The organism is Bacteriovorax sp. BSW11_IV (assembly GCF_000447755.1).
Lineage (GTDB): Bacteria > Bdellovibrionota > Bacteriovoracia > Bacteriovoracales > Bacteriovoracaceae > BSW11-IV.
In genome coordinates, this window is the sequence record NZ_AUNE01000010.1 from 1 (window position 1) to 115,343 (window position 115,343).

Here is a 115,343-nt window from a genome sequence, read left to right on the forward strand (position 1 = left end):
GTGCTCAATTGGCAGAACTGATGATGAATGAATTCTCTTTCCCATTTCACATGAATCTAATGACTCGTATGAAGATTTAAAACAATCCTTGAAGTATTCTTTGCGCGAATTTTCATCAAAAATGAGCTTTCCGAGATCAGGGGCCACTTTCTTAACGAAGATATTATTGTCTGTTAACTGAAGATCAATCATTTCTAAATCATAGAGTTCATAAGCAATGGCATCTACAATATCTTTATTTCCTTCGTAGTAACTAAGATCATTCAAAGCGCTGTAGTCACTCGTAATAGATGAGAGAAGTGCCAAGTGTTTGGCCGAAACATTAATATGATTTCCAATTTCAATAAGCTTTAAATCCGCAACTCCACGGCGCTTCTTATCTTCTTGCTCACTCAGGTGCTGACGTAATTCGTCGCTAAAAGATAATTTGTCGGCAAGAATTTGTAATGTCTTCTCAGAGACGGCAGATTCCTTATTTAAGATGTCACATAAGCGACCACTACTAAGATCTAGATCACGTGCAAAAGAGCGCAGAGAATAGGCCTTGTTGCGCCCATATCGTGCTTCGTATTCAGATCGTAATGTTGTGGCCAGTGTTGTTTGCATGGCCACATCTATATAATAAGTTGAGTTTGATTTCAAGCTGCTTCAAAAACCAGTGTAAAACTAGTACCTGTTGGGCCATTAAGAACATCAGTATTGGTTTTTATATCAAGATTAATTTTGAATTCGTCTACAAATAGCTTCATAATTGGCATCCCAAAACCTGTCCCGAGCTCACCAGAAGTCCCTAAGCGAGAAGTCGAAACATCTAGCTTGAAGAGATTATGAAGGATTTCATCAGGAATTCCACTGCCATTATCAGTAATTTTAAGTGCTGTTTGACCATTTTCTTTATACATCTCAACCGATATGACTCCAGCGCGTGGTGAGAACTTCAGGGCATTTGAGAGGATATTACAAATAATACTGCTCTTAAGGGAAGACTTCTCAGCAAGAACCATTTTGTTGGCCGATTCATCCACAGTGAAATCAAATTTTACACCTTTTGTCCTGGCCATTTCATCGAACATTTTTATGGACTCACGAGTGGTTTCGTCTAAATCAACAGGAAATCTTTCAAGATTGAGCTTACCAAGTTCAAAGGCCTGCAAAGAGCGGATATTATCAATAATATGTTCCATCGTTGCGGCAGTAAGATCAATTTTCGTAGAAATCTCTTTTAGATCATTACCCGATTCTGAAATATTTCCCTTTAAAAGTTTTCTTGTCAGGATTTTGATTACAAATAGGGGATTGGCCAAGTCATGTGAAAGAACCGAGACCAGTGATTTATTTCTCTCGTTTAAGAAGTAAAGTTTTTCACGCTGTTCATCGACAGTTTCAATGGCATTATTTTTTTGGCGCAAAAAGATGCGGATCACGATGTAATAAAAAGCAAATGACGTAAAAACAGTGACAGAATTGAAAACGAGAACATCTGTGTCAGTGAAATTATCAGGTTTAATCTCGATAAACTTTGGTAAAAGATAGCCTATTCCCATAGTAAAACCGGTAATAGCACAAACTATAAGCCCGCGTTTTTCTCCCAAGAGCATTACGGCAAAGATCGCCACGAGAGGCATATATACGAAATTAGTAAAGAACGTAATAGGAGCGTGGGCCTGTAGATAGGAGAGTAACTGGCCCATGGTCATAACAAATATAGTTGCCGTAGTTAGGTAGTTTCCAGTTTTCTTATAAAATATAAGAGCAAAACTATTCACGAAGACACAGCAGAAAATGAACACGGCCGTTTTGTGATTGTTGGCATTAATGTTCATAAGGCCAAAAAAACCCAAAGTAATAATTGTAACGATGAGAGTTCCGACCAAGATGCGATAGTTTGAGCGCTCAATGATATTTGAAGAAGTCTCAGACTTTTCATTAATAAAGTATGAAACAAGTTTCCAAAAAAAGATTTTCTGTTGGTCTATCATAAATTTATGCTTTCAGCTTTTTTAAAATTTAATATAAAAATTGAACCCTGTCCGTTATTTGATTCTGATGTAAAACTCTCCACATCAATTTTGCCTTTGAGAAGTTCAACGGAATTCTTCACTATTGGCATACCAAATCCTGTTCCGTGTTCACCGCCAGTTCCTTCACGATTTGTTTTGGCGAAGGGATCAAAAAGATTGTTCAAAATATAAGAGGGGATTCCAATACCGTGATCCCTTACCTTCAAACAAATATCTTTTGCATTGATCTCCACAACAACTTCAACATTGCCACCTTGTTCTGAATATTTCACAGCATTTGATAATAAGTTGGCAATAATTTGGTTCTCAACAATACTTTCTATCCCCATTATCCATGCATCGCTGGGAATGTCCTTAATTAATTTAACCTTTTTAATATCAATTAATGATTGTAAGTTAACTTCTGCATTTTCCACACAGTTTTTAAGGTTAACTGGTACAAAATTAAGCTCTTTTTTGCCTGATTCATAGGCCTCAATATCACGTATGGACTCGATACTGGCCGTTATTGATTTTACACATTTTTCGATAGTATCTGATTTTTTCTGAAGCTTTTCTGGAAGTTCTGCTCTTTTAAAGGAAAAAGCGGCTGAACTGATAACTGTTAGGGGATTGGTGATATCATGGGCAATAATTCTTAGAAGATTTTGCTTTGATAAGGCCCTCTTACCCATTTCTTCCGTAGATCTTTTGGCCAATTCCAACAGAAATAACGTAAAACAGCTATTTAATAAAATCATGCCAAAAACCACTTGAAATTGAGCGATTATCCGACCATTTTGATTGAAATAATTGGGCAAAGGCCCCATCAGAATATCACCGACAAAAACGGTTATTATGGATATTGTTGCAAATAAGGCCCAAATAATTGTGTGTCTTTTACTGGTCAAAATTCCCGCGATTAAGGGCAAAATTCCAACCCACATTATTGTCGATGTAAAAAATCCACCCGTAAGCCATGAAAAATGAACTTGAAAAAGGCCACCGGGAATTAACATCGTATAGACACCGGCCGTGAGTGATTTTGTATAACGGTACATAAATGGCGCTAATAAATGGATAAATGCATAGGCAAAACCCGTATATCTAATCGTATGATGATCGATGAAATTATAGGCCAAAAATCCATAGGCCCACATTAGGATTCCTGTGAGAAAGGCCACGGCCAAAAACAGATGAACCTTTAACGAACGAACATGAGAATAATGGTCGTCGACATTAACGATGAACCGAAAGAATCGTAGATAAAGGTTTTTAAGCAATAACATCATAAATCAATAGTAATTGTTGTCGGCAGAATTGACCACTTATTAAAAGTTCAATATTTTCATGATACTATAGATTATGGGATATACCAATTTACCCCACATAATTAACATTATATGGGGTAGTAAAATTTGCCCTTAGGGACGCCCTTTTAGCGTTTGGCCTCTAAAAAAACCTATAAGTTTTTCAAAAACACACCAAAAAATCATGGCCCCATTAAGATCACCCACCACAAACTTTGGATGGGCCCATGAAATTTTTCAATTTAAAGAAACATCTGGTTAGAAAAATCATCGTATCTATGCTGTTAAATGTGAACGCTATAAGCGTTCATGCCTACACTGATAATATTATCTATGAAATGAAAGTCCAGCTTACACAGATGATTGCTTCATTAATTGAACTTCATGCTACGGCAGATGAAGATGAGTTTGATGGAAACAAGGCCTGTGTTCAGGTTGAAAATTTTCAAAAAAGATCTGAAATAGTTCTTTCGGAGAGTGTTTATATAAGACACCTTCCCTATAATCTCGATATCGATGAATCTGTTCGTAAAAATCTCATTACATTGAGTGAGCTTTGTGCAAGTGATTTGGTCAATCGCGAAGTGGTTCAAAGACTTTCGTCTATTGCGCGCGAAACAGGCAATAGACTTGGTCAAACAACACTAAGATTCCTGGAAAATCAGGCCATCTTTGAAAAAGAGGCTACAAGAGAAATATATAAAAGCTCACAAAAAACGCTTCAATATGCAAGAACATACACAGGCCTTGATAAATTAAAGCTTGATTTCATCCAATATGGCTGTGATTACAATGTAGCACTCTCCTATTTTACAGACGGACTCTCTGTTGAATTAAACAATAATTCAAAAAGAGAGATCATCGGTAAAATTAGTCATGATGAGGCAAAAGTTGTATTTGATGAAATTAAAGCGACTCATTGTCATTAATTTTTGTACCATAGCGGGCGCTTAAAAAGCGCTCGACCATAATTCTAAAAATTCTTTCCATGTGTTCCTGTACTGGTTTTTTATCTATTACACCTAAAGCGCGAGCGATGGCCTCATAAGTACAAACAGCTTCAAGATAGGGAGATTTTCTCATCTTATATTCAGATGGGCCCATAAAAGGGATTTTCACTGAGGGCATATTCTGAAGAACAGCTTCTCTTTGTTTAAATTTTCTCGCTTGGCGCCAGCTTCCATCTGGCACAACGATGGCCACTGGTTTATCAAAACTTTCAATATACTCAGAAGAAAGCTCAATTGCTTCTTCATCAGGATATAAAAAGAGATATTGGTATGAATCATCAAAAAGACCTTCGAGCTCTAATTCGTGATCCTTTAATCCCCTAATATGTATTTTACAATCCGATAACGTATGAACGGCCAGTGTTGCGGTATTGCTTGGCAGCTTTCTTTCGCGGGCATGCATGATGATATGAACAGGCACTTTGTTTTCAATTGTCGAAATTTCATGACAAAAACAAATGCTCTTATTTACCTTACATTTTGGACAGCGATCGACACTTGTTTGGCGCCTAGTTCTTTTGGTCATATTTTCTTTCTTTGCCACTTTTATTTTTTCCGTTATCATATTTTGTTAAGACAACACTTTATAATGAAAAAGGATCCATTATGGAAGCATTACAAAAGCATGGAATTAACATAGGGCTTTTCTTTCTTAGAGTTTCAGCATCTTTATCAATGATTTTGGCCCATGGCTGGCCGAAACTTGCCAATTACTCTGTTTTGGCCCCAAAATTTGGCGATCCATTAGGTATTGGTGCTAGCGCCAGTTTGGTTTTAGCTATTTTTGGTGAAGTTGTGTGCCCTATTTTTATCATCCTTGGTATCAAAACACGTTTTGCCGCTATTCCTGCTGCAGTAACAATGGCCGTTGCTGGGATTCTTGTTCACGGAGCCGATCCATGGCAAAGAAAAGAACTCGCATTCATGTATCTCTTCATTTTTGTTTCTCTCATCTTCACTGGTGGCGGAAAATTATCTATTAAAGAATAAAACGAGGGCCTTTGGGGCCCTTTTTTTATAATTACACTAAAACAACGCACTGCAAGTTTCATATTTACACACTAGTTCACATTTATTGTGAACGTGAACATATTTCATTGACGATTCCCGCCTGAAACGAGAGTTTTCCTGTAATCACAAGGAGAACACCATATGAAGAAATTTCTAAGCGCACTATTATTTGTAGGCCTTAGTTCTCACGCGGCCGTTTGGCAGTCCACAAATGAATGGGACATGCAATGGGAACAAAAATATGCTGATTGGATGAAATCAGACAACGTTTACGCCACCATGTTTGTTAATAAAAACTCGGCCTATAATGGTGGAAGTTTTGACTGTGCCGATGCGGCCTATGCTTTAAGAGCAATCTTTTCTTTTGAAAACTCACTTCCATTTGCCATCAAAAACCCAACAGGCTCAAATGGTAAATTCAGTCTGTTCACAAATAGCATTAATAAATTTGATTATGTCCAAGCGGGACCAAAAAGAGTTATCGCTTTTTTAAATTATATTGCTGATATGGTCGGTTCAGAAAACCTTACTCGTCATGATACTTATCCTATTGCCCTTGATTCAATTAAGGCCGGAAACGTTTTCTCATATAAAATTAAGGCACGTTTCGGTAAGTGGATTCGTCACGTTTACAATATCAAAAACGTAAATGACACGGGAACATTTGATCTTATCTATTCAACTCAGGCCATTAGAAAAGCTGGCGTTCCTTTGAATTACAGAAAGGAAAAACCAATCGTTGAAAAGCCTCATGATGTATGGGGATTTAAGGCATTCATTTGGCCAAATCTTCACGGAGTAAGCTACTCTCAATACCCGAGTGAAATGCGCTATTCTACTGAACAATTTGAACTTGCGAGTAAAATGGATACGGGCAGCTTTTTCAAGCTTGTTAAAAATAAGCTCAAAATTGTTGATGAAACTGATGAAGCTGTTTTAATTAAAGCATTCAATAACGTGTGCTCTGAATCGCAAGCTCGTATTCAATATGTTAATGAAGCTGCTGATCGTCTGGCGCAAACAGGTGGCAAGTGTATGGACTATGCTGACTATGATGCCTATTCAACACCAGCGAGAGATAAGGCCCTTAAAGACGCTTTTGAAACCCTTTGGATTTCATTCAAAGAAATCGTTGAAAAAGGAACTGTGTCTCCAAATAGCAACGCCTATAAGCTTGCAAATGCTGTTTTCTGGCACCGAAGTACGAATCAACCTCACTTATACGAACCAAATAGTGCGGAAAAAGATCTTCTTTTTGAAACATGTCCGATCAACTATAAAGCAAATAAGTCGATCGATCTTGCAGAGCTCTTTATTAGAATTAGAACTCATGCTCTATCGTCACATCCGAATGATATTCTAGAAAATCGTTGGGGTGAAAATATTGGAAGACGTACAAAATGTAAGGCCTGGTATTAATCAGGCCCTAATTTATTGATTATTTTCTTCTTCTTTTTGTCTGAGTTCTTCTTCAACAGTGTAGTCGTTAACTAGACTGTTGATTTCTTCGACTTGAATAATCTTATTGGCCGTATTTTCAGAGGGATTATGTTGAACCTTAATCCCAGCGGCCTCAAGTTTTTCTTCTGCTTCTTCGGCATTAACAACGATGTTGTTATTGTTAAATGTATTAATAATCTCTCTCGCCTTTTCTGTTCCTTCTTCTGAGAAGGCCGAGTTGCTAAGCTCCTTAGAGATTGAATAAGTGTTGTTTTGCTTATCATTGGCCACATCGCGACCACCGTTTTGTCCGCTTGATTGAACATCTAGATAACCGGCCACAACGTTTGAGTAGTGAATTAGTTGGGCGTAGTTTTCAGTTTTTTGTGACAATTCATGTCCTATAGTCGTAAGGCGATTTAGCTTCTCTTGTTCTGCTTGCTCAGGACTAAGGTTAGTATTTTGATTGGTCGCGGCCGCCAACTTCTTTGACAAGGATTCGATCACTTGATTTTTTTGTAGTTCATAGCGACCAGTGATCTCAGCTTTAAGATTTTCAATATTTCCGGCCATCATTTCTTTAATTTTTTCGTCACTATAACCTTGGTCTTTAAGATACTTCTCAAGATTACCATCATCTTTAAGATCTTCTTTTAGCTTTTCCGCAAGGGCCTTATTACGAAGCATCTGCTCCCCAATAAAGTCTTCATCTTGTTCTTCAAGAAACTGAGAACACTCCTCACCAAGATCTTTATTCTTAACACATTCTTCGATCTTTTCTTTATCTGCGACACTACCTTCATGGAACTTAGACTCAGCAACGAACTCTCCCGAAGTCACAGTAGTGAGATCATCTACTGTTTTTCCTTTTTCGTTACCAGAGAAATAACTTGGGTCATTTGTCTCAACCATATTCAGTTCGTCATAACCTTTTTTAATCTTATCAATTGCAATGAGGTTTTGCTTTGCTGCCTTAATATAATTTACAACCTCACAGGCCCTCATCTTTGTGTAGCCATCTTTCATATTATCGACACAAGTCTTTGTTGCAGGGTCTACAGTACAACTGCAATACGTCGGAGTTAACTTAATACACTCCATATAATTTTGCTTAGAACTACTTGAAAAACTCGCGGCATCTTGCAAGTTCTTATCTCGAGCGGCCTTTCTTTTTGCGGAATCGCTATCAATAGAATATGAAATTGTTGTTTGAGGTTGACCATCTGGCCCAATAGTTGTTTTGGTATCATATTCAGCATCTAGACAGATTGATGAGAAGGCAGAAATTATATTTTTACCAACCTGAGTTTTAAAAAGGTCGTAAAAAACTTCCTGGCCAGCGACTTTTTGTTGAATAAACTTTTTATCTCCAGAGACTTCTTGAAATAATACGGCCGAAAGTTTTTCATTCAGATACTTCTCTAAATTTTCAAAACCTTTTTTTTGTGAACCTTCTAGACCACCAGTACTTACTGATTCATAACGTGCATCAAGTTTTTTCCCATCTTTTGTTTGCTCTATAACTTGAAGAACTTGTTCTTTTTTACCATCATCCAAATTCTTCCAAAGACAATCACTCACATCTGAATTGCTACGCCCTGGTTGTTTACAGTTGGTATAAACTTCTTTTACTCCAGGTATTTCCATGGCCTTTGCAAGAGCGTCCATTGTTTTATTTTCAATGGCCTTTTGCTCCTCGGAAAAAGAATTTTGGAGAGTGGTTAACGATATAAATAAAATGAGCTTTTGAAGGTATTTCATACGTTAATTATCGGCTATTTTCTCGAAAAATTAAAAAAATTCATATAATGGCCCTTATCACAATAATAGCGACAAAAATTATTGGCACTTTTACCCTCCCTGACCTTTCGGTCGGTCAAGTCATTCATCTGTATACAAAAAAAGATGGTGGCCCTAAAATAAAGGCACAAATTAATTGAGGAAAAGGAAATATCTAAATGAACTTCTTTGAAGACGAACAAGATTGGAAATGGCTCTTTAAAAATGGAATTGATTGGAAAACAATCCTTCCCCTTTACTATCAAAGCTACCCGACTGAGGAAGGTTTTGAGAAACCAGAAGACGTCATCTCTTTTATGGAAGAAATACTAAATAGTACTGGTGCATGGACAGGCGGTGCCGTTAGCCAAAGAGCAGAAAAACTCGATCAAAATGGTGCAGGTCAAGTTGTCGATGGAAGAACTATTCCAGGTCCAGAACTATCTGCCCTGTACAAAGAAGCGGCAGAGCTTCAGGTGATTGGTTTGCCAATTCCTCCAGAGTTTGGTGGTCTAGGAATTCCAACAACGATCCTTATGTTCTTATTGGCCCAACTCTCTAGAGCATGTTTATCACAATCAACTCAACTTGCTTTTTTCACTTCTATTGCAGAAATGGTTCACCGCTTTTGCGATCATGAAACAGCACAAAGAATTATTCCAAAGATTATCGCTGGCGAGCTTAGTGGATCAATGAATTTAACTGAGCCTGGTTGTGGATCAGATCTTGGAATGATTAAAACGACTGCAATAAAAAGAGAAGATGGAAAATACCTTCTAAATGGAAGCAAGATTTTCATCACTAACGGCGGTGGCGGTGTTGGATTTGTACTTGCTCGTATCAAAGGCGCGGCTGAGGGCCTTGCTGGAATTTCAATGTTCCTATGTGAGCAAGATATTCCAGAAAAAGATGGTCCTAACTATATTGTAGCTAAGAATGAACACAAAATGGGAATGCACGGATCATTTACGACTGAAGTTGTTTATGAAAATTCGGTTGCGTCCCTTGTTGGTGTAGAAGGCGAAGGTTTCAAATACATGCTTCACCTTATGAACGAAGCAAGAATTGCTGTAGGCTTTCAGGCGCTAGGAACAATTGAAGGAGCAATTTCTTATGCTGTAAAATATGCAAATGAGCGCCAACAATTTGGAAAACCAATTGCAGAACTTCCCCTTATGAAAAGAAACCTCGAAGACTTTACAACTGAGCGCGATGCTCTTAGAGCTCTTCTAACAGACACCGTTTCTCACTTTGACATCTTCCAAAAGCTAGATTTAAAGAAGAAAAAAACAAACGATCTCTCTAAAGAAGAACAAGTTCTTTTTAAAGAGGCCAGTCTATGGGTGAGAAAGAGAACTCCTCTAGTAAAGTACTACGCGTGTGAAGCAGCGACAAACCTATCTCAAAGAGCTATTCAGGTTCTTGGTGGTTATGGTTTTATGCATGAATACCCAGTAGAAAGATTTCACCGTGATTCTTTCGGTCCACTTCTTTATGAAGGGACAAGTCAGATTCAGGCCCTGATGGCCCTTAAAGATATCATCAAATACGCCATGAAAGACCCTAAGCGCTTCTTTAGCAACGTTTTTATTAAGCACCCAGGTATCAACCTTCTTGGTGGAAATTCTGCCTATGAAAAGAAATTGAAAAATTCTCAATACCGCTTCAAAAAGAAGATGATTGGTCTGATTATTAAGACTCTTAAACCAGAGACTTCAAATAATCTTTTTAATGCTAAAGCATGGGCCACGGAAGAAAATATTGATAAGCTCATGATTCACGCAGAAACTCTGTGCCAAGGTCTCTCTTACCTTGAAACGCTAAGGGTTCTAAGTGAGCATGCACAAAAAGATTCATCGCGCTCAGAGCTTTTCAACAGATACTATACTCTGATTACTCCGCGCCTTGAGGCCATCTATACAGATTGGGAAGTAAGAACTTAATCTTTGATTTTGTGGGGTCCCGAAAGGGGCCCTTTTTTTTAATTTGTTTCGCTTAGAACTGTTTGAATGAAGACACTGGACTGCTCTGGATATTCAGAACATTGAACCTTTTTAACGATTTCTTTTACAACACCGGCCGTAAATTTATCAGACGAACTAATAACTTTTAATTCAACAATTTCTTTGGCCAAAATACTGCTACTTGCATCACTTCTAGGGCCCTTGATTTTTCTTATGACATCAACTCCACCATATTCATTGGCAAAGAGAACCTGATACATTGTGCTATCATTGCCCTCATTTACAACTTTCTTGGGTGTTCTATCGCTAAGAACATCATCACAAATTGTTTTAAGCTCACCATCGCGATCCGTTTGCATAATCGAGAAATATGAAATGGGAAGGCTACCATCTAGATAAATAGGACCTGAAGATAAAAGCTGTTTAACTTCTAGGTCACCATTGTATTTCTTTACACCTTGCGGTTTCTCACAATCTTTATTATTAATTTCTGTGCTAAATATTTTAGAACTTTGTAAACTTGTAAAGCTAACTCTCTTTGTTCTAAAAAGAGTACAGACCTTGTTAAGTGTTGTGACATCTTCAGATGAAAAAGTACTAGAGATAAGATAATTTGTTCCGATGGCGCCACTTGAATAATTTGAGACGCGATTCTTATCACGGCCACAGCTCATAAGCGTAAGTAAAGTGAATGTAAGGACAATAAATAACCTTCTCATTACGTATATTATCGGAACCTTAAAAATCAACTTTAACTTTTTTCAATTTTGCGATATGAAGCAACCATGGAAAAAACATTTCAAGGCAAGCTCGGCACATACATCGTAAGAGAAACTGAAGATAAAAGTCTCACCATTTGGTCAGGTTTTTTCGATGAAAACTGCCATTCTTTGGCCGGTGCCATTAACGAAACCATCTATAATTACCTAGAAGGTGCAGAGGTTTTACCTAAACTCACAGAAGGAAGACCCTGCAGTGTTTTTGAAGTGGGTTTTGGCGCCGGAATAGGGCCAAAGTTAACTATAAACAAATGGCGTGAATTAGGCGCAAAGGCCCCCTTGTCATTTATAAGTACAGAACTAGACCCGGCCTTGGTAGAGTTTGTTCGCGACAATTCAGAAGAAGACTTTCTAAAAAATCTTGTACGCGATGAAAACGGACATTTTGTTTTTAAAGAGGGGCTTCTAACATTTAAAATCCTTATTGGTGATGCGCGCAAGACTATTAAAGAATTTCAAAAAGAGAATCATTTAATAGACTCTTTTTATCAAGATGCTTTTAGTCCCAAGAAAAATCCTGCACTTTGGACGGTGGAATGGTTTGAAGATTTGAAGATCATTGCAAAAGACCAAGCAGTGCTGTCAACTTACTCTTGTAGCAATGCCATTCGAAAATCCCTTGTACAAGCAGGTTGGGCCGTTTTTAATCGCAAAGGTTTTGGGACAAAAAGACACGCTACCATCGCAAAGAGTCAAGGAGAGTCTAGTGATGAGATTCTTCTGTCTTTGTCACGCTCACCTGTTGTTGCATTAGTTGATCAAAATCTGTAAGGATTTTTTATAATTTACTAATATCTCGTTTCTTTTTTCCGATAATCAATGTGTTATAATAAAAAGAAAAGGGTGAAACATGGCGCAGGTAATAGTCGTTGAAGATAATCAAACAATGCTTGATCTTCTTACGTTAAATTTAAAAACCTTCGCAAGTGCAGATGTTATTCCTAGAGAGAACGCAGCGGAAGTTATAGACCTTCTCTCACTACTTCCTTCTGTAGACCTTATCATTGCAAAAAATTATATCAAAAATCAAAATGTCCCTCACGCAATTGTCGATTTTCTAATCGATAACAGACTCGATATACCTGTGATCATCGTTGGTGATGTGCAAGAAGACTATCCTGGAATTGAAGAAATCGCCACAACAGTGTCTGATACAAAAGATTGGGAAGAAATTGTAAAAACGGCCTGTAAGTCGTTAGGGGTTTCAGAAGAATCATTAACAAAGAAAATGAGTCCTGATTTTGTTCCTGTTCCCACTCGTTATTTTCTCTCACTTGAATCAACTTTTTGTGATGTCTATATTCGCATTAAAAAGGGACCAGGTGATTATCAGTTTGTAAAACGTATCCATCAAGGTGAAAAGTATCCAATGGATGTTGTGAATAAGTATATAAACCAAGGCCTAAAGCACTTTTATATTGCCAAAGAATATGAAGAGAACTTTACAAACTTTGTTTCAAATCAACTTGTAGAAAAACTTAATGATAAAAGTATTAAGCTAGATGAGAAAATTGATATTATGGCCGAAGGTTATAGTATCGCTCTTCAAGAGATCTACAAAATGGGCTTTACAAGCGCAACAGTTCAGTTGGCCGAAAGTATCGTCCACTCGATGATTGACACGTTTAAAGTTAATCCTGAGATGTCTCCCCTATTATTTAAAATTATTAACTCTAAAACGGGATACCTCTACCGTCACGCTCATATGTGTTCAATTGTCTCTAGTGAGATTTTGAAAAACATGGGGCGTGATAAAAAAGAACTCCATGAAACCATGGCCTATGCCGCATTTTTTAAAGACATTGCGTTTGTTGAGAATGAAGAGCTTGCCAAAATTTCAACTTTCAATGCACTCGAAGAATCAGAATTAGATGAGTTTAGTTGGGACCTCGTGTTCAATCATGCCCAAGAGGCCGCAAATATTGTAAGAAAACTTGAAGATGCTCCTCTTGATGTTGATACAATTATCAAAAATCATCACGGTACAACTAATGGCCGTGGGTTTGCCACTGAAAATAACAAGACAGATTTTCCAAAATTATCCCTAATCTTTATTGTCGCTGTGGAGTTTACAAATGAGCTTTTGGCCTTTAAAGAACTTGGTCGCAAGCCACGTCCTATTGTCGATATCCTAAAAGAAAAGTATGATGTTTCTAAGATGAAAGATATTATTCATGCTTTAGAAAAGACAATTAAAAACTCTTAGGAATAATTAGGATTTATCATGACAAGATCTCCGTTTCCAAAAAGTCCAATTACGGATTTATTTGGTATTCAATATCCTATCATCCAGGCCGGAATGGTCTGGGTCTCTGGAGCAAAATTGGCCGCCGCCGCAAGTAATGCTGGATGCTTGGGACTCATCGGTGCCGGTTCAATGAAGCCCGACCTATTGAGATCACAAATACAAAAAGCAAAGAAGCTAACATCAAAACCATTTGGGGTAAATATTCCTCTTTTGTACCATCTTGTGGAAGAGCAAATTAATGTTTGCTTAGAAGAAGGTGTAAAAATCTTTTTTACAAGTGCCGGTTCTCCAAAAAAATGGACGCAATACTTAAAAGATCATGGCGCCATTGTCGTTCATGTGACATCCACGCCAGAACTTGCAAAAAAATGCGAAGAGGCCGGATGTGACGCTGTCGTTGTTGAGGGATTTGAGGCCGGAGGTCATAATGGGCGTGATGAAATAACCACGATGTGCCTTATTCCTCAAGTGGTCGATTCTTTAAAAATTCCGGTTATTGCGGCCGGTGGTATTGGTGATGGAAGAGCGATTCTTGCTAGCTTTGCACTAGGGGCCGATGCTGTTCAACTAGGAACGCGCTTTGCTCTTACTATTGAATCAAGTGCTCACGACAATTTTAAAAAGGCCATACAAAATGCAAAAAGTGGCGATACAAAACTCGTAATGAAACAGCTTGTGCCCGTTCGTTTGTTGAAAAATAAGTTCTACGACCAAGTCATTGAGCTAGAAAACAGATGTGCGACAAACGATGAGATGAATGAACTTCTTGGAAAAGGCCGTGCCAAGGCCGGAATGCTAGAAGGCAATATGGATATGGGAGAGTTAGAAATTGGCCAAGTAAGTGCACTTCTAAAAGATATACCTACATGCGAACAGTTGGTCCAAGATCTAATTTCTGAATATCACAAGGCCCTTACAAGGGTTTCATAAAGGCCTCTAAATAAGACATACATGTTTTGGCAGTTGTGGCATCAAGCATTTTCTCAAACCACTTTCTGCCAAAAGATGTCTGAATCTTCATCTTTACTTTATTTTTATCATTTAAAAATTGAGCAGACCCTGAATCAATAATGACCCAATCATCACTCACATCATTCCAGATGAGATTCGCTGGCCTTAAGTCACCAAAGTAAACTTCATTTTGAATCATTTTCTTTACAATAGAAAAGAGCTTTTGCATTTTATAATCCTGCATATTCGCCCCTTGATTCAGCCAGTTTTTAATATAGTCCTCACCACTTTCACCTTCAATAAGTCTTCTGACAGAAAAGTTTTTTGAGCCAATGTAATATTCGGCATGAGTTAAACCAATCTTTTCATAGGCCTCAACACGCTTTTTCTCTTTACTGAGATCTTTCTCAAGAATACGTCCAACTTTAACAACGTAATCCATTCCTGCTTTATCTTGAAAGTGATAAACAAGAATCTTCGAATTCTCATGAACGCTTCCTAAATAATTCAAAATCCCCAGTTCTTTAGTCTCGATGATAAGTCCAGATTCGGGAGATTTAGTGAGAACATATTTCGCAAAACTATCGAGATCAATATTTTTAGCAGAGCTTTTTTCCAAGGCCTTTGCGCGTGGTTTAGTCTGTGGATTTGTTTGTTCACTTGAATGCGCGTAAGAGGCCAAGTATTGAGACTCAAGATTGTTCAATTTAGGACCTAAAATTGGAGCTAGACTACGAATTCTATTGGCAATTTTCGCATTCAACATTTTGGCTTCACTGCCATCAGCGATTAATTTTAGTAAATGACCATAATAAGTAACAGAGATGGCCTTACCCTTGTATTTATTTTCCGTCATTTCAATAAAGCGAAAAATGAATGATTCATAAAGTTTTCCAGACATTAATTCTGGACTAACAAGATAATTTGATATCGTTTCAAAGATTTTCCCATTCAAATTCTTTTCATTCATTCCAAGAAAACCAATAATAAACTTTTCAGCAATATCTTTTGATTTGGTTCCTGAAATAGAACCTACTTCACGATATAAAAAAGTACTTAAGTCAGATGGCCTATCTGTATGATTAAGAATTTTTGTTATGCTCTCACTATAACTCGAGCTTTCTTGCAACTTACGAGAGATGCGCAGAGATTCCACAATATTTTTAGGATAGTTTTCTAAATGAGGAATAATAACCTCTGAAACTAAACGTTCACGTAGAACACTCGTTTTGTTCAAAATGCCCAGTACAAGTTCAGAAATACTTTTAGATTTCCCATTCTCGTAACAATACTCAATAAATTGATCTAAGTCTTTATCCGTAAACTGAGAAATGACATCAACAAGTTTATTTCTAAAATTTGTATTTTTAACCAATGCACTGTTTTTCTCTAAAATTGCTAGAAAAATTTCTAGATGATCAAAGCTCTTTGATTGACCTAGTATAGTAAGAAAATATTTATTTTGAATCGTTTCTGGAGTAAGAAATTTATCTAGAATGTAATCAGAGGTCTTACTATCTAAGGTTACATTTAAATTTTCTAGAACATCGACTAGCGAATTAAAGACTATACCTTTGTCTTTAATTGAAGCAGCTTCGAGTCCCTTTAACATCGAAAGAAATGTACTTTGATCAAAATTGTTGAGTGAAAATTTTTGTAAATGCCCTTTGATGGCCTGACCGGGTAATGCATTAGTGACATTGAGTGCATCACTCAGGACACTTGAGAATTCAAAAAAAGCACTAAATGTTTTTACATCATACTTCTTTGCTTCCTTAGTTAATTCTAGATACTCAAACGGATACATTGGGTATTTAACAAGAAATAATTTCTGGGCCTCACTCAACTTTTTTAAGGCCTTAGTTGCGTCATCATAGATAGCATCTGCATCAATATTTAGTTCACTTAAAACGTGAGGAGCAATAATTTGGTTTCCAAAGACGACAGATGAAGCTAAGAGATTATCGTAAACAAGGTCTTTTATTCCTGTAATATTTAAAAACGATGCTAGCTTTTCATTATTATATGAAATGATTTTTTTAAAGAATAAATTATTATCAGCATCTTTGCCCATAGAGATGAGATTATCTAATTTAAGGAGTTTTTCATATTCTTGGAGATGGGACTTTGAAATCTCGATTTTTCCAGGAAGAATAGAATTCAACATAAAAGGAAGATAGAGAGTCTTCTCTATACTACTTAAGGAGCCAGTCTTGTTGTATGAATTTAACACTGACTCAATAAAATAGTCGTAATTGGCCTTCGATTTAACAACTCTCATATAATCGTTTTCAAAATTCACAAAGTTTGAACTATCTCTAGCTATGGTCATAAAAAGATCAATCTTTTCTTTTGGACTTAACAGGTCAAGACGTCTTTTGACCTCTTTTGATGAAAGAGATGAGTTGAAATAATGATCATAAACGACACTTTTATCACTGTCGTTTTGTTTCTCTGAAGCATCTATATAAAGCAGAACTCTACGAAAAGTACTGTAGGCCAAATGTTCATCGTCACCACTTAATCTATTAAGAATATATGACGAACTAAGACTTTTCTTATGAAAATTTATAGATCTTCCTGAGCGAATATCGTTTATTCCCGCCTTAATGATTAGTCTATTCAATTTACTTTTTAGCTGCGTATTAAATTTCACTTTCAAAAGTAGCTCTTCAATAGCATTTTGATCCGAAATTTTTTCAATATCTCCGATTTGAAACATGGCATCTAAAATTTCTGTCAACTGTTTCTCGTTATCTGCGAGATTAGCAAAAAATGGCCAATTCGATTTGAGCAAAGTCCCTTCATCCTCTTTGAAGAGTTTTGACCAAGTACTGTATTTAATCGAACTTACAAATTTTTTAGTTTTCTGATCATTTGACTGTAGAAATGATGAGGCCATGGCCCTTAGTAATTCAATTTGATTCTCATGGAGTTCGTCATCTTTTAGGGCCTCCATTAAAAGGACGAAATCTTCAAGATGAAAAAAGACTCTTACATCTGCATGACTCAATTCTTGAATTGTTATGACAACTTCTTTAGTAAATAATTCAGAAGCACTATAATTGGGAAAAATCTTCATCAGTGAAGTTAGCAATGAGACATTTTTCGCTCCATGAGTCTGCGCGTGTTCGATAATACTCTTTGCAACAAACGCCGGAGTATACTTTGGTTTCATTTTAAGAAATTCAACAAGATCAGAATATGAACCATTTCGAACAAGATCTTCTATGAGAACTTTATAAGTTAGCGCTTCTTCCTCTGCAGGAGAAACTGTTTTAAGCTCTGCAATTCTATAATTGTTATGAGAAAGATTTAAGGTTCCGTATGATGATAGAACATGAAAAAATGATTGATTGAAATTCTTTACATCATTTGTGAAAGTGAAATTTTCTAAATAGCTCTCATTCAACGCCCTTGTCAAATTATGCTCAAATTCTAATTCGAGTTTTTGAAATCTGGCGTTCGTGGATGTTAGACTAGAATCAAATTTTGCACCATTTAGAAAAACAGCATCACTTTTTTGATCCACTTCATTTGGTTTAAGTTCATTTCTTAGATATGATAAAAGCTCAGAATTTTTTATATTAAAAACAACTGGTCTGCCGCTTTGTAAATAATCCTTAAGCGCATCGGACAAAAAGAAGTATTTTCCCCCAACCTTTATAGCTTGTTCACTTAAATTAGGAATCTCTGTAAAAGTAGCGTCAGTGATTAATAAGGGACGGCTTTTAAAATCAAAATCGATGGCCCTGTTATTCCATTTTGGCTGATGTTCTAAAACGCTCACTCTAAAACTTGCCGACCCACCACCATTTACAATCTGTTCGACATTAATTCCCTTTTTACGGGCATACATCTCAAAGGCATTGTTATTCCATTTTTCAATATAACTTGGTGCAGTTTCACTCTTCCAAATAAACTTCCACTTTACTTTATCCGCAATAGCAAGCCCCTCAAGTGACTGTGACAATTTATCGGGAATTGTTCCTTGATAACCTAGATCAAGAAGGATGAGCTCACCTTTTTCGTTTATTTTATTTTCATCTATCCTCAAAATGGCCATTTTATCTTTATCGGAAATTTGCCCCTGAACAAGCTTTGCGGCCACATCGCGAGAGATATTTACAGGAAGCACTCGTTTCAATAGTTCTTTTTTTACGGCAAATGAATTTGTTAAAGTAAAATCATCTTCTGAGAGAAATTGTACTAAACGATAATAGATATCATCCATATCACGTGCAAATAAACGAATTTCATCCTCTGGGTTCTCGAGAAGATAAGTGATTATTTCAAAGGCCTGAAAACTCAAAAACTTATCATAAAGATCATAAACTTGCTCTGCCGAAGCCCCAGTACTTGTCATAAAAGCGCGGGCCTGAATACTCTCCTGCAAAGTTGATTTCACCGCCCGAACAATATCTTCTTGTTCAGTCTCAGGTCTCGATTTAATATACTCAATCATCTCTTCAGGCAAAGGTGGAAATTTATTTTTTGCAAAATGCTCTATAGAACTTATTGCACTTTTTGTTTGTGATTTCTTCTTGTCAATTCCATTGATCAAAAATTTATTGTAATCATAACCAAGATTATTTGCTTCTTCGATAACCGTTTTTTTGACATCAAATTCTTCGGTAAATTCATAGATGGTCTTCATTATTGAGAGAACTTTCTTTTTAGTCTCTAGTGAGCTTTGTGGGCCAGAATTAGATAAAAGGCTCCCATTCTCTCTGTGTGTAAGACCACTAAAAGACCCGTGCCACTCGGGAAGATTGTAACTTATTGCACTGCCAATATCTTCAATGGCGGCCATGGGAAATAGCCCCGTAAAGACTTCAGGACCAGCGCTATCATCGACATTCATGAGGGCCCTTGCGACTTTGTCTTTAACTTCTTCTATTTTATCAAGATTTGCTCCGTCTGATCCTCCATTGGCAAAACCTATAAAACCAATTTTTTCTGAAAATATTTTCGCATCACCATTTTTCTTATAATAATCATTCCATAAAGCACTCATGAGCATTCGTGGTTGATTGCCACCATGAATACTTGAAACAACATCGATGAAAACAACAGGTCTTTTCATACTTAGAAAGTCTGTGGATATACCAAAGGCCTTTTGAAATTCGACTAATTGCGATCCTGAGGCGTGATTGAAAGTTGCCGTACTGGCATCAATTCTCACAACTCGATCAGAGTTACCCCACTTGTCGAGAATGGCCTCAAATATATCGGCCTCATACGCAATATCTCTGCCCACAAACGCCAAAGTTGCCCCTGGATAATGCTTATCAATAAGGGCGATCATCTTGGGTATTTTTTCTTTAACTTTTAATTCTATTGAATTTCTGATGGATTCATCTTCGATTTCTTCTATTCCATCAAGGGATTGCAAAATCTTTTTAATCGTAGGGCGCTTTTCACTATTGGCAATTTTAACTTGCTCAACACTTGCAATTTTTCGACCTGAGTCAATGTGATGTAGCGGTCCTTGTACTTTAACAACGACAGCAAAGAAGAGAAGAAGGCCTAAAATTTTAAGATGTTTGTACAGCATATCCGACTTATCGGATCAGATAAGTTCGGGCCTAAAATTACTAGACCCGAACCTTGTAAAATCGAATAATTAGCGACTTGTTCTAAGAGCTTGAATACGCTTATCAAGCGTTGGGTGGGTTGAGAACATTTCAGCAAAGTTCACCTTGCCTGAAATCTTCATTGTGGCCATATTGTCGGCCCCACTTAAGATACGGTCCTGTTGGCCTTTTAAAGACTCAAGAGCACGAATCATTTTATCCTTACCAACATAAGAGGCTCCACCGCTATCAGCTCTATACTCTCTAAAGCGAGAGAACCACATTACGATTGGCATCGCAAGAAGGCCAAGAACGATATCGAGCACCATAACGATCATATAATTAATCATCGGCGACGGCCCACGATCTTCATCGTCGTTACTTCTAAGGGCATTAGAAATAGCGAAGGCGGCAATTCTTGATATGAACATAACAAAGGCGTTCACTACCCCTTGTACAAGAGCTAAGGTGACCATATCTCCGTTGGCAGCATGGGCCACCTCGTGAGCAAGAACACCTTCCACTTCATCTTCGTTCATTTCGCGCAAAAGTCCTGTCGATACAGCAATTAAAGAACTGTTAGCACTTGGCCCTGTCGCAAAAGCGTTAACTTCAGGTGAGTCATAAACACCAACTTCTGGCATTTTTGTAATTCCAGCGCGTCTGGCAATTACGTGAACTTTACGCACTAAATCTCCATAAGGACCATTTTCATTTTGAATCTGGACACCCATTGTCATTTTGACCATGAACTTTGAGAGCATAAGTGAGATAAATGAACCCCCCATACCCCAAACAAGACAGATGATCAGAAGCGATTGGTAATTGATCCCCTGGGCCGTTAAATAACCGTTAACCCCAAGAAGGTTTAAAACAATACCAATTGTTGCCACCATCAGAATATTTGTTAATAAAAAGAGTCCAATTCTTTTAAACATACGTTTTTTCTCCATTAAATCAGTTACCCATATTTTGATATGTCCTAGGAAATAGTCAATATTTGGCCGTCCGATTTGACACAAAATTGACCTTAATTTCTGGTAAATATGGGAGTTCACTACTAAAATAAAAAATCTCGAGAGGTGAATAATGCTAAATAATCAAATTGCTAAGAATGTCATTGACTATGCGATGTTTCACGGGGCTGATTTTTGCGAGCTCTTTGTGGAAAAAAGTAAGTTTCAAATTATCAACGTCCTTGATTCGAAAGTTAATTCGATCAATAGTGGGATTGACTCAGGAATTGGAGTCAGAATTTTATATGGCACCAAAGCACTCTATGGATATACAAATTCTTTTCAAGAAAAAGATCTTATCGACGTTGTAAAAAAACTTGTGGCCAATGATACGAAGAAACAAATCTTAACGGCCTTACCACTTCATGCCTTTGAAGTTCAAAATATTCACCCTACACTTCTAAGTTTGAGTTCAAATTCTGTGGAGACAGAAGAAAAAATTAGATTTTTGATGACAATCGATGAAGCTGCTAGAAAAGTCAGTTCAAAAATTTCTCAAGTTAATGGTCTAACAAATTTAAAAGAACAAAAAATTGAAATATTCAATTCAGAAGGACTATATGCAACAGATACACGTCACTACACAAGACTCGTGGCCAGTGTCTACGCAAAAGATGGCAACAATCAGCAGTCATCATACGATGGGCCAGGTGCTCTTATGGGATGGGACTTCGCAGCTGGAATTGATCCTGAAAAAATGGCCATTAACGTTGCAAAAAGAGCTGTAGAGAAATTAAGTGCTGCCGATTGTCCAAGTGGTAAAATGCCCGTCATTATAGATAATGGTTTTGGTGGTGTTATTTTCCATGAGGCCTGTGGCCACTTACTTGAGACGACATCTGTAGCAAAAAAATCATCTGTCTTTCACGATAAGATGGGAGAACAAATCGCTCATAGTGCAGTAAGTGCTGTTGATGATGGCCTCATTCAAAACGCTTGGGGTTCTATTAATATTGACGATGAAGGAATGCCTACTCAAAGAACACAACTTATCAAAGATGGAATACTCACGAGCTTTATGGTTGATAAAGTAGGGGCCATGAAAACAGGATTTGAAAGAACGGGTTCAGGACGTCGCCAAAGTTACAAATTCGCACCAACTTCTCGTATGAGAAATACTTATATTGAGGCCGGTCCCCATAAATTAGAAGACCTCATTGCTACTGTTGATCATGGAATCTACTGTAAAAAAATGGGTGGTGGTTCTGTCGATCCTGGTACGGGTGAATTTAACTTTAGCGCAGATGAAAGTTACTTAATTGAAAATGGCAAAGTGACAAAGCTCTTAAAGGCCGCCACTTTAATTGGAACAGGACCACAAACACTTTCAAAAATATCAATGGTTGCAAACAACCTCGATCTTGCCACGGGAATGTGTGGGAGTAGTAGTGGATCAGTACCTGTTACCGTTGGTCAGGCCGCTCTGAAAGTTGATGAGATTTTAGTTGGAGGGCAAAAGTAATGCAAAATTCAAATGAAAGAAAAGTACTAGAAAAAGTCATTACTCTTATTCAAAAAAGCAAGGCCCAAGGAGACGTGATTTTTACTCGCGCTAATTCATTTAGCCTAAAGGCCCATCAAGGTGAGCTTGATAAGTACGAAGTGAATAATGGGGCCACTATTGGTGTAAGAGTTATCAAGGACAACAGAGTTGGTCAGGCCTTTTCAGAGGCCCTTGATGATGACTCTTTGCAATTTATGGTCAATGAAGCTCTTACAAATGCGAAATACTCAAAAGAAAATCTTTTTGAAAAGATTTCAGCGCCAAAAAAAGAAGTGATCAATAATGATGTCTTACAAGCAACAGATGCTGATCCAAAAAAGATGATTGAGCTTTGTCTTGAAAATGAAAATTATATGTTGGCGCTCGATAAAAGAATTAAAAACTCTCCCTACAATGGTGTTGCCGAAATTTATAATCAATTTCTCTATTTGAATACCAACGGCACTTATTGTGAGAGACAAGATAAGTACTATCGCATCGTGTGCTCGGCCCTCATTGATGACGGTCACAATAATTCTTCCGTCTATGATTATACGACGACTAAAAAATTCACAGATCTTGAATTTAAAAAGATGTGTGAAGCCTGTGCGACAGAAGGTCTAGAACTATTAAATGGGAAAGAAATCCCTACAGGACGCTACAATATTGTCTTTAATAATGAATCATTAAGTTCAATATTGTCTCCATTTTTAGGAATGTTCTCTGGAGAAAAGGCCGTTCGTGGATTAAATCCAATGAAGGAAAAATTAGGAGAACAGATCGCATCAGATTTAATCACAATTGTTGATGATCCAAAATTTGAAGAGGCCTATTACAAGTATGACTTTGACCATGAAGGAAATACTACACAAAAAGTTACATTGCTTAACGCTGGTGTCTTTCAAGAACTTCTTCACAATAGTGCAACCGCCAGTGAGTTAGAAATGAAAAACAATGGACGTGCAAATCGTTCTCCGAAATCAGCTCTAGGTGTTACAACTACAAACCTCATAATTGAAAGTGGGAAAACGAGCGAAGATATCCTTCAAGAGGAAGAATATTTAGAGATTGTCGACATCCAAGGAACGCACTCTGGAACAGATTTTTTCAGTGGAAATTTCTCGTGTCCTGTTAAAGGTCATATTTGGAAAAATGGGCAAAAGACAGGGCAATTTAAGAATGTCACACTGACTGGAAACTTCTATGATATGATCAAAAACGTTAAAATGGTCGGAGATAAACTCTACCCGAACCCATCAAATACATTTTTTGCTCCGAAAATCATCTTCAGTGATCTAAATATTTCAGGTAGTTAGACTATTATCAACGGATCTTCTTAGGTCCGTTGATAACTTTTTTACATTGTGTCTTGTCATAATAAATTCTGTTTCATAATCTCTTCACATAACTTGTGAAGGGGAAAATTAATGAAAAAGCTTATTTTAGCTCTAACGATTGCTTTGGCATCACTTCAAACATTTGCATGGTGGCCAACTCAAGCATACGTTACTTATAACCGCACACTTGTTTCAGCTTCGGTTTACAACCATTATGGACGTCCTATCATTTGTAACGCCAATGTATACGGTAGAACAATGTATGGAAACGTTTTCAATGGAGCTATGTGGAACCAAGTCATTTGGCCAGGACAGTATGCTTACGCCTATGTTTATTCTGGTTATGCTGATCCATTTATTGGTGGTTGGGCAAACGCACATTGTACTTGGTACTACTAATCCCCCCAATTTTAGTAGTATCTGAGAAATAAGAAAGGGACCTTTATAAGGTCCCTTTTTTTATTTAAAATCCAGCTTTTTTCTTTGCTTCAGCGACCATGGCCTCTCGCGTTTTTGGATCACTCCAGCGCTTTCTCGCATCTTCTTTAAGCTTATGAATTGGATCGTAGTAAGTGAAGCACTGACCCGGTTTTACATAAGGAGCAGTCCATACAGAGATCCCATTTTCTTCATCGTAATATTCATAACTCGAAACGTTTCTCTTTCCTCCCCCACCAGGAAGGTCACAAACAAAAGTTGGAGTATTAAAGCCAGCAGTCGTTCCACGCACGGCCTTTTCAATCTCCTCGCCTTCGCGCAGAGTTGTTCTTAAATGCTCACAACCAGGGACCATGTCATGCATATAAACGTAGTATGGTTGAATATTCATATAACCAACCTGACGTGTGAGTTTAACCATTGTTTCAACATCATCATTTACGCCGGCCTGAAGCACGGCCTGATTTCTAACAATAATCCCTTCGGAAAAAATTCTATCCATGGCCATTTGTGACCACTTTGTAATTTCGTTTGGAGATGAAAAGTGCGTGTGGATAACAACTTGCTTACCAAAAGCACGTCCAAGCTTAACGACATCACATACAGCATTGAACCAATCATCATCAGTAAGAACTTTCATAGGGAAAATTGCGATACCTTTTGTGGCCAGACGAATTCTTCTAATATGAGGAATCTTTAATAGGTTCTCACCGATATAACGAATTTGAGCGGCCGTTAGCATATAGGCATCACCACCAGAAACAACGACGTCCTCTACTTGAGGAGTACGTGTCAGGTATTCAAAAACAGCATCCCATTTTTTCTGATTTGCTCCATATGTTTCTTTTTCAACAGCTTCAGTTGAACCACCAATGATTCTTGAACGTGTACAATATGAACAGTAAACTGGACAAATTGTTGTTGGTAAAAATAGTACTTTATCAGGATATCTATGTGTCAACATCGGAACAGGCATATCTGCATCTTCGTGCAAAGAATCGGCCTCGTGAAATGGATGGTCTTCAAGAAGTTGACTTTTAACAGGAAGAAATTGTTTTCTAAGAGGACAATTATAAGGATCTTTCCAATTCATTAGTGCGAAAATATAAGGTGTAATTCTGATATTCATTGGCACAACATGCATGGCCGCAACAATATCAAGATAGAAACTTTCATCAATTCTATCACCTAAAACTTTTTTTACTTGCTCTACTTTTCGAATAGAATTTTTTTGTTGCCACAATTGATCTGCGAATTCGCCACGAGTGACACTTTCCCAAGCGGGAATCTCTTTCCAGAAATCGTCGTTTCTAAAATTTCTGTGCTCAAGAGAAATTAACTTATTGTCTTTAATCGTCATACACTTCCTTTTTTCAAATGAAGATGAACATTTGCTCATATGAGTTCTATATGTTTGGAATATATTTTCTTATCGGTAATTAAACAAAAAACTAAACTACAATACTAAGGAATTCATGTCAAAAAAAAGGGCCGCGAAGGCCCTTTGCTATTATTTTTTTGGATGAAAACGACGATGAAACTTAGGTTCAGCAATTCTTTGTCCAATTCTGTCGCGTGGTGGAACATATCTTTGAGCTCGCCATTTCTGCCACAGAGCATGGTCTTCAATCTTAAGCTTATCTAAATGATCGAACATTTCTTTGAGCCCGAGAGGTCTCTTCTTTTCTTTTTCAAGCTTATCAAGTTCTCCATAAAAATACTCACCCACTTCATCTAGCACAAGAAAAAGACTCATCTGTTTGGCCGACATATTGAGTGGAAATTGATGCTCAAGATCCTTTTTAGCAAACTTTTTTAGCAGTGACATCATGATGTCACTTCTTCTTGCCATATATGAGAAACGTGACAAGATTCCAGTAGTAGTACTTGGGTCGAAGTTATAACCTTCGTTTTCCATCCAAATAAAGAGCTTGGTAAGAATTGCATCTTTGAAGCGCGAATCCCTTAGTTTAACAGGGTTTCTCCACTCCGCTACAATATCAAAGCGTGAATCAAATTGAATATCACCAGGACCAAATGTCCTAAATGTTTCAATATTCTTTTCGTCGACTTTAATTCCAAGTGTCTGCAAGAATTTCAACAGTCCCTTATGAAAGGCCGTTTTATATTCAGGAATTTCAATTCCGGCCAATCCAAGCCTTTTAGCGGCCTCTTTATAACCAAGATAGACAACTTCAGAACAAAATAGTCGATCTGCATTTTTATAATCCATTCCAAAATCGTATTCGATATTTTTCCCTTTATCTTGCTGAGTCTTTACTAGCTTATACATATAAGCACCGGCCTCATCGGCAAGCCTTTCGTTATCAGTTCTAAATACAACTGTTCTTGCATTTTTTTGATCGAGGTGAACTGATATTGGGGCCACGACGTTTCCAATTTCAATATGGGCCTCTGAGGTGTGAAGCTGATCTTTTTTGTCTTTATAGACAAGACTCATATGAGAAAATTGCGTATCAGTGAGACCTATCCTTGCAATAGCTGCAGAAGAAAAAGCATTTCCTCTGGAGAGAAGAGCATCTCCAGACTTTAAATCTTTCCAACTTTCAAAATCACTAAATTTTGGATTAACTAAAAAGTGTCCACCCTTACCAGTTAAAGTAATATAGTCTTTATCATCTTTGTCTGGACTCGATTTTGTGTAGCGATACTCTATGAGATAATCTTCAACATAGCGAAGGGCCGTGAATGCTCTTTTTATTGAACGAAGACAATTTTGATCGTCCTCGGTTTCATTTTTAAGCTCTTTCAAGCGCTCTTTAATCCCAAGTCGGATATAGAATGAGGATTTAATATAGTCATTTAATTCTTCATCAGACAATTGATCAAGAGAGGCCACATCAACATCAATCTCGTAAAGTTTTTGCCAATAGTATTCAATGGTCTTGTGACATGATTTAGCACTTTGATTTTTCCCAAGAGATATTTGAATATCTTCTAAGATTTCAAATAGCTTGTGCTTGTGTACACTGGCAGGGCCACGCCATTCAAAATTACTTGTATTCGAACAAGACGCCAAAGTTGAAGCAACAAGTAATGGCATAATGATTTTTTTCATAAGAGCGCTCCTTTACCCATCTCTTATCGTCAGACTTTATTCTTTTACTTACTTAAAAAGTAGAAAATGCCCTGATATTCAGGACATAAAAAAGGCCCCTGAGTATGGGGCCCTTTGTATTAACAATATTATTAATCTTAGAATTGAACTGGTGAGAACCATACGTCGTGAACAATACCTTTTTTCTTCTTACCTTTCATTACGTAAGTGAAGTCACCTGATTGCTTAATCTCTGCTCTACCTTGGAACTGAAGATTGTTTCCTTTGTAGTAAAGATTAATTGCAGAAATACCTTTTGAAGACAGAGAGATTAGCTCTTCTTTCTCTGAGATTCCGTTACCATTTAAATCTCTCCATAGTACTAACTTAGAGAAGATTGGATCTTTGGAATCAATGACAAAGTCAGTATTTTCATCATGAAGCTTAAGCGCCTCAAAACCATTATCAATTCTATCACCATTACCAAAAAGCTCTTTATTAGAAGTGATTTTTCCATCACCATCTTCATCGTAAGCGAGGAAGTATCCTTTTGATTGTGGCTCTACCCAATTTGTTACAGTTGTATCTTTATGAAGTGGGAATGAACTCACTCCTCTAAAGTTAGGTAGATCATCGTCAAAGAAGAACATTAGTGGCGAATAATAACTTCCGCAAAATTGGTTAGTTCCTAAGAATGCAGGTTTAACGTTAAGACACTGCTCAAACTCATGGAGACTGACTTCTTGCTTAACAGAAAGCGGCTTCCAAGTACCATTTGCTTGAAGCTGAGAGAAGCTAACTTTAACAGAACTTGCTTTACCAGAACTTTGATATTCACCTGTAGTTAGATTTCTAAATACACTTCTCTTATTAAGATTAAGATCATCTAATTCAACAACAACTTCCCCTCTCTTACCTCTTTTAGAGACAACAGTAGAGCTTGAACCACCAGTTGGAGTTACTCCAACCATTGGTCCCATATCTTGAGCTTCCATTAGACCACAATTTGCAATCCCTGGTTGCTTCTTATATGAAGCCGTTGCTGCGTATCCAGTACCTTTCCAGTTGTAGAAGAAAAGACAACTAATCTTCTGATTCAAGGTACCCTGTGATGCGATGTCAGAATTTCTAGTACACTCAAGAGTATCATTTAAAAACCAGCTCGCATTGTTGTAATCACATGTATAAGGAACATCTTGATAAGCATTCGTTACTAAATTTAAAACTCGACATGATACTTTGTGACCCGATGTTGAGTCCCAAGTACAACTTTGACCATAATTATCTGGCCATGTAACTTTTGGCGGGAAGACGATATCAGAGGAATAAGTCCCACCGTTGTTTGTAATTGTTAATTGCATTTTTACATTTTGTCCCGTCGGGTTAATCGTACTCCCACCACCACGCAGGTTCGCACCATAACAAGAAGGGTAAATAGCAACCTTTAAATAATTGGGATCATCACCTTCACAGCCTTTGCGTGTGGCCTGATTACCAATTTGTTTAATGGCGGCCCCTGATAGGGCGTTTTTAGGGATAACCGAAAACTCTTGGGCGCTAACATGTAGACTTCCCAGTAGAGTTAAGCTTGACAGATAAACGTACATCTTTTTCATAAGCATAACCTCTTTTCCTCTAGTTCTTTTTTATCACAACTCTGAAGATTTATTGTAATTTGTGGAGTCGAAATATTACTTCTTTGAAATTTCAGAAGCTTAACCTTATCAGCGATGGCAATTTCGCGATAATCACCGCCAACATTTTTTGTCCCTCTTAAAACTTTACCGTAAAGGATTCCTTTTTCTTTTATCGTTTGCACTCTAAAGCGAACGATTTTTACACGTGACAAATACACTTCTGTTGGAAGACCTTCAAGATAAGGAATATTTCTGAAGAACTTGTCCTCAGTATTTGTCGAAATGTCTGTACCAGGAACTGGCTTTGTTCCTCTAAAATAATAAATCGCTTCCTTATCATCTTTTATTGGTTCATATTTAAGAGACTTGTTATTCACATCAATTAACCAACCAAGATAAGAAACAAGTTTTGGTGGTTCTAGATCATACTTTGTACTATCGTCTCTTACAGCATATTTAGAATATAAAAGCATTAAGCTTCCAGCATCCCATGGAGACGGAGTTAGAAGACCCAGGATATTATTTCTATTGATTGAATCAAATGTTAAACCTGAACTGCTGTAGGCTTCCTTTGGATCATAAACAAGCTCTTTCTTAAAAAGATTGTCTGTGATCATCATGTAGAATGATTTCGAATAAGCACCTTCTGTTGCAGGCATCTCTAGTGTAACTTCTCTTGTACAGTCAGCAGCAGCACATGGAGCATCGAAGAAATAATCAAAAAAGTTTTGATCCTTGTCATCTGGATAATCCATAGTACCGAATGAGGGTTTTGCAGCACTCAGGTCATATCTAATAATTTGCTCAAATTGCAATTTATTGAGTGACTTCAAAAGTCTATCTTTTGATTTCTCACTATCCTTATTAACGATAGTAAAAAATTGAGTCGCAAAGAGAAAAACCACCCCAGCAAGTCCGGCCGCAACCATGACCTCCGCTAGAGAGAAACCTTGTTCATTTATTCTCGTTCTTTTCATCTTCGTTTCCCGCACTATATACCGTTAATAATAAACTCGTAGTCCTCAAAGTTCTCAATCAAGTCTTTATGGACAACTCTAATCGTTAATTTATAAACACCACGAAATTTAGGGTTTGGATGGGGTTCAACGATAAATCCCATTCTTCCTTTATAGTGATCACAATTACCACTAGCGGCCTTTTGCTCACAGTAGCTTGCATCAATTATCCCATCTTCATTCCATGCTAATGGAAGCTCTTTCATCAAAGTATCTTTCGAAGTCATTTGCTTGAAAATGGTTGGATCTGTGGTTACCTGAAATGTCGCCCCCGTTGAGCGGATACTTTCATAGAGATCCAAAACCCCACGGCGAATAACGATATCATTTTCAGTCTTCTTAACACTTCTATCGATATAGCGACTCGATCCAGTGAAAGAATAAATAATCGCCCCTAAAACTGCCGTGGCCACCATAATTTCAACAAGAGTAAAACCTTGTTGGGCCTTTTTATTTTTTAAGAACTTCATTATTCAACCCCCGTTTCAATCCACATCGTAGAGGTTACAAATCGTCTATAACGTCCAGGGATTTTTGACTGTGTCGTTACACTTGAACCAGATGATGGAATACCAATCTCTGGGTCAACGGTTGTCCAGTTAAAATTATTCGCCCCTTGAATAACAAATTTCATTGGTGAACAATTTAAAAATTCTTTCTGTTCGTCTTCACTCAAAAATGGTGACCAACCAGGTACATTAAATTTACAGTTGTTAGAGCTATTGAAAGCATCTGTTGATTTTTTCAAGTCACCACGAATTCTTAAAAACTCTGTGGCCAATGGGTGCCAGACACTGAAAAAATCAATACCATATTTTTTCGCACTATTATCAATTTTGATATTTTTCGTAATAATCGTTCCGATAAATCTAAGGGCCTTACCTCTTGATTGAATCGTCAATGTTTCACAAACATAGAATCCAAACACAAGCTCGACATTCGATTTAACAATACAATCTTTTACAATCGATATTGTTGGAATACCTTTATAGTTTTTCGGGTCCATATCATACTCTAAAAATTCGTGTGAAGGCTTAGGTGTAACAGCTGATGGATCATCAATAGTTACCCCAGAGTGTTGAACACTATAAAGCCATGAGAATTGAGTATTATCTGTGAATGAAATATCCCACTCTGCCGCTGAAGCATCAGATACCCCACTACAATCAGTATCGTATCTTTTAGCATCAGCAATCGTCATCCCGTCTTCTGGTAAATAAACTACCCATCCACTATCTTTGTCCCAGTACTTAGGAGGATCATCAGGTTGCCATCCTGGATAATTATCTTCTTTTAAAAGCATCCATCCATCATTGGCAGAATTTGTATCAGTTAAAACGTCATTATCACCATTAGTAAAAGTTACTTTTCTAAAACCTCTACTTCCAAAATATCTTTCAATATTTAAGTTGATGTAGTTTCTATAAGTATTTCCATCTTGAGGGTCGTTTGGTCCTGGCAAGTGGTTCCAGTCAGTTCTTTTACCAGTAACTGCATTATTAGATCCCTCAACACCAAAATCAAAGGCATCAACTGTCAGACGAACCTTATCAATATCTTTAACAAGGGGATTACTAAGTTTGTCTTCATTAGTAATTGATATTTCCACATCCTGCTTATTAGAAATAAGAGGCGTCATTTTTATATTGATCTCTGGTGGAGTATCTTGAAGCTCGTCAACATAACCTTGAATCAAATCTCTGGCCGTTTCAAAATCTAATTCTTTTGCTGTGACTTGGGCCACGATGGCCTCACAATTAGGCTTATCTGAAGGACTTTGATCGTCACAAGTTTTATCTTTACTTGGATCATTGAATTCATTTCTTACCTTTTTACAGGCATCACTTCCAACATCTGGAAAGTCATTTCTTAGGTCACGACAAACACTTCTTAAATCGCTATGCTTTTGTTTGAGACCTTCTAAGTCTTTATATTTATCAAGGAGGTCATCATTGCGATCAAGATACTTAGTTTTATCCAGTAGATCTGTTTCAAGTTTTGTTAAAAAGTCTGGATCCATAATTGCGACTTTTCCTTCAGAGTCTCTTCCTAGAACGAAACTTCCTGCATCACTTGATGGATCATCATCACTACTTTCACGGATAACTGAATTTGAATCACTTGTTGTATAAACGCGAGAACCAAACTTCATTATCGGAAATTCAGAGGCCCCTGTATTGGTGACAACTGCTTTCAGATATTCACGTCCGTAATCTTCGAAATTTGATTTATAGCTTGTGTTATCCCAAGCAAAAACCTCGTGTGGTTTTGTGAAAGCGTATGGATAAGAGTACTCTCTAAATTCATTATCCTGAGAAAGGGCAAAAACATATTTACCATCTTTTCCCTTAACCCATAGACGAGAGTTTTTTGTTCTACTTGGATTATCTTTTAGGGCCGCTCTTTCAATACAAACTGATAAAAGAGTATTGGCCGGATAGGTAAATGAAGAACCAAAAAGTGGAGAGAGACCAGTATCGACTTTATTCTCTAGCGTAATACCACCTTTGATGGCCATGACATGAGGGAATTGATCATAAATTCTCTCATCACTACGTCCAAAAGATTTTGGGTTAAATAGATCCATATTCAAACGAATATTTCCCCCACCAACCCTTACAGCATCATAGAATCCAACTCTATATGTCCCAGTGTTACGAAGGATGAAATCATTTTCAACATAAACACCACTATGAAAACGAACACCTCTATCAGAAGCAAGACCTTTAAAATCTTCAACATCAAGATTACCGCTCTTTATAAGAGCAAACTGATTAAGTGTTCTTGGGTAGAAGGCAACAGTCGACTTTAAATACAGATTTCCCGGAATTGATTCACAGTTTTTTGCATCTGATTTAATTCCACGAATATTAATAGTAATAACCTTCTCATCTCCTACTGGCTGATTTGAAGGGTTTGTCGAACGATTGAGTTTGATCTCTACTTCAGATAGACATCTTTTAATAGGATCACTTAACGACAAATTTAAAGGGTGACTTAGTTCAAGTTCAGATAGCGATGAAATTGGCACCTTAACGCTAATTTCATTCATGGCCGGATTTTCAGGAATCGCAGCACTATAAGTCGTTTGATAAAGTTGCTTAATAGCATTATTGGCCGTCTGTGACCAAAGTAGTCTTTCAAGGTTCAGCTTATTGAGAACTTGATCCTTCATGGCCGTACCACCACAAGTCTCGTCTTGCCCCCAACTACTATCCATACACCAACGCTCTTTAACAGCATAAACTGTGTAGTTTAAGACACCGTGCAAGAATTTTTCAATCTCATAACTTTTACGCTGACTCTTCTTAACGCCAGAAAGCATATCAGAGATCGAATTGATGTTGGCGAGAAAAAATACTGAGGCCGCTGCAGCTGTGAACATAAAGAAAATGGCCGCAGAACCTTTTTGATTTTTCTTTCGAATGTCTCTTATTTTTTTCATAACTAATTTCCTGATTTTTAAAGAAATTATAAGCTTTATTTATAATCTGAAGTACTTCTTCTTGGGCGCCGTGCGCAAATTGTTAAAATTATTCAATTATTCTTAGCTCAATATAAATAATTAATTTGTGCCTACTCATAGGAATTTGCCCTAATAATATGGCAAAGAGCGCAATAAAAAAATTAACTCCTACCATTAACCCTAGTGTTACCCTTCATTTCTTAAAAAAGTGCCTTAAAATCGATTTTAGAGCTTTTTTAATTAAATCAATAGTTTACAAGTCATTAATTTCCTATAATATTAATTATAGGAAACAATTTTAAATAAAATGCATGGTCGTATTAAGTTTCCTAAAAATATAAAGACTTATCGTAATCTAAACCAAAAAAGTTAATAAAAATGATTCGAGAAAATGAACACTTAGTGGATACATACCTTCACTCTTTAAAAACAACCAACCACTCACCTCGCACAATTGAAAATTATCATTGCGACTTAAAAAAATTCATCAATTGGTATGAAAAAACTCAGACGCTCAATTTAGCGAGGGCCAATACAAAAACCATCGAAAATTATCAGCATTATTTGATGACTGGAGACATTCTTTATAAAAAAGCAGGATTTTTTGAGAAAATTGCTCTTATTTTCATCCAAATTCTTAAATTTCGTATGGGTCGCAAGAAGTATGGTGTTCTAAAAGCAGGAATTCTTCCAAATAATGCTCTGGCCATCGGCTCAAGAAAGCGCCACTTAAGCGCCATTAAAAATTTTTTTACATTTTTGCAGGAAATTCATGCTGATAAAGGCGGGAAGTTTAAAGTCAATCCAGTGAAGTCCAAAATTCACGTCATAAAGCTGAAAGATGCAGATATTGAGCACACAAAAATGCTGGGGGCCGAAGATTGGATGAAATTGAAAGAGGCCTGCTGGCGTACACAAGAGCGCTTGACCGTTAATCTCCTCTATTTTGGAGGTCTTCGCTTGAGCGAAATCACCCATCTCAAATTCAGTGACTTTAATGAACATAAAAGATCGGTCACATTCATTAGAAAAGGAGGCTCGCGCCATGAACTATTTTTGCAGAATTTTGAATTGATCTATAAGGATGTTCAATTTATGCAAAGAAAAGCTCCCTCAGAGTATCTTTTTGCCAATAAAAATGGACTGCCCGTCACGTCGCGAACCATGTCCAATCGAATCATGTCTCTTTTGAAGAAGGCCAATACTAGTGATGGGCTAAGTCCCCACAGTTTTAGAAAGGCCTGTGCGACAAATCTATATCGTAAAACAAAAGACCTGCTTCTTGTGCGTGATTATCTTAATCATAGCGATGCAAAAGTGACACAGACCTATATAGACAAGGCCCTTTTCCAGCGTGAAATGTTTTTACTTGGCACATCCGAGAAACCTTCCTAGGATATTGGACGAATTAAACGCCAAAATAAAGGTTCTTATGATATTTGCGATTCGTGCCTTACTTTTAATCATTTTAACGATCATGTTCGGAGTTTTCGGACTGATTTATTGCTTATTTCGCCCAACTAATCCCAGCAACACACTGGGGATAGCGCGCTTTTATTCGTTAGGATTAAATATTCTAAATATTGATTTTAAAATCTTTAACAAAGAGCGATTGAGCGTTGATGGTACAGCCGTCTTTATTTCTAACCATCAACACAATTTGGACGTTTTTCCCATGGGACGAATTGTTCCCAAAAGATGTGTAAGCATGGGAAAAAAACAAATTCTTTGGATTCCATTTTTTGGCCTAACGTATTGGCTCTCAGGAAATATTCTTATTAATAGAACTAATAAAAGAAAGGCCTGGGCCACAATGGATGGCGCAATCAGGGCACTAACAAAAGAGAATACTTCTGTTTGGATCATGCCAGAGGGCACACGCAGCAAAGGTCGAGGTGTTCAAAGATTTAAAAAAGGCGCATTCTACGCGGCCATTAAGGCACAAGTACCAATTGTACCAGTTGCCGTAAGCTCATATGACAAGCACCTCAATCTTCATAAATGGAATTCGGGAAAAATCAGAGTGAGTGTCCTAGAGGCCATTGATACAACGGGCATGGGTGAAGACGATATGCTCACTCTGATGGAAAGATGTCATAAACTCATCAGCGATGAAGTTGCGCGTCTCGACACTGATCTTCTCGCAGAAAAACTTTAATCAATCATAAAAAAAATGAATCATTTATTGCGCGTCTTAAAAAGTCGCGCACGAATGGTTTATATATATAGCCAGTGAATCCATCTTTTTCATGACACTGCTCCAAAGTTTCATGGTTGCTCACGGCCGTTAGAGCAAAAATTGGTGTTTTTTGTAAATTACAAACTTGTTCATATTTTCTAATATCACGACAAGCATTAAGGCCTGCTCCAGGCATTTCCAAATCCAGTAGTACCAAATTTATTTTTCGATGGGCCTTATCAATGAGCTTAAAATCATCCACCACATCAGTGGCATTATAAGAATGAATGATATTAGGTTTGGTATCTCTTAATAAACGCTCTAAAAGTAAATGCTCATCATCGTCATCATCAGCAAAAAGCACAGTAGGGCCTTTGAAATTTCCACTTTCACTGAGAATTAAACTATTCAAATACCCGTCAATCCCTTGCAAATTCATAATAGGATGAAAATGGACATGATTATTTTTGTCGATGAAATAAACTGTATAAGTAATCTCTTTTTGTTTTTGCTGTAACAAATGAGCAAAATCAAAACAAAGCATATATGGAGGTTCTCGAGGAGAATAAATTTCGTGATAGGGGCCATTTTCGATTAAAAAAAGCGCCTCATCCGTGTCGTCTGCCCATTGAATATCTGTAAAAGGGTCATCAATTTTCATGGCCAAAACTTCACGAGCAAAAAGATCCGGCTCTATGATTAATAAATGTCGCATAATCCCTCCCAGAACTATTAATATCTCTATTTTGCCCTAGAAAAGATGACATAAGATCAATCAAGATTTAAAATTTATTGATACTCACGTAAATGATAGTAATGGATATAAAGTTATGAAACTTAAAATTGGAATCAATAAGTTAAAATATAAAAATGAAGATATCACCATCACACGACAAGAAAATGGTGCGATCTCAGTCGAGGCGAAAACCGATATTGGACTTGCTTTTGCACAAGGAATAATCCATGCCACAGATCGCCTCATGCAAATGATCCTTGTGAGAACAATTGCTGGGGGTCGTCTTTGTGAATTATTACAAGATAATGATGAGACATTTGCCATTGACAAATTTATGAGGGAAATGGCCCTTTATCATGAGGCAAAAAAAGAAATCGTCAATTTGAGTGAAGATGACTTTAATTTTTGTAAGGCCTATGCCTTTGGTGTCAATACTATTTTAAAAAGTTGTTCAAGACCTTTTGAGTTCAAGCTTGTAGGTCTCCATCCCGAAGAATGGAAAATTGAAGACTCACTTGTGACAATCAAAATCATGTCGTACGTTGGGCTTGCTCAAACGCAAGGTGACATTGAAAAGCTCATTATTCAAATGATGAAAAGTGATACTCCTATACAAAAATTGAAGGAGCTTTTTTCGCCACATCTTGATGGCGTTGATGAAAAACTTATCTCGACACTGAAAAAAACACATCTCAAAGACCCTTTAGTCCCTAAAGAGATTAAACAACTCTCGGCCCTTCCAAAGATTGTTGCCAGTAACAACTGGGTTATAAGTGGAAAGAAAACAAAATCAGGCGGGGCCATTCAGTGTAATGATCCCCATTTGGAATGCAATAGATTACCGGCCATTTGGTACGAACTCAAAGCGACTACACCAAATAATACTTTCTTTGGTATTACCATGCCAGGACTCCCTGGTTTTATCATGGGTCGAAGCAAGTATATCAGCTTTGGTTTTACTTACGGTTTCATGGATATGATCGATTATTTTATAGAAGAGGCCAAGGGTGGAAAAATAAGAAGTGAAGATCAATTCACTGCCATCATGACTCGTAAAGAAATCATTAAAAGGAAAAAACACCATCCAGAAGAAGTCTATATCAGGGAGACTAGCAATGGCGTGATTGAATTTGATATTTCAAAACAATTACTACCAGATGGTTTATATCTTTCTCGTGCATGGTCCAATCATAAAGACGGAAGTGCAAAGTCCATAGAGGCCATTCGTGAATTATTGAATTGTAAATCAGCAAAAGAATTTCAATTATGCGCAAGGAAAGTGACGATCTCATGCAACTGGCTTGTCAGCGACATTGATGGCAATATTGCTTACCAACAATCTGGTCGTTTGCCTAAAAGATCACATTCAGGTCTCTACCCTAGATTTGGTTACATTAAAGAACAACAATGGCAAGGAATCCACGAAGATACTCAACTCGCTCATTTTGAAAACCCTGATTGTGGTTTTATCACTACGGCAAACAACGATATGAACCAAGAAGGAAAACCTCTTTCTATCAATATGCCTATGGGATCATACCGTAAGGATCGCATCAGTGAACTATTGCAAAACGAGAATAATTTCACAGCTGAACGTATGAGAGAAATTCAGTGCGATCTCGTTAGCATTCAAGCACGACAATACCTAGAGTTAATAAGAGATGAAATCACAAATTATAGTGAACTGAAAGAACTTTCTGAATGGGACCTGCGCTATAACAAAGAATCAATTCAGGCGAATAAATTTGAAATCTTTTATCACAACTTACTAGAAGAAATTTTCACTGAAGAGTTTTTAGATCAAAAGGCCTACTCTCACCTAAAGACCGAGACAAATCTTCTTGTCGACTATTATGGCAACTTTGACAGAATCATTTTTTCAAATAATGAAATATGGTTTGCAAAAACAAGTCGTGAGCAATTTTTAAAAAGGGCCCTAACAAAAACAAATAACTTCCTAAAAGAAAATAAAATTCCATCATGGGGCGAAAAACAAACGGCCTTTATGACAAATATTTTCTTCGATGGAAAACTTCCAAAATTTCTTGGATTTGACTATGGCCCAATCCAAATAGAAGGAAATAGAGCGACCATTGTTCAAGGGGCCTTATATCGCGCCCATGGCAGACTCTCAAGTTTTTGCCCTTCATGGCGCTATATCACTGATATGGGCAATGATAAAACCTACTCGATTCTAGCAGGTGGTATTAGTGATCGCCGCTTCTCGAAATGGTATACAACCGATATCGAGAAGTGGCTTAATTTCGAATACAAAGAAATATCTCTTTAATTAAATAACTTTGGCCTTGGCCTGAATGAATGAATAATAAAAAACAGCATTCGGGTCTCGGGCCACTTGCTTAAGTTCTGCGCGTGCTTTATCTACAGTTTCTTGATCAACATAGTTGTTGGAAACGAGTTGTTCTTCCGCAGATAAAAGTAACTCATGCCAAAAGTCGATATACTCCTTTCGCTTGCCGGGTCTTCTATTGTCTAAGTGCCATGTCTTTGTTTCAACTTTGATATCGCGAAAGCCTTGTTGTAATAACAAGTTTCCAAGCTTTGCTCCCACAAAAGGATCCCCTTTCATGTCGTATTGATAATCATTGAAGGCCATCCAATATTTCCAAACATTGGGAGAATAAGGTTCAAGAAAAAAGGATGAATTCAAAACTTCTGTAATGTAAACAGGTGAACCAGGAGAGAGCACTCTTCTCACTTCACTTAAAACCTTACTAGGATTTGGAATATGCTCAAGCACCCAACATAAAAAGGCACCATCAAATTGATTTTCATTAAACTCCATGTCTGTTGCATCCATTTCCATAAGAGTAAAACGATCTTTAGCATAGGCGATTTGGTCTAAACTTTCTCGGGCCGCTTCCAATTGTTTTTCACTTCGATCAATTCCTGTAAGTTTCAAATCAGGAAAGCGACGAAGCAAGATCTCCGATTGAGCACCGACGCCACAGCCAACTTCTAATAAATTTTTCACGCTTGATAAATTAATGTCTTTATACACAGTGTGTTCTGTAAAGCGGCTTTGTTTTCTAAGGCGCTCTTGTTCTGTGAGATTGAAGCCGTGAAGGTAAGGAAAATCTGTTTTTTCAGTCATATATACCCCTAGGTAATCAGATCTTCTCTATTTTGCCACCCTCTGACGTTGACTGAAAGTAAAAAAAGAATCATAAACATAAGTTTATAACCTAGTTGATTTAGAGGAGATTCTAAGTGAGTAAAATTATTCTCGGTAGCTCATCAGCATTTCGTAAGGCCCAATTGACAACGCTTGGAGTAGAATTTGAGTGTTACTCTCCAGATATTGATGAGGACGCAGTAAAAGAGATGGGTCTAACTCCCCTAGAAGTATCTAAACACCTGTCAAAAGAAAAGGCCCTGGCCGTAAAGAAAAAATACCCTACAGATATCATCATCAGTGGTGATCAAGTTCTAGAATTTGAAGGTGAAATTTTTAATAAGCCACTGACAAATGAAAAGGCGATGGAAACCCTGTCACGTCTACAAGGAAAATCACACCAATTGATCACAAGTATTTGTATCATAAAAGGTGAAGAGATTTTTGAACATACAGTTATCGCAAAAATGAAAATGAGAGAATTAACAAAATCTCAAATTGAAAATTATGTTTTGAAAGATGAACCTCTGTGGAGCTGTGGTGCTTACAAGCTAGAAACTTTAGGGATTGCCCTTTTTGAGGAAATCGAATGCAAAGATCACTCTTCAATTATCGGACTTCCTCTTCTAAGTGTTGCAAGCACTCTTATGAAACTTGGAGTTAATATCCTCTAGTCAAGACTAGAGGTTCTCTCTAATATTTTTCTCGTCCAAGAGTATTCATTCTTATCATCTTTTGGATGAGAAAGTTCTTCAGACAACTCCCATTCACTTGGATCAAGCTCTGGAAAAAAAGCATCGCCTGTCACTTGTGCATCAACTTCAGTTAAATACAATCGATCAATAATATCTAATGTATGCTCATAAATTTTTGCTCCACCAATAATAAAGACTTCTTCATCTTCATTATCGTGAGCAAATGTTAGAGCATCGTGAATATCAGAAAATGTGTGAACTCGCTCACCTTCAAAAATTTCAGTGCGCGACAAAACCAAAGTGGTGCGCCCTGGAAGAGCGCGTCCGATGGATTTAAAAGTATTGCTTCCCATAATGAGATGGTGACCCATCGTTGTTTCCTTAAACAACTTTAAATCACCACTCAACTTCCACGGCAGATCATTATTGATACCAATACATCTATTTTTGGCCTGGGCCACAATCATCGAAATAATCATATAGCAATCGGCGCCTTAATCGCTGGATGAGATTCATAGCCAACGATTTCAAAATCTTCAAATTCATAGTCAAAAATACTGTCAGGTTTTCTTTTGATGACTAGTTTTGGTAAGGCCATTGGTTCACGTTTTAATTGCTCGTAAACGATATCATCAGTTAAGTGATTCTTATACAGGTGAAGATCCCCAAATGTATGAACAAAGTCTCCAACTTCAAGATCACATTGCTGGGCAATCATATGAGTCAGAAGAGCGTATGAAGCAATATTAAAAGGAACACCTAAGAACAGATCGGCACTTCTTTGATAGAGCTGACAAGACAACTTCCCATTTTCCACAAAGAATTGAAAAAGACAGTGACATGGGGCCAGGGCCATTTTTCCAATGTGAACATTTTCCTGTGGAGAAATACTCTCATCAGGAAGTTCTGAAGGGTTCCATGCCGTAATGATAAGTCTTCTTGAATTCGGTTTTGTTTTAATCATAGTGATAAGATCACTAATCTGATCAATCGTCGCCCCACCCGGAGTCTGCCAAGAGCGCCACTGCTTTCCATAAATGGGACCTAGATCCCCTGATTCTGTGGCCCACTCATTCCAGATAGAAACCTTTCTCTCTTTCAACCAATTATTGTCTGTGCTTCCTTTTAAAAACCAAAGGAGCTCATAAATGATACTTTTTAAGTGAAGTTTTTTTGTCGTTACTAAAGGAAACCCTTTAGAAAGATCAAATCTAATTTGACGACCAAACACACTTCTCGTGCCCACGCCCGTACGATCAGAACGATCAGTTCCATTTTCACTAACATCTTTTAAAAGATCTAAATATGCTTGCATGTCTTCTCCTCCGTGTGTGTGACTCCTCATTCTCTCTTTTTTTACAAGAGAGGTCTATATTCACTTCGTTAGAATATAAGGCAAAAGCACAGGAATCTCGGAAGCTAATCTTGAATCAAATTCATAATAAAGGCAAGGAGTTCTTTTTTAGTAAAAGGCTTTTCAAGAAATGCTGTGACGCAAAGTTTATCATTGCAAAGGACTTCATTTTTAAGATGGGCGTGACCCGAACAAAACGACCAATTGATATCTACCCCCTTATCACGTAAATGACTAAGAAGAGCAAGACCATCTTTAAAATCTTCACCTTCATCTAGGCCGATATCACAAACAACAAGATCAATATTCTGATGGTTACTCATAATATAATCATGGGCCTCTGTTAATGTCGTTAGTCCCGTAAGTTTTAAATGAGAAATATTTTTTAGATACACCTCGACTAGCTCAATAATGCTAGGCTCATCATCAATAAAAACGAGATGTACATTTTTTTCCATGGAATTCCTTTTTATCCCAATAGTCTAATCCTCTGATAAGTTACGGTCAATTAAATGGACGAATAAAATTATTAACGATAACATATATTTAAAAAACTAAGGATGGTTTAAAACATATGAAAGCAATACAAACCGGGCTTGAGCGCCTGATTAATGACAAAAATATTCAAGATCGCATTACAGGAAATATCGCCTATCTTTGTCACAGTGCTTCTGTCGACCCGAACCTTGAAATCGGAATCACACCCCTACAAAGAATCTTCGGAACTCGCTTAAAAAAAGTCTTCGGACCTCAGCATGGACTCGTAAGTGATGTTCAAGACAATATGGTAGAAACGGATCATTATCTTCATCCTTTTTTTCAAATCCCCGTTTACTCACTATACTCAGAAACAAGAATCCCCACGGATAAAATGTTGGAAGGAATTGATACATTCTTAGTTGATCTGCAAGATGTGGGAACGAGGGTCTATACCTATATTTCGACTATGTCTCTATTAATGGAGGCCTGTGCAAAAAATGATATCAAAGTTGTCATCCTTGATCGCCCTAATCCGGCCGGTGGAGAAATCATTGAAGGATGCCTCCTTGAAAAGGGTTTCGAATCTTTTGTTGGGCGCCACCCCATCCCTCAACGCCATGGTATGACCATGGGGGAAATGGCCCTGTACGCAAACAAATACCACAATATCAACTGCGAGCTAGAAGTTGTGCAAATGAGTGGCTGGAGCAGATCACACTTTTGGAACGATTGCCATTTACCATGGGTAAATCCATCTCCAAACTTATCAACACCAGAAAGTGCTATTACTTTCTGTGGCACAGTACTTTATGAAGGCACTAATATTTCAGAAGGGCGCGGGACTACAAGGGCCCTTGAAGTTGTGGGACATCCAGAGATTGAGGCCTATAGTTTTTACGAAGGAATCAAGGAAGAACTTCACGCGGCAAGTGAGGGGTTTGTTGCGCGCCCAGTGGTCTTCATGCCAACATTTCAAAAGCATGTGGGCAAGGCCTGTGGCGGATTACATCTTCATCCAACAAAACCTGAATCGTTTTACTCTTGGCGAGTCGGACAAATTCTTTTGCGTGAATTTATCAACAAGCTTGGAACTTCGTTTGCTTGGAACGATAAACCTTATGAATATGAGAGCAACCGTCTGGCCATAGACTATATCAACGGCAATGAAACTTTGCGCCATTGGGCCGAAAACAACGGATCATTGTCTGAGCTTTTAGCTCTCGAAAAGAAAGGAATGGACCAGTATATGGGACACCGAGAGGACTGTTTACTGTATCGATGAATATTCTTTACAAAAGCGATACACTTCCCTAAACTTTTAATATTGAACATTTTTAGGGAGAGAGAAAATGAAAAAACTTTTTGCTAGTATTCTTCTAGTGGCCACGCTTGCCAGCGCAAACGCCCAAGAAGAGATTAAAATCGGTACAGTTTTTGCGATGACAGGTCCTATTGCAACTTATGGTCAAGAAAGTGTGAATGGTATTCGCCTTGCCCTTGAAGATATCAATAAGACAGGTGTTAACGGCAAGAAAATTAAAATTATCGTAGAAGACAACCGCTCAGAACCAAGTGATGCGGCCTCTGCCACGAAAAAACTTATTGAAGTTGATAAAGTTGCTGCCGTTATTGGTTCAGTTGCTTCAACAAATACACTAGCTGGAGCTCCAATTGCTCAGGCCGCGAAGGTTCCTCTCTTAACACCTGCTTCAACAAATGAAAAAGTAACTCAGGTTGGTAACTTCATTAGTAGAACTTGTTTCACAGATGAGTTCCAGGGTGTTGTAATGGCCAAATTTGCTTTTGAAAATCTTAAAAAGAAAAAAGCTGCAATCGTTATCGACACATCTTCAGACTACTCAAAAGGTCTTGCAAAAGTTTTCAAAAGAGAATTCGTAAAAATGGGTGGAGAAGTTATCGACACTGAATTTTCTTATATTCAAAAAGATACAGACTTTAGAAGTTTGTTAAGAAAAGTTAAAAGAACAAATCCAGATGTTATCTTTCTTCCTGGATACTACCAAGAAGTTGGTCTAATTCTTAAGCAGGCCAGACAAAGTGGAATCGATCTTCCATTCCTAGGTGGAGACGGTTGGGATTCACCAACTCTCCAAGAGCTTGCAGGTGAAGCTGTAAAAGGAAACTATATTAGCTCTCACTTTTCTTCAGATGACAAAGATCCAATGGTACAAAAATTTGTTCAAAGCTATAAAGCAACTTACAAATCAAACCCAGGGGCCATGGCCGCACTTGGATATGATGCCATCCTTGTAATGGCCGACGCTATCAAAAGAGCGGGATCAACAGATCACGAAGCTCTTAATAAGGCCATCCTTGCAACTAAAAATTTCCAAGGAGTAACAGGAATGATCACTATCGATAGCAATAGAAATGCTAAGAAAAGTGCCGTTGTTCTTGAAACAACACCTGCTGGAAACGTATTTAAAACTAAAGTTAATCCATAACATTTCTAAGGCGCTACTTATGATGAGTAGTGCCTTTTACATTTCATGAATCTTGAATAGTTAGGGAGTGACGGTGCAAGATATTCAATTCTTTTTTTATGATCTTCTACAATTTCTTGTAAACGGATTGTCTCAAGGAAGCATTTACGCTCTCGTGGCCCTGGGTTACACCATGGTTTACGGGATCATTAAACTCATCAATTTCGCCCACGGTGAGTTTTATATGATTGGCGCCTTCATTGGACTTTATGTTTGCGAATACTTTTTAAAAATAAACTTATCACCCACAACAGCTCTACTTCTTGGCCTGCCAGTGGCCATGATAGGATCAGGAGTTGTGGCCGTGATTGTTGAAAAGCTTGTCTACAGGCCCATTAGAGGACACGGCAGAATTTCTGCACTTATTACTGCACTAGGGGCCTCATTATTTTTCCAATATCTCGGACAAGGAACAGTTGGAGCAGAACCAAAGGCCTTTCCTACACTAATCTCAGGAGATGGGATTGAATTTTTCGACGGCAATGTCTTTATTTCAAATATCCAAATGATCATTATGGCGATCACCGTGTCCCTTATGATTTTTCTTTGGTGGCTTGTTAACAAAACAAGAATTGGTAAGGCCATGCGTGCCACTAGCTTCAATAAAAATGCAGCTGAACTCATGGGAATAAACACTGACCGAATTATTAGTTTTACTTTCTTTTTAGGCGCCTCACTTGCAGGTGCGGCCGGAGTTTTGGTTGGAATGTACTACAACACGGCCGAGCCAATGATGGGGCTCATCCCTGGCCTTAAGGCCTTTATTGCGGCCGTACTCGGTGGAATTGGAATTATTCCAGGGGCCTTCTTAGGTGGGATCACTTTAGGGATTGCTGAAAATCTTGTTGTTGGTTTTTGGATTTCTACTTACAGAGATGCCGTGGCCTTTGCCATTCTTATTATTATTCTTCTTGTGAAGCCCGCAGGCCTTCTTGGAAAGAACGTTAAAGAAAAAGTTTAAAAGGAATTGCTTCAATGAATATAGAGTATTTTTCTCACTTAATGATTATGTCGGGAATTTTTATCATACTTGCCGTGAGCTTAAATCTCATTAACGGTATTTGTGGAGAACTCTCCCTTGGACACGCTGGTTTTTGGGCCATAGGTGCCTATGTGGGTGGGTCTTATGGAGTTTTCTACGCTCTTCCCCTACCGAACTTTTTAAACCTTGCCATCAGTTGTGGGCTTGGTTTCGTTGCCGCAAGTCTTGCTGGACTTATCATTGGTGTTCCTTGTTTACGTTTACGGGGAGACTATCTGGCCATTGCAACCCTAGGATTTGGTGAAATCATTCGTATCATTATCATGAATATGGACGTTGTTGGTGGACCTAGAGGCCTTACGGGAATTCCTAAATGGTCAAATCTTCCTCTCATCTACTTCTTTGTTGTGATCACTATCATATTCATGGCCAATCTCGTGCGTGGAACCCATGGTCGAGCCATTATTAGTATACGAGAAGATGAAATTGCGGCCGACTGTATGGGTATTTACACTTTTAAGTACAAAACACTGGCCTTCGTCTTAGGTGCAGGTTTTGCGGGAATAGCTGGAGCACTTTATGCTCATTATCAAGAATTTATTTCACCCAATAGCTTTTCATTTATGTGGTCAGTAATCATTCTCATTATGGTTATTCTCGGAGGACTTGGCTCAATAACTGGATCAATTGTAGGCGCAGTTATTCTAACTATTCTCCCAGAGCTTCTGCGCTTTATGGGTGAGACTATTTCAGAGTGGCGCATGCTTATTTACTCTGTGCTTCTTATTGTTCTTATGCTTCTTAGACCATCGGGAATATTTGGCAAAAAAGAATTTAATGTACTTGCCCTATTCTCTAAGAAGGAGGCACAGTAATGACAGTAGATAAAAAAATTATCATGCAAACAAAAGATCTGACCATTCGCTTTGGTGGACTTGTTGCTGTTAATAACTTCAATATGAAAATTGAAGAAGGTGAACTCATTGGTATTATCGGGCCAAACGGAGCAGGAAAGACGACAATTTTCAATATGATCACAGGTGTCTATGTGCCAACTTCAGGCTCTGTTGATCTGGAAGGAAAATCGATTGTAGGACAGCACGTCTCACACATCACTCAAAAAGGAATTGCGAGAACATTCCAAAATATTCGTCTTTTTAAAGATCTTAGTGTCATAGACAATATTAAATTGGCGGCCCACTACCGTACAAACTACTCACTATTCGATTCTATTATTCGTAATAAAAAATTTAAAAATGAAGAAGAGCGTATTTATAATGAGGCCATGGAAATTCTAAAAATCTTTGGCCTTGAGAAAAAATCAACTTTGCTTGCAAAAAATCTTCCTTACGGTGAACAAAGACGACTCGAAATTGCTCGCGCACTGGCGACAAGACCAAAACTTCTTCTCTTAGATGAACCTGCTGCAGGGATGAATCCAAAAGAAACTAATGATCTCACAGAGCTTATTCGCTGGGTGCGCGATCATTTTAAAATTTCTATTCTTCTCATCGAACACGATATGAAACTTGTCATGAACGTGTGTGAGCGCATCTATGTTGTTGATCACGGAGAAGAAATTGCGATGGGTCTTCCAAAGGAGATTCAAAACAACAAAAAAGTCATTGAGGCCTATTTAGGAACAAGTGATGAGGAGGCCCTGTGAGTGGTGAAAAAATTCTAGAAATTAACAATATGCACGTACACTATGGATCTATTCACGCCATTCACGGTATAAACCTTCATATAAATCGTGGTGAAATTGTAACGATTCTAGGATCAAACGGAGCAGGAAAAACGACCACTCTTCATACGATTTCAGGATTACTGCAACCAAGTGAGGGAGAGATTTCGTTTAAAGGTCAATCCATCAAAAACCTTGAGGCCCATAAAATTGTTGCCCAAGGAATGGCCCATTCTCCAGAAGGAAGAATGGTCTTTCCAGATCTCACTGTAAAAGAAAATCTTGAAATGGGCGCTTATCTTAGAAACGACAAAGATCAGATCGCCAAAGACTTTCGTTATATGTTTGATCTCTTCCCAAGACTTGAAGAAAGAAAATCTCAACTTGCGGGTACCCTATCAGGTGGTGAGCAACAAATGCTGGCCATTGCAAGGGCGTATATGAGTAAACCTGAACTGCTCTTATTGGATGAGCCAAGTCTTGGAATTGCGCCCATACTTGTTCAGGCCATTTTTTCGGCCATTAAAGAAATCAATGAAAAGCAAAAAATGACAATACTTCTTGTTGAACAAAATGCATACGCTGCACTCAAAATTGCTCACCGTGGATATGTTCTCACCACGGGAGAAATTTCTATGCAAGGGGCCGCAAAAGATTTAATATCCAATGAAGAAATTAGAAAGGCCTACTTAGGACACTAAGGGGCCGCATTTATTGCGCGAGAAAAGGAGTATAGCGTGGAGACACTGGCGACTTTTGATGAGGCCGTTGAGCTTTTAAAAAATGCTGTTAAGTATTCAACAATCGAAAACCAAAAGCACCTTGATCTTTCTGTGATCAATGCCCCTGATAGACTTGAGTATCAAAAGGCCCTAATGGTTGTGCAATCGGCCGTTAAAAGAGGTGAAATAACTCAGGACGAACTTAAGCAAAGACTCGGCCTTATTTAATCACTCGATATTCGGCCTCAAATGTTTGACCATCACTAGAACTTGGTTGAGCAGAAGGGGCCCTTCTTGCATTTTGTTTTGCCCTGTTCGCATTCTCTTTCCCACTCGAAATCAAAGATTTAATTACGACAAATGCTAAATAAAAAAAGGCAAATTTAATTAATCCAGAAACTAACATAGCGACCTCGCTTATTGTGGTTTTAAAATAATGAAGCTTTGTTTCAAAGTCAAATTTCTCAATAACAACTCTGTACCATTTTAGGCACTTATGTTATAAATAGGCCTTCTATTAACGAAAAAAAGAGAGATCTTATGAGTGACAACCAAAATACGCCAAAACTTATTCACTGGGCCGACATGACAGCTGACCGCATCATAAAGCAGAAGGGTGATAAGGAAGGTTACGTTTTGGCCAGTGGTATTACTCCTTCTGGTGTTGTTCACTTTGGAAATTTTAGAGAAGTTATCACTGTAGACCTAGTGGCACGTGCCCTTCGTGAACGTGGTAAAAAAGTTCGCTTTATTTTCAGCTGGGATGATTACGATACTTTTAGAAAAGTTCCCCTAAATCTTCCAAAACAAGAAGAGCTTAAAAAATATATGTATCAACCAATCGTTGATACTCCAGATCCATTCGGTGAACACGAGTCTTATGCAGCTCACCACGAAAAGGCCTTCGAAGCTCAATTAGCAAAAATGGGAATTGAAGTAGAGCCAATTTACCAAGCAAAAAAATACCGTGCAGGTGATTACAAAGAAGATATCAAACTTGCTTTAAATAAAAGAAAAGAAATTCGCGATATCTTAAATCAATACCGCTCTGAACCTTATGGTGATGAATACTTCCCTATCAGTGTATATTGTGAAGAACATAAAACAGATAAAACAACTGTTACAGGTTGGGATGGTGAGAGCAAAATTACTTATAAGCACAACGAAACAGGTTATGAAGGTGTTATTGATTTAAACACAACTTCACTTGTTAAACTTCCTTGGCGTGTTGACTGGCCAATGAGATGGGCGTTTGAAAAAGTAGACTTCGAACCAGGTGGGAAAGATCACTCTTCACAAGGGGGATCTTATACTACGGCAAAAGATATTGTTAAAATCTTTGGTTGGGATACTCCAGTTTATCTTCAATACGATTTCGTATCGATCAAAGGTCTTGGCGGAAAAATGAGTTCGTCAAAAGGAAACCTCGTTACAGTAAACGACGTTTTAAAAGTATATGAACCAGAAATGATTCGTTGGATTTTTGCAAGCTACAAATCAAACGTAGATTTTGCAGTAAGCTTCGACTTAGACGTAGTAAAAACTTATGAAGACTTCGACAGACAAGAAAGACTTGCTTACGGTGTTGAAGCTGGGGCTGAGAAAAAAGTAGAAATGGCAAAAAGAGTTCTTGAGCTTTCTCAAATTGGAGAGATGCCAAAAGAGTGTCCTTTTCAACCGTCATTTAGACACCTTTGTAACCTTCTTCAAATTAACGATGGTGATATTGCAAAGACACGTTCTGAATATGCAAACGATATTAAAAATGCTCGTGATGAAAGACGCTTTGTTGAAAGATCAACATGTGCTCTTTATTGGCTCGAAAATCATGCTCCAGAAGAATTTAAATTCAAGGTAAATGAGCAAAAACCAGCACAAGACTTAAGTGCAGGGGCCACAAACTTCTTAAGCTCTTTGGCCTCATATATGGAATCAAGTGCATTTGATGCAATTACAGAAGATAAAGAGTTACACGAAAAAATCTATGAACTCATTCATGCCAGTGAAATTGAACCCGCAGAGGCGTTTAAGGCCCTTTATGGCGCCCTCATTTCAAAAGAGCGTGGTCCGAAACTTGCCGGTTTTATTCTAACAATCGGCAAAGAACGTGTTCTAAAACTCATCAAATAACAAGATATTGGCCCCTTTTATTAAGGGGCCCATTCATTCTTAACTATTTCTTAAAGTTACCAACTCCATTTTTCATTAAAATAGTCGATAAGACTTTAATTAAAGCTCGCATAAAAGAGAGGAAAAAGTGGAATTGAATATTCTTATTGCCGAAGATGAACAACTACTCACCGATTTTTACGTAGAATTTATCAATGAATTTTTTGACGATAAGAAAATTAAATTCACAGTGAAAGATAATGGTCTAAGCGCCTTAGAAGAAACTTTGAATAAGAAATTTGATCTCATCATCAGTGATATTAATATGCCTCATATGGATGGACTTGGCCTTACTAAGAAAATTCATGATCGCGATAACCCGAACCATAAAACTCCTATTATTATCATTTCAGGAACTCCTCATTCACTGAACTTTTCTCAAGACAACCTTTACTATTTGATGGCCAAACCAGTTGCTCCAGAGCGTTTTGAAAGAGTTCTGCGTCTAATAATAGAAGGGAATTTATTACAAAAATCGGCATAAAAGGGGTCAATCTGCCTCCTTGGCCGACTAAATGACTTTAATTTTTCCAACATAATATTACATTTGGGCCTTTTTAGGGCCCTTTTTTTTGCTGGCCATAGGCAAGCCCACTCAAAATTCATAGATTGGCCTTATAAGAGTTAAAACTCAGAAACAAAAAAGGAGAGGGCCTATATGAAGAAATTACTTTTTGCAGTTGTTGCACTTTGTTCTACTGCTGCACTAGCAGACACATGTACAAGCTATATGAGAACTAGAACTGGTGGGACTCTCGACTCATTCACTGGTTGGGGTTACACAAGAGGAGAAGCTTGTAGAGAAGCTCAACAAACATGTAATAGAGAATTAGCAAGGCGCAGAAGTCACGGAAATAGCTTCTCGGCATTCTGTGAAACTGACGGTGACTATAGAGATCCAGGCAGAGGAAGAGATCCAAGAGTTGAAAGATGTACATATGACCTTAAAAGAGGAAATGGTACACTGCTAGAGTCTTTCACTGAAGAGGCCTACTCAGAATACTCTGCATGTATTGATGCTCAATCAAAATGTGAAAGCGAACTACGCTATAGAAGATCATCTGGTAGAAACCCAAGAGCTTACTGTGAAAAAAGAGGTTCTTACAATCCTTACCCAGGCCCAAGACCAGATCCAACTGTTACAAGATCATGTACTGTAGTAAAAGTTGATCGCTGGGGAACAAGACTTGATCGTTTCACTTCGACATTAGAAGGTCGTCAAGGAACTGGTGTTCAAGAAAGAGCTTGTCAAGAAGCTGAAAGAGAATGTCGTCGCAACACTTGGGGTGACCAAAGATGTATCCGTCTTTAAATTAATTAAATAGATTTATTTAAAGCATGAAATAACATTCAAAAGAAATCGGCCAACCTTGTGTTGGCCTTTTTTTCTGGTAAAATACTCCTAAAGCTATTGGCCTAATGGAGTTATAAATGTTCCCAACAAATTTCAAAGAAAGAAGAGAAAAACTTCTTAATACACTTACAGATGCAATTGCGATTATTCCTGGTGCAACCCATGTAACAAAATCACATGATACGGAATATCCATTTCGTCAAAACAGTAATTTTAAATATCTTACGGGTTTCAATGAACCGGATTCAATCTTAGTATTAACTTCATATCCAGATAAAAAATCAATTCTCTTTGTAAGAGAAAAAGATCCTTTTATGGAAATGTGGTCAGGCAGAAGAATGGGACCAGATAAGGCCCTCGAAATTTTAGAAGTTGATGAAACATATACTGTTGAAAAATTTCCAGAAATGATTGAAAAGCTCCTTCTAGGTCACGAAAAACTCTATATGGATCTATTTGATGAGCCAAAAACGTTTGCGATGGTAAGAGATATTTGCAAAAAACTTTACCACAGAAAGAAAACTCGCGCGAGTTCACCTCCGAAAAACTTCTTTCATGTAAATCCCTTAATTGAAAAAATGAGATTAGTAAAAGATCAGAACGAAATTCAATTTATGAAAACCGCCATGATCGCAACAAACAAAGCTCACCGTGCGGCCATGGCACTGGCCGCTCCTGGAAGAAATGAAAAAGAAATCAATGCTCTAATGCAATATCTTTTCACGAAGGATTTATCACAAGGCAATGCTTACGATAATATTATCGCTAGCGGAGATAATGCCAATATCCTCCACTACATCGAAAATAATGCTGAATTAAAAGACGGCGACCTACTTCTTATCGATGCTGGAAGTGAATTAAATCTTTACGCAACAGATATTACAAGAACATTTCCTGTAAATGGCAAGTTCACTACCGTGCAAGCTGAAGTTTACGAAATTGTCCTTGAAGCTCAAAAAACGGCCATTTCACATGCGTGGATTGGGCGTACACTTAAAGAAGTTCATGAACATACATGTCGCGTACTCACTCAAGGTCTAATTGATTTAAAAGTTCTAAAAGGTTCAGTCGATGAAAATATCGAAACAGCAGCGTTTAGAAAATATTATCCCCATGGAACTGGTCACTGGCTAGGTTTAGATGTTCACGATCAAAACCCATACCAGACAGACGAATACGAAGAAACAAAATTTGAAGATGGAGTCATCTTCACAGTGGAGCCTGGTCTTTACTTTCCAAAAAGCGATGCCACTCTCCCTGAGCATTTAAGGGGAATTGGAATTCGTATCGAAGACAATATTCTTATCACACAAAACGGCCACGAGAATCTTTCGGCAATGATTCCAAAAGAAATCAAAGAAATTGAAGAGGCCTGTGCTAAAGATTATAAGGAATTCTTACTATGAAATTAATCGCGCTCATTCTACTTTTTACGACATCAACATATGCTCAATACAATAAGATAAAGCACAATACGTGCCGTTTAAAAATTGATCCAACGTCAAAAAGTAACAAAGAGCTTTACTCAAAACTGGAAGTTCTTCTAAGTGAGCGCGGTTATAATTTTGAACTCTTTAATTCTGCAAGAGAAATTGTTCCCCGCGACCTCTACCTGACAATGAATGTAGAAACATCGGGGAAGATGTACAAAGAATGTTATGTAGAAATAGAAATTAAACTCGCAAAAGAAAAAAAACCTACAGAAGACGATCAAATACTTTTTAAAGAACACTCTTTAAGAAAATTTCCTCGCCAAACTTTTGAAGGTAAGGAGCGCTGTAATATGGCCTTTAACGATATTTCATTTCGCGTTCCTACATGCATAAAATAGGTAAATAAATGTCTACAATGAAAATCCAAAAAAAAATTGCCCTTGTCGCCCACGATAAAAGAAAAGATGATCTCATCAAATGGATCGAAAAGCACAAAGATATCCTAAAGGAGCATCAGCTTTTTGCAACGGGCACAACTGGTGTAAAAATAGAAAATGCAACAGGTCTTAAAGTAAAAAGATACAAGAGTGGCCCAATTGGTGGTGACCAGCAAATTGGAGCTGCCATCGTGGATGAAGGTCTCGATGTGCTTGTCTTTTTTTGGGACCCTCTCACAAGTCAGGCCCATGATCCTGATGTCAAGGCCCTACTAAGGGTAGCGACTTTATGGAATGCTGTTCTTGCATGCAATAAGTCCACGGCCGACTTCATTATTAGAAGTCCTCTGTTGAATGAGGCCTACAAAAAAGATTTATCTCACGTCTTAGATTATACGGCAGACCGCCAAGTTATTTAGAACTTGCGACCTGCGAGGTATTCAAGAATTTTAAAAACAGGAATTTTGGCCTTTTCAAAACGCTCTAGCTCTTCAGAGTTTAGGGCGCATTCCTTTTCAATAATAACAAGAAGCTCTCTTGCACTAGTTAGAAGATCAAGGGCACGTTTTTCAACGATTGCACAGGCCTCATCAATGCGATCACCATCAAAAAGATCAGCAACGTTTTCACCATTTTCAAAGCGTGCTTTGATTTCAGGGTGAAGAAGCAACCATTCATAAAGAACAGAATTTATAATGCCATTTTGAACGTCTAATAGAGCGTCTTTTTTAGAGTCTTTAGAAAAATCAAGGGTATCATCCATCAATTGGAAGGCCACACCGATTTTCTCACCAAACTCCTTAGCATAGTTTTGGATACTTTCATTTTTTCCGGCCACATAAGAACCGATCCAACAACACCATCCCATCACACTCGCCGTTTTTTTCATGGCCACTTTGGTAATAAGATCATGAGAGTAATTTCTCTCTTTAGAAGCGTCTAATTGAATCCACTCACCATCGGCAAGGGCCTGAATAACAAGGCTCATTTCACGGACAATTTTCAGATCACCTTTATATGAAAGTGAATGAATAACATCGGCCAGAAGATAGTCCCCAGCAAGTACGGCCTTCTGATTTGAAGAAAGAGCATTAATAGAGGGCTCACCTCTTCGAGTGCTGGCATTATCAACAACATCATCGTGGGCCAAACTTGCAGCGTGAACAAGTTCAATAGCACGTGCAAATGGTATGAGTTTACTTGGTTCAACAAAGAATAGATTACCGAAAATATACGTCAAAAGTGGACGTAGCCTCTTCCCTCCCACAAGAACTGTGCGAGTTAGCAGATCATTGATGGCCGTATTGCAGTCTTTCGATTCAATATTTAAATCGAGCTCGCCTACGGTCTCTAAAATCTCTTCAGGAATGGAACTTAAAAATTCGTGTAACATAAAATCAATTGAGTCGTTTATGAAGCTAATAATTTTGAAAAGTTGTAACATTAGGGCGCCTCTTTTGTAAATCACTAATTGCCCCAAACCCAGATTTTATATACTCGGTGCATAGTATAAAACTTTGCTTGAAAGCTCACCTATTTAGGGGTAAAAAGCATTGATAATTAAAGACTTGGAAAGATTAGAGGATAGCGCAATGACACAATCATTAGAGACAAAGGCCCTTGATAATAGAAAAAAAGAATCTTACAAAATTTTCGATGAAATCGCGGGAACATATGATTTTTTAAATCGCCTTCTTTCTTTTGGCATTGACGTCTATTGGCGCACTAAATTTCTAAAAAATCTTCCAAATAAAAAAGAAATTCATGCCCTTGATCTTGCAACAGGTACAGGTGATGTTCCTGTCGTTCTTGTTAAAGATAAAAGAGTTACTAAAGTTACGGGTCTCGATCTTTCTAAAGGAATGGTTGAACTTGGTAAAAAGAAAATTGCTCAGAAAAAACTTGATGATAAAGTTTCACTTCATATTGGGGATGGAGTAGAAATTCCTGCTGCAGACTCAACATTTGACCTTGTGACAATTTCATTTGGAATTAGAAATTTCCCTGATCCCCAAAGATCTCTAGTTAATATTGAAAGAGTTCTAACTACAGGTGGACGTTGTATGATCATGGAATTCTCTCTTCCAAAAAATCCATTTTTTAGAGCAATCTACTTCTTCTATTTTAGACACCTTCTTCCTTTTGTTGGAAATATTGTATCTAAACATAAAGATGCTTACAGCTACCTTAACGAATCAGTTGAAGATTTTCCTTATGGGGATGCATTCGAAGATATGATGAGAAAAGCAAACCTTAAAAATGTTCATAGAAAAGAACTCACTTTTGGAATTGCGACTCTTTATATTGGAGACAAGCACTAATGCTGGATTTTGTTGATATAAAAGCAACCATCTTAAAAAAGGTCAGCTCACTTTGTGAGGCCGACTTTGATGCGGAAGTCTTAAAAAAAATTAAGGCCAACGAATACATAAGCTTCGATTTGAAGATTATGGATTTAGAATTATCACAGCTAGTATCCTATGCGACAAGTGCACCACTAGGTTATTTTAAAGAGCGTACTTTTGATGCCCAACTAGACAAAGGGCCAAAAGAGCTGCTTTGCCTTGGCGAAAACGTACGTTTTGAAAGGAAAACTGATTACAATAAAATTTTAGATATAACTGAGAAGTGGCCAGATATTCATATTTTTGGTGCTCAAAACTTTGATAATGAAAAAATCAATGAAAGCGAGTGGAAATTTCTTAGTGAATGTTTTTTCTTTGTCCCAAAAATTTGTTTTATAAAAAATAAACTTGAGACAATTGTCCGAATTCAATTGCCGAAAAAATGTCTTAAAGACCAAAGAGAAAAAGCAAAATTCTCATTTTCATTAGAGAAGTGTTTAAATTTCAAATCAATGACAAGAACACTTCCCCAAACATTTGAAAAAAATGAAACTCCTGAGCAAAATTCATGGGACAATATGATCAGAACTTGTGTTTCAAGTTTTGAGCACAATCAACTGAACAAAGTTGTTTTATCGCGCAAAAATATTATCCATTATAGCGACGATGTTGAACTGGCCCCAGTGTTCTCTTCCCTAGTTGAATCACAAAAACAGGCCTATATCATGGCCTTAAGATTTAGTGACAACTGCTCATTCATCTCTGTTACTCCAGAGAGACTATTCAAGATGAGTAACAATTGCTTAGAAATTGATTCATTAGCTGGAACAAGAAGACGCTCTACAAATGAAATTGAAGATAAGCTTCTTGAAAACGATTTAAAAAGTTCATTTAAAGAGATTCAAGAGCATCGTTTTGTGACAAATTCAATTTGTGAAAGACTCAACTCTCTTGGAATCAATCCAACATTTTTATTTAAAGAACAGGTTTTAAAACTTAAATTTGTTCAACATCTCCACACAAAACTATCTGCACCTCTTTCAAAAAAAGAGAACTTTGCAGTTTTGATTAATACATTTCACCCTACTCCTGCTGTTGGTGGAGAGCCTAAGAAAGAGGCCATGGCCCTTATTAGAAAACTCGAGCCTTATAGCCGTGGGCTGTATGCTGGACCAATGGGCTATATTAGTGGCGAGGCATCTGAATTTGCCGTGGCCATTCGTTCAGCACTACTTGAAGGAGAGCGCATTCATATCTATGGAGGCGCAGGAATCGTTATGGGTTCTGATCCAAAAAGTGAATGGGAAGAAACGGGTGTTAAAATGGATAATTTCCTAACGATACTTGGAAATTCAAACGCATAATAAGGCATAGGAAGATTTAGATGAGTGCTCTTTACGAAAACACATCAAGACTTTGGGCAAGTGTCATCATCACTGAATTAACTCGCAATGGAGTGACTCATTTTTATGTGTCCCCAGGTATGAGAAACGCCCCTTTAACGGCCGCAATTACCTATAATGATAATGCCACTTTAATTGAAGGAATGGACGAGCGTGCTGCGAGCTATCGTGCTCTTGGAGCAGCAAAGGCCCTAGGAAAACCTGTCGCCCTAGTTTGTACCTCTGGTACGGCCATGGCCAATTATATGCCTGCTGTAATTGAAGCAAGAAGAAGCAATATCCCTCTAGTCATTATTAGTTCAGATAGACCTAAAGAGCTGGCAATTAGTGATGCGAATCAAACAATTAACCAAGAAAATCTCTATGGTGATTTTGTTACAGGTTCACTAAATCTAAATGCTCCAAATGAACACTTTGGACTTAAGTCGCTGGCAACAAGCATCAGTCATCTCTTGAAATCAACATGGTTTCCAGAAAAAGGACCAGTTCATATCAATGCTCCTTTTAGAGAACCCCTAGATAATAAAACGGCCCCTATTGCCGATAAAATGATCGAAGAGGCAAAAAGATATTTTACGCAAAGAGGCCCAGCGACAAATTATAATAGTGTCGTTATTGCTCCAAGCACTGAGGTACTTGCTGATCTGGCCAATACTTTTAATAGCGCGAAACGACCATTTGTCGTCGTTGGCAAAACTCTCGAAAATGAAATTGATGCCATCACTGAATTCTTGCAATACACGAATGCATGGACATTTATAGATGTCTCTAGTTCTATCAAATACCATTTTCCCCTAAGACGTCAGGCCGTACCGAGTATGGATCACCCTGAAGTTTATGAATATTTCAAACAGAACCCACCAGATGTTATCTTCCATTTTGGTGGACGTCTCACAGGGAAACACTATTATAGATATCTAAGTGAAAACCCAGATATCGAAGTTATTTCAATTAACAGTGCACTAACAAAAGAAGATCCGGCCCACAGAGTTGGTCGCAGAGTTGAGTGTAATACGGAAGAATTTTGTAAAAAGATTTTACCCTTAATTGAAAAGCGTGATGAAAAATCACAGAACGTTTGGGAAAACTTTATAGAGAAAAAAAGAAATCTCATTGAAAATCATGAGCTGTCTTATCCCTACATAAGTAAAAACATTATTGAACTTACCCCAGAAAATGAAACCCTTTACATTGCAAACAGCACTGTCATTCGCTCTTTTGATAGCTATATGCATATTAGTGATTCTAAAGATCTTAAGATTCATTGTAATCGTGGCGTAAGTGGAATCGAAGGCCTACTAAGTAGCTCTCTTGGTGTGGCAGATATAACTAAAAAACCAGTGACTCTTATCATCGGTGACGTAAGTTTGTATCACGATCTCAATGCACTTTTTTATTTGAAAAAAGATAATCTTCCAGTGCAAGTTATTGTTGTAAACAATTACGGCGGCGGAATCTTCACTCTCCTGCCTGTTGCCGGAGAGAAAGAAATTTTGAAACATCTCGTAACCGCCCATGAAATGGATTTCTGTAAAATCAGCGAGGCCTTTGGCCTTGAACACAAAAGAGTTTACACGAAAGAAGACTTTAAAAAAGAATACACCGAGTTCTTTAGCAATCCGAGGGCACGTGTTTTAGAAGTTGTCATTTCAAATGATGAGAACATTAAAGTTTACGATCAATTAAAAACGGTAAAAATGTAGATGAATCCATGGATATTGGCCGCAAGGCCAAAAACTTTATTTGCCAGTGCAGGTCCCGTTCTCCTTGGAACGGCCATTGCTTTTTACACAACAAAATCTCTCTCTGCTCTTGCTTTTATAACAACCTTATTATGTGCGGTTTTAATGCAAGTTATGTCAAACTTAGTCAACGACTACTATGATGGTATTCGTGGCCTTGATGATGAAAAGAGATTGGGCCCAACCCGAGTTACGAGCACAGGGCTTTTAACACCTGAAAAAGTAAAGAAGGGTTTTCTTCTTGTTGCGATTGTGGCCTTCATACTTGGTCTTTATCTAATGTATATTGGTGGCCTACCAATTATTATCATCGGTCTGCTGTCATTATTTTTTGCCTGGGCCTACACTGGGGGTCCTTTTCCTCTAAGTCATTTCGCTCTAGGAGAAGTGGCCGCGTTTACTTTTTTCGGACCAGTCGCTGTATGGGGTACAACATTCCTCCAAACCGGAAGTTCTTCAAAACTTGCCCTTATAGCAGGAAGTGGAGTTGGTTTAATTTCTGCTACGATTATGGCGATCAATAATTTAAGAGATCGAAAAAGTGATAGTGAAAAAGGTAAAATAACAGTGGCCACACTTTTAAGTGAAAAAGGTGCTCGTGCTTTCACACTAACATTGTGTCTGCTTTCAACATTTATTCCTTTTATTGTGATGAATGAAACTCACAGCTCTTATGTTCTTGTTGCCCTTATTCCTTTTTATCTTATGGGAAAAACGTGGATACATGTAGCACGTGCACCTATTGATGAAAGAATGAATATGATGTTGGCCAATACTGGAAAATATTTATTTTTATATTCTGTGGCCATGGGAATTGGATTGTATTTTTCATGATTGAATTTCATAAGCGCTATTCAATCCCTTTCACGTCACCCCTACAAATTGGCAACACTTTAGTCGCACACAAAGATGTTCTCCCTTTTTCTTTTTCTGAAAATAATAAAACATATTCATTTGAATTAAGTCCACTTCAGGGATTACACGAAGAAAGTCTCGATGATGCTCAAAAATCACTTACAGATTTTATCGCTGGTCGAACGGATAATATGCTGCCAAGTGCTCGTTTTGCATATGAAGGCGCAAAATATATAGATAATATCCAAAGTATGAGTGTTTTAATAAATGCTCTTTATATTCCAAATAATGATAGCGATTTTCCCGAGAATAAAACATTAAAAATAAAAATCAATCGCACGAGTTTTGAAAAAGATATTGAATCAATCAATCATTTAACTCAAAAAGGATACAAACTTCGCTTAGATGCAAATCGATCACTAAGTGAAGAACAACTATACCATTACTGGTACGCCATTAAAGATCATGCGGCCATTGAGTACTTTGAAGAACCCTTAGTTAATGGTGAGGCCCATCTATCTCTTAAAGAATTTATTCCCATTGCTTTTGACGAAAGTTCAGAAAATTTTATCGACAAAAAACTTCCAGAAAATATAGTAAGTTTTGTCATCAAACCAAGCGTTATGTTTGGTATCGAAAGAACGAGGGAGCTCATGAAGACAAAATCCATCATTGTGAGCTCTGCCTTTGAAACCCCTCTTCAATTGCTCGCATTAATAAAACTTAGTACCCTCCAAAAAGACACGGCCATGGGCCTTGATACTCTAAAGTATTTTCCCTTAGAATTCATTCCAAACACTTTAAATTACAGAGATGGGCAAATAATTTTCAACGCTTAAAATCAGTTTCTCCTGTATAATTTCTCAGAGATCAATCAAGGAGAAACTATGAAATTAGCAAATCTATTTTTGGCCCTAACATTAGTGTTAAGCGTTTCATGCGCACACCATAACCATGCTCACAAGGGACAGTGTCAACTGGGCTCGAAATGTGAAAAATGTGCTGAGGGGAAAAAAGACGGAAAACAGTGTAGTCTTAAAGATAAGAAGTCTTGCTGTGGACAATCGGCCGAGTCTTAGTAATTCCAACACTATAGTAGACTAAATTTATCAACGTAATATGCCGATAAGCCAGCAGGTAAATTAAAGGAGATAGCAATGAAAAAAATAATTTCTATTGTCGCCCTATCGATGCTTGCTCTGACATTGGCCTCTTGCGCAAGCTCAAATAGGAAACCGGCATCATCATGTGATGAATCGTACTTCCAAGATCAGTATCGCTACTTTGATCACTACGAGCGCTGTAACAACTACTAAAGTAAAAAAGGGGTCAAAAAGGCCCCTTTTTTTTTGTAAGAAAGCTATTTTTCCTAACAATATTCAGTCCTTATAAAACCCTAACAAAACTATTCATGGCCAAACTCAACTGCCTTTGGTAAATCGCAGTAACACGAATTCATATAAGGGAGAGATTGAGTGAGAAATTTAGCAATCGTAGCTGCAATGCTATTAGGTAGCACAATGGTAAAGGCCGCTGACTTTGATGTTAAAGGTTTTATCGTTATTGATGCCCTAAGTTTTGAAAAGCAAAAAGAGAAGAACGAAGAAATCAATGCTGAAATCATCACATTAGATCTTAAATTCTATTTTCGTCACGAGAATTGGTCAGCAAAACTTAAACTCGACCTTGATGGTTCAATCGCTGAAGACAACCAAGAAATTTACGAAGAAGCAAACGTGACATACCGTCACTCAAACAATGTGCGCATCACTGCTGGTAAGGGAAAAGTTCCTTTTCACCAAATGCACTTTGGTGCTGCTAGACCATCATTTATCGATGGTGGATCAATTCTTTTCTCATCTAACTCTTGGAGAGATCAAGACAACAAAATCCTTCTTGGAGTTCAACTAGGATCTTACCGCTCAGGTTGGATCAATGAATTCACATTTTGGGGTAATGCCAACAACCCAAAAGTTGATAGAGTAACTGAAGGCCCGTACTTCGGAAAATACAGCGATGGCACCATTGAATATGAAACAGGAAAAACTCTTGAAACAAAAAAACAAAGAGGTTTTGCTAACAAGTTCACTTATACTCCGGCCTACGGTGTAAAATATTCTGTTGCTGGGAACTACTACTGGCGCGATATCGATCCAAAGGCCGACTGGGCACTAGATCTGGCCATGACAGATTCAAATGATGAAAGAGAATATTGGTTTGAATATATGTGGGGATTCACTTCTAAACACCCTAACGATAAGTACACTGCAAAGAAACAGTGGGAGCACTATATCCAAGCGGGTTATGAATACCGTCTAACTGAAACATTCTCACTTGCTCTTTCGGGTGAGGCCGTCCTTGTAAAAAAATTAAACCACGACAAGAACGACTATAACGGTGCAAATGAATCCGCTGACGGTGGTTATGGCCAAAGCAGATACAATAATGGTCAAGTTGCAAAGACTAACAACTACATGCTTGAGACGGCAGCAAAATGGCGACTTGCTAAGAGTGTTGACTTCAAACTTGGTCTAACTTACGAGAGAAAGTATATTTGGGAAGCAAGAAACCCAAGCTCAAAGAACCAAACAGCATCAGACAAAGAATATTTGTACAAAGGATTCCAGTGGGCATATCAATTGGCCGCAGGAATTAGTTTCTGGTTCTAAAGAAAACCAACTCACACAATCAACTATCTTAAGGCCACTTGAAAAAGTGGCCTTTTTTTTCTTAAATTATTGATTTAACACTTATCCGAATACCAAATCCAGACGATAATAAATTAAATGTTTTTATTAAAAAGGATTTGTTCATGGTCTTTGACAAGCGTTCATTGAAGTTTAAGCTTTTATTTTCTGTTATTGGAGGGATCTTTATTCTCTCGGCCCTTATTATTGGAATAGGTGCAAAATACAATAGTGACCTTGCCTATGAAAAGGCCAATGCTGTTGCCGAAGGTAATGCAATTGAAAGTGCTCTTACCATCGAGAGACTTTTTAACGAGACCATGGGTAAAGTGACAACTGTTAGAGAAGTCATGGAAACGAGCTTTAATGGTGAAGAAAAAACAAAGTTTGAAAGATCAGAGATTTTTGCCATGTTACGCTATATCCTCGAGCGTGATCACAGCATGATTGGAAATTATGTTGGACTTGATGAAGGCTCTCTTCACGATAGTGACTCTCTTCACAAGGGAAAACCTGGTCATAGTGATGCAGGAAGATTCATTCCGTATATGACTAAATCTGCAGATGGGACGATTGCTCTTGAAACTCTTAGTGATTTTAGTGGTGATTGGTGGTTGCAACCCAAGAATACTTTGAAAGAAACATTTACAGAACCATTTGTCTATAAAGTACAAGGAGTAGATGTTCTTATGACTTCCCTCACGACTCCAATTCTTAAAGAGGGAAAATTCATTGGACTCTCAGGTGCAGACATTGCCCTTAATAGATTGCAAGAAATCACAGATGCCATCAATATCTACGACAACAAAGGGAAAATGATCCTCATTTCGGCCAAAGGAATGATTGCGGGATATTCTGGTAAAAAAGACTTAGTTGGAAAAATGATTGCTGAAGAAAATAAGTCGTTTGAAAAAACTCTCGCTGACATTGCGGCAAAGAATCAAAAAACATATTTTTTCAAAGATGAAAACAATCTTCAAGTTGTAGCAAAAATACATTTAGGTGAACACAACCCATCTTGGCTGGCCGTTGTTGAAATCCCCTTATCCGTCATTGATCAAGAAGTAAAAGAAAGTATCATCAACCTAGTTCTCATAGGTGTTTTATCGGCCATAATCATTGTTGCTATTGTTTATTTCACTATCAATCAAAGTTACAAGAAACTTATCGCTGTTGAAAATGAACTTGGTGAAGCTGTTAAAGTTACTAATAGAAACTCTAAAAAACTCCAAGAGTCTTCTGAACAAGTGGCCGAATCCGCTACCGAACAAGCAAGCTCTATTCAAGAAACAGTTTCGACACTAGATGAAATCAATGCAATGTCACAAAAAAGTGCGATTGTGGCGCGAGACTCAAGTTCGAGATCTGATGCCAATTTGAGAGTTGCAAGTGAAGGTAAAAAAGCTGTTGAAAATATGATTCGTGTGATTGAAGAAATCCGTGACAGTAACAATGCCGTAATGAATCAGGTCGAAAGATCTAATAATGAATTTCAAAAAATTGTAACGATTATCAATGAGATTTCAAATAAAGCGATGGTTATTAATGAAATCGTATCTCAAACAAAACTTCTAAGTTTTAACGCTTCTGTTGAAGCGGCCAGGGCCGGAGAACATGGAAAAGGTTTTGCAGTGGTTGCTGAAGAAGTTGGAAAGCTTGCAGGTAATTCTGGAGATGCGGCAACACAAATCGGAAGCATGTTGCAAGAAAGTATTGAGACTGTTCAAAAGATTATTAGTGAAACAAGTTCAGAAGTCGCAAAGCTTGTTGAATCCGCAAAAACAAAAGTAGATTCAGGTGTAAGTGTTGCACGTACATGTGGAGAAAGTTTAGATATGGTTTTGGGGAACGTGAATGAGATGACTGGTATGATGGGTGAAATTTCAAAGGCCCAAGATGAACAGGCCATAGGTGTTAGCAATATCACTGATGCCATGAACCAAATCGATGCGGCCATTCACCAAAACTCAACAGTTGCTGAGCAAACAGCAAAATTATCGACAGAACTAACTGAACAAAGTCGTAATTTAGAACACTCATTAAAAGAGCTTAAAAAAGAACTTTACGGTAGAAGCTAGCGCTTAGAAATAACGTCTACCATATCCATAATGGCCTTCATCTGAAGGCCTTTTTTTGTGGCATATTGGCCGCCACTATAGCCCCACCAATCGAAGCAGCCCATTGGGTTATAAGGAAAAAGTGGTGTCTTTGTAATGGCCGGATAAAGAACGATGACATTATTTGACTCGGCCCAATTATTGTAACCAGCATGCCAAATAAAGGCATCTCCAACTGTCTCTGGTGTTTGATCACATCCGTGTAAAGCAACATGTACCGAACAGTTTCCATGGCCCTCTTTACAAGCTTCGGGAATATAAACGTGCCCAGTACTCGCCATCCCTGAGAGCATGTCAGCATAAGGCCTTTGATTGAATGTATGAAGATTATTTCTATTGGCCATTTTAGAAAGAGAAAGTTTGCGGCCAAGAGTTTTTTCTAAAATTTCTTTAGCGAGATCCCTATTACAATTTAAAAGCCATGGCCTATTGTATAAACTAGTCTCTTCGCAAGTTGAACCTTTGTCTAAAGTCACAAAACCGTGGCCTGCTGGAAAAGAAAAATCCGCCTCTAACGTATCAACATCGAAGTGAGTATAAAACTTATCAAGGGCCTCCATAGCTGGAGTTTTAACAACGCGATCAAATTTTCCTGAAAAAAGAAAAACTTTATCATCATTTACATTTTCAAGGGGATCAATTAATCCCGTTGATTCATAGAGTTTTAATGTTTGAATTGAAAATTGAATATCCCCTTCTGACAATTCTCCACTCATGCATTTTGTGAGTCCTTCCCACATTTGATTTTTAGCGCAATAAAAAAGACCACCGGCCACAACAGCAACACCAGAGATATCTTTTGAAAAAGCAAACTGAAGCTGAACGGCCATAAAAGCGCCGGCCGACAGACCTGAGACCGTAATTTTATCAACAGGACTTTTCACAACATTTAGAGGTGTTTCACTATAGGCATGGGCCTTAGTTATTATTAAAAGAACACTCAGGAATATGCGAAGGAAATTCATTTTCATTTTTTAGTCATACCTTTTTAGACAATCATTGTCTAGGCCATATTAGTACAGGCCAACTTCTTTAATTCTTGGCGATTTATTTTTCCATTCGCAAGTAATGGAAATTCCTCTAAACAGACAACTTCATGAGGATGCTTATAACGAGAAAGCTTATCTGATAAGAAATTGCGCATTTCATCTTTTGAAACAGGTGAATTTGCTCTTACAAACGCAACGCCAACTTCGCCCCATCGCTCATCTTTTTTTGAGACAACAACGGCTTCACGAACAAAGGGATGAGTGAGAATTTGTTTTTCAACTTCACCTGGATAAACGTTTTCACCGCCAGAAATATACATATCTTTAATTCGGCCAACGACATAGAAAAAACCTTCTTCATCAAACTGAACAAGGTCTCCCGTCTTAAAATATCCTTCAAAAAGAGAATCATGATATTTATTCTCATCTTTGAAGTAACCACTAAAAACATGAGGGCCGCGAATAAGTAGCTCTCCAGGAGTATGAGCAGTTGTCACGACACCACTTTCATTCATCACCAAAACATCAGAGTGTTTCATGGGACGACCGATTGAACCTTTTTTAGAAATTCCAAATTCTTCAGGTAAATCGAAACAATTAGGACCGACTTCAGTAAGGCCAAATCCTTGCTTGATACCAACACCACATTCTGAAAAGGCCGTGATCACTGATACCGGACAAGCGGCTCCACCACTTAGAAAAAAACGTAGGGAGCTAAAGTCACAAGTTTTGAAACGCGGGTGTTCTAAGAGAAGTTGAAACATCGTTGGAACACCAAAGTAAATTGTAATATGCTTTTTTTCAAAGTAATCGAAAGCGCTATCGACTTCAAATTTTGGTGCGAGATAAGCATGCCCTCCAACGAGAAGCAGAGGGAGTAAAAGAACATTAATACCACCAGTGTGAAAAAATGGTGTCTCAACCACCGTACTATCTGATTCAGTGATCTCCCATGCAGATGTGGTCTCAACTTGATTCGTATAAATCATGCGAGAAGAAAACAACGCGCCTTTTGGCTCACCAGTACTCCCAGAAGTAAAGAGCATGAGCACGGGATTTTCATCAGAGATTTCGTTCGGTAGTGTATCGAAATTTTCTAATACTTCATCTTCAATCGAAAATTCATCAAGATGAATGGGGTTAAAGCGAGAAAGCTCTGAGACGAACATATTCGCAATAAATATCTTGGCCTCAACTTTATTTAATATAACTTCTAACTCACCTACACTAAGTCTAAAATTTAGAGGAACAAAAATCGCTCCAATTTTTGCACAAGCGAGTAAGTAAAGAATGTGTTCGAGTCGATTTGTCGCCAAAAAAGCAACACGATCTCCTGTGCGAACTCCTTGCTTATAAAAAGACTGAGCATATAGATTCACAATATTATTTAGTTCTTGATATGAAAGATCGCGACCAGTGACAGCGTCACTCAGGGCGAGCTTTTCATTAAATCTTTTTGCGTTCTGTTCAATAAAATCAATCCAGGCCATCGTTAATTCCCATAAAACTTTTGAATAAAGGCGTGAACTCTTTTTGCAAATTGGAAAGGATACTCTAACGGTGCACCGTGACCACCACTAAGAAGGGCGTATTCACAATCTTGTCTTTGCAATTGTTGATAAAATTTTTCGTGATAAGAAGCGGGTGTCAAAAGATCTTCATTTCCAACAAGAATTTGTAGCGGAAATTTAATCTCTGAAGGAGAGATCTCTCCACTCATTGCCCCTTCAATTAAACCTAGGGCCACATCACCATCAATTGTGTTGGCCCTTTCACGGTAATACTGAACAAGCTCAGGTCTCTTTTGCACTAAGGTCTCTCCCCAAATCCAAGGAGTGGCCACATCAAAACGAAGTAATCCTCCCCCATTTTTTTGGGCCTCATACCATGAATTGAGCTTAAGTTTCAAAAGTTCAGAAACTGTAAAATAGGTATCACTTACAGAAACGGAGATCACTTTCCCAGGATTACTAATGGCAAATGTCAATGCAACACGACCACCATTACTTAGACCAAAGAAGTGGCACTTCTTGATTTCGTGTTTTTGTAATAATGCTTCGAGATCGTTCACATGATCATTTAATGTATAAGAGTTATCCTTTGCTTTCTCACTTTTCCCAAGTCCTCTTGGGTCATAGCTAAGAATATGATAATGCCCTAAGAGCATCGTCTTAAACTCATTAAAAGAAGAGTGCTCAGCAAATAGACCAGGCACCAAAACAAGCCAAGGTGCCTCATCATTATTTTTGCAGATATCAATATGGGAGAAAATTTCTAACCTAATACTAGGCCCCCATCAACATTGATTGTCGTTCCTGTGATAAACCTAGCATCATCACTAGCAAGAAATGCATAAGCGGCCGCAATTTCTTCTGGCTCACCGATTCTTTTTAATGGTGCTTTTTCATTCATCATGGCAACAACCTTCTCAGGCATCTTGCGAACCATTTCAGTACCGATGAATCCTGGAGCTACGGCATTAACACGAATACCATATTTCCCCAATTCTTTTGAAAGTGTTTTTGTTAGCCCAATAACTGCGGCCTTTGTGGCCACATAATTTGTTTGACCAAAATTACCGTAATGGGCAACTACACTTGCAGCATTTAGGATCGCCCCTTGAATACCATTGTCTTTCATATAAAGTGACGCCATTTGAGAAAGCTTCCAAACGGCCTTTAAATTAACGTCAATAACTTGATCAAATTGTTCATCTGTCATCTTATGAATAGTGGCATCGCGAGTAATACCAGCATTATTAACAAGTACGTCAATCCCTTTATCCATTTCACCTTGAATCATTGCAAGTGAATCTTTGTGAGTTACATTTGCTTGGAGATAAGTCATTCTTTCAGGAAAGAGTTCTTTAAGTTTGGTTTCTTCAATTGGCGGCATATCAATAAGAATTAAGTTAGCACCTTCTTCGTAGAAACGAGTGGCAGTAGCAAGACCAATTCCAGCAGCAGCACCAGTAATAAATACTCTTTTATTCGACAATCCTCTCATCATGTTCTCCTATATAATTATATTAAAATCGTAATTCGTTTTTATCTTCTTCAAAAAATGTATCAGTATCCCAACGAAGTGAAATAGCAGACCATGTATAACCAATTCCAGCACTAGCTAGAACAACATGATCCCCTTTTTTAAGAAGACCTTTTTTCTCAGCAAGTCCAAGGGACAAAACCTGGTCAGGGGCCCCAAAATGGCCGTAATGATCCATATAAATACTTTGTTCGTCTTGTAGCTCTAGTGCACGAACAATCTCATCATGAGCTGATTTTTTCATATGAAGAAGTGATAAGTAATCAATCGGTCTTTCAGGCATTGAGCGTGAAGCGGCCGTTTTAATTACTTTTAAAAAGTTTTCAATTGAACCAGTTGCAAGTCTTTGTCTCATACCTTCTATATCTGGACATGTAAGGTAAGTGTCTTCATCGCTAAGACCATTACGAGATGGTTTTTTCGTACCTCCACCTTTAATAATAACATCTAAACTAAATGCACCATCTGTAATTACACTTGACTCAAGGATAGGATTTTCATCACCTCGCTCAAGAAGCATGGCCGATCCACCATCAGAAAGATTGTATAAGAAACGACTCGTCTCATCTTTGTAATTTACAAGATCACCCGTCTTATGACCACCACATAGAAGAACACGGTTTATAGATGAATCTGTTTGCATAAGAGTCTTAGCAAGCTTCAAACCAAGAACATTAGTAGAACATCGGGCAGCAACATCAAAGGCCCAAGCATTTTTTAGGCCAAGTTCTCTTTGAACATAAATTCCCGCAGACCAAACAGGAAAATCTTTATATTCTGAACCTGTCCAAATGATGAGGTCAATGCTATTTGGATCAATTCCTCTTAGAACTTTTTTGGATGCCTCTATGGCCATATATGAAGGGTGTGTTTCTTTATCAGCACGACACTTTCGAACGATCCCCATTTTTTCACGAACAACAAATTCTGGTATTCCAGATTTTTCAGAAATATAGTGAGAGTCTTCATAACCTTCTGGCAACCATACGGCCGCGCGCTTAAGTGAGATGTTGGTAGTCATCTTTTTCTCCTAATATAAACTGATTCACAATACTGGCCACCTTGTCTGCTCTTTCAAGGAAAAAGTGATGATCAGCACGTTCAATATAAATCAATTGTGAGTTGGGAATTTTCTTATGTAATATTTCGCTGGCCACAGGCGGTACAAAACGATCGCTATCACCAGTTAAAATAAGAACAGGTTTTTCTATTTCATGCAGATTTTGTTCACGTGCTAAAAAAAGATCTACAGCACGCACTTGTTTCAAAACAGCATCAACATCTGGAATATTTGCTAAACGCAATTTTAAAATATGATTAAAAAGATCAGTGCCGAAAAAGTCGGGGTGCACAGTAGCATTTAAAACTGCACTCTCACGCATTTCATCGGGAAATTCTCTTCCTTTTAAAATGGCCTCCTCAGTAATTTTTTGAAGTTTAGGAAAATCTTCTCCACCACTTAAAGAACAGCCAAGAATAAGCGAGAGCACACGATGTGGGGCCATAAGCGTAAGTTCACTGGCAATAAAGCCGCCCATACTGACACCCATTACATGAAACTTTGAAATAGAAAGAGCATTCATTACTTTTAGAACATCACGGGCAAGATCTTTTAAATCAAATTCACCTTCAGAAGGAGCTGATTCACCCATTCCACGGTTATTGATTAGGACAACTTGAAAAGATGAGCTCAATAGATTTTTTAAGAGGTCATAATTCCAATCGCTGCAGCCGAACCCAGAGATACACACCAAGCTGGGCCCATGGCCTTTAACCTTTACAGAAATGCCTTCAATATTCATTTTGTTCCAATTCATGTGAATGCTCTTTCCTCACCAAAAACTAACAGAATTCAAAAAATCTCATTGAATGAGTAATTTTGTCAATATTTTTATACGGGCGTACAATTTTAATTAAACTTCTGTAAAGTTTGTGTTATAAACCTCCCATGAATCTTGAATCTAAAATTTTTGACATTGTGAGTTCAACACCAACAAAGGGTGATTTTAAACGCTTAGAAATCATTGAAGCGGCCATTCAATCTTTTGCACAGCATGGTCTCGAGAAAACAAATTATGAAACTCTCGCAAAAATGATCGGCACTAGAAGGGCCCATGTCGCCTATTATTTCAAGGACAAGGGACTCATCTTCACGAGCTCTGTACGCTACATTCTCGCCGTTTACCAAGAACTCTCTGAACAAAACTTAAAGAAAGCAAAATCCAAACAAGAACGTTTACTTAAATATGTTGAAACAATATTTGACTGGGCCAAAAAATATCCCGAGCAAGTCAGTGTAATGCTGCTTTTATATTATCAATGCAGCGTGAATGAAGAGTATAAAATATTGAATGATGATATACGTGAGCAGGGTTTAAAAAAAATAGAGAGTATTCTCAAAGATGATCTAGATTTCAATAGAGAAGATGCCATTATTTTTGCGAAACAAATTCAAAATCTTCTAAGCGCTTCTATAACGGAGGCCATGACTACGACTCATGCTGATCTGGAAAAAATCAAGAAAGACCTTGTGCACTTTTTAAAATTTCTTCTATCTGCAAAAGCCTAGTAAGATGCTTGGGATCGTTGAAGTCCATTTTCTTGTCCATTGAAAAAAGAAAACGATCCCTTTCGAATGAATAATCAAAAAGCTCTCTAATCTCTAAAAAAGTTGAATGAGAAGAAATATCTTCCTCACCATTTTCAATAACTACACATGCGTAATCGATATCGAAGTCTACAACTTGCTTATAAACCGGATGATGGGGTTCAATGCTTTGATAGAGGCTAATTGTGAAGCGACCTATTTTTTTTCGTAAAAAAAGATCTCCATTGAACATAAGTGTTTGATAGCCACGCTTATGAAGAGCGCCATTATTTGGCAGCTCTTCAAATAGGCGGTCTAAAAAACTCTTAATTTTTTTGAATAACACCATGACCATTAATTGTGAAGATTTCACTTGATTCAATTTCTTTGAATAGTGATTTTGCTTTATAGTCAATCTTCAGCATGGCCCCCGCAACTGGACTGTCAACAGACCCTAAGTTCATAGCGTTAACAAAGGAAACATCCGCGCTAAACTCAAAGCCCCAAGCAACAGAAATATTAGAAGCAACAACCTGAACGTTACCTACGTAACTTCCTTTACCTTCATACTTTCCGCCACCTTGTCCAAGCACAGTGTAATTGAAACCAATAACTTCGGCCCCAAATCCATTTTTATAAGAAACGCGATAAGACTTAGAAACCGGCATATCCCAATCACTCATAGAATAGAATGTAAAGGCAGCATCTTGCCCAGCAACTTCAGGCAGCACATAAATGGGTTTGAAATTGTTCATGCCATTATTGATCACTGGTTTTCCAGCTTTGATAATTGGCCATACTTTTTGTCCAAGAGCAATGAGCTTATCAACAATAGTAATAACAGAACCGATATCACCCGCGATATCTTTGTCATCATAACTATCGAGAGTTTCAATTTCAGTTACAGTGATTTCAGAAATTGAAAAATAATCATTAGTATCAACATTTTGGTAACCTTCGAAAGCAGCTACGTTGAAATCGATTGTTGTTGCGTGCGCCCATGCACTAAAAAAAAGAGTCAGTGTAAGTAGTGTGATTTTTCTCATAATTCCATCCTAAATATTCAAAATCGTGATGGAAAACGGTATCGAAATGCTTCGATACCGTCAACCAAGAAAACCTTACTCTTTTGCTCTATTCTTCAGAAATTTTAGCTGTGCCCGTAATTTGCACATTGTGCACTTTTGTAAATTTAGGGCATGTGATGCTTGAGCTCATGCGATGGCCATATGTTGTGGCCGTATTCACATGAGTAAGTTCTTTTGAAAACCATTCAATATTATTGAAGATATTAAAATAGGAATCATTAAGACGCAGGTTGTAAAGATGGCCTTTAATTTGTCCATCTTCAATAAGAAGAGTTCCAAAACGGCTAGAGCCAGTAAACTCCCCTTTAGCTGCATTGGTTATATTCATATAGTGAATATAGCCAATATAGAGAGTTCTTTCTTTAGTGCTTTTGACAATTTCCATTAGATCACTTGGGCCGTCACCACCCATGACTTTGATTTGGGCCACACTCATATCATTATTCACTTCCATATTGAAGCGATCACAAGTGTCTTTGTCAGAATAGAATAAATTTTGAATTACCCCTTCATTAATAAGTGGGAAATAATCTCTTTTCACACCATTAAGACCGACTTGGCGAGAATAAAGAATATCCGGATCATTGGGATTATCAACAATCGTGACATTGTCTCCGAAAATCTTTGAACCGATTTTATGAAGACCCTTTTTAAGCATCCCCGCTTCATACTCAAAACTCTCACCAGAAAAAGTTAGCCATGAAGTATAATTCACCATCTCTGCAAGAGCGTCACTTGAGAAAATGACATCGTATGGTCCGGCCTCAACATTGAGCCTAGGAGTTTCTTTTTTAATATTGAGAAACATCATAAGTTCATCAATAATTTCTTTTTCATTAAACTCTTTCATCGTCTCACCCATTTTGTGAGATCTAATTTCTTTTTTATCGTCATTCACAAGTTGCAAAACGACTTCGATATTCCAATCACTTCCTAAGAAATAGTGAGCGTGAGTAGAAAGAGTATTGACCACACAATAGGCATTAGCACCAGCACTAAAGGCACCTGAGACATCAACAGAATACTTAGAAAACTTATGAGCAAGATCTTTGAAAAATGAAACAACTCGAGAGGCCTCAAAGTTTACAATTTCGTCATCACACTTATGTACTGATAAATTTCCTTCCTCTGCCACAGGACCCATTGGTCTCATATGGGGAACTTCTGGTAAAAAATCAATCGAAGCATAAAGTTTTTCAACAAATTCTAAAGCAGCTTCAGTGCCATTTTCCAACTGAATACTCATGGAGCCTTCAATCTTCTTTTTACCTTTAAAAAGCTCCACAAAGAGAGTGTCATTTTGTTCACTGACATTAAGTGATACTTGCGATCTCCCAGCACGAATAAGGTGTGAAACTTCTCCTCTATAAGTTAGAGAGCCTTCAATATTTTTTTCTTTTAATTGCCCATTTAATTTTTCCAGGGCCAATTTAATGGATTCAATATTTGTAATCATAGAAATAAACCTTTTTTAATCGCCGACTTGAACGTTAGAAAAAACACAAACAGGAACACCATGACCAAGTCTCATGACTTGATTAGGTTGTCCTTTGCCACAGTTAAAAACAGGAACAAGCTTCCAAGTTTGTTCATTGCCCACATATTTAAGTGCGTTCCAAAACTTTAAACTATCCCCTCGGTAACTTGGGTTTCTTACAACACCTGTAATTTTACCGTTTTTCACACGCCAACCAATCTCGCAGGCGAAGTGAAAATTTTCACGATTTGAGCCAATTGACCAAGAGCGAGGAGCATCCATAATGATCCCATTTTCAACTTTCGAAATAAGCTCATCAAGATTTCCATCTTGGCCAAAATCAACATTGATATTATTCATTCTTTCAATAGGCATACGATTATAACTTTCAGCACGACAAGTCGCCCCTGATTCACTAAAAACTTCTCTACCAGCAACAGCGTTGGCCTCAGTAATCATTTGGCGTGACGTAATCGCATCTTTTAAAATACCATTTTCAATCATAAGAACATTTCTGGCCTTAACACCATCGTCATCATAACCAATACTTCCAGGACTATTTTTGACAGTTCCATCGGCCCTTGCGTTCAATTTCGATGAACCAAACTTCAAAGAACCAAAATGTTTAAGATCAATATGTGAACCGCCCGCATAAGAGAGCTCGTAACCAAGAATGCGGTCAAGCTCTAGCGCGTGACCAATGGTCTCATGAGTTTGCAGGGCCATCATGTCATTTAAAAGAATAAGATCAACAACTTCTTTTTCACAGACAGGGGCATCTAGCACAGCAAGAAGCTCATCTTTAATACGCAAGGCCTGATCAAAGCGATCTGTCATAAAGTTTTCCCAACCACTTGTTCCATTGTGATCAAGGTAGAGAGCATGGGTTCTTCTTTGAGTAAGTCCGTCAGCATCTTTTGCAGAAACAAAAATAGACCCATCTATTTCCATAAGATTTCTTTCAATCTGTGAACCTTCAGTATCTACAATCATCATCTTTCTTTTATAAAAAGAAACGTAGGTCCCCCAAAAATCGAAACGCTCATGTGAAAGTTTATTATCAATACTTAAAAGTCTTTCAACCTTGTCGGCAACGGGAACAGAAAAAGGGTCAATTTCAACTTTTGTATTATAAGTATCTTTAAATATATCTTTTACAGATAGTTGAATTGGAAACTTAACAGCAAGCGATGATGCTCGTGCCTTATCAAGGGCCAATTTTGCACATGAGAGCATACCGTTTTCACTCAAATCTTCAGAGCTTGCAAACCCCCACGCACCATTGAACAAAGCACGAATACCATATCCTTTTTTTGATTCTAGAGTATAGCTTCGAACTGAACCATTTAATGTTGAAATATGCTCGGCCTCATCCACCAAGTGGACGCGAACATCACCATAGCTTGCGCCTTCATGAGTTAAAAAATCTAAAATTGATTGGTACATATATCCTCCCTAGAATGGGACCAAAAAAGTGCTTGACTTACGCACAACTTACGCACAAAATAAGTCCATGGCACTAACTAAAAAACAAAAAGAAATTTACGACTATATCTGCAGATACTACCAAGAACACGGCGTATCTCCCACTCAAAAAGAAATAAAAGAGGAATTTTCTTTTAAATCTTTTGGCTCAGTTCAAAAATATATCAGTTATCTCAGTGACGCAGGTCTACTAGAAAATGATTGGAATGCTCGACGCGGACTTAAGCCTGCTACAACAAAACAAGAGCGCAATGACAACGAGATTGCTCTTCTTGGAAATGTCGCTGCAGGGATTCCAATTGAGGCCATTGAAAATCCAAGCGATACGATCACAATTCCTGACCATATGAGAAAAATAAGAGGTCCGCTTTTTGCTCTTCATGTAGTGGGTGATTCCATGATTGAAGATGGTATTCTCGATGGTGATATCATTGTTTGTCGCCATCAAGTGACGGCCAATCAAGGTGAAACGATTGTTGCTGTCGTTGATGGTGAGGCCACTGTTAAAAAGTTTTTTAAAAAGAAAAATCTGATAGAACTTCACCCGGCCAATAAAACAATGAGGCCTTTTATCATTGATCCAAATGAACAGGATATTAAGGTTGCAGGAGTTCTTGTGGGACTCATGCGCTTTTATGAATAATCCAGCAAAAAAAATCATTCATATCGATATGGATTGTTTCTATGCTCAAGTTGAAATGAGAGACAATCCAAAACTCCAGAACATTCCTCTGGCCATTGGCGGAAAACCAGGCACGAGGAGTGTTCTATGCACGGCCAATTATACTGCAAGAAAATATGGCGTAAGATCGGCCATGCCAAGCAATACGGCCGTAAAACTATGCCCAGGGCTAGTTATTATGCCACCCAATTTTCATAAGTACAAAAAAGAAAGTGAAATCATTCAAGAAGTATTCTATGAGTACACTGATCTCGTAGAACCTCTAAGTCTTGATGAGGCCTATCTCGATGTTTCAAATTGTACAGAATGTCACGGCAGTGCGACTTTAATAGCGAAAGAAATCAAAAGAAAAATCTTTGAGCGCACAGGCCTGACAGCAAGCGCTGGCGTCGCCCCTAATAAGTTCTTGGCCAAAGTGGCCAGTGAATGGAATAAACCCAATGGGCTCTTTGTCATTACGCCTGATAAAGTCATGGACTTTGTTCCCACTTTGCCAGTGAAGAAAATTAATGGTGTTGGCCCAGTTACCGCAGCTCGCTTGAAAGAAGCGGGAATTGAAACCTGTGGCGATATAAAAAAACTTGGACTCAGAAAATTGCAAATGCATTTTTCAAGTTTTGGAGAAACTCTGTGGGATTACGCCCATGGTATAGATAATCGCGACGTTGTCACGGATTGGACAAGAAAGAGTTTAAGTTGTGAACAAACTTACATGAGTGACATCGACAATTTAGACGCCTGTCTTTTTGAAGTCCCCTCGCTTCTTGAAGAGGTCACGGACAGACTCATGCGCTTTAAACAAAAACATGAGAGTAAAGGGGGTGGACCCCTGCGATTAAAAAAAGGATTTATAAAGCTAAAATTTCATAATTTTAAATCAGTCACGGTTGAAAAAACCCGCACCGATGACCTGCTTGATCAATTCTGGCAAAGCGGCTCTATTAATGCAGACATTATAGAATATTTCAAAGAGCTTCTCACTGAGGCCTACATGAGAAATCCCATTCCTGTTCGATTAATTGGAGTTGGGCTTCGTTTTGAAGAGGCCACACCAGAAAATTGCAGTGACGCACAGGATGAAATTGATCTTTTTTCATTTGATTTTCCACTATAAAATTTGTGCAAATATCTCATAACCCTCAAGAATATTTGCCTCAAACAAAGCAAAATGATAGCTTTTATTCATGAATATTTTCTTTTGCGACAACACAAACCCCGATGAATATCTTGCGAGCTTTTTAAAGTGCTTCAATGAGAATATTCCCTTTGTCGCATTAAATCCTCATTCCCCAGAGAGTGAAAAGCAACGTCAAAAAGAAGAAGTTCTTAAATCACAAAGAGAAGACTTTGCTTTAGTTGTTTTCACTTCAGGCTCAACAGGAACTCCCAAAGGAATCGTTCACTCAAAAGAAAACCTTTTAATTGCAGCAAAAAGCTCCTGTGAGCATTATCATTTTCAAAAAGATGAAACCTATGGCCTAACACTCCCACTCTTTCACATTGGCGGTCTTATGATTGCCCTAAGAATGCAGTTATGTGAAGGACATGTACAAATCTGTGACCCTAGCGATGTGAAGAGTTTTCTTGATCCAAAGATTAATTACCTCAGCCTAGTGTCGACACAATTATTAAGACTATGTGAATACCTGGAAAAGAATAAACCAACACATAATTTAAAAGGGATAATTCTGGGTGGGGCCCGTACACCAAAAGAAACATTAGAGCGGGCCTTGTCTCACAATCTTTTGTTATCGAATTCTTACGGTCAAAGTGAAACATGCGCCCAGGTAATGGCCACTGCTTTTACTAAAAACCTCTCTGTACTGGAAAGCGTTGGCACAATCATGCCCTATAGAAATATTAAATTCGATCAAGGTAGCATCGTTATTTCCTCTCCAGGAATTATGATGGGTCATTTGGATGAAAAAGAAATTTTAACAGAAATAAGACCAACAGACTCTTTTGAGTATAAAAACAATCTTTTCTACGTAACAGGAAGGACAGATCAGGTTTTTCAAAGTGGCGGAGAAAATATTAATCCTGAAGAAATAGAAAGAGAACTGCTAGAGCTGCCAGGAATTCAAGATGCTCTTATTACAAATGTTCATCACCCACAATTTGATCAAGTGGCCGTATGCCATATTGAAGTTTCAAAAATTGAAAATGCTCTATTCTATAAAGAACTCTTAAAAACAAGGCTCTCTTCATACAAAATTCCTAAATGCTTCTATATGAATACCAATAGCGAGTACTTACAAAAAGGAATAAAAAAGAACAGGCTTCTTGCAAAAGAGCATTCTTTACCAGAGAGCGCATTTAGAAAAGTCTGCTATGGAGATCCGAGAAGGCCTATGATTGTTTTTCTTCATGGTTTCATGGGTCAAAAAGAAGATTTTAATGAAGTGATAGAAAATTTATGGCAAGACTATTTTTGTGTGGCCATTGATCTTCCTGGACATGGAGAGAGCTCGGGTCTTCATTTCCCAAATTGGGAATCGCTCATAAATGAGCTTTCTAGCGAACTTAAAAGTTATAAGAGGGATATAATCCTTTACGGTTATTCCCAAGGGGCACGCGTGGCCATTGCTTTGAAAGAATGCTCTTCTTTTATCACAAAACTTTTCATTGAATCTGGCAATGCAGGCATTCCTGAAGAAGAAAAAAAAGACAGAAAAAAATTTGAAGAATCTTTTTTCCAAAATATTCATAATGAAGAAGACTTTAAGAACTTTTTAAAAAAATGGTATCAGATGCCACTTTTTGGAAATATTCTTCATCATAAAAATGCTTTGAAACTTCTCGATAAAAAATATTCCCAACTCGAAGGTTTTAAAAAGACATTGGAATATATGTCTTTATTTAATCAAAAAAATTATTGGCCAGAGTTTGAAAACTTCAGTGCGAATACATACTTTGCGACAGGCGAGTATGACTTGAAGTATAAGGGCATTGGTGAGCGTTTTAAAAAGTATGGAACCGAACTAACACTTATACCAAACGCTTCTCACAAGGCCCATTTTGAGTCCCCAATGGCCATTTCCACATGGATTCGTGATAAGTTATCCTACTGAAATAACGTGAATCTCATATATTCGACTAAAACCATCAAGAGAAAGTGTCGATAAGCTGTTATGGCCTCAGTACAAAAAATTCTCAATTCCTTAACGCATTCATCCCGATCTAAATCGGTGGAAAATCTTGTTGAGGAGTTAAAAGAAAACAATCGCCACTTTGTCGAAGTACAAAAAGAGATTCGTCAAAAAGAACTCGCGCCCTCTCAAACAAAGAATTCACCTTATGTTGAAGATCGCCCCTTTCATGACCCCTTTGCAAGAAAGGGATCGGATTTTGAAACAGATTGGAAAAAAACGGCCACTCGTGATGAACAGGCCAATGAAATTTACCGCGAAGATAATTTAAAAAAACTTAATATCATCTTCTAATGATATTTCTTTAAAATATAATTCCCTATTTCTTCAAACTTATTAAAAATGATTTTTCCCATTTTTTGATGAAGGACTCCTCGAGTTTGATCTAGTTCGTTAATCTCATAGAATTTATGTTCATAGAAAGACCCACAATTTTTTGAGGTATTGTACTTATAACTACTCACAATATGATCAAGAATATCATGGTCTAAGAAATCCCTATATTCTACTAATGATCGTGAATACTCAGGAGAAAGACCAAAATTCAAACATGATTTATCATTGGCCGTCACAATATTTAAAAGTAAAAATGTATAAGAAACAAGACCTTCATCTTGCCCGATACTGGCCCTTTCAGTGAATGCCTTATTAAAAATAGCACTTGGGTTAAGGCCATAGCGAAGACGATATTGAGAATAGATTGAAAACTCTAAAAGAGTTTGAACAAAGAAGGGATGAAAGTTTTCCAACATGCTAAGTCCATAAGTGACTGAGACAGTTGAACTCTCCATAAAAATAACTAGACTATGTCTAAAATTATCAAAAATTTTATTTTTATAACCTTTGTTAAAGTAATGCTCTCTAAGAGCGCCTGATTCATACACTCCCTTTTTATTCATTTCAAAGACATAGTCATCCCATGCTTTCTTCGCCATCTGATCCAATTCTAAAATAGCTTCCCAGTCGAGTGATTTTTCTAGATATGAATGTGAGAGTTCAAAAGTACTTTTTTCGGCCCTCCTCCTATAAGGAGGAATTAATATTAAACCAGAGTCATATTTATAATCAAAATCAAGATTTTTATGTTGAAATGGCACTTCTCCATTATCTGTTGAAACAACTTTATAATGCCCATTATCTAAAAGCATACTTTGTGATCTCAAAACAATATCAACTTCATTATCAAATGATTGCTTAAACCTTGCTCCCTCAAAATTCATCCTAGAAAATGGAATTCCTGAACTTTTAAACGGTTTTTTCAAATCAACGCTCATCAAAGAGGCACAGAAACTATATTCGAGATAGTTTAGACCTTCTTTTGCGAGGATTGAATAAACCCCTTGTGAAATCTTTATTCTTTGTGGACAGTAAAACTGGGCCCATGAATATGTAGGAGCTAAGAGAAAAATGAAACAATAGACACTTGACGATTCTATCGACAATTTCCTCATCCAATTCTTCAAAAATTCAATAACTTCCATAATCATATCCCTGTTAAAGGCCTTATATTGCCAATACTATGCCAGTTTCTGGTTACTAGTATTATGATAAGTTCTGACAATTTGGGACCATTTATAGAGCTGTGACAAGCTTGCCCTACAAAATAATTTATAAATAAAACAATGCAGTTGCACAATTTTTGGGAAGCGATAAAAGCACAAACAACATAAACAATGGGAGTCGAATATGAAATTATTAATGCTTACTTGTGCTTTCTTGATAACTCTAAGTTCCTCTGCAAATATTTCAAGAGAAGAAATTCAACACGCAATTAATCAGGCCGTTATTGAAACAGATCTTATTTTTTCATGCTCACCAGAAGCAGTTGGAGATGTCGAGGCCTTTATTCAAGAGATGAGAGAGCTTGATGAAGAATTAGAAAGTAAGTATAGGGCCTTATTTAATTGTTCAAAACAAATTGAGAAGGCCATTGAATTTGGTCTGAATTTAGATGAAATTACGAATATTATTAATGAAAAAAGCTTTTAATATTAGTCATGCGACGTTCACCACAAATGAACGTCGCTATTTGTATTTTGTTATTCAACAAAAAACTCAGGTTTTCTAATATCGTTACCATAAAAAGTCATTGTAATACTTCCAGATTGCTCATTTGAATATTTGATCATATTCACTAAATCACGTGAATTTTCAATATTTAGACGATGTCCATATAAGTAAACATTTTGATTTTTAAATGAAAAATTTTCTGATGATATATTCTTCAAAACGATAGTATCATCTCTAAACAAACTATTTTCAATAGTCTCACCAGATAAGGTCGCAATAAAGTGATCTCGATCTCCACGAGATTGGTAAAGATCAACTTTTTTGTTATGATGTAAGGCCACAATACTTGCAAGTCTTAAAGCATTCATATTTGGTAGATAAGGAAATAAGAAACCTAAGTCACTGGCCAAGGGCGTATTTGAAAGCTCTATTTGACAAACTGAGGCCAAACCGCCACCTTGACATTCAGTTTTCAAATTATGTGCATCGACACTCTTATATTTCAAAACAAGATCACTCTCTAGATCAAAAAACTCACCATAACTAAATGTACTCAAAGATAAAATTAAAAATAAAAACTTCATAGGAATTCCTTGGTTGGAGATAATTACTAATGAGCAAGATCAATGCCAACTGATCAACCAATAAACAGAGATTTATATTGCTCTTTCTTGGCCAGGCACAATATAAAAAGGAATATGAACAAACAATGGTCACTTTTATCTAAAACTAGTTTCGACAATTAATCTCAATCGGTAAATGATCGCTTATAAGTTCTCGGTAGACACGGTAATAAGAATCATCACTAAACTGCGAATTAAAAACTCTTGAAGCAAAATCTTTCATTTCACTTTGAATGGATTTCTCATCATGAGTATCGACGATCTTAGAGCGGACAATGCGCTTTTTCTTTAAAAGTTCATCTTTTAATTCTGAAAACCTTAAAGAAACAATCTCTTTTGCTCTTTCATTGTGAGAATAAATATAACCCTCAAGTAATTCATCAGAGCGAATGAGATAGTGCTCGCGAATATATTCATCAACAACAGGATCTGTCATAAAATCCATGGCCTTAACAGAGTTCAAGTCACATTCACTAGTCTCTTTTTCATCAAGAATAAAGTGATCATAATTAGAAGCATGACCATCTGTTTTCTCACCCTTGCTATCATAGCGAATATCGGTAACAGATGAGAGATCACTATTTAAAAGCACAGCATTCTCATGCCCGTGAATTATTTTCTGAAGGGCATCATTGTTAGACTCAAGATTAAAATCTCCCGTGTAGATAATATCTTTTTCACGGTATTTCTCTTTGATCATTGAAATAAAATCCAATGTCATCTTTACTTCACCTAATCTAGCGTATGTTTCAGCAGTGGCGCCACTTCCAAGCTCTTCAATACTTTTAACATTGAAAACTTTTTGTAGGATTTCTTTTCTTAACCCCCCTGCACTTGGAGATGTAAAGATCACATGTGCAGAAAGAAGAGTGAAATCGAACTTTCCAGAAACAAAACTTCCCATAAAAGGACGTCTAGAAAATAGATTTTTATAATCATAACCCCTATCAAATTTTGAAAAGTGTGGAGTACAGGCAACAGGATTACCTTTATTCATTGTCACCATATCACGGCAATATTCATTTACCTTAGGGCGAACCTTTGTTGCTCGGTAATAGAAACCAACAAGCTCTTCTACGTCACCATCTTTTTGCGCCTCCCCTCTACTAGAGAGTAACAGCGCCCAAGAAGGATCAAGCTTTCTAAGTTCAATGAGAATTTTAAAATATCCTGGAACATTATAGATGCGAACCAATTCATCCATCGTCGTATTAAGAGACTTATTCTCCGTTATCTTTTGAATTTCTGAAATGATACGCTCATTATCACTTGCCTCATCACCAACAGTTGGTAGGAGTTCTTGTGCGGCCACGATGTCATAGCGATTTAAAATTTGCGCAACGAGGGTCAAATCTTTAAAACGAGAATTCGATTTACCAGGGTGCCAGACATTAAAGCTGGCCAATTTAACGCCACCAGAGGCCTTTAAACCACGCTTATAATACTTTCTTGAGGCATCTGAATGATAGTGATGGTAATTATTATTGCAATCAATTGAGATCCTTTGATCTAAAGGCAGCGCCTTCTCACTATAGAGCTCATTTTGCTTGCACAAAGTTTTATAGGCGATGGTTTTTTGATCAACCACTTGATCTGTGACCTCTTCAATTGCGAATGAATAGTTCAAACTGAAGCTCAAAATTAGGAGCGATAGAAGATGAGGCCTTTTCATAAATATAGTCCTGACAATAAATTAACTAAATTTTAATGAGCAAAAATGATGCCAGTAATGTGAGGGATTTTGGAGGGAAATTGACTACTTTTTAAACACAATTAAAAAAGGGTGACATCGTCACCCTTTCCTATTTTATGCGTCTTCTTTTTTCTTTTTTACTTTTTTCTTGGCGACTTTTTTAGCACCTTTACCTTTGCCTTTTTTCATCTTCATGACAGCAAATCCAACAGCTGCAGCTCCAATGATATACATAAGCATATCAGCAGCACCACCACCAGAGTTGTCTTTTTGTTTTTGCTTACCTGAAACTGAAATATCTAGTAGATCATTTTCACTACCAACGAAGGCACCTTCACCTGGAAGTGAGTCTCCACTACCTTTTTTAACCAGTTGGGTCCCTGTCTTTTTCATCTGAGCAAATACTTTTAATGATTCAACAATCTTATCAATAACTTTTTGATAGGCCTGATAGTGATCTTTTGAAACAGAGAAAGTTACAAGAACACCAAGATCACCTTTAACAGTCGCAAGATAACGAGTGTAGAAACCAGGAACCTCACTCGCTAGGTGAAGTGAATCAATCCACTGGTGGCCACTGATATCCTTAGCATTAGTATACTTTGGTTCAGACACTTGCTTCTTTCCTCCAGGGAGGTTGAAGGCACGAGAATTTTTTAAGTATGTTTGGTAGGCCGAAAGTGTATCTTCATCCCCGCGCAATTTTGCAGCAAGAATAATAATGGCCTCGCGCTTTCTGTCAGTATTTGTAGACTGACATACCCACTCCGATCCTTCTAGAGCACATTCCCAACCTGAGGGTAATTGAAACTCCGTGAACTCACTTGTGAACATTTTCGCTTCACTACTCAGTGACAGAATAAGAGCGAAACTCAATAAGAACTTTCTCATAAGCATCTTGTTAATCCTTTAATATTGGAGACAAATTTATTGTAACCTAACTTAACCACAAGGCCCAAGATGTGGCCCTTTTTTCCAATTTTCAATTAGTTGCTCTGGCAACAAATCCTTTCATGATTGGCACTTTTTTATAAATCTTAGCGAGCTTAATGATGGACCAGTTCGCTCCAATTTCAACGACCACGCCAGAGGCCACAAGTGTGTTGCCTCCAAAATAATCTGTTTGATAAACATCGAATTTCATACCCTTTTCGACATCTTGAGCAATTCCATGATCAATTTTTACAAACTTACCGCGCGGGGAAACTTTTAGCACAGTGGCCTCAATATCATATTCTTTAAAGGCCTCTACCTTATCAATCTTCTTATCACGACCCTTAGAGGCGATTGTGATAGAAATCCCCATGTCGTAGCCCTTGTCATATGAAGTTGCTTGTAAGGTTGATCCAAAAAAACCACCAATTCTGAAACTGTCAAAAGCATAGTAGGCCTTACCATAGGCCCTCGCAAAAGCTCTGTTCACAGAATTATACATACGAGTTTGTCCTGTGGCCTGGAAGCTTCTTTCCTCTCTTGCGTCTTGCCCCATAGAATAGACACCATTCATACCACCACCAAAAGCAAAGCGCGTAAAATGCCACAATGTTGAGACGTCGTATTGAACTTCAGCACTCATTTCATTGGCCGGCATCACATAAGAAATAGAAGCATCAAAAGCATGATCTTTTTTTCTTAACCATGAGGCATCTAACGTTAAAGATAGCTCAGTCCCACTATCGCCTAGTACTTGATCCTCGGAATCTATCGCGTCCTCAGTATCGTAATTTGTATTTGTATAGGAAGTTTGTAGCACCTTTCCACTAATTGCATAGCGCATATTACCAGTTGGCGAGAAAGGATATTTTATAGAGGCCCAATATGATTCGAGGCCTGAATTAGTATTTTCTTGTGCTTCAGTTGTTGATTTCACCATTCTGTAGCGGCCACCAAGTCCAAATTCGAGACTGCGTGAAAATCCGTAACGAACACCAAAGTCCACATCAGTTTTAGCAAAACCTGCACCCTCATCAAAGGCAACCTCGTTTCCTTCATCATCAATGCGAGCAGTAGATTCGTACTGAGAAGCGCTTACATCAATTTGAAAACCTTTCTCTGGAACGATTTCTCCCGCTGGACGATAAAGCATTTGAGCAGATGCCATAGGCATTAAGGGAATTAATAAAAAGGGTATCAGTATTCTTTTTTTCATAACCTTCCTTGGTGTATAGATATAGAATACTAATAAAGTTGTCTTTGCGCCAAAGTTTGAAAGATTTTCCTCGTTTAAAGATACAAAGGAAACTTTAAGCAGATTTTTTTAATTGTTCATTGCTAGGTCGAGGCAGAAAAATTTCATTAATCCAAAGTCCATTTTCAATTTTAAAAGAAAAGTCCCCTCCAATACTGTCTACCAGAGTATTTATGGACTCAAGCCCGTGACCAGTTGTCTTATCATTTTGGGCAAGTAATATGATTTTTCCAAGATCGCTATGAAGATTTGAGCGTTCAAGATCATTTAACTGAGTAATTTTGTTTTTTACCGTAATATGAAGTCCATCTTCTTTGTAATCAAAAATGAATTCTGCACTTCGCGATTTCGCTTCAGAGATATTCTTTACGATATTTGTCATGACTCTATGAAAAATAGGATAGTAAACCATACAATTGGCCCTAATCTCCAAAGGGGCCTCACTTGCCGCTCCACCTCTAAAAATGAAATGCCCTTCGACATTTGACTCCGGAAGATAATTATCCACGAGATTCAAAAGACCAATTTTAGCAAAATCAAAACTCACTACATCATAATGGCCATGGAGATTCTTATGCCCTAGACCAAAATGATCCTTGATCAGAGCTTGCATCATTCTTAGCTCACCCAAAAGAAGAAGATTCTCATCTGTAGATGTTTCTTTGCCTGATGAAATTTTTGAATTTAAAAATAGAGAAAGCCCATGAGTGTGATTGATGAGATCGTGAAAAAAAAGTTTGTCTTTTTTATCATTCGAAACGCTGGCCACATTTCCAGTCTTTTTCTTTAACAATACACCCACTAAAGAGCGTTGATTTTGAAGTACATATTCATTGGACAAATAAACAAGCCCCATAACCCAGAAAGAAAAAACGAAAAAAAGAATCCCCTCAGAATATGAGATGAATGTCATATCTTTGATGGCAGAGAAGGCCAAAAATGCACAGGCCCCCATGAGGTAGAGAAAAAGCCCTTTGCGTTCACTTTTATCAATGCCCTTTTCATCTCTATACATAAAGAAAAATGTACCGCAAACACAAGGCACAAGTCCTAAGTAGAGACCGCCCATATTTTGATACTTGAAGGTCAGGGCCACGCAGCAAATTGTCTGAAAAAGGAAATAAAGTGGATAGGTTTTAAGAAGTTTATACTCTTCAGTCCTATGGTAATGACCTAAAAAGAAATAATAATTTCCTACTAGAAAAAGAGATTCAACAAATGAATGAAGGAGAAATAAGTCATTCTTGTAATAGAAACCAAGCCAAAGAGAAAGACTCGCAAGAAAAGCAAAGGCCATATACAAATCGTATATGTGAAGTCTTTGTCCCAATTGTCTTAGCTTATGAACCATAAAAAAGGCCTCTATTATAGAGGCCTTTCAATATGATTATTTTACAACATTGAAACTAGCTTCACTTCCTAGGGCCTCTTCAATTCTAAGAAGTTGGTTGTACTTTTCCATTCTGTCTGAACGGCTTGCAGAACCTGTTTTAATGTGACCAGCAGCACAAGCTACGGCAAGATCAGCAATAAAACTGTCACCAGTTTCACCTGAACGGTGAGAAATGATGGCACTATAGTTGTTATTGAACGCAAGCTCTAGAGTTTCAAAAGTTTCAGTTAATGATCCAATTTGATTTACTTTTACAAGAATCGAATTGGCCATTTTCTTATCGATACCTTGTTGTAAGATTTTTTTGTTCGTTACAAAAACATCATCACCAACAAGAACAACTTTTGTCCCTAAGGCCTCAGTCAATTTTACCCAACCGTCGTAGTCAGATTCATCAAGACCGTCTTCAATAGAATAGATCGGATATTTCGCACAAAGATCTGAGTAATATTTGATCATTTCTTCGCTTGAAAGTTCTTTTCCTTCCATTGTGTATTTACCATTTTTGTAAAACTCTGAAGAAGCAGCATCGAGTGAAAGTGAAATATCTTTACCTGGCTCATAACCAGCAAGTTTGATTGCTTTTAGGATACATTCAATGGCCTCTTCGTGAGATTGAAGATTTGGAGCAAATCCACCCTCGTCTCCAACGTTAGTTGAGTAGTTTTGTTCACTAAGCACTTTTTTAAGAGAATGAAAAACTTCAACACCAGCTCTGAAATTTTCAGAAAATGATTTTTTCATATGAGGAACAATCATAAATTCTTGAATATCAAGATTGTTTGAAGCATGAGCGCCACCATTGATGATATTCATAAGTGGTGCCGGAAGCGTCATTGAATTTTGTGCCATTGGTACTTTTAAAAATTTATTTAAATAAACAAATAGCGGCATACCTTCATCCATAGCACCCGCGCGAGCAGCGGCCATCGAAACAGCAAGAATAGCATTGGCCCCAAGATTGGCCTTATTTTCAGTTCCATCTAATTCAAGCATCGCCATATCAAGGGCGCGAAGATCAGTTACTTCTTTACCAAGAAGCATTGGACGAATTCTATCATTAACATTACCCACGGCCTTTCTAACAGATTTTCCACAGTAATATGATTTGTCACCATCACGAAGCTCTAGAGCTTCTCTTGTTCCTGTTGATGCTCCAGAAGGAACAGCTGCTAAAGCAACGCTTCCCTTTTCTGTATGAATTTCAGCTTCAACTGTTGGGTTTCCTCTTGAATCTAAAATTTGTCGTGCGATGATTTTTGTAATTTTTGACATACGCTTATCCGTCCTTCGTGGAATTAATAATCGAGAAAATTATAACTGGCCTTTAAAGCTCTGGCCACGGCCCATTGCAACTAAATTCCATTGGCGAGAACTGCTCACCTTTGGAGCTGCGGGCAAACATAAATTTAACACTCTGTGTGCCAGCAGGGAGACTCTCAAGCTTTAGTAGAGAAAGGACCCTTTTGGAAATGGCCGAGCATGGAGAAATAACTTCGGCCCCAAGGGCCTGTTGAATATAGTGACCCACTAAGGGGTAATGTGTGCAGCCCAAAATGACATATTGGTAATTGCGATCTTTTATTGGAGCTAGTTCTAATTGAATTTTTTGGGCAAGCTGAGTGTCTTTATGCCAAAAAGCGTGTTCAACAAGTTTGGCCATAGTTGGACAGCTAAAGTGATCCAATTTATTGTCGGGGTCCAATCTTTCTCGCAAGCGACAAAAACGCTCTGACTGACCAGTTAAAGGTGTAGTCAAAATAACAGCGCGATGCTCTTTTTGCCACGGGATATGATTAATCACGTTCACGTAGGGTTCAACTCCCACCAAAGTCATGTGAGGAAAACTGGCACGCAGATCCTCGATGGCCATGGCGGTGGCCGTGTTACAGGCGACAACGACTAATTCTATGCCCATGCTTTCAAATATTTTAACGATGGCCTTAGAACGATCTTTGACATATTCATCTGATTTAGACCCATAAGGAGCATGTGCGTCATCGGCCCAGTAAAAAACCTCTAAATCATGGCGCATGCAAAGCAAGTTTCTAAGAGTGCTCAGGCCACCGATGCCTGAATCGAACATTCCAATTTTCAAATAGGTCCTCACAAAGTATGATGACAAAACTGATTGAATTATCTTAGCAACCCTCACAAGCTTTGTGGAGTAAAGTTTGGCCAGAATAAAAATTAAAATACCTTCAAACAAGCTTTTTGAAACTACTTTGAATGTGCGCATTGATGATATCAATTATGGCAATCACATGAGTAACGATAGCGTCCTGCGCTATGCCCATGAAATTCGCCTACAATTTTTAAAAACTCAAAACTTCAGTGAAATGAATTTTTACCAACAAGGCCTCATCATGGGTGATGCCGCCGTTGTGTATAAGAGCGAGGCCTTCCACGGCGACAAGCTTAAGGCCACTCTATACATAGACGATATAACAGATTATGGTTTTGATTTTATCTACAGTCTTGATAACGAACAAACCAATAGACCTGTGGCCATCATAAAAACTGGAATGGTTTTCTTCAATTATACAGAAAGAAAGATTGCAAAAACGCCTGAGGAATTTAGGACAAAATATGCTATTTAACAGAAAGCTTACACAAGAAAAATACTTAGAACTTCTCGCAAAAACCGATTTTAAAAAAACAAATTGGCTCGCAATTGCAAAAAATCAAACTAAAAAAGATGCCTTTATTCATGAACTTTCAATTAATCTTGATGGCGAAGAACAATTGGCCTTAACTTATTTAAAAAAAGAATCTGACTGTGAAATCAACTGTTCAGTAAATAAATTCAAAAATAAATTTGGCCTCTTTAGTGACGAGGCCAACCTTGCCCAGAAAAATACGGATCTGTTTGTCCATGAACTTTTAGACCTCTACATAAAAAGATATATTCATCTACTAAAAACAAGTGATGAGAAATTGGCCACCGATCCAGCGGGTGAACAAAAAGGTCATGAGTGGTTAAGAGTGAGTTTTGAAGTTCTAAAAAGGGCGATTGATCACGCTAGTGTTGAAGACGATCTATTATTTGATCCAGTATTATTTATGGGTCAAAGGCCAGGAACCAACGAAGAAGTCCTACGCCTTCTTTGTTATAACTTAGATATAAATTATCAATTCCTAAGTGATGGAACTATTCACGTACGTGTGTATGATGACAAAAACAAAGAACGTGAAGAAAATAGAAAACCTAGTTTTCATGCAGTGTTCATTGGCATGAAGAACCAGGTTTTCGATGAAATGATCAAGCTATTAACTACTGTCGGTCGTGGCCTTGAACATAGAAGTTAAGGGCAAGTTAGATCATATTTTTCCATTACAGAACGATACTTTAAACCTACTCTCTTATAACTCTCATCTTTAGATGCAAGCAAAGGACAGTAGGTTTTCTTTGTTTGGGCCGCAATTTGTACATCGACAGCACTACTTGATAAAAACTCAGCAACATCATAAAGGGCCATTGAACTGCCTCGTTGAATAAATTTATTCAAACAATTCATGAGTTGTGTGTTGTCTTTGCGTTTATCAATTAACGTGAGTACATTTAGTATATTTGAATTGGTAAAATCACCACAACGCTCGGCCACAAGTTGTGAGCTATTCAAAGCATCGGCCAATAGTAATCCTTCGGCCTGAACTTCATCATTGGAAATGGCCATAACTTTTTGCAACTGTTCTGGTGTGATGGTCACATCATCATTATATTGGGCCCTTTCACGCAAAAAACTTAAACTTTTAACCAATGACCTATGATAACTTCCTTCATTTGGATCATAATAGCGCTCATTTTCTTTAAAATCTTGGCAAGTCTTCTTTAAGAGACAATCACTTAGATTATCCACGACTTTAACAACATCAGCTATATCATCAGTGGAAAGGCCATCACTTTTGGCAGAACTTTGATCATCAACTCTATCATTAATTTTTGCAACAATGCTCTGATCTACTTCTGATGAAACATGATCTTGAATTTTTTTATTTTCACTTTCTTTCATTTCTAATGTTCTTAAATCTGTATCCTGTGGAATAGGAATATCACGCTTCATATAAAGCAGGGCCGTAATCCCAAGGATAAGAACTAAGCTAAAAAATTTCTTCACAACTTTACTCCAACGCTACGTTTTGCCACACCCAACCTTCAAAACCATCTTCTGTGACAATGTGATACCATGGATCTCCCCATACAACTTTTTCTATAACAACAACACGATCTCCTCTAGAGAGAACTCTCCCAGTCCAGGCCCCTCGTTTATATGTGGTACGAATTTTGACACCACTTGAAATCGTTCCGTACTGAAGGTTTTCTTCAACTTTCTCTTCTGCCTTAGTACTCTCTTTTTCTACGACAAAATCGGCCCAAACATAAGCGACAGAATCTTTGGCACAATCTGCACTTGAGAGTTCATTAAATAGATCTGAATGAACTTTATAAAAACCATTTATGACTTCTTTATCCACAATCTCAACTGTAACAACCTTTCCACCAAGATCACTTGTATTTCCACATCGATTATAAGAAACAATCTCTGGAGAATAGCGCAAGTTTATATTGCGTCCTTTCAGGATATAAACTTTACTCTCCTCACTCTTTGCGGGAAGGGCCCCTTCTTCATCAACGACGATTGTCGCCTCTGGTTCATACTCTTGAACGATTGGCGCCTCATTAACAACATCATTAACTTCTGGTTCAGGATCATGTTTAGCAATGACCTCTGGCCTAATCTCATTTTCTTCAGAATTGTTCTCATCAGAATTATTGTCTGGAGTTAGCGCCTGCCCTTCTTCATACTTTTCATCAAGGTAATCTTGATAATTTGTCACGAGGACTTGATCAAGATATTGGCGTTTATTTGTTTTGTTTTTAACGTTTGTAATCAACTCGTCAAGGGCCTTACGCTCAATACTGGATTCTGGTAAGAACTTGTGCATATAGCTATTTTCATTATAAAAGAAGCTCACAAGATTGTTGAAAAAATGCCAATCATTTTCTTTAAAACGACAGGCAAAAGAATTTAAATCAATATTTGCATCGAGTGAATTTGTCTCATATTCAGTGATGAGTTTAATGAGCGCTTTATCATTTGATTGAAATGTATAATTATACTCATTATAAATTTTCTTATCCTCGGCCGAGGCACTACCAGAGCTCATCTTCCCTACAGCAGAAGTATAATTGTTATAAATATGTTTTAAACAACTCATACTTCCAATAAAGCGACACGCTCTTTGATCAAAATGACCACCATTATAATTTGACCATGTTCCACGAACGAGATTCAAATGATTGAGACCATTTTTCCCTTGAAAACAAGAGAGATATTTATTTGTTTTGTAATCTGAAGCATTTCTATTAAATGATTTATAAAGAAGGGAAACCCCCTCTGAAATAATCAAATTCGTGCTCAGAATGGAACCTCTTTCAAAGGGACCAGGATTGGCCTTCATATTGAACATCATAATTCCAACGTCATTATAGTCATATGAAAAAAGAAGCTGCTTAAATTCTCCTGCACTATCACATGGAACAAAAATATCAGAACGATTAATCAGGCCTTTGAATTTTGAACTTGCACTCCACAAAGCGTTACTGCCGCCTGTAATTAATTTATTCAACTCTTTAATGCTTTTATCTTTTGCCTTAATAAGTGAATTTAATCGTGCGGCCTCGGCTCGATTTCTTCTATTATCTTCACGTGACATTTTCTTTTTATATTCTTCATTCACAAAATTTAGATCATAGCGATACGAATCCACTTCTTTTTGCAGTAAATCTTTTTCAGCTTTAATTGCAGTGATGGCCTCTTCTTTTGTTTTATGGGCAACGACTCCATTTGTTTTCACAGAGCACTGCTCACTATCTCGTTGTCTTAGATGAACATAGCGTGATTCGTGATAAGGAACCATGGCCGCAGTTAATAAGAATGTATTATATGTTTGATAGACATTATCATTTGGATAGTACCAATCTTTTTTTGCAAGCTTGTCAGCTGCTTGAATAAGAAGACCAAAGACTCGTTTCATGTAACGACCTTCATCATCTCGACGCTCAATTGGCCCTTCTATGGCCTCATGTTTATCATTTAATGAGAAATAGATGGAATCGGGAAAATAATCTGGAAATGTACGAGTGGAAACAGAAGCAAGACCTCTGAAGTTTTCGACATTTGAAAAATAGACAATGCTAGTGCAAATGCTTAGGACAGCTATAATAAGTGTGGTTTTAAATTTCATAAAATTCTCCACCACACTTGTCGGTTATTTCAAATATTGGCCTAAAGATAAGACCATAAAATACCGTATTTTTAGATACTTACTTTATATCGAAAGTAACTTCCACGGCCGCGCTAATACCAACACTCCCCCCTTCAATCACTGGGGCAGCAGACATGGCCTTGGCCTCGAAATGCATTGGTCTTGGGGCCGGAGTTGAATAAGCGCCTTCTTTTATTTCTTTTACATCGCCTATTTTTTTATTGGCCTTAAGGGCCAGCGCCTTGGCCTTACTAAGAGCATTTTCATAAGCAAGCTCCAGTGCCATGACTTTTAACTTCTCTTCTTTACTTGTAGAAAAACGAATATTGTAAATTTCAGTAACTCCACTATCAGTTAAAAAATTAATAATAGCTGATACATTTTCAAGATTTGCGATTTTTATCGCCACTTCATTTTGAATCTCCATACCAGAAAATTCTGGGGCCTTATCACGAGGGTAAGTAAAGCGAGGGATTAAATTATATGAGCTCGTCACAATATCTTTGTCGTGTAATGAATATTTTTTACGAAGACCTTTTGTAATCTTTTTCATAATTGTCGCATTTTCTTCTTGGGCCTTCATCGCCTCTTTGCTTTTTGTGGTTACTTTAAAAGTGAGTGCCGCTTGATCAGGATCGGAGCTCGCCACACCATCACCTTTGACAGTAATTGAGTCCGCAAAAGACGTAAAAGTAAGTCCCAGAAGCACTAAAGCACAGATAAAAGATCTATTTCTCATGATTAACCTCATTAAATTTTGAAAAAGTTTGACACATCAAACTCTATTCTCTTTAATATATTGTCCCTTAGAGAGAGAGTTTTTAAAATGAAAATTTTTGTCATCTTAGTCATTTTTATGTCCATGACTTGTAAACTTGCCCTCGGTGCTAGTGCCACTGACGAGAAGTTGCGTCATTATATCAAACAATTTCGATTCAAGGCCGTGGAGCCAATGAACGACAAGAATGATCAAATCTATGAGTTAGGTGAAAAACTTTTCTTCGACAACAGATTGAGTGGAAATAACAATATTAGCTGTGCCACATGTCATCATCCAGACCTTGCAAGCGCAGACGCTCTCCCACTTTCAATTGGAGAGGGAGCACAAGGATTAGGAAAAGAGCGAATTGTAACAGATTCTCTGCAAATTATTCCAAGAAACTCTCCTGATCTTTTTAATAAAGGACACGAAGATATCACAAGACTCTTTTGGGATGGACGTGTTTCCTTTGATCCAGACACTTGGGAATATGAAACTCCAGAAGAGGCCTTAAATGGAGAGGCACCACAAAGAGAAGATATCACCAGCGTACTAGATGGAGCTTTATCGGCCCAGGCGCTTTTCCCACTTTTATCTCATGAAGAAATGAGAGGGAAAAAAGGCGACAACCCCATCGCGGATGCAAAAACAAATCTCGAAGCTTGGCAATTAATTACAGAAAAAATTCTTGAAAATAACGAATACAAAACTCTTTTTGCCAAGGCCTTTAATCATCCTGAGCAATACAATATTGGTCATATCGGTCGAGCACTGGCCGAATTCATTCGCTACAGGTTTCAAGTTACGCAAACTCCCTGGGATAAATATATACGTGGTGATGATACTGCAATGACTGAATCACAAAAATTAGGGGCCATCGTATTTGTTGAAAGAGGTCGCTGTATCTTATGTCACAACGGGGCCCATCTAACGAATGAATCATTTCAAAATATCGCAGCACCACAAATTGGACCAGGAAAAGATATTTTCAATAATGACGAAGGACGCTTTCTCATTACAGGTAGGGCCAAAGATAAGTATATGTTCAAGGTTCCTCCCCTTAGGAATGTGGCCAAAACAGCTCCCTATTTTCACAGTGGTGTCTATACAACTTTAGAACAAGTTATTGAACACTACGAAAAAGGCGTTAATGCCCTAGATGATTACGATCAGATGATGATTAACAATCTTTATCGTACAAATTACGTTGAAAATCTTTTTGTAGAGACAAATCAATACAGACTCTTTAGAAAAAAAGAAGGGGCCCATCCCGCAATGCAAGCAAGGGCCATCAGACTAAATCCAGATGAACGATCATATCTCCTGGAATTTTTGAAATTTGGACTTACTGAAAATTAAACTTTGAATCGCTTAACGAGAGACTTTAAATCGCCTTGATGTTTCTCGTTAATCTCATTAATACGCTCTTCGAAGCCTTCGCGCATTGATTCAGCTCGTTCGTCAGACAATTCTCGTTGTTTTACTAAACGTTCTTCATAACGGGCCTTCAAATCGGCCAAATCACGGTCTTTACCAGCAACAACATTATTAAATGATTTAGTTATTGTTTCTATTTCTTGTTGAAATTTTTCATGCATATCACGGCGCTCTTTTTCAAATTGCTTCGTGATTTCCACTTTTTCTTTAGCATTATTTTCTTTGATATGCTCAACGTTTTGTTTCATATCCTTAGCAGCACGATCAATATTTACTGAGAAAGATTTTTCAATATCTTTTTTCTCGTTTGAATAGGCAGTCTCTAAGCGATCAACACGGTCATTAGCAGCCGTTTCTTTGGCCTCAAGTGTTTCATCTTGATTCTTTCTAAGTTCGTCGATTTGCTCACGACGAGTGGCCTCCATTTTCTGAAGTCTTTGATTATAGTAGTGGCTATTTTGTTCAATGGCATTTGTGCTCATAGATTCCTTCCTTTACTCTTAATAGAATACCCACCTTTGAGCACAGAAGAAATTGTGAAGAATTTTCCGAGGGGACCTAAGGAGTAAAGAGAATCTGCAAGCTATGAATAAAACGATCAAAGTCCCCTTTTGCCATAGTCTTTTCGTCAACAATCAAATGATGAAATTTATTATCGAGGGCCTTTTTTAAGAGAACTAAATTCGTTACGTTCTTTTCAATGACTTTCGCATCCACAAGCTCATCCTTCAAATCGATGGCAACCAGAGCTTTTTTGGAATCTAGCTGCGAATAATTAAAACGATTATTTAACTCGCATAAACCCTCATAGGCCGTTCGAGTTGTTTCATCGTGCAGTCTATATTCTTTATAATTGCGACTTTTTAAATCATGCCAGAAAGGAATTTTCGCCATTAGACAAATAAGTTTCGGGGCCAATTTCAAAGAAAATGCTGGCGAGAGGTAGACAATTTTTTCAAAACGCTGTGACGACGGGTTAAACAAAAGCGCCCCAAGAGATTGAGCGATAAGAAAGAGCTTCGATTCACTATGATCAAATTTCTTGAAGAATTGATCGCGCTCATTTTCCCAATCAGCAACGCTTCCTTTATTATAATCAATATTGAAATACTCGTAAGAGAAGTTATCTCCAAGGGCCTTCTCTATTTCAGAAAATTTTTGAACATTGAAATTTAAACCTGGAACAAAGACAACTATATTTTTTGCCAATGTCAATTCACAGAAAAAAAACAAAAAAAAGGCCCCAAGAATTTGGGGCCAATATTTTTTAGAAATCACAACTTTTTGGAGTTCTTGGGAAAGCAATAACATCACGGATATTGCTCATACCAGTAATATACATAATCGCTCTTTCAAAACCAAGACCGAAACCAGCATGTGGAACAGAACCGTAACGTCTAAGGTCTAAGTACCACCAGTAACCAGACTTATCCATTCCATCCTTATCCATACGAGCAATAAGCTTATCGATATCTTCTTCACGCTGAGAACCACCAATAATCTCACCAATTCCTGGTACAAGAACGTCCATAGCACGAACTGTTTTACCATCATCGTTTTGCTTCATGTAGAAGGCCTTAAATCCTGCAGGATAATTTGTAACGATAACAGGACGCTGGAAGTGCTTTTCAGTTAAGTATCTTTCATGCTCTGTTTGAAGCTCATCACCCCAGTTTGTTGGGTATTCAAACTTCACTCCACTTTTTGAAAGAATTTCAATGGCCTCAGTATAAGTAATTTTTAAGAATTCTGAATCGCGAACGTTTTCAAGAATATCTTTATGAGTCGCATCCACATCAGAAAAAGGAAGTTTCCAGATAAAATCTAGCTCATGCGAACACTTATTAAGGGCATGTGAAACAAGATGTTTAATATAATCGGCCGCAAGATCTGCAATTTCATCAAGATCAGCAAAGGCGACTTCTGGCTCGATCATCCAAAACTCAGACAAGTGTCTTTTCGTATTTGAGTTTTCTGATCTAAAAGTTGGACCAAAAGTATAAATGGCACCAAGACCTAGAGCATGACACTCACCTTCAAGCTGACCTGTAACGGCTAAGCTTACTTCTTTACCAAAATAGTCTTTAGAGTAATCAATATTGCCTTTATCAGTTTTTGGAGGATTTTCCATATTAAGAGTTGTTACTTTGAACATCTCTCCTGCACCTTCTCCATCAACTGCTGTGATGATTGGCGAGTTTAGGTAGTAGAATCCGCGATTAGAGAAAAATTCATGTGTGGCCATAGCAAGTTCGTGACGAATGCGAAAAATGGCACCAAAAAGATTTGTTCTTGCTCTAAAGTGAGCGTTATCTCTTAAAAACTCAAGTGAAGAAGCCTTCTTTTGAAGAGGATACCCTTCTCCAGCTGCACCGATAACTTCGGCAGAGAAGGCCTGCATTTCGATGGCCTGCCCCTTACCACCAGACTTAACAACAAGTCCTGTAATAGCGACAGATGATCCTGTAAGAAGCGCACTGATTTCACTATAATTCTCTAGAGAAGCATCAACAACAACTTGCATACTATCAAGATGCGTTCCATCGTTGACTACTAGAAATGAAAAAGCTTTTGAATTTCTAACTGAGCGAATCCAGCCTTTAATTGTTACTGTTTCACCAACTGGGTTTGTTTCAAATAATTTTTTAATTGCAATTCTTGAACTCATTGAATCGTTCTCCAAATATTTATGCTAAAACTTCTTTTTTAATAGTATGAGCTTGCTCTTTATCTAAACGTGCACCAAATTGTGTCACAAGAACACTGGCCGCGCTACAGGCAAGTCTTCCCGCACTCGCAAATGAATGTCCATTTGTGATGGCATAAAGAAATGAACCTGCAAAAAGATCACCCGCTCCGTTAGTGTCAATGGCCTCAACTTTATTTGTAATGATATGAATTTCATTTTGACCATCAAAAATATAGGCACCCTTTGGACCTAAAGTAATAGCAAACGCCTTCGCCACTTTTTTAAGTTCTTTGGCCGCTTCTTCAAATGTTTTTGTATCAGTAAAGGCCAAGGCCTCACTTTCGTTACAAAAAAGAAGATCCACTCCCGTTTGTCCAAGGATCGTTTTAAAACCATCTTTAAAGTAAGAAACAATTCCTGGATCAGAAAAAGTTAGCGCAGTTTTAACACCTGTTTTCTCTGCATGGGCCTTAGCTTCAACGGCTGCTTCTAAAGAATTAGGTCCAGTTACAAGGTAGCCTTCAATATAAAGATACTTCGACTTTTCAATTTCATCATAAACAAGTTCGTTCTTAGAAAATGTCGCTGTAATACCAAGATATGTGTTCATTGTACGATCAGCATCTGGAGTAATAAAAACCATACACTTTCCAGTTACACCTTCTTCGCGCTTATCAGTAATATTTGTATTAACGCCTTCTTTAACAAGGTCAGTATAATAGAAATCCCCTGTTTCATCAGAGGCAACTTTACAAGAATAGAAAGACTTCCCACCAAATTGAGAAACAGCAATAATTGTATTGGCGGCACTACCACCACAAGAGCGCTTGTGACCAAGTTTATCTAAATTATTAAGAAGCTCTTCTTGACGATTCTCATCCACAAGAGTCATCAATCCTTTTTCTACATTCATCTTCTGTAGAAATTCAGGTGTTACTTCAAACTCCATATCAACTAGAGCATTTCCAATTCCATAGACATCATACTTTGCCATAAATAATCCTTCGCTATTGTCTAAAGAGGCCATTTTAAATCTAAATATTTGCTTTGTCACGGCACAAGGTACTGAAAACACGATCAAATCTAAAGTTTTCATTAAGCTAACCATTTGATAATACAAAATTTCCCTTTACCTTTTAAATAATTCCTATTACTTACCGATAAGAAAACAAACACACAAATCTAAATTTAGAGGATTGATTATGTCATTGCAGGACTTTCTTAAAAAGAAAAATGAAAAGATTGAAAAGGCGCTAAAAACAAAAACGGAAGAGATCAAACACAACTGTGCTCACCTTCTTGAGGCCCTTAAGGAAGAAGGTCATGAAAAATATGAAGAGCTTTATAATCAATTTAAATTTCGTTATGACAAATTAAATGTACAAAGACAGAAAATTGAAAAATTCTACGAGACACTTGTAGCAGAAATTGAAAATATTGGAAAAAATCCAATGGACATTATCGTTGATATGGAAAAACGTGCAGAAGAAGCTCTGACAAAAACTCCTGCTGCTGATATGTACAAGGCCATCAAAAAATCGACAAAGCGTGTTGTTAGTGGGGCCATAAAAGTAAAAAAAGAAGTTAAAAAAGAAGTAGAGAAAGCTAAAAAAGAAGTAAAGAAAGAAGTTAATAAAGCTAAAATAGAAGTTGAAAAAGTTAAATCTGCTGCCAAAAGTGCTGCAAAAAAAGCAGTAAAAAAGGTTGAAAAGAAAGTTGCAAAAAAAGTAGAGAAAAAAGTTGAAAAGAAAGCAGCAAAAAAAGTTGTTAAAAAAGTTGAAAAGAAAACTGTAAAAAAAGCAGCTCCTAAAAAAGAAGCAAAAAAAGTAACAAAAAAGGCCAGTAAAAAAGTTGAAAAGAAGGCCGCCAAAAAAGTAACGAAGGCCAAAGCACCAGCGGCCAAAAAAGTCACAAAGAAAAAAGTTTCTAAAAAATAATAAAGGCCCACACAGTGGGCCTTTTTTTTTAATTCAATTTATTTAATTCATAAACCAAACCAAGCACGACCGAAAGAGAGTTCCCATAAAGTTCATGATGAGCTTTTCTATCAGGAAAATGTTCTTTTGAAATCACCTTCACCTTTGAAAGTTCTAGATCACTTGGAAAGACGAAATGTGAAGCGCTCACATGGCGACCAGATTGCTTTTTAGCCGAATAGGTCATCACATCAAATGAAATCCTTTTTCCAATTTCACTTTTGTCAAAATCCTCTCTTTTAACGAAGGGAATTCCAATGGCCAGCAAATTATAACTCTTCCCCTCTTGCCACTTCTTAGAAAAGGCCTCTTGCCAGGCCACGAGATCATGTTCACCCGCATCGTTAAAAACAACGATAGGAGTGATTTCAATGATTCTTTTTCCCTTATATTCACGAATGAAACTCTCCAAAACTTTACGACCGTGATAACGGTCCATAGAAAAATCTTTTTGATCACAGCGCTTGGTCGCATTTTTGGCCAAAAGGACTTCTTTGTTGATTATAATTGTTGGAGAACTCGGCAAGGAATCTGCGCAAAAGAAAGCATCTATAATATTGATGCGAATAACTGGTGAGGCCCAAGAAGGGATATAAAATAGCAAGGGCACAAAGGCCCTTACTAAGAATTTAGTTATTTGTGTTTGGATTTGGGTCGTACTCTTCATAATCAAATGGTGCGTTCATCCCTTTTACTTTAGCAACTTTTTTATAAAGTGACTTACTGTAATCCTCAATGCGATCATCAGAATTTTTAAGTTCTTTCAACGCCGCTTTAATAAATAAAGCTCCGAAAAGTCTATTTGTAAGGGCCGTTGTAAATTCATCTTTTAATGGTTTCCAAACTCTTGTCGCACTTGAAGTTACATAATAAAGCTCGTAGGCAAAAAGGAAAAGTCCAATTGTGTCTTTTTTAGCTTTAGTATCAACTTTCTTCATAACTTTATTGTGTAAAAGTGATGAATCATCTTTAACTTTGTTAGCAATATCCTTATCTCTTGAAAAAGTACTTCCACTTGCTAGGTAAAGTTCATTAATTCTAAGATTCTCATGAAGAGAGCGAACCATTGATCCTTGCACTAGAAGTTTCGCTTCTTCACTTAGCGCAAAGTATTCTGTTTCAGACAGACGTGAAAGCGCTGTTACGAGTTCATCGTTTGTTTTTGTAAGAACACTTGCAAGAGGCAGGAGCTCTTTTACGCGTGAGTTATCAGCAACAAGAACAACGTTTGAATCGGCCAGTGATTTATTTAACAACTTATTTGTTAATACTGTTTGTACCGTTTTTCCTTTTGTTCCATATTTAAACGGAATTGTTTTTGAACTCTTCAGAGCTGATAAATTCCCTTGTACTCTAGACCAGTCTTTATTTTCTTCTGCAAAAATAAAAGTCGTCATTTTAGATTTAGTCATTAATGTATTAAGAGCAGCTGCTGTTCCATAAGGAAGAACAACGAGTTTCTGTCCAACTACACCATTTGTTAATACTTTAGCACTTGTTGTTCCAAGAGAAGTATCAATGACAGCAACAGTTCCAAGGCCACCAAGTTCATTGGCCATATCGAGAAGAAGTTTTGAAGACTCTTCACCGTTTGCTACAATCGCAACTTTAGAGCGAGCTTCAGCATATGGAAGTTTGGCCATAGCGCGCATTTTACTCGGTAGACGACCAATAACAACACCATTTGTGCTTAATGTAACGTCGTAGGCCAAGGTTTCATATACATCAGCAATATTATCTACTAATAAAGAAGCTGAATCTAGCTTAGTCGCTTTATCAAGAACAGCAATTGGCGTAAATCCTGTTTTAATTGTTCTTGGCGAAGATGAACTCAACTCAACATTGATAGAAGATGCAATTTTCTTCGAGCTATTATTCGTCAGTGAGAGAGAGATCTTATTTTCTTTTTGGTACTCAAGCTCAGAAGCAAGAGATAATCCACTAAGAGAAACAGGGTACTCAACACTTACGTTTTTAGCATCATATCCATTTAAAACACCAGCTCCAGCATCTTTGAAGTAGCGACCTTGAATGGCCTTCTCAAGAGTTAACGGGTAAGAAACGTAAGAAGAGATAGTCTCAGTTCGACCGATTGTACTCTCTTTTAGCTGTCCCTTTACTGCTCCCTTAACAACAACCGAAGATTTAGCAGGAATTGCAGGAAGAGCTACAACTGCTCCACCATTTAAGTGAACCTTCGCTCCTACTGCTTCTTTCTCGCCGTAGTTTGAAACTTTAACACTTACAACGAAATCTTCATTTGGCATCATGACGCTATCGTTAACACCAACACCTGTTGTTCCAACATCAGTAATGCTAGAATTTTCGTATTTTAAAACCGCACCGTTCTTATAAACACTTTCAACTTCTGCATAACGTGACTTTCTATACTTTTCAGTAACAGGTCCAATTTGCTTGTTATATGTCAATAGCTCGTGATGAGCGAATGACTGAGAACGAATGCTTTCATATACTGATGAGTAGACACTCTTATAATTAGAAGCATAAGTAGACTTATACTCTGGTGCTGTTGTATTTGGTGTTTGGGAAAATGCTGTTCGATATTTCTCAAAAGAATTTTCATAGGCCCCTGGGTATGTTCTATCATAGGCCAGTTTGTGTCCGTCACTGTATCCCTCTTTTTGGCTTTCAGGATACTTTGTCTGGAAAGCACGATCATAATTTGAATCGTATGATCTATTGTAGTTTAGATCAAACACCGGTCCAACTTGTTCACCGTAACTTGTGATAATTGAATCTTGGTAGCGAGCACGATAACCATCTTCGTAGGCCTTTCTCACAACCATTCTGTTAAATATTTTTGAAGGCTGAAATTTGTTTCCTTTATAGCCATTTGGAAAGCTTGGAATTGAACGAGCAAAAGTTCCCGCAAATTGACCACCAACAGTTAATTCTTTCAATCCTTGTGCTTCATTTTTCTTAATGGCCTCGGCCTGTCCTGCACGCTCACCAGTGGCCTTACCATCGCGATCAGCTCTTATATTACCTGCTGCAATACCTTGATTTTGTCCAATAACAGAAGCATCTGAAGCATTGGCCGCTCTCGTAGCATCTTCGGCAGAAATTCTATTTGCTGCTTGAGTATTTCCTTTTACAGTCCCATCGATACGGCCGTTTTTCTCACCATCAACGCGAGCACTTGCCTCACCGTCTTTTAGGCCGATCTCTTGCCCAATTGTATAATCACGTCTTTGTCCTGCGCGAACACCTTCATAGTGACCATCTCTCTCACCTTGCATTCTTCCTTCGCTTTCACCAATTCTGTAAGCAAGATCACTTCCGTCATAGCGACCATCGTCACTACCACTAATAGCACCTTCTCTGTTAATTTTTAACACACGATCAACCAAAGACTGGCGATAGACATGTTTTCTTTGCTCAGCATGCTTTAGGGCCTGATCAACTTTCGCCAGATCATTTGCAATGCGTGAGAGTTCATTTGATCTTTGAGTAAGAACTCCTCTCAATCTGATTTTTTCTTGTTCTGAACGTGATTTTTGTTCAACAAGTTTTTGCTTAACTTCTTTAAGATTCGCCACTCTTTTTAGAGCGCGATCTATCTTCTCATTTGCTGATACAATAAGTTTATCGTTGGCCTCAATTTTAGCTTTTTTCTTGGCAATTTTCTCATTATCTGCAGCGATATTTTTTGTTACATTATCAATTTTTGCATCGAGATCAGCGATCTCTTTTTTACACTCTTCAGTTGGAGTTGCACTACAAGTTGATTGAGCACTCGTTTTTTTCTCAAACAATTTTTGAAGTCTTTGTTTTTTTGCTTCAACTTCTGTTTGTAATTGTGGAATTTCAGTCTTTAAAGAAGCCGTTTCAGTTTCACTTTTTCTTTTCAACTCTGTTTGTGCCGTAATCTGATTTTGCAGGTTCTGAATTTCAGTGGAATGAGCGGCCTGATCCTCGTCGATTTTTTTTAGGATCGCATTTTGGGCCTGAATTTGATCGCCAACGACCTTTACTTCTTTTTCTTTATCTTCGTGAACGCGCTTAACTTGGTTATAACTTCTTTGTCTGTCATTCACAGATCTATCAAGAGAACTTAGCTCTGGATCGTCCATCAATCTAAATGTTGGTGTTCCGATGTAATCTTTTTCCCAGTTGGCCAAAACTTGTGAGCTCATGGCCCCCAGTAGCCCAACCACTGCTACGACGTGTAATTTTCCCATTCCTCTCTCCTGCGTGTTTTTTAGTGTCAAGGCGCCACCAATGTCATAATGACACTTGCAAAACGAGTCTTTTTGCAAATTTTGGTATCACTTTGAGCCGATTCATTCAGATCAGTTGATCGCTTGGGACTATAAAGGCAAAAGCTGTGCCATGACACATCAGGTCAAAAAATTACATGAGAAAAGATGTAAACAAGTAGAATTTACACAGATAAATTGAGAAATTATCAAGATGAAAATGAAAAAAGGACCTAATCTAGGTCCTTAATAAGAAATATCAAGAAGTCTTTTATACCAACTCATTCCGCGATAACCATAATGACCACCGGTTTCTAAGGTAATCGTTGATTCATTAGGAGCGAAATTCGATACAGGTTCATTTAAAAAATCGTTTTCAGAAGTCAAAATCCTAAAATTATCAAAGCCATTATCTCGAGCTTTTTGGGTCCAATAATTAAGGTCTCCAATCTCAGTCATCATCTCTGCCTTGGCCTCGGGTGCATAGGTTTCGAAATATTTATCGAACGTAAAATATTTACGCCACAAAAGATGCTTGCGAGAAAATGTCCCAAGTTTGCGTCCCGGGATCTTATTTAAGTTTTTCATTTTATCGTAAAGCATAACTGACCTTAGAAGCTCACGATGAAATCCAGCCCCAATAACGAGACTCATGGCCTTGTTTTCTTCAAACTCTGAGTCGTTTGAAATATTGGCCTCACGACAAAAAGTAATCAACTTATAAAGTGCTCTTAAAAGACTATTGTTGATAAATGGACGTGATTCACTCACCCAATGATCAAGACGTGAAATAGTCTCACCCAGTTGGTACGGAGGAGAAAGAATTGTACTATCAACGATATTCACTGGATTTTCTTCTTCACTATTTTTTGCTGCCACCATTGCGGCCAAGAAACTACCATAACTAACACCTAGAATACGAACGTCATCACCTTTAAAACCTAAGCGCTTCAAATAAGCATAAGAGTTTTTAAAAGTTTCATAGATAACATCACCTTCATAGGACACAGTCCCCGTAGGTTTTTTTACACCGTGACTTATGAAATCAGTTCCCCATGGATTTGGCACAGTAATGGCCACGTAGCCCTTTTTAAGGAGCAGACTCATAAGATATCTTGCTTGGGAATCATCTAGATTGTTAAAGGCACCAGGGATAATAAAAACGATAGGTGAATTCATCACACTTTTTACATCTTCTTTGTAGGGCGTTCCTACTCTAATATCAATTTTGCCACTTTCTAAAAAAGAATTTTGAATTGAAACTTTTTCAACTTGTCCATTCATTCTCTTGTACTTAATGTCCGGCTCCATACATGTACCCACTAAAGTTGTAGCGAACATTCCTTGAAGCTGCATCGGAAAATGATCTGCATGATCATAAATATCATCGCTCCAATCAGCAAATGAATTTGATAATGCACTTGTCATCATTAAGAACAAAAATGCCCAAACTTTGCTTTTGAACATGTAAACTCCTAAAAAAAAAATTCCTTATTTCTCGTTACGGAGTATGAGTAAAATCCTTTAAACATTTTCACTGGACTAAAACCCTTGGTTTACAATATTCACAGTATCTTGCACCCTCGGGCCAAAGCTCTGACATTTTTGATCAAATTTTATTTTTCATTAAGAAGATCTCTATGTTCTTGAAACCCTTTACTAGGCACAAAACTCCACTTGAACCAAACTCGACACACCTTTAAAACAAAAAGGACGAAGGAGAATTTATGTTCAATCAACTGCTAAGAAGACCATTAAACAAAGAACAAGAAAGAGGTGTTCTTTGCTCAACTAATGAGTTTATGACAACTATTGATATGGAAATTTTGAGTGTAGATGAAAAGACAATTCGTCTAGAGGTCAAAGATAAAAAGAAGCACTCTTTCACCGAAGTTGACTTAAGATTTTACGACCACAAAAATGTCATTCAATTTAAGGCCCTGAATCAATCCTCAGAGGATCAAATTGTTTCCATCGATATTGAAAACTTAGAAAAAAAGCAAAAGAAGTTTCTACAAAAACTTGTTAGCTGATTATATACATATCATAGCGCGTGCTTTTTCCTTTAAAGCTCGCGCTAGGCGACTTGAACACCTCCTCTTTAATTGGTCTTTTAAGAACAACTCTTTTACTTCCAGAATTAAAAAGCTCTTCCATAAAACTATAGCTATCTTCATCGACGCCTACGACTTCATGGAAGACAACCATTTCCTTGCGTGGCAGGGCCTTACGTTTTTCAGGGACCTTGGGATACATGGGATCGTAGTACAATGTCCATTGTGCACAGTTAAAATTCTCTTTAGAAAATGCACCAAATTCGAGATGAAATGAATCTTTTAAAACAAGGGCCATGCTCTCATCGCTCTCACTGGCCAAGCGCAAAGCGTCTTTAAGAAGAAGATAGACCACAGGATTTCTTTCATAGGCCCTGACCTCACAACCAAAGATCAAAAGTAACAACGAGTCCTTTCCCGTTCCACAAGTAAGGTCAATGACCTTAGGGCGTGGGTTTTTTGCACGACCCACGGCCTTAGCAAGAGGTTCACTTTTAAGTGAGTAATTGGCCTTTTTGTGATAGCGCCACTGTGAGATCCAATCAAAATTAATTTTAAGTCCGTCCTCACCTAAATAAAAAAAACGACCCTGATCATAGTTGAGGGCCCCACTGTGATGCTGTGCTACAGTGTGAATTTCTAATGAAAATGGGAGATTGAAACCATGCAATAAAGTGAGACATTCGCTATGCGAGGCTTCATTTGTGACAAACACGTTTATAATCATACTCATAGGCCCATTATACTCGTGATTAATAGTAGATAAAGCCTTTTTAAACGTGGTAAAACAAGGTGCATTTTTTACAATGAATAAGGACATCGCATCATGAAAAAAGAATTTGAAAAATTGGGTTATGACCCAGAAAAATTGGAAAGAGAATTAACTCCTTACTATATTAGTGCCACAGAAAGTGAAATCAACGAAATGCTTGAGGCCATTGGTGCAAAAGATCTTAACGATCTTTACTCACACATCCCAGCACACTCGCGTTTTGAGAAAGCTCCTTTTGTGACAGAGAGACTAGAATACACTGATCTTATCAATCATGTAGAGGCCCTTGCAAAGAAAAATAAAATCAAAACTTCTTTTTTAGGTGACGGTCTTCAACAATACAAAGTACCACAAATCACGCCATTTGTTTGTTCAATTAGAGGACTTACTACGGCCTATACTCCTTACCAACCGGAAAGAAGTCAGGGTACTCTTCACACACTTTGGTTGTATGCAAGCTCAATCTCAATGCTGACTGGATTTGAGGCCATCAATGCTTCTTTCTACGATAGATCAACATGTTTATTCGAGGCCTTTAACACGGCCATGCGTCTAGTGAAAAACTCTTCAGTTGCTCTAGTGAGTGAAGGAATTTTTCCAAATGATATCGAAGTTGTGAAAACTCACGCTGAACATACTCCAATGACAATTGTCACTGTACCTCTTAAAAACGGTCGCACTGACATGGATGCACTTAACAAACTTATGCAAGAGCATGCTGGAAAAGTGGCCGCTGTTGCATTTGCTCAAGTCAACAACCTTGGTGTTCTTGAAGATGTAAATGCTCTTACAGATTTCTGTAGCGAGCACAAAATCAAGTCTGTTGCCTTAATCGATCCAATGCTTCTTGCTACTGAAGGACTTCTTCAACCAGCGAAGTACGGTTCGAAAGAGCAAGGTGCTGATATGTTCGTTGGAGAAGGACAACACTTAGGTTTAGGTCCAAACTTTGGTGGTCCAGGTCTAGGAATTTTCGGTATTCGTTTTAACGAAAATGATAAAATCTCAATTCGTTCTACAGCAGGACGTTATGTGGGAAGAGCGAAAGATTCACAAGGCAGAGAATGTCTTGCCATGATTCTTTCAACTCGTGAGCAACATATCAGACGTGAAAAAGCGACAAGTAATATTTGTTCAAACCAATCATTTCTGGCTACAGTTGTAGGTGCTGCAATTTTAGAACGTGGTGAAACAGGTATGACTAAGGCCATGCAAAAAGGTCGTCTAAATGCCTTACGCGCCCTTGAGCACATGGTTTGTCACAAAGGAATTACGCTTTCATACGAGCTTCCCTTTTTCAATGAATTCACTGTAACAGTGGATACAGATGCTGATGAACTAATTAAAAAAGCTGACGCTGCTGGCATTCAGTTAGGTGTAAATGTTTCTGCTCGTGCAGGCCTAAAAAATGCGATAAAAATGTCATTCTCAGATCTTCAAGAAGAAGCAGATCTTGAGAAGCTTAACGCCTTCATCAGTGCGAATTTTGAACACATTAAAGATGAGGCCAACATTATCGATGTACCTTATGAACTTAAGAGAAAAGATGCTGTTGATCTTCCAAATTTTGAATACTCTGAACTTCAAAAGTTCTATATTGAACTTGGTGAACTAAACGTATCACCAGATGACAATATCTACCCTCTTGGTTCATGTACTATGAAGTACAACCCTTATATCAACGATTATGCAGCATCACTTCCTGGCTTTACGGATCTTCACCCTCAATCAAAAGATGAAGATTCACAAGGATCATTAGAAGTTCTTTTTGAAATTCAGGAGATGTTTAAGAATATCACAGGTCTTGCAGGTGTTGTAACTCAACCAGTTGCTGGTGCCCAAGGAGAACTTGTTGGTCTTAAAATGTTCCAAGGCTACCACAAAGATCGTGGTAATGAGAAAATTAAAGACATCATTCTTATCCCTCGCTCGGCCCACGGAACAAACCCAGCAACTGCAACAATGGCCGGATACGACACAAAAACTGTTGGTGGTGTAAAATACGGAATCATTACAATTGAGGCCAATGACCACGGTCAAATTAACTTTCCTCAATTAGAAGAAGTTGTAAAAGAATTCGGTAATCGCATTGCCGGTATTATGGTGACGAACCCAAATACTTCAGGAATCTTTGAATCACAATTTAAAGAGATGGCCGATCTTATTCATAGCGTAGATGGTCTTGTCTATATGGACGGCGCCAATATGAATGCTATCGCTGGTTGGGTTGATCTCGGTGCGATGGGAGTCGATGCAGTTCACAACAACCTCCATAAAACATGGACGATTCCACACGGTGGTGGTGGTCCAGGTGATGCTATTGTAGCGGTAAGTGAGAAACTTCTTCCTTTCATTCCTGGTATGCAAGTTGTAAAAGAAAACGGCGTTTTCAAATCTGTAAAAGCACCAAAGAGTATTGGTTCTTTCCACAGACACCACGGTAACTTTGCTCACAAGGTTAGGGCCTATACTTATATTAAGGCCCTTGGTACTGATGGTGTAAGACAAATGTCTGCTATCGCCGTACTTGCAGCGAAATACTTATATGAAAATCTAAAGGATCTTTACCCTACTCTTCCAGAGAAAAGTGAAGAGGTTCCAAGAATGCACGAATTCATTCTGACAATTTCAGCTGATACTTTCAAAAGAATTGCAGAAGGCGGAACACCAAAAGCACAGGCCATTGCAAAAATCGGTAAGCTATTTCTAGACTTTGGTCTTCATGCACCAACTGTTGCTTTCCCAGAAGTTTACGGACTTATGATTGAGCCAACTGAAAGTTTTTCTAAAAAAGAGCTTGATGAATTTACAGAAGTTGTAAAGGCCATTCACCATATCGTTAACGAGAGCCCAGAAGTTCTTACAACGGCACCACACTTCACACCTATTTCTAAAGTAGATGAAGTTGATGCAAATAAGAACGTTATGATCACAGAAAAAATCACAAAACTTCCAACGCTTCCTAAGAACGTTGTTTCTCCAAAGGAGCTTGTGAAGTTACCGACAACTGAAGTTTACAAGAAAATCATTGAGGCCCATAAAAAGGCATAGACAAAAAAAAGGCCCACTTAATAAGTGGGCCTTTTATATAAAAATCGCAGGTTCCGATGATTTAACTTTGGGAATCACACGAACTTGAACATCATATGGGAACTTTTTTATTTTGAGCTTTAAACACCAACAACAACTTAAATAAAAAAAGCAACCAAATCGGTCCCTGCGAAGTATGAGGGGCGTTTTATACTAAAATTGAATGCGTGTCATGTAATTAAACACACGGTGTAATAATTACATAGACCATTTTAAAGTGCACTGTTATAAAAAACCAAAATGCACTTAAATTAAAGGATTTCTATATGTCAGAGTTTTCTCCAGAAAACGCAAAACGCGCGACTTTCGCGATCATCTCTCACCCCGATGCCGGTAAAACTACAATGACGGAAAAGTTATTGTGGTTTGGTCGAGTTATTCGCGAAGTGGGAATGGTAAAATCAAAACAAGGCAATTACGCTAAGTCCGACTGGATGGAAATGGAAAAAGAGCGTGGTATCTCTATTACATCTTCTGTTATGAGTTTTCCATACGAAGAAAGGGCCATGCACCTTCTCGACACTCCAGGGCACAAAGACTTCTCTGAAGATACATACCGTACACTTACTGCAGTTGAATCTGTACTCATGATGATTGACTCGGCCAAAGGGGTTGAGGAACAAACGAAAAAACTTATGGAAGTATGTCGTCTAAGGGATACACCAATCGTCACTTTCATGAATAAATTTGACCGCGATACAATGGATGCCTTTGAACTTATTGATGACGTTGAAAAAACGTGTTCAATTTCATGTGCCCCAATGACATGGCCAATTGGTTCAGGAGTAGACTTCAAAGGAGTGTACGACCTTAGAACAAAAATCATTCAAAGTTTTAAAAATAGTAAAGATCCATTTAATCCCGTAACAATTGATGCCTCTGACTTGGACTCTCCAGAGGTTGTAAATTATATCGGTGCGGCCTTACTTGAAAAACTAAAAGAAGACCTCTTAATGGTAGAAGAGCTAATGCCAGAATTTGATCAAGAAGAATTTTTAGCGGGAATTCAAACTCCAGTTTTCTTCGGTTCAGCTCTTAACAACTTTGGTGTTAAAGAAGTACTCGACATGATCGCCAGTGAAAGCCCTGGTCCAGCAGAGAGAGAAGTTCTTCTTTTTCCTTATAATGAAAATAGCGAAACAAGAACAATTCAACCTGAAGAAGATAAATTCACTGGTTTTATTTTTAAGATTCAGGCCAACATGGATAAAAACCACCGCGACCGCGTTGCTTTTATGCGAGTTTGCTCAGGTCGCTTTACTCGTGGTCAAAAGATTTTCCACACAAGAAGTGAAAAAGAAATAAAAGTTGCAACTCCTCTTATGTTCCAAGCACAAGATAGAGAGATCACTGAATTTGCACTACCGGGAGATATCATCGGTCTTCACGACACTGGAAAATATCAAATTGGTGACACATTCACAGAGGGTGAAAAAATTCAATTCACAGGAATTCCAAACTTTGCCCCAGAGATCTTTAAAAAAGTGCTTTTAAGAGATCCTATGAAAGCAAAGCAGTTGGATAAAGGTCTCCAACAACTTTCAGAGGAAGGGACTGTTCAGCTCTTCAAAAGACATACGACAACTGAAAAGATTCTTGGGGCCGTTGGTGTTCTTCAATTTGAAGTTGTTCAGCACAGATTAGAAACTGAATATAGCGTACGTGGTGAATACGAATCATATCCTTTCACAGGTGTACGTTGGTTGCGTTTTCCCAATGAACTCAAGCAAGATGAGTTTATTATGAAAAATGCCAATAATATCGTGTATGACAATAAAAATAGGCCATGCTTCGCTGTAAGAAGTGAATGGGACCTTAAGCTTGCTATGGAGAAAAATCCAGAGGTTGAATTCTTTAAGACAAGTGATTATCGTTAACTTCTAAAATATTCCAAGGCCTTGAAATCCCTTTCAAGGCCTAATCTATTAATATTTAGTAATTATCAAAATTTATTAACAAAAATCTTAGAACCTTGCCATTTTTCGTCATCTAAATAAGTGTTACAATACTTAAGACTTAGCAGAGGTTGAAAAGTGTTAAAAGACATTATTTTTTATTTCTTACCGGATCGTTTAAAAACTGGGATGAACTTTGGTCCCAGCTCTTTAGATTCTCTGAAAAAATCATCATTTCTCATCGGACTGATCCTCCTTTGCAGTTGCTCGGCCATTTTGTTATCAATTGTAAAATCAATTATTTTTGCAGAAATCTCTCTAATTACTCTTATGGGTTTCTCAATGTCGGTCATTTTAGTCGGACTACTTTTTATCCATAAGAAATATGATTACCACCGCCCAATCTCAATTGCGACATGTGCAGTTCTATATAGCTTCATTGTATGGAGGAGTATGATGTGCTGTGGCTTCAAGTCACCCTTCATGATGCTCTTTATTGGTCTTCCACTATTTTTTGGTCTGATTCTAGATCGTAACACCAATCGATTTTTCCTATTTCTGTTAAATGCAACTGTGCTTACTCTGTTCGCAATGACAAAGGATTATCCGCCTGCACTTCCTGAAAGATTTGTCTTTATTCAACTTATGATTCAAATTCTCGGAATCAATACTGTGTATGTGGCCACAACATTTTTCAAAACACAAAAATCACAATTTATCGATATCTTCTTTTCACAAGAAAAGCAGCGCCTAGTATGTGATATGGTGACGATGTACAATCATGAAATCATCAACCCCCTTGCTAAGGCGAAAGGTCACCTTGAAATTTACAAAGTAGATAATCGCAAAGAACAAATCGCTAAAATTGAAAATGCTCTCGATGAAATCGAAAAAATTATTGATGATATTAATGAAATTAATAAGGCAGAGTCCCTTGGAAAAGGGAAATGGGATGATCTTGAACACCTCGCAGGTCTAAAGAAGAAAAGCGGAATATATAATGGCCAATGATGCAAAAATCCTGTTCATAGATGATGAAGTTGATCTGTTAGAACTCTTCCAATTTTTTATGGAAAGACACGGAATTAACGCCACCTATTCAAGCAACCCTCAGGAGGCCCTAGGCCTAATTCAAGACAAGCACTTCGATTTTATTTTCTCCGATGTTAAAATGCCTGGACTCTCAGGCCTTCAACTCCTAGAAAAAGTACTATTGGCCGGAAGCCCCTTTGGCCATTTTGTCTTTGTAACCGCCTATAAGAATCTATCAAAAGAAGAAGTCATTGAAATGGGGGCCACAGACATCCTCTACAAACCCATTTCCATAAAAAATATCCTTTCTTATATTCAAAATCATCCTCCTAAAAACTAAGCGTTGTCATCTCTCACATTTTGATTCATAACTAGGGTTCACATTAAGGAATTCAAATGGAAAATATACTCGCCTCACGTTTAAAGAAACTCTATAAACACAAAAAAAAATGGGCCAAGAGACAAAACATAGAGGCCTATAGACTCTATGAAAGAGATATTCCGGAATTCCCCCTTATCGTAGATATCTATGGTGCATATGCTCTAATATATGATCAAACAGATGATCGTGATCTTGATCGCGACGTTATTGGTATGGCCAAAGAGGCCGTTATTTCTTTACAAGACTTCAGCGATGATCAAATCATCATAAAAGAAAGAAAAGGCCAATCAGGGCTTAGCCAATATAAGAAACTCGAAGATCAAAAAGATTATTTTATCGTCACTGAAGGCGAGCTGAAATTTTGGGTAAACCTAAAAGACTATCTCGACACGGGTCTTTTTCTAGACCACCGTTATATGAGACAGTGGTTTGCAAAAAATAGTGCGAATAAAAAAGTTCTCAATCTTTTTAGCTACACAAGCTCAATTGGTGTTGCGGCCGCGGCCGGAGGAGCCTATACAACAAATGTCGATATGTCTAAGACCTATCTCGATTGGTCAAAGCGAAATTATGCTATCAATTCTTTAAATCCTGATAAGCATGGTTTTGTGAATGCGGATATCCTAGAATACCTTAAAGATAGTTCTGGTCAAAAGTATGATGCGATCTTTTTAGATCCACCTACATTTAGCAACTCAAAGAAAATGACTGAAACATTTAGTGTTGAAAGTCATCACGAATTTCTCATCGATAGTTGTATGAAAAAACTCACCCAAAGCGGCGTCCTCTTTTTTTCTAACAATAAAAGAGGCTTCAAACTTGAGCCCTCAATTTTAGAAAAATATGATGTTAAAGATATTTCACTTAAAACAATTCCAGAAGATTTTAGAAATCAAAAGATACACGTTTGTTTTGAGATTCGAAAAAAATAAATCATATTTTCTTAGAACGGAATATCATCAGTCGTTAGATGAAATTGCCCCTGCTCATCTTCTTCGAGACCTTTTCTAATTTCTGATAGGCTTGGCGTTTTTTCTTTCGTGCGCTCTAAGAAGTCAATGGTAATAGCGCGTACTTCATAGATCGTATGCTTGACCTGATTTTTATCAACATATTGATTCGTTTGCAGTGAGCCTTCGACATAAACCATTTTACCTTTGGTCATATATTCGGCGGCGATCTTAGCAAGGTTGCCAAAAGCAATAATACGATGCCAATCTGTGCGCTCGTTTTTTGCTCCATCCTTACCTTGCCAAGTTTGTGTTGTGGCCAAAGAAAAGGTGCAAACGGGAACTTGGTTCTTTGCATATTTAAGTTCCGGATTTGAACCTAAGCGCCCAACCAGAATTACTTTATTTACTGACATTGCTAAAAGGCCGCCCTTAAACGCAGAAATGATAAAACTGCATTTCGTGTATTATTAACCCCTAGCCAAATACCACCTTTTTCAATCCATTCAAAGACCATTATGGCCTCTGTGGGCTTGTCGCGTGTAGTATTTTCAAGGATTGGTACATGAAGGCAAAGTTGATCTGCATGGATGAGATCTTCTTCAGTTACCAAAGAAATATTGAAAGAGTTCTCATCTACACTCTCGCTTACTGACAGGGTAAGCCCCTTATCTTCACACAAGTAACGTGTACGATTTATTTCATGAGTAATATACTCATAGTTCATAACGCCAGTATCTACGATTAGATTTATATTATTAGAGTTTATCTTTTTATTTCTCATCCCTTTGAGAAATTGCAAAATTGCATTATGACGGCCAGGACCAGTTGTCATTACAGGAGTACCAAGTGGCAACTGTATCATAGAAAGAAG

General features: G+C 37.7%; 103 protein-coding genes and 1 pseudogene (1 of these 104 running past the window's edge). 52 read left to right on the forward strand and 52 right to left on the reverse strand.

All coding sequences use genetic code 11. The annotated features are described in order from the left end of the window. The 3 genes and pseudogenes from M899_RS02995 to M899_RS03005 all read right to left on the reverse strand — a co-directional run. Positions 1 to 642, reverse strand: a pseudogene (locus M899_RS02995) (hypothetical protein); the annotation flags it as partial. Next, positions 639 to 1,979 carry a sensor histidine kinase gene (locus tag M899_RS03000; protein ID WP_034727622.1) on the reverse strand — a complete coding sequence of 447 codons (1,341 nt, stop codon included), beginning with the start codon at positions 1,977 to 1,979 and terminating at the stop codon, positions 639 to 641. The pseudogene M899_RS02995 and the gene M899_RS03000, both read right to left, overlap by 4 nt. Then, a complete protein-coding gene (locus tag M899_RS03005; protein ID WP_081653707.1) occupies positions 1,976 to 3,292 on the reverse strand; it encodes a sensor histidine kinase in 1,317 nt (438 codons plus the stop codon). The genes M899_RS03000 and M899_RS03005 overlap by 4 nt, the downstream gene beginning before the upstream one ends. Positions 3,293 to 3,537: 245 nt before the next feature. Here M899_RS03005 and M899_RS03010 point away from each other — a divergent pair, with 245 nt between their 5' ends. Continuing rightward, entirely contained in the window at positions 3,538 to 4,239 is a 702-nt protein-coding gene (locus M899_RS03010; protein WP_021270065.1) for a hypothetical protein, read from the forward strand. Here M899_RS03010 and M899_RS03015 read toward each other — a convergent pair. Continuing rightward, the gene (locus tag M899_RS03015; protein ID WP_021269948.1) at positions 4,217 to 4,864 is read right to left on the reverse strand and encodes a tRNA-uridine aminocarboxypropyltransferase; all 648 of its coding nucleotides are present in this window, start codon (positions 4,862 to 4,864) and stop codon (positions 4,217 to 4,219) included. The genes M899_RS03010 and M899_RS03015 overlap by 23 nt on opposite strands. Positions 4,865 to 4,926: 62 nt before the next feature. Here M899_RS03015 and M899_RS03020 point away from each other — a divergent pair, with 62 nt between their 5' ends. Together M899_RS03020 and M899_RS03025 are read left to right on the forward strand one after the other, a co-directional pair. Next, positions 4,927 to 5,310 carry a DoxX family protein gene (locus tag M899_RS03020; protein WP_021269927.1) on the forward strand — a complete coding sequence of 128 codons (384 nt, stop codon included), beginning with the start codon at positions 4,927 to 4,929 and terminating at the stop codon, positions 5,308 to 5,310. 162 nt (positions 5,311 to 5,472) lie between these two features. Further along, positions 5,473 to 6,750, forward strand: a complete 1,278-nt coding sequence (locus M899_RS03025) for a hypothetical protein (RefSeq protein WP_021270097.1) — start codon at positions 5,473 to 5,475, stop codon at positions 6,748 to 6,750. A gap of 12 nt (positions 6,751 to 6,762) precedes the next feature. Here the strand turns inward: M899_RS03025 and M899_RS03030 are convergent, their stop codons facing one another. Next, entirely contained in the window at positions 6,763 to 8,532 is a 1,770-nt protein-coding gene (locus M899_RS03030) for a hypothetical protein (protein WP_021270099.1), read from the reverse strand. Between the two features lie 197 nt (positions 8,533 to 8,729). Between M899_RS03030 and M899_RS03035 the strand changes: the two genes are divergently transcribed. After that, complete coding sequence (locus M899_RS03035; RefSeq protein WP_021269958.1) at positions 8,730 to 10,493, forward strand: acyl-CoA dehydrogenase family protein; 1,764 nt, start codon at positions 8,730 to 8,732, stop codon at positions 10,491 to 10,493. Between the two features lie 38 nt (positions 10,494 to 10,531). On the opposite strand, the gene M899_RS03040 is transcribed toward M899_RS03035, so the two are convergent. Beyond that, positions 10,532 to 11,233, reverse strand: coding sequence for a hypothetical protein (locus M899_RS03040; protein ID WP_155897054.1), 702 nt, complete (start codon positions 11,231 to 11,233; stop codon positions 10,532 to 10,534). A 66-nt stretch (positions 11,234 to 11,299) separates the two neighbouring features. On the opposite strand from M899_RS03040, the gene M899_RS03045 reads away from it, so the two are divergent. The 3 genes from M899_RS03045 (at position 11,300) to M899_RS03055 (ending at position 14,471) form a co-directional block, all read left to right on the forward strand. Then, on the forward strand, positions 11,300 to 12,064 hold the full coding sequence (locus M899_RS03045; RefSeq protein ID WP_021270087.1) for a tRNA (5-methylaminomethyl-2-thiouridine)(34)-methyltransferase MnmD: 765 nt from the start codon (positions 11,300 to 11,302) through the stop codon (positions 12,062 to 12,064). 79 nt (positions 12,065 to 12,143) lie between these two features. Continuing rightward, positions 12,144 to 13,499 carry a hypothetical protein gene (locus M899_RS03050; protein ID WP_021270094.1) on the forward strand — a complete coding sequence of 452 codons (1,356 nt, stop codon included), beginning with the start codon at positions 12,144 to 12,146 and terminating at the stop codon, positions 13,497 to 13,499. A gap of 18 nt (positions 13,500 to 13,517) precedes the next feature. Continuing rightward, positions 13,518 to 14,471, forward strand: coding sequence for an NAD(P)H-dependent flavin oxidoreductase (locus M899_RS03055; protein WP_021270008.1), 954 nt, complete (start codon positions 13,518 to 13,520; stop codon positions 14,469 to 14,471). Here the strand turns inward: M899_RS03055 and M899_RS03060 are convergent. Further along, on the reverse strand, positions 14,455 to 20,049 hold the full coding sequence (locus M899_RS03060) for a hypothetical protein (protein ID WP_021270006.1): 5,595 nt from the start codon (positions 20,047 to 20,049) through the stop codon (positions 14,455 to 14,457). The two genes, M899_RS03055 and M899_RS03060, sit on opposite strands and share 17 nt — an antisense overlap. Positions 20,050 to 20,118: 69 nt before the next feature. Beyond that, entirely contained in the window at positions 20,119 to 21,006 is an 888-nt protein-coding gene (htpX, locus tag M899_RS03065) for a protease HtpX (RefSeq protein ID WP_021270141.1), read from the reverse strand. 151 nt (positions 21,007 to 21,157) lie between these two features. On the opposite strand from htpX, the gene M899_RS03070 reads away from it, so the two are divergent. From M899_RS03070 to M899_RS03080, 3 genes are all read left to right on the forward strand, one after another. Continuing rightward, positions 21,158 to 22,546: a TldD/PmbA family protein gene (locus M899_RS03070; RefSeq protein ID WP_021270137.1), complete on the forward strand. Its 1,389-nt coding sequence runs from the start codon at positions 21,158 to 21,160 to the stop codon at positions 22,544 to 22,546. Next, positions 22,546 to 23,883, forward strand: a complete 1,338-nt coding sequence (locus tag M899_RS03075; protein ID WP_021270014.1) for a TldD/PmbA family protein — start codon at positions 22,546 to 22,548, stop codon at positions 23,881 to 23,883. Before M899_RS03070 ends, M899_RS03075 begins: the two co-directional genes overlap by 1 nt. Before the next feature lie 111 nt (positions 23,884 to 23,994). Beyond that, positions 23,995 to 24,303 carry a hypothetical protein gene (locus M899_RS03080; RefSeq protein ID WP_021270056.1) on the forward strand — a complete coding sequence of 103 codons (309 nt, stop codon included), beginning with the start codon at positions 23,995 to 23,997 and terminating at the stop codon, positions 24,301 to 24,303. 64 nt (positions 24,304 to 24,367) lie between these two features. On the opposite strand, the gene M899_RS03085 is transcribed toward M899_RS03080, so the two are convergent. From M899_RS03085 to M899_RS03110, 6 genes are all read right to left on the reverse strand, one after another. Further along, positions 24,368 to 25,741 carry a KamA family radical SAM protein gene (locus M899_RS03085; RefSeq protein ID WP_034727638.1) on the reverse strand — a complete coding sequence of 458 codons (1,374 nt, stop codon included), beginning with the start codon at positions 25,739 to 25,741 and terminating at the stop codon, positions 24,368 to 24,370. A 111-nt stretch (positions 25,742 to 25,852) separates the two neighbouring features. After that, positions 25,853 to 27,421 (reverse strand): YiiX/YebB-like N1pC/P60 family cysteine hydrolase, encoded by a 1,569-nt coding sequence (locus tag M899_RS03090; RefSeq protein ID WP_021270163.1) that lies wholly within the window; start codon positions 27,419 to 27,421, stop codon positions 25,853 to 25,855. Positions 27,422 to 27,558: 137 nt separating this feature from the next. Then, entirely contained in the window at positions 27,559 to 29,016 is a 1,458-nt protein-coding gene (locus M899_RS17430) for a hypothetical protein (protein WP_155897056.1), read from the reverse strand. Further along, positions 29,013 to 30,014, reverse strand: coding sequence for a PulJ/GspJ family protein (locus M899_RS03100; protein ID WP_021270092.1), 1,002 nt, complete (start codon positions 30,012 to 30,014; stop codon positions 29,013 to 29,015). Before M899_RS03100 ends, M899_RS17430 begins: the two co-directional genes overlap by 4 nt. Positions 30,015 to 30,028: 14 nt before the next feature. Then, positions 30,029 to 30,523: a PulJ/GspJ family protein gene (locus tag M899_RS03105; protein ID WP_021270068.1), complete on the reverse strand. Its 495-nt coding sequence runs from the start codon at positions 30,521 to 30,523 to the stop codon at positions 30,029 to 30,031. After that, positions 30,523 to 33,498, reverse strand: coding sequence for a hypothetical protein (locus tag M899_RS03110; protein WP_021270004.1), 2,976 nt, complete (start codon positions 33,496 to 33,498; stop codon positions 30,523 to 30,525). Before M899_RS03110 ends, M899_RS03105 begins: the two co-directional genes overlap by 1 nt. Before the next feature lie 399 nt (positions 33,499 to 33,897). Here M899_RS03110 and M899_RS03115 point away from each other — a divergent pair, with 399 nt between their 5' ends. Continuing rightward, positions 33,898 to 34,914 (forward strand): tyrosine-type recombinase/integrase, encoded by a 1,017-nt coding sequence (locus M899_RS03115; RefSeq protein WP_021270144.1) that lies wholly within the window; start codon positions 33,898 to 33,900, stop codon positions 34,912 to 34,914. 82 nt (positions 34,915 to 34,996) lie between these two features. Next, positions 34,997 to 35,677 carry a lysophospholipid acyltransferase family protein gene (locus M899_RS03120; RefSeq protein WP_231370250.1) on the forward strand — a complete coding sequence of 227 codons (681 nt, stop codon included), beginning with the start codon at positions 34,997 to 34,999 and terminating at the stop codon, positions 35,675 to 35,677. Between the two features lie 4 nt (positions 35,678 to 35,681). Here the strand turns inward: M899_RS03120 and M899_RS03125 are convergent, their stop codons facing one another. Next, the gene (locus M899_RS03125) at positions 35,682 to 36,413 is read right to left on the reverse strand and encodes a response regulator (protein ID WP_021270090.1); all 732 of its coding nucleotides are present in this window, start codon (positions 36,411 to 36,413) and stop codon (positions 35,682 to 35,684) included. A 115-nt stretch (positions 36,414 to 36,528) separates the two neighbouring features. On the opposite strand from M899_RS03125, the gene M899_RS03130 reads away from it, so the two are divergent. After that, positions 36,529 to 38,724 carry a penicillin acylase family protein gene (locus M899_RS03130; RefSeq protein WP_021270150.1) on the forward strand — a complete coding sequence of 732 codons (2,196 nt, stop codon included), beginning with the start codon at positions 36,529 to 36,531 and terminating at the stop codon, positions 38,722 to 38,724. Here the strand turns inward: M899_RS03130 and M899_RS03135 are convergent, their stop codons facing one another. After that, positions 38,725 to 39,549: a class I SAM-dependent methyltransferase gene (locus tag M899_RS03135; protein ID WP_021270073.1), complete on the reverse strand. Its 825-nt coding sequence runs from the start codon at positions 39,547 to 39,549 to the stop codon at positions 38,725 to 38,727. Between the two features lie 116 nt (positions 39,550 to 39,665). Between M899_RS03135 and M899_RS03140 the strand changes: the two genes are divergently transcribed. Continuing rightward, complete coding sequence (locus tag M899_RS03140; protein ID WP_021269979.1) at positions 39,666 to 40,244, forward strand: Maf family protein; 579 nt, start codon at positions 39,666 to 39,668, stop codon at positions 40,242 to 40,244. On the opposite strand, the gene M899_RS03145 is transcribed toward M899_RS03140, so the two are convergent. From M899_RS03145 to M899_RS03155, 3 genes are all read right to left on the reverse strand, one after another. After that, on the reverse strand, positions 40,241 to 40,744 hold the full coding sequence (locus M899_RS03145) for a dihydrofolate reductase (RefSeq protein ID WP_021269960.1): 504 nt from the start codon (positions 40,742 to 40,744) through the stop codon (positions 40,241 to 40,243). The genes M899_RS03140 and M899_RS03145 overlap by 4 nt on opposite strands. After that, on the reverse strand, positions 40,741 to 41,580 hold the full coding sequence (locus tag M899_RS03150) for a thymidylate synthase (protein WP_021270029.1): 840 nt from the start codon (positions 41,578 to 41,580) through the stop codon (positions 40,741 to 40,743). The genes M899_RS03145 and M899_RS03150 overlap by 4 nt, the downstream gene beginning before the upstream one ends. Before the next feature lie 104 nt (positions 41,581 to 41,684). Then, complete coding sequence (locus M899_RS03155; RefSeq protein WP_021269969.1) at positions 41,685 to 42,077, reverse strand: response regulator; 393 nt, start codon at positions 42,075 to 42,077, stop codon at positions 41,685 to 41,687. Between the two features lie 116 nt (positions 42,078 to 42,193). Between M899_RS03155 and M899_RS03160 the strand changes: the two genes are divergently transcribed. The 7 genes from M899_RS03160 (at position 42,194) to M899_RS03190 (ending at position 48,219) form a co-directional block, all read left to right on the forward strand. Then, on the forward strand, positions 42,194 to 43,381 hold the full coding sequence (locus M899_RS03160; protein ID WP_021270158.1) for an exo-beta-N-acetylmuramidase NamZ family protein: 1,188 nt from the start codon (positions 42,194 to 42,196) through the stop codon (positions 43,379 to 43,381). Positions 43,382 to 43,448: 67 nt separating this feature from the next. Continuing rightward, complete coding sequence (locus M899_RS03165) at positions 43,449 to 44,564, forward strand: ABC transporter substrate-binding protein (protein WP_021269989.1); 1,116 nt, start codon at positions 43,449 to 43,451, stop codon at positions 44,562 to 44,564. 82 nt (positions 44,565 to 44,646) lie between these two features. After that, positions 44,647 to 45,564 (forward strand): branched-chain amino acid ABC transporter permease, encoded by a 918-nt coding sequence (locus tag M899_RS03170; protein ID WP_034727737.1) that lies wholly within the window; start codon positions 44,647 to 44,649, stop codon positions 45,562 to 45,564. Between the two features lie 14 nt (positions 45,565 to 45,578). Then, on the forward strand, positions 45,579 to 46,460 hold the full coding sequence (locus tag M899_RS03175) for a branched-chain amino acid ABC transporter permease (RefSeq protein ID WP_021270101.1): 882 nt from the start codon (positions 45,579 to 45,581) through the stop codon (positions 46,458 to 46,460). Then, positions 46,460 to 47,251: an ABC transporter ATP-binding protein gene (locus M899_RS03180; protein ID WP_021270025.1), complete on the forward strand. Its 792-nt coding sequence runs from the start codon at positions 46,460 to 46,462 to the stop codon at positions 47,249 to 47,251. Before M899_RS03175 ends, M899_RS03180 begins: the two co-directional genes overlap by 1 nt. A gap of 29 nt (positions 47,252 to 47,280) precedes the next feature. Further along, positions 47,281 to 47,970, forward strand: a complete 690-nt coding sequence (locus M899_RS03185) for an ABC transporter ATP-binding protein (RefSeq protein ID WP_034727740.1) — start codon at positions 47,281 to 47,283, stop codon at positions 47,968 to 47,970. A 36-nt stretch (positions 47,971 to 48,006) separates the two neighbouring features. Further along, positions 48,007 to 48,219, forward strand: coding sequence for a hypothetical protein (locus tag M899_RS03190; RefSeq protein WP_021270077.1), 213 nt, complete (start codon positions 48,007 to 48,009; stop codon positions 48,217 to 48,219). Here M899_RS03190 and M899_RS03195 read toward each other — a convergent pair. Then, on the reverse strand, positions 48,212 to 48,397 hold the full coding sequence (locus M899_RS03195; RefSeq protein ID WP_021269930.1) for a hypothetical protein: 186 nt from the start codon (positions 48,395 to 48,397) through the stop codon (positions 48,212 to 48,214). The two genes, M899_RS03190 and M899_RS03195, sit on opposite strands and share 8 nt — an antisense overlap. A 134-nt stretch (positions 48,398 to 48,531) precedes the next feature. Between M899_RS03195 and lysS the strand changes: the two genes are divergently transcribed. The 6 genes from lysS (at position 48,532) to M899_RS03225 (ending at position 53,803) form a co-directional block, all read left to right on the forward strand. Further along, positions 48,532 to 50,121 (forward strand): lysine--tRNA ligase, encoded by a 1,590-nt coding sequence (gene lysS / locus M899_RS03200; RefSeq protein ID WP_021270103.1) that lies wholly within the window; start codon positions 48,532 to 48,534, stop codon positions 50,119 to 50,121. A gap of 127 nt (positions 50,122 to 50,248) precedes the next feature. Further along, the gene (locus M899_RS17435; protein ID WP_021269935.1) at positions 50,249 to 50,644 is read left to right on the forward strand and encodes a response regulator; all 396 of its coding nucleotides are present in this window, start codon (positions 50,249 to 50,251) and stop codon (positions 50,642 to 50,644) included. Between the two features lie 174 nt (positions 50,645 to 50,818). Continuing rightward, complete coding sequence (locus M899_RS03210; RefSeq protein WP_021269962.1) at positions 50,819 to 51,472, forward strand: hypothetical protein; 654 nt, start codon at positions 50,819 to 50,821, stop codon at positions 51,470 to 51,472. A 119-nt stretch (positions 51,473 to 51,591) separates the two neighbouring features. Then, a complete protein-coding gene (locus tag M899_RS03215) occupies positions 51,592 to 52,920 on the forward strand; it encodes an aminopeptidase P N-terminal domain-containing protein (protein WP_021270091.1) in 1,329 nt (442 codons plus the stop codon). Next, entirely contained in the window at positions 52,917 to 53,345 is a 429-nt protein-coding gene (locus M899_RS03220) for a hypothetical protein (protein WP_021270117.1), read from the forward strand. Before M899_RS03215 ends, M899_RS03220 begins: the two co-directional genes overlap by 4 nt. An 8-nt stretch (positions 53,346 to 53,353) precedes the next feature. After that, the gene (locus M899_RS03225) at positions 53,354 to 53,803 is read left to right on the forward strand and encodes a methylglyoxal synthase (RefSeq protein ID WP_021270123.1); all 450 of its coding nucleotides are present in this window, start codon (positions 53,354 to 53,356) and stop codon (positions 53,801 to 53,803) included. Here the strand turns inward: M899_RS03225 and M899_RS03230 are convergent. Continuing rightward, complete coding sequence (locus M899_RS03230) at positions 53,800 to 54,828, reverse strand: polyprenyl synthetase family protein (RefSeq protein ID WP_021270086.1); 1,029 nt, start codon at positions 54,826 to 54,828, stop codon at positions 53,800 to 53,802. The genes M899_RS03225 and M899_RS03230 overlap by 4 nt on opposite strands. Positions 54,829 to 54,976: 148 nt before the next feature. On the opposite strand from M899_RS03230, the gene ubiE reads away from it, so the two are divergent. From ubiE to M899_RS03270, 9 genes are all read left to right on the forward strand, one after another. Continuing rightward, positions 54,977 to 55,705, forward strand: coding sequence for a bifunctional demethylmenaquinone methyltransferase/2-methoxy-6-polyprenyl-1,4-benzoquinol methylase UbiE (gene ubiE, locus M899_RS03235; protein ID WP_021269994.1), 729 nt, complete (start codon positions 54,977 to 54,979; stop codon positions 55,703 to 55,705). Next, the gene (locus M899_RS03240; RefSeq protein WP_021270122.1) at positions 55,705 to 57,093 is read left to right on the forward strand and encodes an isochorismate synthase; all 1,389 of its coding nucleotides are present in this window, start codon (positions 55,705 to 55,707) and stop codon (positions 57,091 to 57,093) included. The genes ubiE and M899_RS03240 overlap by 1 nt, the downstream gene beginning before the upstream one ends. A gap of 20 nt (positions 57,094 to 57,113) precedes the next feature. Further along, complete coding sequence (menD, locus tag M899_RS17440) at positions 57,114 to 58,835, forward strand: 2-succinyl-5-enolpyruvyl-6-hydroxy-3-cyclohexene-1-carboxylic-acid synthase (RefSeq protein WP_021269963.1); 1,722 nt, start codon at positions 57,114 to 57,116, stop codon at positions 58,833 to 58,835. Beyond that, positions 58,836 to 59,708 carry a 1,4-dihydroxy-2-naphthoate polyprenyltransferase gene (locus tag M899_RS03250; protein WP_021270070.1) on the forward strand — a complete coding sequence of 291 codons (873 nt, stop codon included), beginning with the start codon at positions 58,836 to 58,838 and terminating at the stop codon, positions 59,706 to 59,708. After that, a complete protein-coding gene (locus tag M899_RS03255; RefSeq protein WP_021269926.1) occupies positions 59,705 to 60,568 on the forward strand; it encodes an enolase C-terminal domain-like protein in 864 nt (287 codons plus the stop codon). The genes M899_RS03250 and M899_RS03255 overlap by 4 nt, the downstream gene beginning before the upstream one ends. Positions 60,569 to 60,616: 48 nt before the next feature. Then, positions 60,617 to 60,808, forward strand: a complete 192-nt coding sequence (locus M899_RS03260; RefSeq protein ID WP_034727644.1) for a hypothetical protein — start codon at positions 60,617 to 60,619, stop codon at positions 60,806 to 60,808. Between the two features lie 78 nt (positions 60,809 to 60,886). Next, entirely contained in the window at positions 60,887 to 61,045 is a 159-nt protein-coding gene (locus M899_RS18305; protein WP_021270156.1) for a putative lipoprotein, read from the forward strand. A 159-nt stretch (positions 61,046 to 61,204) separates the two neighbouring features. After that, positions 61,205 to 62,398 carry a hypothetical protein gene (locus M899_RS03265; protein ID WP_034727648.1) on the forward strand — a complete coding sequence of 398 codons (1,194 nt, stop codon included), beginning with the start codon at positions 61,205 to 61,207 and terminating at the stop codon, positions 62,396 to 62,398. 143 nt (positions 62,399 to 62,541) lie between these two features. Then, positions 62,542 to 64,494, forward strand: a complete 1,953-nt coding sequence (locus M899_RS03270) for a methyl-accepting chemotaxis protein (protein ID WP_021270089.1) — start codon at positions 62,542 to 62,544, stop codon at positions 64,492 to 64,494. On the opposite strand, the gene M899_RS03275 is transcribed toward M899_RS03270, so the two are convergent. From M899_RS03275 to M899_RS03300, 6 genes are read right to left on the reverse strand one after another with little or no spacing between them, the layout of a single operon-like run. Beyond that, the gene (locus M899_RS03275; protein ID WP_021270125.1) at positions 64,491 to 65,504 is read right to left on the reverse strand and encodes an extracellular catalytic domain type 2 short-chain-length polyhydroxyalkanoate depolymerase; all 1,014 of its coding nucleotides are present in this window, start codon (positions 65,502 to 65,504) and stop codon (positions 64,491 to 64,493) included. The genes M899_RS03270 and M899_RS03275 overlap by 4 nt on opposite strands. Positions 65,505 to 65,536: 32 nt before the next feature. Then, complete coding sequence (locus tag M899_RS03280) at positions 65,537 to 67,012, reverse strand: class I adenylate-forming enzyme family protein (protein ID WP_021270048.1); 1,476 nt, start codon at positions 67,010 to 67,012, stop codon at positions 65,537 to 65,539. A gap of 2 nt (positions 67,013 to 67,014) precedes the next feature. Continuing rightward, positions 67,015 to 67,740: an alpha/beta fold hydrolase gene (locus tag M899_RS03285; RefSeq protein ID WP_021270074.1), complete on the reverse strand. Its 726-nt coding sequence runs from the start codon at positions 67,738 to 67,740 to the stop codon at positions 67,015 to 67,017. A gap of 56 nt (positions 67,741 to 67,796) precedes the next feature. Next, positions 67,797 to 68,528, reverse strand: a complete 732-nt coding sequence (locus M899_RS03290) for an SDR family oxidoreductase (protein ID WP_021269940.1) — start codon at positions 68,526 to 68,528, stop codon at positions 67,797 to 67,799. 22 nt (positions 68,529 to 68,550) lie between these two features. After that, positions 68,551 to 69,588, reverse strand: coding sequence for a 3-oxoacyl-ACP synthase (locus M899_RS03295; protein WP_021270081.1), 1,038 nt, complete (start codon positions 69,586 to 69,588; stop codon positions 68,551 to 68,553). Next, positions 69,566 to 70,384 (reverse strand): alpha/beta fold hydrolase, encoded by an 819-nt coding sequence (locus M899_RS03300; RefSeq protein ID WP_034727655.1) that lies wholly within the window; start codon positions 70,382 to 70,384, stop codon positions 69,566 to 69,568. Before M899_RS03300 ends, M899_RS03295 begins: the two co-directional genes overlap by 23 nt. Before the next feature lie 131 nt (positions 70,385 to 70,515). On the opposite strand from M899_RS03300, the gene M899_RS03305 reads away from it, so the two are divergent. Next, on the forward strand, positions 70,516 to 71,136 hold the full coding sequence (locus M899_RS03305) for a TetR/AcrR family transcriptional regulator (protein WP_021270009.1): 621 nt from the start codon (positions 70,516 to 70,518) through the stop codon (positions 71,134 to 71,136). Here the strand turns inward: M899_RS03305 and M899_RS03310 are convergent. From M899_RS03310 to M899_RS03325, 4 genes are all read right to left on the reverse strand, one after another. Then, on the reverse strand, positions 71,084 to 71,503 hold the full coding sequence (locus M899_RS03310) for a hypothetical protein (RefSeq protein ID WP_034727658.1): 420 nt from the start codon (positions 71,501 to 71,503) through the stop codon (positions 71,084 to 71,086). The genes M899_RS03305 and M899_RS03310 overlap by 53 nt on opposite strands. Further along, entirely contained in the window at positions 71,481 to 72,200 is a 720-nt protein-coding gene (locus tag M899_RS03315; protein WP_021270069.1) for a hypothetical protein, read from the reverse strand. Before M899_RS03315 ends, M899_RS03310 begins: the two co-directional genes overlap by 23 nt. Positions 72,201 to 72,288: 88 nt before the next feature. Further along, positions 72,289 to 73,698 carry a metallopeptidase TldD-related protein gene (locus tag M899_RS03320; RefSeq protein ID WP_021269954.1) on the reverse strand — a complete coding sequence of 470 codons (1,410 nt, stop codon included), beginning with the start codon at positions 73,696 to 73,698 and terminating at the stop codon, positions 72,289 to 72,291. Between the two features lie 15 nt (positions 73,699 to 73,713). Beyond that, positions 73,714 to 75,165 carry a TldD/PmbA family protein gene (locus tag M899_RS03325; protein ID WP_021270060.1) on the reverse strand — a complete coding sequence of 484 codons (1,452 nt, stop codon included), beginning with the start codon at positions 75,163 to 75,165 and terminating at the stop codon, positions 73,714 to 73,716. Positions 75,166 to 75,232: 67 nt separating this feature from the next. On the opposite strand from M899_RS03325, the gene lexA reads away from it, so the two are divergent. The 4 genes from lexA to M899_RS03345 all read left to right on the forward strand — a co-directional run bounded on the left by lexA (position 75,233) and on the right by M899_RS03345 (position 79,329). After that, positions 75,233 to 75,847, forward strand: a complete 615-nt coding sequence (lexA, locus tag M899_RS03330) for a transcriptional repressor LexA (protein ID WP_034727753.1) — start codon at positions 75,233 to 75,235, stop codon at positions 75,845 to 75,847. Continuing rightward, positions 75,840 to 77,000 carry a DNA polymerase IV gene (gene dinB, locus M899_RS03335; RefSeq protein WP_021270083.1) on the forward strand — a complete coding sequence of 387 codons (1,161 nt, stop codon included), beginning with the start codon at positions 75,840 to 75,842 and terminating at the stop codon, positions 76,998 to 77,000. The genes lexA and dinB overlap by 8 nt, the downstream gene beginning before the upstream one ends. A gap of 70 nt (positions 77,001 to 77,070) precedes the next feature. Continuing rightward, positions 77,071 to 78,957: an alpha/beta fold hydrolase gene (locus M899_RS03340; RefSeq protein ID WP_021270100.1), complete on the forward strand. Its 1,887-nt coding sequence runs from the start codon at positions 77,071 to 77,073 to the stop codon at positions 78,955 to 78,957. 117 nt (positions 78,958 to 79,074) lie between these two features. Next, a complete protein-coding gene (locus M899_RS03345; protein WP_021270033.1) occupies positions 79,075 to 79,329 on the forward strand; it encodes a hypothetical protein in 255 nt (84 codons plus the stop codon). Here M899_RS03345 and M899_RS03350 read toward each other — a convergent pair. Beyond that, positions 79,326 to 80,516: a hypothetical protein gene (locus M899_RS03350; protein ID WP_021269934.1), complete on the reverse strand. Its 1,191-nt coding sequence runs from the start codon at positions 80,514 to 80,516 to the stop codon at positions 79,326 to 79,328. The genes M899_RS03345 and M899_RS03350 overlap by 4 nt on opposite strands. Positions 80,517 to 80,721: 205 nt before the next feature. Between M899_RS03350 and M899_RS03355 the strand changes: the two genes are divergently transcribed. After that, entirely contained in the window at positions 80,722 to 81,024 is a 303-nt protein-coding gene (locus M899_RS03355; RefSeq protein ID WP_021270036.1) for a hypothetical protein, read from the forward strand. 50 nt (positions 81,025 to 81,074) lie between these two features. Here the strand turns inward: M899_RS03355 and M899_RS03360 are convergent, their stop codons facing one another. The 7 genes from M899_RS03360 to murI all read right to left on the reverse strand — a co-directional run bounded on the left by M899_RS03360 (position 81,075) and on the right by murI (position 89,040). Then, a complete protein-coding gene (locus tag M899_RS03360; RefSeq protein ID WP_021269931.1) occupies positions 81,075 to 81,629 on the reverse strand; it encodes a hypothetical protein in 555 nt (184 codons plus the stop codon). 145 nt (positions 81,630 to 81,774) lie between these two features. Then, positions 81,775 to 83,340 (reverse strand): endonuclease/exonuclease/phosphatase, encoded by a 1,566-nt coding sequence (locus M899_RS03365; protein WP_021270105.1) that lies wholly within the window; start codon positions 83,338 to 83,340, stop codon positions 81,775 to 81,777. Positions 83,341 to 83,475: 135 nt separating this feature from the next. Further along, positions 83,476 to 84,252 carry a hypothetical protein gene (locus tag M899_RS03370; RefSeq protein WP_155897060.1) on the reverse strand — a complete coding sequence of 259 codons (777 nt, stop codon included), beginning with the start codon at positions 84,250 to 84,252 and terminating at the stop codon, positions 83,476 to 83,478. 91 nt (positions 84,253 to 84,343) lie between these two features. Further along, positions 84,344 to 85,510 carry a hypothetical protein gene (locus tag M899_RS03375; protein ID WP_021270104.1) on the reverse strand — a complete coding sequence of 389 codons (1,167 nt, stop codon included), beginning with the start codon at positions 85,508 to 85,510 and terminating at the stop codon, positions 84,344 to 84,346. 94 nt (positions 85,511 to 85,604) lie between these two features. Next, positions 85,605 to 86,900 carry a GHKL domain-containing protein gene (locus tag M899_RS03380; protein ID WP_021270049.1) on the reverse strand — a complete coding sequence of 432 codons (1,296 nt, stop codon included), beginning with the start codon at positions 86,898 to 86,900 and terminating at the stop codon, positions 85,605 to 85,607. A gap of 36 nt (positions 86,901 to 86,936) precedes the next feature. Further along, entirely contained in the window at positions 86,937 to 88,217 is a 1,281-nt protein-coding gene (eno, locus tag M899_RS03385) for a phosphopyruvate hydratase (protein ID WP_021269993.1), read from the reverse strand. A gap of 52 nt (positions 88,218 to 88,269) precedes the next feature. Further along, the gene (murI, locus tag M899_RS03390; RefSeq protein ID WP_021270130.1) at positions 88,270 to 89,040 is read right to left on the reverse strand and encodes a glutamate racemase; all 771 of its coding nucleotides are present in this window, start codon (positions 89,038 to 89,040) and stop codon (positions 88,270 to 88,272) included. Positions 89,041 to 89,116: 76 nt separating this feature from the next. Here murI and M899_RS03395 point away from each other — a divergent pair, with 76 nt between their 5' ends. Together M899_RS03395 and M899_RS03400 are read left to right on the forward strand one after the other, a co-directional pair. Next, positions 89,117 to 89,542 (forward strand): thioesterase family protein, encoded by a 426-nt coding sequence (locus M899_RS03395; RefSeq protein WP_021269988.1) that lies wholly within the window; start codon positions 89,117 to 89,119, stop codon positions 89,540 to 89,542. Further along, positions 89,532 to 90,251, forward strand: a complete 720-nt coding sequence (locus tag M899_RS03400) for a hypothetical protein (RefSeq protein ID WP_021270152.1) — start codon at positions 89,532 to 89,534, stop codon at positions 90,249 to 90,251. Before M899_RS03395 ends, M899_RS03400 begins: the two co-directional genes overlap by 11 nt. Here the strand turns inward: M899_RS03400 and M899_RS03405 are convergent. The 3 genes from M899_RS03405 to M899_RS03415 all read right to left on the reverse strand — a co-directional run bounded on the left by M899_RS03405 (position 90,248) and on the right by M899_RS03415 (position 93,951). Beyond that, on the reverse strand, positions 90,248 to 91,060 hold the full coding sequence (locus tag M899_RS03405; RefSeq protein ID WP_021270078.1) for a hypothetical protein: 813 nt from the start codon (positions 91,058 to 91,060) through the stop codon (positions 90,248 to 90,250). The two genes, M899_RS03400 and M899_RS03405, sit on opposite strands and share 4 nt — an antisense overlap. 4 nt (positions 91,061 to 91,064) lie before the next feature. After that, positions 91,065 to 93,191 carry an SH3 domain-containing protein gene (locus M899_RS03410; protein ID WP_021270061.1) on the reverse strand — a complete coding sequence of 709 codons (2,127 nt, stop codon included), beginning with the start codon at positions 93,189 to 93,191 and terminating at the stop codon, positions 91,065 to 91,067. A gap of 79 nt (positions 93,192 to 93,270) precedes the next feature. Continuing rightward, positions 93,271 to 93,951 carry an SIMPL domain-containing protein gene (locus M899_RS03415; protein ID WP_021269950.1) on the reverse strand — a complete coding sequence of 227 codons (681 nt, stop codon included), beginning with the start codon at positions 93,949 to 93,951 and terminating at the stop codon, positions 93,271 to 93,273. An 87-nt stretch (positions 93,952 to 94,038) separates the two neighbouring features. Between M899_RS03415 and M899_RS03420 the strand changes: the two genes are divergently transcribed. After that, positions 94,039 to 95,331 (forward strand): cytochrome-c peroxidase, encoded by a 1,293-nt coding sequence (locus M899_RS03420; RefSeq protein ID WP_021270010.1) that lies wholly within the window; start codon positions 94,039 to 94,041, stop codon positions 95,329 to 95,331. On the opposite strand, the gene M899_RS03425 is transcribed toward M899_RS03420, so the two are convergent. The 4 genes from M899_RS03425 to M899_RS03440 all read right to left on the reverse strand — a co-directional run bounded on the left by M899_RS03425 (position 95,328) and on the right by M899_RS03440 (position 99,194). Next, a complete protein-coding gene (locus M899_RS03425) occupies positions 95,328 to 95,891 on the reverse strand; it encodes a hypothetical protein (RefSeq protein ID WP_021270093.1) in 564 nt (187 codons plus the stop codon). The two genes, M899_RS03420 and M899_RS03425, sit on opposite strands and share 4 nt — an antisense overlap. A gap of 76 nt (positions 95,892 to 95,967) precedes the next feature. Next, on the reverse strand, positions 95,968 to 96,618 hold the full coding sequence (locus M899_RS03430; protein WP_155897062.1) for a hypothetical protein: 651 nt from the start codon (positions 96,616 to 96,618) through the stop codon (positions 95,968 to 95,970). Between the two features lie 58 nt (positions 96,619 to 96,676). After that, positions 96,677 to 98,077, reverse strand: a complete 1,401-nt coding sequence (asnS, locus tag M899_RS03435) for an asparagine--tRNA ligase (RefSeq protein ID WP_021269959.1) — start codon at positions 98,075 to 98,077, stop codon at positions 96,677 to 96,679. Between the two features lie 19 nt (positions 98,078 to 98,096). Beyond that, the gene (locus M899_RS03440; protein WP_021270003.1) at positions 98,097 to 99,194 is read right to left on the reverse strand and encodes an adenosine kinase; all 1,098 of its coding nucleotides are present in this window, start codon (positions 99,192 to 99,194) and stop codon (positions 98,097 to 98,099) included. A 106-nt stretch (positions 99,195 to 99,300) separates the two neighbouring features. On the opposite strand from M899_RS03440, the gene M899_RS18510 reads away from it, so the two are divergent. Continuing rightward, positions 99,301 to 100,035: a hypothetical protein gene (locus M899_RS18510; protein WP_021270119.1), complete on the forward strand. Its 735-nt coding sequence runs from the start codon at positions 99,301 to 99,303 to the stop codon at positions 100,033 to 100,035. A gap of 28 nt (positions 100,036 to 100,063) precedes the next feature. Here the strand turns inward: M899_RS18510 and M899_RS03450 are convergent, their stop codons facing one another. The 3 genes from M899_RS03450 to M899_RS03460 form a co-directional block, all read right to left on the reverse strand. Beyond that, positions 100,064 to 100,684 (reverse strand): hypothetical protein, encoded by a 621-nt coding sequence (locus M899_RS03450; protein ID WP_034727668.1) that lies wholly within the window; start codon positions 100,682 to 100,684, stop codon positions 100,064 to 100,066. A gap of 19 nt (positions 100,685 to 100,703) precedes the next feature. After that, positions 100,704 to 104,276: a hypothetical protein gene (locus M899_RS03455; RefSeq protein ID WP_021269973.1), complete on the reverse strand. Its 3,573-nt coding sequence runs from the start codon at positions 104,274 to 104,276 to the stop codon at positions 100,704 to 100,706. Positions 104,277 to 104,540: 264 nt separating this feature from the next. After that, positions 104,541 to 105,761 carry a hypothetical protein gene (locus M899_RS03460; protein ID WP_021270084.1) on the reverse strand — a complete coding sequence of 407 codons (1,221 nt, stop codon included), beginning with the start codon at positions 105,759 to 105,761 and terminating at the stop codon, positions 104,541 to 104,543. A gap of 260 nt (positions 105,762 to 106,021) precedes the next feature. On the opposite strand from M899_RS03460, the gene M899_RS03465 reads away from it, so the two are divergent. Then, the gene (locus M899_RS03465; RefSeq protein WP_021270096.1) at positions 106,022 to 106,327 is read left to right on the forward strand and encodes a hypothetical protein; all 306 of its coding nucleotides are present in this window, start codon (positions 106,022 to 106,024) and stop codon (positions 106,325 to 106,327) included. Here the strand turns inward: M899_RS03465 and M899_RS03470 are convergent. Continuing rightward, complete coding sequence (locus M899_RS03470) at positions 106,320 to 107,081, reverse strand: class I SAM-dependent methyltransferase (RefSeq protein WP_196801723.1); 762 nt, start codon at positions 107,079 to 107,081, stop codon at positions 106,320 to 106,322. The two genes, M899_RS03465 and M899_RS03470, sit on opposite strands and share 8 nt — an antisense overlap. Before the next feature lie 93 nt (positions 107,082 to 107,174). Between M899_RS03470 and gcvPB the strand changes: the two genes are divergently transcribed. The 5 genes from gcvPB (at position 107,175) to M899_RS03500 (ending at position 114,451) form a co-directional block, all read left to right on the forward strand. Then, complete coding sequence (gcvPB, locus tag M899_RS03475; RefSeq protein WP_021270079.1) at positions 107,175 to 110,171, forward strand: aminomethyl-transferring glycine dehydrogenase subunit GcvPB; 2,997 nt, start codon at positions 107,175 to 107,177, stop codon at positions 110,169 to 110,171. Positions 110,172 to 110,476: 305 nt separating this feature from the next. Next, positions 110,477 to 112,087, forward strand: a complete 1,611-nt coding sequence (locus M899_RS03480) for a peptide chain release factor 3 (RefSeq protein ID WP_021269980.1) — start codon at positions 110,477 to 110,479, stop codon at positions 112,085 to 112,087. Between the two features lie 156 nt (positions 112,088 to 112,243). After that, positions 112,244 to 113,116, forward strand: a complete 873-nt coding sequence (locus M899_RS18310) for a histidine kinase dimerization/phospho-acceptor domain-containing protein (protein WP_021269971.1) — start codon at positions 112,244 to 112,246, stop codon at positions 113,114 to 113,116. Then, positions 113,106 to 113,477, forward strand: a complete 372-nt coding sequence (locus tag M899_RS03495; RefSeq protein ID WP_021270128.1) for a response regulator — start codon at positions 113,106 to 113,108, stop codon at positions 113,475 to 113,477. Before M899_RS18310 ends, M899_RS03495 begins: the two co-directional genes overlap by 11 nt. 56 nt (positions 113,478 to 113,533) lie before the next feature. Then, the gene (locus M899_RS03500; protein ID WP_021269967.1) at positions 113,534 to 114,451 is read left to right on the forward strand and encodes a class I SAM-dependent methyltransferase; all 918 of its coding nucleotides are present in this window, start codon (positions 113,534 to 113,536) and stop codon (positions 114,449 to 114,451) included. Between the two features lie 11 nt (positions 114,452 to 114,462). Here the strand turns inward: M899_RS03500 and M899_RS03505 are convergent, their stop codons facing one another. Beyond that, on the reverse strand, positions 114,463 to 114,885 hold the full coding sequence (locus tag M899_RS03505; RefSeq protein WP_021270102.1) for a single-stranded DNA-binding protein: 423 nt from the start codon (positions 114,883 to 114,885) through the stop codon (positions 114,463 to 114,465). 2 nt (positions 114,886 to 114,887) lie between these two features. Beyond that, positions 114,888 to 115,343, reverse strand: partial view of an AIR carboxylase family protein gene (locus M899_RS03510; RefSeq protein ID WP_021270040.1) — the 3' portion only. The gene runs 273 nt beyond the window's last position; only the last 456 of its 729 coding nucleotides appear in the window; the start codon falls outside the window, past its right edge; its stop codon occupies positions 114,888 to 114,890.

Excerpts from the sequence above, each read along its gene's own strand:
- M899_RS03000 (WP_034727622.1), bottom strand. The coding sequence starts at position 1,979 with ATGATAGACCAACAGAAAATCTTTTTTTGGAAACTTGTTTCATACTTT.
- M899_RS03005 (WP_081653707.1), bottom strand. The coding sequence starts at position 3,292 with ATGATGTTATTGCTTAAAAACCTTTATCTACGATTCTTTCGGTTCATC.
- M899_RS03010 (WP_021270065.1), top strand. The coding sequence starts at position 3,538 with ATGAAATTTTTCAATTTAAAGAAACATCTGGTTAGAAAAATCATCGTA.
- M899_RS03020 (WP_021269927.1), top strand. The coding sequence starts at position 4,927 with ATGGAAGCATTACAAAAGCATGGAATTAACATAGGGCTTTTCTTTCTT.
- M899_RS03025 (WP_021270097.1), top strand. The coding sequence starts at position 5,473 with ATGAAGAAATTTCTAAGCGCACTATTATTTGTAGGCCTTAGTTCTCAC.
- M899_RS03030 (WP_021270099.1), bottom strand. The coding sequence starts at position 8,532 with ATGAAATACCTTCAAAAGCTCATTTTATTTATATCGTTAACCACTCTC.
- M899_RS03035 (WP_021269958.1), top strand. The coding sequence starts at position 8,730 with ATGAACTTCTTTGAAGACGAACAAGATTGGAAATGGCTCTTTAAAAAT.
- M899_RS03040 (WP_155897054.1), bottom strand. The coding sequence starts at position 11,233 with ATGAGAAGGTTATTTATTGTCCTTACATTCACTTTACTTACGCTTATG.
- M899_RS03045 (WP_021270087.1), top strand. The coding sequence starts at position 11,300 with ATGGAAAAAACATTTCAAGGCAAGCTCGGCACATACATCGTAAGAGAA.
- M899_RS03050 (WP_021270094.1), top strand. The coding sequence starts at position 12,144 with ATGGCGCAGGTAATAGTCGTTGAAGATAATCAAACAATGCTTGATCTT.
- M899_RS03055 (WP_021270008.1), top strand. The coding sequence starts at position 13,518 with ATGACAAGATCTCCGTTTCCAAAAAGTCCAATTACGGATTTATTTGGT.
- M899_RS03060 (WP_021270006.1), bottom strand. The coding sequence starts at position 20,049 with ATGCTGTACAAACATCTTAAAATTTTAGGCCTTCTTCTCTTCTTTGCT.
- htpX (WP_021270141.1), bottom strand. The coding sequence starts at position 21,006 with ATGTTTAAAAGAATTGGACTCTTTTTATTAACAAATATTCTGATGGTG.
- M899_RS03070 (WP_021270137.1), top strand. The coding sequence starts at position 21,158 with ATGCTAAATAATCAAATTGCTAAGAATGTCATTGACTATGCGATGTTT.
- M899_RS03075 (WP_021270014.1), top strand. The coding sequence starts at position 22,546 with ATGCAAAATTCAAATGAAAGAAAAGTACTAGAAAAAGTCATTACTCTT.
- M899_RS03080 (WP_021270056.1), top strand. The coding sequence starts at position 23,995 with ATGAAAAAGCTTATTTTAGCTCTAACGATTGCTTTGGCATCACTTCAA.
- M899_RS03085 (WP_034727638.1), bottom strand. The coding sequence starts at position 25,741 with ATGAGCAAATGTTCATCTTCATTTGAAAAAAGGAAGTGTATGACGATT.
- M899_RS03090 (WP_021270163.1), bottom strand. The coding sequence starts at position 27,421 with ATGAAAAAAATCATTATGCCATTACTTGTTGCTTCAACTTTGGCGTCT.
- M899_RS17430 (WP_155897056.1), bottom strand. The coding sequence starts at position 29,016 with ATGAAAAAGATGTACGTTTATCTGTCAAGCTTAACTCTACTGGGAAGT.
- M899_RS03100 (WP_021270092.1), bottom strand. The coding sequence starts at position 30,014 with ATGAAAAGAACGAGAATAAATGAACAAGGTTTCTCTCTAGCGGAGGTC.
- M899_RS03105 (WP_021270068.1), bottom strand. The coding sequence starts at position 30,523 with ATGAAGTTCTTAAAAAATAAAAAGGCCCAACAAGGTTTTACTCTTGTT.
- M899_RS03110 (WP_021270004.1), bottom strand. The coding sequence starts at position 33,498 with ATGAAAAAAATAAGAGACATTCGAAAGAAAAATCAAAAAGGTTCTGCG.
- M899_RS03115 (WP_021270144.1), top strand. The coding sequence starts at position 33,898 with ATGATTCGAGAAAATGAACACTTAGTGGATACATACCTTCACTCTTTA.
- M899_RS03120 (WP_231370250.1), top strand. The coding sequence starts at position 34,997 with ATGTTCGGAGTTTTCGGACTGATTTATTGCTTATTTCGCCCAACTAAT.
- M899_RS03125 (WP_021270090.1), bottom strand. The coding sequence starts at position 36,413 with ATGCGACATTTATTAATCATAGAGCCGGATCTTTTTGCTCGTGAAGTT.
- M899_RS03130 (WP_021270150.1), top strand. The coding sequence starts at position 36,529 with ATGAAACTTAAAATTGGAATCAATAAGTTAAAATATAAAAATGAAGAT.
- M899_RS03135 (WP_021270073.1), bottom strand. The coding sequence starts at position 39,549 with ATGACTGAAAAAACAGATTTTCCTTACCTTCACGGCTTCAATCTCACA.
- M899_RS03145 (WP_021269960.1), bottom strand. The coding sequence starts at position 40,744 with ATGATTATTTCGATGATTGTGGCCCAGGCCAAAAATAGATGTATTGGT.
- M899_RS03150 (WP_021270029.1), bottom strand. The coding sequence starts at position 41,580 with ATGCAAGCATATTTAGATCTTTTAAAAGATGTTAGTGAAAATGGAACT.
- M899_RS03155 (WP_021269969.1), bottom strand. The coding sequence starts at position 42,077 with ATGGAAAAAAATGTACATCTCGTTTTTATTGATGATGAGCCTAGCATT.
- M899_RS03160 (WP_021270158.1), top strand. The coding sequence starts at position 42,194 with ATGAAAGCAATACAAACCGGGCTTGAGCGCCTGATTAATGACAAAAAT.
- M899_RS03165 (WP_021269989.1), top strand. The coding sequence starts at position 43,449 with ATGAAAAAACTTTTTGCTAGTATTCTTCTAGTGGCCACGCTTGCCAGC.
- M899_RS03175 (WP_021270101.1), top strand. The coding sequence starts at position 45,579 with ATGAATATAGAGTATTTTTCTCACTTAATGATTATGTCGGGAATTTTT.
- M899_RS03180 (WP_021270025.1), top strand. The coding sequence starts at position 46,460 with ATGACAGTAGATAAAAAAATTATCATGCAAACAAAAGATCTGACCATT.
- M899_RS03185 (WP_034727740.1), top strand. The coding sequence starts at position 47,281 with ATGCACGTACACTATGGATCTATTCACGCCATTCACGGTATAAACCTT.
- M899_RS03195 (WP_021269930.1), bottom strand. The coding sequence starts at position 48,397 with ATGTTAGTTTCTGGATTAATTAAATTTGCCTTTTTTTATTTAGCATTT.
- lysS (WP_021270103.1), top strand. The coding sequence starts at position 48,532 with ATGAGTGACAACCAAAATACGCCAAAACTTATTCACTGGGCCGACATG.
- M899_RS03210 (WP_021269962.1), top strand. The coding sequence starts at position 50,819 with ATGAAGAAATTACTTTTTGCAGTTGTTGCACTTTGTTCTACTGCTGCA.
- M899_RS03215 (WP_021270091.1), top strand. The coding sequence starts at position 51,592 with ATGTTCCCAACAAATTTCAAAGAAAGAAGAGAAAAACTTCTTAATACA.
- M899_RS03220 (WP_021270117.1), top strand. The coding sequence starts at position 52,917 with ATGAAATTAATCGCGCTCATTCTACTTTTTACGACATCAACATATGCT.
- M899_RS03225 (WP_021270123.1), top strand. The coding sequence starts at position 53,354 with ATGTCTACAATGAAAATCCAAAAAAAAATTGCCCTTGTCGCCCACGAT.
- M899_RS03230 (WP_021270086.1), bottom strand. The coding sequence starts at position 54,828 with ATGTTACAACTTTTCAAAATTATTAGCTTCATAAACGACTCAATTGAT.
- ubiE (WP_021269994.1), top strand. The coding sequence starts at position 54,977 with ATGACACAATCATTAGAGACAAAGGCCCTTGATAATAGAAAAAAAGAA.
- M899_RS03240 (WP_021270122.1), top strand. The coding sequence starts at position 55,705 with ATGCTGGATTTTGTTGATATAAAAGCAACCATCTTAAAAAAGGTCAGC.
- menD (WP_021269963.1), top strand. The coding sequence starts at position 57,114 with ATGAGTGCTCTTTACGAAAACACATCAAGACTTTGGGCAAGTGTCATC.
- M899_RS03250 (WP_021270070.1), top strand. The coding sequence starts at position 58,836 with ATGAATCCATGGATATTGGCCGCAAGGCCAAAAACTTTATTTGCCAGT.
- M899_RS03255 (WP_021269926.1), top strand. The coding sequence starts at position 59,705 with ATGATTGAATTTCATAAGCGCTATTCAATCCCTTTCACGTCACCCCTA.
- M899_RS03260 (WP_034727644.1), top strand. The coding sequence starts at position 60,617 with ATGAAATTAGCAAATCTATTTTTGGCCCTAACATTAGTGTTAAGCGTT.
- M899_RS18305 (WP_021270156.1), top strand. The coding sequence starts at position 60,887 with ATGAAAAAAATAATTTCTATTGTCGCCCTATCGATGCTTGCTCTGACA.
- M899_RS03270 (WP_021270089.1), top strand. The coding sequence starts at position 62,542 with ATGGTCTTTGACAAGCGTTCATTGAAGTTTAAGCTTTTATTTTCTGTT.
- M899_RS03275 (WP_021270125.1), bottom strand. The coding sequence starts at position 65,504 with ATGAAAATGAATTTCCTTCGCATATTCCTGAGTGTTCTTTTAATAATA.
- M899_RS03280 (WP_021270048.1), bottom strand. The coding sequence starts at position 67,012 with ATGGCCTGGATTGATTTTATTGAACAGAACGCAAAAAGATTTAATGAA.
- M899_RS03290 (WP_021269940.1), bottom strand. The coding sequence starts at position 68,528 with ATGAGAGGATTGTCGAATAAAAGAGTATTTATTACTGGTGCTGCTGCT.
- M899_RS03295 (WP_021270081.1), bottom strand. The coding sequence starts at position 69,588 with ATGACTACCAACATCTCACTTAAGCGCGCGGCCGTATGGTTGCCAGAA.
- M899_RS03300 (WP_034727655.1), bottom strand. The coding sequence starts at position 70,384 with ATGAATTGGAACAAAATGAATATTGAAGGCATTTCTGTAAAGGTTAAA.
- M899_RS03305 (WP_021270009.1), top strand. The coding sequence starts at position 70,516 with ATGAATCTTGAATCTAAAATTTTTGACATTGTGAGTTCAACACCAACA.
- M899_RS03310 (WP_034727658.1), bottom strand. The coding sequence starts at position 71,503 with ATGGTGTTATTCAAAAAAATTAAGAGTTTTTTAGACCGCCTATTTGAA.
- M899_RS03315 (WP_021270069.1), bottom strand. The coding sequence starts at position 72,200 with ATGAGAAAAATCACACTACTTACACTGACTCTTTTTTTTAGTGCATGG.
- M899_RS03320 (WP_021269954.1), bottom strand. The coding sequence starts at position 73,698 with ATGATTACAAATATTGAATCCATTAAATTGGCCCTGGAAAAATTAAAT.
- M899_RS03325 (WP_021270060.1), bottom strand. The coding sequence starts at position 75,165 with ATGTACCAATCAATTTTAGATTTTTTAACTCATGAAGGCGCAAGCTAT.
- lexA (WP_034727753.1), top strand. The coding sequence starts at position 75,233 with ATGGCACTAACTAAAAAACAAAAAGAAATTTACGACTATATCTGCAGA.
- dinB (WP_021270083.1), top strand. The coding sequence starts at position 75,840 with ATGAATAATCCAGCAAAAAAAATCATTCATATCGATATGGATTGTTTC.
- M899_RS03340 (WP_021270100.1), top strand. The coding sequence starts at position 77,071 with ATGAATATTTTCTTTTGCGACAACACAAACCCCGATGAATATCTTGCG.
- M899_RS03350 (WP_021269934.1), bottom strand. The coding sequence starts at position 80,516 with ATGGAAGTTATTGAATTTTTGAAGAATTGGATGAGGAAATTGTCGATA.
- M899_RS03355 (WP_021270036.1), top strand. The coding sequence starts at position 80,722 with ATGAAATTATTAATGCTTACTTGTGCTTTCTTGATAACTCTAAGTTCC.
- M899_RS03360 (WP_021269931.1), bottom strand. The coding sequence starts at position 81,629 with ATGAAGTTTTTATTTTTAATTTTATCTTTGAGTACATTTAGTTATGGT.
- M899_RS03365 (WP_021270105.1), bottom strand. The coding sequence starts at position 83,340 with ATGAAAAGGCCTCATCTTCTATCGCTCCTAATTTTGAGCTTCAGTTTG.
- M899_RS03370 (WP_155897060.1), bottom strand. The coding sequence starts at position 84,252 with ATGAGAAAGTTCTTATTGAGTTTCGCTCTTATTCTGTCACTGAGTAGT.
- M899_RS03375 (WP_021270104.1), bottom strand. The coding sequence starts at position 85,510 with ATGAAAAAAAGAATACTGATACCCTTTTTATTAATTCCCTTAATGCCT.
- M899_RS03380 (WP_021270049.1), bottom strand. The coding sequence starts at position 86,900 with ATGGTTCATAAGCTAAGACAATTGGGACAAAGACTTCACATATACGAT.
- eno (WP_021269993.1), bottom strand. The coding sequence starts at position 88,217 with ATGTCAAAAATTACAAAAATCATCGCACGACAAATTTTAGATTCAAGA.
- M899_RS03400 (WP_021270152.1), top strand. The coding sequence starts at position 89,532 with ATGCTATTTAACAGAAAGCTTACACAAGAAAAATACTTAGAACTTCTC.
- M899_RS03410 (WP_021270061.1), bottom strand. The coding sequence starts at position 93,191 with ATGAAATTTAAAACCACACTTATTATAGCTGTCCTAAGCATTTGCACT.
- M899_RS03415 (WP_021269950.1), bottom strand. The coding sequence starts at position 93,951 with ATGAGAAATAGATCTTTTATCTGTGCTTTAGTGCTTCTGGGACTTACT.
- M899_RS03420 (WP_021270010.1), top strand. The coding sequence starts at position 94,039 with ATGAAAATTTTTGTCATCTTAGTCATTTTTATGTCCATGACTTGTAAA.
- M899_RS03425 (WP_021270093.1), bottom strand. The coding sequence starts at position 95,891 with ATGAGCACAAATGCCATTGAACAAAATAGCCACTACTATAATCAAAGA.
- asnS (WP_021269959.1), bottom strand. The coding sequence starts at position 98,077 with ATGAGTTCAAGAATTGCAATTAAAAAATTATTTGAAACAAACCCAGTT.
- M899_RS03440 (WP_021270003.1), bottom strand. The coding sequence starts at position 99,194 with ATGAAAACTTTAGATTTGATCGTGTTTTCAGTACCTTGTGCCGTGACA.
- M899_RS18510 (WP_021270119.1), top strand. The coding sequence starts at position 99,301 with ATGTCATTGCAGGACTTTCTTAAAAAGAAAAATGAAAAGATTGAAAAG.
- M899_RS03455 (WP_021269973.1), bottom strand. The coding sequence starts at position 104,276 with ATGGGAAAATTACACGTCGTAGCAGTGGTTGGGCTACTGGGGGCCATG.
- M899_RS03460 (WP_021270084.1), bottom strand. The coding sequence starts at position 105,761 with ATGTTCAAAAGCAAAGTTTGGGCATTTTTGTTCTTAATGATGACAAGT.
- M899_RS03465 (WP_021270096.1), top strand. The coding sequence starts at position 106,022 with ATGTTCAATCAACTGCTAAGAAGACCATTAAACAAAGAACAAGAAAGA.
- M899_RS03470 (WP_196801723.1), bottom strand. The coding sequence starts at position 107,081 with ATGAGTATGATTATAAACGTGTTTGTCACAAATGAAGCCTCGCATAGC.
- gcvPB (WP_021270079.1), top strand. The coding sequence starts at position 107,175 with ATGAAAAAAGAATTTGAAAAATTGGGTTATGACCCAGAAAAATTGGAA.
- M899_RS03480 (WP_021269980.1), top strand. The coding sequence starts at position 110,477 with ATGTCAGAGTTTTCTCCAGAAAACGCAAAACGCGCGACTTTCGCGATC.
- M899_RS03495 (WP_021270128.1), top strand. The coding sequence starts at position 113,106 with ATGGCCAATGATGCAAAAATCCTGTTCATAGATGATGAAGTTGATCTG.
- M899_RS03500 (WP_021269967.1), top strand. The coding sequence starts at position 113,534 with ATGGAAAATATACTCGCCTCACGTTTAAAGAAACTCTATAAACACAAA.
- M899_RS03505 (WP_021270102.1), bottom strand. The coding sequence starts at position 114,885 with ATGTCAGTAAATAAAGTAATTCTGGTTGGGCGCTTAGGTTCAAATCCG.